Source organism: Pseudomonas sp. IT-232MI5, from assembly GCF_949767845.1.
GTDB lineage: Bacteria > Pseudomonadota > Gammaproteobacteria > Pseudomonadales > Pseudomonadaceae > Aquipseudomonas.
In genome coordinates this window covers 57,672-143,327 of record NZ_CATKQE010000008.1, presented here as the reverse complement: position 1 = coordinate 143,327, position 85,656 = coordinate 57,672, and the positions used below count along the sequence as shown (strand labels likewise).

The 85,656-nt window shown below is 58.7% G+C and carries 65 protein-coding genes, 1 tRNA gene and 1 pseudogene (1 of these 67 cut by a window edge); 41 read left to right on the top strand and 26 right to left on the bottom strand.

Features of this window, described 5'->3' with window-relative positions; translation table 11 throughout:
- Positions 1 to 208: 208 nt before the first annotated feature.
- The 6 genes from ACM6JQ_RS07770 to ACM6JQ_RS07745 form a co-directional block, all read right to left on the bottom strand.
- Positions 209 to 1,537: a sigma-54-dependent transcriptional regulator gene (locus ACM6JQ_RS07770; RefSeq protein WP_007916264.1), complete on the bottom strand. Its 1,329-nt coding sequence runs from the start codon at positions 1,535 to 1,537 to the stop codon at positions 209 to 211.
- Complete coding sequence (locus tag ACM6JQ_RS07765; protein ID WP_123376474.1) at positions 1,537 to 3,297, bottom strand: ATP-binding protein; 1,761 nt, start codon at positions 3,295 to 3,297, stop codon at positions 1,537 to 1,539. The genes ACM6JQ_RS07770 and ACM6JQ_RS07765 overlap by 1 nt, the downstream gene beginning before the upstream one ends.
- Positions 3,298 to 3,381: 84 nt before the next feature.
- The gene (locus ACM6JQ_RS07760) at positions 3,382 to 6,027 is read right to left on the bottom strand and encodes an RHS repeat-associated core domain-containing protein (RefSeq protein ID WP_414893506.1); all 2,646 of its coding nucleotides are present in this window, start codon (positions 6,025 to 6,027) and stop codon (positions 3,382 to 3,384) included.
- Positions 6,028 to 6,054: 27 nt separating this feature from the next.
- Complete coding sequence (locus ACM6JQ_RS07755) at positions 6,055 to 8,823, bottom strand: RHS repeat domain-containing protein (protein WP_414893505.1); 2,769 nt, start codon at positions 8,821 to 8,823, stop codon at positions 6,055 to 6,057.
- Positions 8,820 to 13,328, bottom strand: coding sequence for a SpvB/TcaC N-terminal domain-containing protein (locus tag ACM6JQ_RS07750; RefSeq protein ID WP_414893504.1), 4,509 nt, complete (start codon positions 13,326 to 13,328; stop codon positions 8,820 to 8,822). Before ACM6JQ_RS07750 ends, ACM6JQ_RS07755 begins: the two co-directional genes overlap by 4 nt.
- Before the next feature lie 201 nt (positions 13,329 to 13,529).
- Positions 13,530 to 15,053 carry a fumarate hydratase gene (locus tag ACM6JQ_RS07745; protein WP_007916251.1) on the bottom strand — a complete coding sequence of 508 codons (1,524 nt, stop codon included), beginning with the start codon at positions 15,051 to 15,053 and terminating at the stop codon, positions 13,530 to 13,532.
- An 804-nt stretch (positions 15,054 to 15,857) separates the two neighbouring features.
- Between ACM6JQ_RS07745 and ACM6JQ_RS07740 the strand changes: the two genes are divergently transcribed.
- The 3 genes from ACM6JQ_RS07740 to ACM6JQ_RS07730 are packed head-to-tail and all read left to right on the top strand — an operon-like array spanning position 15,858 to position 18,670.
- On the top strand, positions 15,858 to 16,964 hold the full coding sequence (locus ACM6JQ_RS07740; RefSeq protein ID WP_007916248.1) for a sensor domain-containing diguanylate cyclase: 1,107 nt from the start codon (positions 15,858 to 15,860) through the stop codon (positions 16,962 to 16,964).
- Positions 16,957 to 17,892, top strand: a complete 936-nt coding sequence (locus ACM6JQ_RS07735; RefSeq protein ID WP_007916246.1) for an iron-sulfur-binding ferredoxin reductase — start codon at positions 16,957 to 16,959, stop codon at positions 17,890 to 17,892. The genes ACM6JQ_RS07740 and ACM6JQ_RS07735 overlap by 8 nt, the downstream gene beginning before the upstream one ends.
- 28 nt (positions 17,893 to 17,920) lie before the next feature.
- Complete coding sequence (locus ACM6JQ_RS07730) at positions 17,921 to 18,670, top strand: enoyl-CoA hydratase-related protein (RefSeq protein ID WP_007916244.1); 750 nt, start codon at positions 17,921 to 17,923, stop codon at positions 18,668 to 18,670.
- 239 nt (positions 18,671 to 18,909) lie between these two features.
- Here ACM6JQ_RS07730 and pyk read toward each other — a convergent pair whose 3' ends face one another.
- Entirely contained in the window at positions 18,910 to 20,361 is a 1,452-nt protein-coding gene (gene pyk, locus ACM6JQ_RS07725; protein ID WP_007916243.1) for a pyruvate kinase, read from the bottom strand.
- 170 nt (positions 20,362 to 20,531) lie between these two features.
- Between pyk and ACM6JQ_RS07720 the strand changes: the two genes are divergently transcribed.
- From ACM6JQ_RS07720 to ACM6JQ_RS07690, 7 genes are all read left to right on the top strand, one after another.
- Positions 20,532 to 20,918, top strand: coding sequence for a tetratricopeptide repeat protein (locus tag ACM6JQ_RS07720; RefSeq protein WP_007916242.1), 387 nt, complete (start codon positions 20,532 to 20,534; stop codon positions 20,916 to 20,918).
- Positions 20,919 to 21,147: 229 nt separating this feature from the next.
- Entirely contained in the window at positions 21,148 to 21,504 is a 357-nt protein-coding gene (locus ACM6JQ_RS07715; protein ID WP_007916241.1) for a PilZ domain-containing protein, read from the top strand.
- A 359-nt stretch (positions 21,505 to 21,863) separates the two neighbouring features.
- A complete protein-coding gene (locus ACM6JQ_RS07710) occupies positions 21,864 to 22,334 on the top strand; it encodes a hypothetical protein (protein WP_414893503.1) in 471 nt (156 codons plus the stop codon).
- 50 nt (positions 22,335 to 22,384) lie between these two features.
- A complete protein-coding gene (locus ACM6JQ_RS07705) occupies positions 22,385 to 25,117 on the top strand; it encodes a hypothetical protein (RefSeq protein WP_414893502.1) in 2,733 nt (910 codons plus the stop codon).
- 144 nt (positions 25,118 to 25,261) lie between these two features.
- Positions 25,262 to 28,993, top strand: a complete 3,732-nt coding sequence (locus ACM6JQ_RS07700; protein ID WP_414893501.1) for a Tc toxin subunit A — start codon at positions 25,262 to 25,264, stop codon at positions 28,991 to 28,993.
- Entirely contained in the window at positions 28,990 to 33,096 is a 4,107-nt protein-coding gene (locus ACM6JQ_RS07695) for a neuraminidase-like domain-containing protein (protein WP_414893500.1), read from the top strand. The genes ACM6JQ_RS07700 and ACM6JQ_RS07695 overlap by 4 nt, the downstream gene beginning before the upstream one ends.
- Positions 33,047 to 37,132 (top strand): Ig-like domain-containing protein, encoded by a 4,086-nt coding sequence (locus ACM6JQ_RS07690; protein ID WP_414893499.1) that lies wholly within the window; start codon positions 33,047 to 33,049, stop codon positions 37,130 to 37,132. The genes ACM6JQ_RS07695 and ACM6JQ_RS07690 overlap by 50 nt, the downstream gene beginning before the upstream one ends.
- Here ACM6JQ_RS07690 and ACM6JQ_RS07685 read toward each other — a convergent pair whose 3' ends face one another.
- Genes ACM6JQ_RS07685 through ACM6JQ_RS07660 form a run of 6 tightly spaced genes read right to left on the bottom strand, consistent with a single transcriptional unit; the run spans position 37,133 to position 43,852 of the window.
- The gene (locus tag ACM6JQ_RS07685) at positions 37,133 to 38,464 is read right to left on the bottom strand and encodes a DUF58 domain-containing protein (protein WP_007949646.1); all 1,332 of its coding nucleotides are present in this window, start codon (positions 38,462 to 38,464) and stop codon (positions 37,133 to 37,135) included. It abuts the gene before it with no gap.
- On the bottom strand, positions 38,461 to 39,462 hold the full coding sequence (locus ACM6JQ_RS07680) for an AAA family ATPase (protein ID WP_007912781.1): 1,002 nt from the start codon (positions 39,460 to 39,462) through the stop codon (positions 38,461 to 38,463). Before ACM6JQ_RS07680 ends, ACM6JQ_RS07685 begins: the two co-directional genes overlap by 4 nt.
- The gene (locus ACM6JQ_RS07675) at positions 39,459 to 40,622 is read right to left on the bottom strand and encodes a DUF4350 domain-containing protein (RefSeq protein ID WP_095112290.1); all 1,164 of its coding nucleotides are present in this window, start codon (positions 40,620 to 40,622) and stop codon (positions 39,459 to 39,461) included. The genes ACM6JQ_RS07680 and ACM6JQ_RS07675 overlap by 4 nt, the downstream gene beginning before the upstream one ends.
- Positions 40,619 to 42,166, bottom strand: a complete 1,548-nt coding sequence (locus ACM6JQ_RS07670; RefSeq protein ID WP_414893498.1) for a DUF4129 domain-containing protein — start codon at positions 42,164 to 42,166, stop codon at positions 40,619 to 40,621. Before ACM6JQ_RS07670 ends, ACM6JQ_RS07675 begins: the two co-directional genes overlap by 4 nt.
- The gene (locus tag ACM6JQ_RS07665) at positions 42,153 to 43,130 is read right to left on the bottom strand and encodes a stage II sporulation protein M (protein ID WP_007912778.1); all 978 of its coding nucleotides are present in this window, start codon (positions 43,128 to 43,130) and stop codon (positions 42,153 to 42,155) included. Before ACM6JQ_RS07665 ends, ACM6JQ_RS07670 begins: the two co-directional genes overlap by 14 nt.
- Positions 43,127 to 43,852: an RDD family protein gene (locus tag ACM6JQ_RS07660; protein WP_007912777.1), complete on the bottom strand. Its 726-nt coding sequence runs from the start codon at positions 43,850 to 43,852 to the stop codon at positions 43,127 to 43,129. The genes ACM6JQ_RS07665 and ACM6JQ_RS07660 overlap by 4 nt, the downstream gene beginning before the upstream one ends.
- 181 nt (positions 43,853 to 44,033) lie before the next feature.
- On the opposite strand from ACM6JQ_RS07660, the gene sbcB reads away from it, so the two are divergent.
- A complete protein-coding gene (sbcB, locus tag ACM6JQ_RS07655) occupies positions 44,034 to 45,464 on the top strand; it encodes an exodeoxyribonuclease I (protein ID WP_007912776.1) in 1,431 nt (476 codons plus the stop codon).
- A gap of 98 nt (positions 45,465 to 45,562) precedes the next feature.
- On the opposite strand, the gene mvaT is transcribed toward sbcB, so the two are convergent.
- Entirely contained in the window at positions 45,563 to 45,940 is a 378-nt protein-coding gene (mvaT, locus tag ACM6JQ_RS07650) for a histone-like nucleoid-structuring protein MvaT (protein ID WP_007912775.1), read from the bottom strand.
- 336 nt (positions 45,941 to 46,276) lie between these two features.
- Between mvaT and purU the strand changes: the two genes are divergently transcribed.
- Both purU and ACM6JQ_RS07640 read left to right on the top strand, forming a co-directional pair.
- Positions 46,277 to 47,125 carry a formyltetrahydrofolate deformylase gene (gene purU / locus ACM6JQ_RS07645; RefSeq protein ID WP_007912774.1) on the top strand — a complete coding sequence of 283 codons (849 nt, stop codon included), beginning with the start codon at positions 46,277 to 46,279 and terminating at the stop codon, positions 47,123 to 47,125.
- An 86-nt stretch (positions 47,126 to 47,211) separates the two neighbouring features.
- On the top strand, positions 47,212 to 47,391 hold the full coding sequence (locus tag ACM6JQ_RS07640; RefSeq protein WP_007912773.1) for a hypothetical protein: 180 nt from the start codon (positions 47,212 to 47,214) through the stop codon (positions 47,389 to 47,391).
- On the opposite strand, the gene ACM6JQ_RS07635 is transcribed toward ACM6JQ_RS07640, so the two are convergent.
- From ACM6JQ_RS07635 to ACM6JQ_RS07615, 5 genes and pseudogenes are all read right to left on the bottom strand, one after another.
- A complete protein-coding gene (locus tag ACM6JQ_RS07635; RefSeq protein ID WP_414893497.1) occupies positions 47,375 to 48,373 on the bottom strand; it encodes a lysylphosphatidylglycerol synthase transmembrane domain-containing protein in 999 nt (332 codons plus the stop codon). The genes ACM6JQ_RS07640 and ACM6JQ_RS07635 overlap by 17 nt on opposite strands.
- Positions 48,370 to 49,146, bottom strand: coding sequence for a DUF2334 domain-containing protein (locus ACM6JQ_RS07630; protein ID WP_414893496.1), 777 nt, complete (start codon positions 49,144 to 49,146; stop codon positions 48,370 to 48,372). The genes ACM6JQ_RS07635 and ACM6JQ_RS07630 overlap by 4 nt, the downstream gene beginning before the upstream one ends.
- Positions 49,139 to 50,251 carry a glycosyltransferase family 4 protein gene (locus ACM6JQ_RS07625; protein ID WP_095112436.1) on the bottom strand — a complete coding sequence of 371 codons (1,113 nt, stop codon included), beginning with the start codon at positions 50,249 to 50,251 and terminating at the stop codon, positions 49,139 to 49,141. The genes ACM6JQ_RS07630 and ACM6JQ_RS07625 overlap by 8 nt, the downstream gene beginning before the upstream one ends.
- Before the next feature lie 283 nt (positions 50,252 to 50,534).
- Positions 50,535 to 51,299: a methyl-accepting chemotaxis protein gene (locus tag ACM6JQ_RS07620; protein WP_371043227.1), complete on the bottom strand. Its 765-nt coding sequence runs from the start codon at positions 51,297 to 51,299 to the stop codon at positions 50,535 to 50,537.
- 93 nt (positions 51,300 to 51,392) lie between these two features.
- A pseudogene (locus tag ACM6JQ_RS07615) lies at positions 51,393 to 52,424 on the bottom strand (cache domain-containing protein); the annotation flags it as partial.
- 189 nt (positions 52,425 to 52,613) lie between these two features.
- Between ACM6JQ_RS07615 and ACM6JQ_RS07610 the strand changes: the two are divergent.
- Complete coding sequence (locus tag ACM6JQ_RS07610; protein ID WP_007912768.1) at positions 52,614 to 54,101, top strand: helicase HerA-like domain-containing protein; 1,488 nt, start codon at positions 52,614 to 52,616, stop codon at positions 54,099 to 54,101.
- A 108-nt stretch (positions 54,102 to 54,209) separates the two neighbouring features.
- Here ACM6JQ_RS07610 and ACM6JQ_RS07605 read toward each other — a convergent pair whose 3' ends face one another.
- Positions 54,210 to 54,665, bottom strand: a complete 456-nt coding sequence (locus tag ACM6JQ_RS07605; RefSeq protein WP_007912767.1) for a DUF721 domain-containing protein — start codon at positions 54,663 to 54,665, stop codon at positions 54,210 to 54,212.
- A gap of 308 nt (positions 54,666 to 54,973) precedes the next feature.
- Here ACM6JQ_RS07605 and secA point away from each other — a divergent pair, with 308 nt between their 5' ends.
- From secA to ACM6JQ_RS07585, 4 genes are all read left to right on the top strand, one after another.
- Positions 54,974 to 57,709 carry a preprotein translocase subunit SecA gene (gene secA, locus ACM6JQ_RS07600; RefSeq protein WP_007912765.1) on the top strand — a complete coding sequence of 912 codons (2,736 nt, stop codon included), beginning with the start codon at positions 54,974 to 54,976 and terminating at the stop codon, positions 57,707 to 57,709.
- Positions 57,710 to 57,831: 122 nt separating this feature from the next.
- Complete coding sequence (gene argJ, locus ACM6JQ_RS07595; protein WP_007912763.1) at positions 57,832 to 59,049, top strand: bifunctional glutamate N-acetyltransferase/amino-acid acetyltransferase ArgJ; 1,218 nt, start codon at positions 57,832 to 57,834, stop codon at positions 59,047 to 59,049.
- A 156-nt stretch (positions 59,050 to 59,205) separates the two neighbouring features.
- Positions 59,206 to 59,838, top strand: a complete 633-nt coding sequence (locus tag ACM6JQ_RS07590; RefSeq protein ID WP_007912762.1) for a glutathione S-transferase family protein — start codon at positions 59,206 to 59,208, stop codon at positions 59,836 to 59,838.
- Positions 59,835 to 60,782 (top strand): Nudix family hydrolase, encoded by a 948-nt coding sequence (locus ACM6JQ_RS07585; protein ID WP_414893495.1) that lies wholly within the window; start codon positions 59,835 to 59,837, stop codon positions 60,780 to 60,782. Before ACM6JQ_RS07590 ends, ACM6JQ_RS07585 begins: the two co-directional genes overlap by 4 nt.
- A gap of 121 nt (positions 60,783 to 60,903) precedes the next feature.
- Here the strand turns inward: ACM6JQ_RS07585 and ACM6JQ_RS07580 are convergent, their stop codons facing one another.
- The 3 genes from ACM6JQ_RS07580 to ACM6JQ_RS07570 are packed head-to-tail and all read right to left on the bottom strand — an operon-like array spanning position 60,904 to position 64,491.
- Positions 60,904 to 61,488 (bottom strand): cob(I)yrinic acid a,c-diamide adenosyltransferase, encoded by a 585-nt coding sequence (locus ACM6JQ_RS07580; protein ID WP_414893494.1) that lies wholly within the window; start codon positions 61,486 to 61,488, stop codon positions 60,904 to 60,906.
- Positions 61,489 to 61,491: 3 nt separating this feature from the next.
- Positions 61,492 to 63,528 carry a HAMP domain-containing sensor histidine kinase gene (locus ACM6JQ_RS07575; RefSeq protein WP_095112283.1) on the bottom strand — a complete coding sequence of 679 codons (2,037 nt, stop codon included), beginning with the start codon at positions 63,526 to 63,528 and terminating at the stop codon, positions 61,492 to 61,494.
- 45 nt (positions 63,529 to 63,573) lie between these two features.
- A complete protein-coding gene (locus tag ACM6JQ_RS07570) occupies positions 63,574 to 64,491 on the bottom strand; it encodes a putative 2-dehydropantoate 2-reductase (RefSeq protein ID WP_414893493.1) in 918 nt (305 codons plus the stop codon).
- Between the two features lie 140 nt (positions 64,492 to 64,631).
- On the opposite strand from ACM6JQ_RS07570, the gene ACM6JQ_RS07565 reads away from it, so the two are divergent.
- Both ACM6JQ_RS07565 and ACM6JQ_RS07560 read left to right on the top strand, forming a co-directional pair.
- Positions 64,632 to 65,117, top strand: a complete 486-nt coding sequence (locus tag ACM6JQ_RS07565) for a YajQ family cyclic di-GMP-binding protein (RefSeq protein WP_007912755.1) — start codon at positions 64,632 to 64,634, stop codon at positions 65,115 to 65,117.
- 139 nt (positions 65,118 to 65,256) lie between these two features.
- On the top strand, positions 65,257 to 66,099 hold the full coding sequence (locus ACM6JQ_RS07560; protein ID WP_034153426.1) for a mechanosensitive ion channel family protein: 843 nt from the start codon (positions 65,257 to 65,259) through the stop codon (positions 66,097 to 66,099).
- 118 nt (positions 66,100 to 66,217) lie between these two features.
- On the opposite strand, the gene ACM6JQ_RS07555 is transcribed toward ACM6JQ_RS07560, so the two are convergent.
- The gene (locus tag ACM6JQ_RS07555; protein WP_095112281.1) at positions 66,218 to 67,567 is read right to left on the bottom strand and encodes an OprD family porin; all 1,350 of its coding nucleotides are present in this window, start codon (positions 67,565 to 67,567) and stop codon (positions 66,218 to 66,220) included.
- Between the two features lie 895 nt (positions 67,568 to 68,462).
- Here ACM6JQ_RS07555 and ACM6JQ_RS07550 point away from each other — a divergent pair.
- Positions 68,463 to 68,888 (top strand): HIT domain-containing protein, encoded by a 426-nt coding sequence (locus ACM6JQ_RS07550; RefSeq protein WP_007912749.1) that lies wholly within the window; start codon positions 68,463 to 68,465, stop codon positions 68,886 to 68,888.
- A 3-nt stretch (positions 68,889 to 68,891) separates the two neighbouring features.
- Complete coding sequence (locus tag ACM6JQ_RS07545; RefSeq protein WP_007912748.1) at positions 68,892 to 69,098, top strand: SlyX family protein; 207 nt, start codon at positions 68,892 to 68,894, stop codon at positions 69,096 to 69,098.
- A gap of 70 nt (positions 69,099 to 69,168) precedes the next feature.
- Here the strand turns inward: ACM6JQ_RS07545 and ACM6JQ_RS07540 are convergent, their stop codons facing one another.
- Positions 69,169 to 69,771: a cold-shock protein gene (locus ACM6JQ_RS07540; RefSeq protein ID WP_007912746.1), complete on the bottom strand. Its 603-nt coding sequence runs from the start codon at positions 69,769 to 69,771 to the stop codon at positions 69,169 to 69,171.
- Between the two features lie 312 nt (positions 69,772 to 70,083).
- Between ACM6JQ_RS07540 and ACM6JQ_RS07535 the strand changes: the two genes are divergently transcribed.
- The 19 genes from ACM6JQ_RS07535 (at position 70,084) to nadA (ending at position 85,143) form a co-directional block, all read left to right on the top strand.
- Positions 70,084 to 70,554, top strand: coding sequence for a Dps family protein (locus tag ACM6JQ_RS07535; protein ID WP_007912745.1), 471 nt, complete (start codon positions 70,084 to 70,086; stop codon positions 70,552 to 70,554).
- Between the two features lie 185 nt (positions 70,555 to 70,739).
- Positions 70,740 to 71,078, top strand: a complete 339-nt coding sequence (locus tag ACM6JQ_RS07530; protein WP_007912743.1) for a ribbon-helix-helix domain-containing protein — start codon at positions 70,740 to 70,742, stop codon at positions 71,076 to 71,078.
- 132 nt (positions 71,079 to 71,210) lie between these two features.
- On the top strand, positions 71,211 to 71,432 hold the full coding sequence (locus ACM6JQ_RS07525; RefSeq protein WP_007912741.1) for an FmdB family zinc ribbon protein: 222 nt from the start codon (positions 71,211 to 71,213) through the stop codon (positions 71,430 to 71,432).
- Between the two features lie 102 nt (positions 71,433 to 71,534).
- On the top strand, positions 71,535 to 73,310 hold the full coding sequence (gene aspS / locus ACM6JQ_RS07520; RefSeq protein ID WP_007912740.1) for an aspartate--tRNA ligase: 1,776 nt from the start codon (positions 71,535 to 71,537) through the stop codon (positions 73,308 to 73,310).
- A gap of 129 nt (positions 73,311 to 73,439) precedes the next feature.
- Complete coding sequence (locus tag ACM6JQ_RS07515) at positions 73,440 to 74,186, top strand: YebC/PmpR family DNA-binding transcriptional regulator (protein WP_007912738.1); 747 nt, start codon at positions 73,440 to 73,442, stop codon at positions 74,184 to 74,186.
- 156 nt (positions 74,187 to 74,342) lie between these two features.
- The gene (gene ruvC / locus ACM6JQ_RS07510; RefSeq protein ID WP_007951206.1) at positions 74,343 to 74,870 is read left to right on the top strand and encodes a crossover junction endodeoxyribonuclease RuvC; all 528 of its coding nucleotides are present in this window, start codon (positions 74,343 to 74,345) and stop codon (positions 74,868 to 74,870) included.
- Positions 74,871 to 74,985: 115 nt separating this feature from the next.
- On the top strand, positions 74,986 to 75,594 hold the full coding sequence (gene ruvA, locus ACM6JQ_RS07505) for a Holliday junction branch migration protein RuvA (RefSeq protein WP_003227522.1): 609 nt from the start codon (positions 74,986 to 74,988) through the stop codon (positions 75,592 to 75,594).
- A complete protein-coding gene (gene ruvB, locus ACM6JQ_RS07500) occupies positions 75,595 to 76,656 on the top strand; it encodes a Holliday junction branch migration DNA helicase RuvB (RefSeq protein ID WP_007912736.1) in 1,062 nt (353 codons plus the stop codon).
- 127 nt (positions 76,657 to 76,783) lie between these two features.
- Positions 76,784 to 77,251, top strand: a complete 468-nt coding sequence (gene ybgC, locus ACM6JQ_RS07495; protein WP_007912735.1) for a tol-pal system-associated acyl-CoA thioesterase — start codon at positions 76,784 to 76,786, stop codon at positions 77,249 to 77,251.
- Positions 77,241 to 77,936: a protein TolQ gene (gene tolQ, locus ACM6JQ_RS07490; protein WP_007912733.1), complete on the top strand. Its 696-nt coding sequence runs from the start codon at positions 77,241 to 77,243 to the stop codon at positions 77,934 to 77,936. The genes ybgC and tolQ overlap by 11 nt, the downstream gene beginning before the upstream one ends.
- 23 nt (positions 77,937 to 77,959) lie before the next feature.
- Positions 77,960 to 78,412: a protein TolR gene (gene tolR, locus ACM6JQ_RS07485; RefSeq protein WP_161806672.1), complete on the top strand. Its 453-nt coding sequence runs from the start codon at positions 77,960 to 77,962 to the stop codon at positions 78,410 to 78,412.
- The gene (gene tolA, locus ACM6JQ_RS07480) at positions 78,412 to 79,479 is read left to right on the top strand and encodes a cell envelope integrity protein TolA (protein WP_007912728.1); all 1,068 of its coding nucleotides are present in this window, start codon (positions 78,412 to 78,414) and stop codon (positions 79,477 to 79,479) included. Before tolR ends, tolA begins: the two co-directional genes overlap by 1 nt.
- Positions 79,480 to 79,496: 17 nt before the next feature.
- Positions 79,497 to 80,777: a Tol-Pal system beta propeller repeat protein TolB gene (tolB, locus tag ACM6JQ_RS07475; protein ID WP_016983828.1), complete on the top strand. Its 1,281-nt coding sequence runs from the start codon at positions 79,497 to 79,499 to the stop codon at positions 80,775 to 80,777.
- A 52-nt stretch (positions 80,778 to 80,829) separates the two neighbouring features.
- Positions 80,830 to 81,327 carry a peptidoglycan-associated lipoprotein Pal gene (gene pal / locus ACM6JQ_RS07470; RefSeq protein WP_003178634.1) on the top strand — a complete coding sequence of 166 codons (498 nt, stop codon included), beginning with the start codon at positions 80,830 to 80,832 and terminating at the stop codon, positions 81,325 to 81,327.
- Between the two features lie 6 nt (positions 81,328 to 81,333).
- Positions 81,334 to 82,167 carry a tol-pal system protein YbgF gene (gene ybgF, locus ACM6JQ_RS07465; protein ID WP_007912724.1) on the top strand — a complete coding sequence of 278 codons (834 nt, stop codon included), beginning with the start codon at positions 81,334 to 81,336 and terminating at the stop codon, positions 82,165 to 82,167.
- Between the two features lie 166 nt (positions 82,168 to 82,333).
- Positions 82,334 to 82,981 carry a 7-carboxy-7-deazaguanine synthase QueE gene (gene queE / locus ACM6JQ_RS07460; RefSeq protein ID WP_007912722.1) on the top strand — a complete coding sequence of 216 codons (648 nt, stop codon included), beginning with the start codon at positions 82,334 to 82,336 and terminating at the stop codon, positions 82,979 to 82,981.
- Position 82,982: 1 nt separating this feature from the next.
- Positions 82,983 to 83,675, top strand: coding sequence for a 7-cyano-7-deazaguanine synthase QueC (gene queC, locus ACM6JQ_RS07455; protein ID WP_007912720.1), 693 nt, complete (start codon positions 82,983 to 82,985; stop codon positions 83,673 to 83,675).
- Between the two features lie 62 nt (positions 83,676 to 83,737).
- A tRNA-Lys gene (locus ACM6JQ_RS07450) sits at positions 83,738 to 83,813 on the top strand.
- A 271-nt stretch (positions 83,814 to 84,084) separates the two neighbouring features.
- Positions 84,085 to 85,143 (top strand): quinolinate synthase NadA, encoded by a 1,059-nt coding sequence (gene nadA, locus ACM6JQ_RS07445; protein ID WP_095112279.1) that lies wholly within the window; start codon positions 84,085 to 84,087, stop codon positions 85,141 to 85,143.
- Positions 85,144 to 85,278: 135 nt separating this feature from the next.
- Here the strand turns inward: nadA and ACM6JQ_RS07440 are convergent, their stop codons facing one another.
- Positions 85,279 to 85,656, bottom strand: the 3' portion of a protein-coding gene (locus ACM6JQ_RS07440) for an RDD family protein (protein ID WP_007950167.1). 111 nt of this gene lie beyond the right edge of the window; the window shows 378 of its 489 coding nt (coding positions 112-489); its start codon lies beyond the right edge, outside the window — the gene reads right to left on this strand; it ends in the stop codon at positions 85,279 to 85,281.

Sequence of the window (85,656 nt, the reverse complement as noted above, 5' to 3'; positions counted from 1 at the left end):
TGAGCGAGCGATGGCGTCAAAACCACCTATCGAGGTGTCCGGAATTAGTTGACCACTGCATTGTTCGAGTTACACCGACCTGAGATACCGAGTCGAACTCAGGTTTTGAACAGCATAAAGATCGGCTCCCTTCCCCCTCGCCCCCTTGGGGGAGAGGGCTGGGGTGAGGGGGAAAGATCTCAGCCACACCGAAAATCCCAAGCCCGACTCACTCGCTCAGAAACATCTCCCGACTCAACCCATGCCGCTGCATCTTTTCATTGAACGTACGGCGCGGCAGTTGCAACTCTTCCAGCACCGCTTTCACATCGCCCTTGTGCCGGGTCAGCGCGGCACGCAAACACTGCGCCTCAAACGCCTCCTGCTGCGCCGCCAGCGATTGCCCCGGATCGATCCCCGGCGCCGGTTCATCCAGCCCCAACACCTGGCGTTCGGCAACGTTCGCCAGTTCTCGCACGTTGCCCGGCCAGTCGTGGCTGAGCAGATGACTCAACTGTGCGCCACTCAAGGGTGGAAAGGTGCGCCCCAGGCGTTCAGCGGCATTGTGGGCGAAGGTTTCGAACAGCAGCGGAATGTCTTCACGACGATCGCGCAGCGGCGGCAAACGCAGTTCGGCGACGTTCAGGCGATAGGCCAGATCCTCGCGAAAACGTCCGGCCCGGGCTTCATCGAGCAGATCCGGTTTGGTCGCCGCAACAATGCGCAGATCGACGCGAATGCTCTGGTTCGAACCCAGCCGTTCAAGCTTTTGCTCCTGCAATACGCGCAGCAGTTTCACCTGTTGCGCCAGCGGCATGCTTTCGATTTCATCGAGAAACAAGGTGCCGCCATCGGCGTATTCCAGCTTGCCGATGCGCTTGCCCGAGGCGCCGGTGAACGCGCCGCTCTCGTGACCGAACAACTCCGCCTCGAACAACTGCTCAGGAATCGCCGCGCAGTTCAGCGCCACGAACGGCTTGGCCGCGCGCGGGCCGAAATCATGCAGGCACCTTGCGACCAGTTCCTTGCCGCTGCCGGTTTCGCCACGGATCAGCACATTGACCGGCAGCGCCGCCAGATCCAGTACTTGCCGGCGCAGCGTCTGCAAACCACGGGACACGCCGAGCAACGTCGCATCAAGTTTGGCGCGGTTGTCGGCCTGCTCGTGCAGGGCACGGTTTTCCAGAATCAGACGGCGTTTGTCCAGCGCCCGGCGCAAGCTGCCGAGCAGGGTTTCCGGGCTGAACGGTTTTTCCAGAAAGTCGTAGGCGCCGTCGCGCATCGCCTCGACCGCCATCGGTACATCGCCATGACCGGTGAGCAGAATCACCGGCAGGTCAGCATCGCGTTTCTGCACTTCGGCCAACAACGCCAGGCCGCCCATGCCGGGCATGCGCACGTCGCTGAGGATCACCCCGGCAAAGTGCGCCGGTAGGGCGGCGAGGCAGTCTTCGGCACGGCTGAACAACTGCACCTCGAAGCCCGACAGGCTCAGCCACTGTTCAACGGCGCTGCGAATGCTGCTTTCGTCATCGACCACCATCACTGAGTTGAGCATCAGATGTGTGCCTCCAGATCGATCGGCAAAGTCAGGCTGAACACCGCGCCGCTGTCGCCATTTTCAGCACTCAGGCGGCCGCCGGATTCATGCACGATGGCGAAGGATACCGCCAGGCCGAGACCCAGGCCGTCGCCCACCGGTTTAGTGGTGAAGAACGGGTCGAAGACCTGGCCCAAATGGTCCTCGGCGATGCCGCCGCCATTGTCGCTGACGCTCAGGCGCCACAGTTGCTCATCGGCTTCCAGACGGATTTCCAGGCGCTTGCAGGGTTTACCCTGCATCGCATCAAGGGCATTGCGCAACAGGTTGATCAGCACCTGTTCGAGACGAATCGCATCACCGCGCACCCACGCCGGACGGGTCAGGTGCAGCACCAGACTGACCTGCTCATCGCGCAGCCGCGCATCGAGCAACTGCAGCGATTGATCGACCACCGTCGCCAGATCCAGCCGCTCACGCAAGCCGCTGGGGCTTTTGCGCGCGAAGGTCTTGAGGTGGCCGGTGAGGGCGGCCATGCGCGTGAGCATTTCGTCCACCGGTTTCAGGGCTTTATAGGCATCGTCGACACGGCCATGGTCGAGCAACAGGCGCAGGGTCGCCAGTTGCATGCGCTGAGCGGTCAGCGGCTGATTGATTTCATGGGCCAGCGCGGCGGACATCTGCCCCAGCGCGGCGAGTTTGGCTGATTGCACCAGACCGTCCTGCGCGGTGCGCAAGTCGCGGGTGCGTTCTTCCACCAGTTGTTCCAGCTCTTGGCGATTGCGCTGACGAATCTTCGACAGACGCCAGCGCTGGTTGAGAAACAGCAACAGAAACACCAGCGCCAGCCACACCCCGGCGGCGGCCAGCCCGGCGTTGCGCAGGTCTTCGAACGCCACTTGCGGATGGCGCAGCAGGTGCAGGGTCCAGCCTTCGGCGCTCAGGGGCAGCGATTCCCACAGATAATCCGCCGTGCCTTGCGGGCCTTCGACGCGACGCAGATCGCTGTTGTCATCGAAGCGGCGCAGCGATAAATGAGTCAAGGGCTGCAGCGATTGCTTGTCGTACTGCCGGGTGGCTTTGATCTCATCCATGTCGCGGGCGCTCAACGGCCGCAGCGCGCGATAACGCCAGCCGGGCTGATTGGCGATGAAGATAATCCCGCGCGCATCGCTGACCAGCAGCGTGTCATTGCCCTGACTCCACTCCCGTTCCAGTTCGGGGAATTCCAGCTTGACCACCATCGCGCCAAGGAACTCGTCGTTGTCACCCAGCACCGCGCTGGAGAGAAAGTAGCCGGGAATTCCGCTGGTCACGCCCACGGCATAAAAGCGCCCGGTGCCCTGGGTGCGGGTCTGGCTGAAGTAGGGACGAAAACCGTAATTGTGGCCGACGTAACTGCTCGGCAGACGCCAGTTGCTCGCCGCCACGGCGAGGCCCGTGTGGTCGAGCAATTCAAGGGTCGAGGATTGTGCCGCGCCGTTGATCTTTTCCAGCTTGAGATTCAGCGCCGCCTGTTCGGCGGCATCGACTGGCCCGGCCAGTGCCGAACGCAATTGCGGGTCCAGCGCCAGCACGGCGGGCAGGGCACGGTAGCGGTCGATCAGGGTGTGCAGGGAATTGGCGTACAACGCCAGTTGCTGGTTGGCACGGGCGGCGTCTTCCTCCAGCGCCTGACGTTCGGCGTGGCGGATCGCAAGTGTGGCGGCAAGCGCCGCGCCGGCAATGATCAGCAGGGTATACAACGACAGACGCAAGGTACGGGAAGTCGGCAGCATGCTGGGCGAAGGGTCGGCAGGTCGGGCGGGCACGATAGCATGCGCCGAGGTGGCCCGGCGTGCTGTTCGCGCCGGTCACATTGGTCATACAGACGTTTCCTGTATCTGAGGTCGACGCTGAAGATTCAGCCGTGGTTTCGGCACGGGTCTGGGGCGTGGTTCGTCAGCAATTGACTGTTCCAGTTGTTGCAGGCGTTCAGCCACACCGTCGGCTTCGCTGAGGTTATCAAGCATGTCTTGAGTCGTTGCCAGTGTGTCCCGGGTGTCGTTGATGAGCGCAGTGGTTTTAGCCGTTATCGTGCGGTAAGCGTCAGCGACTGAAATGCCCTGGTCCACCATTTTTGCGAAATCAAGCTGATCCAGAGGGGCGAATTTTTTGACCTCTTGCAGAATGGCCTCTGTGGCTGTTTGCCGGATCTGGTTGACCCCATCCTGAATAGATTGTGGCAGCGTGCCGTTGGCCAGGTCATTTGCACCCTGCGCAAGGGTTTGTGTGGCATCGCGGACTTGAGCCGTGTGCAGTGCTTCGGTTACGCGAATGCCGCGCTTGAAAAAACGGTAGCGGATATAGGCTGCTCCCAAACCGCCTAGCAGGCCGCCGACAAAACCGCCAATCGTGTTACCGATTCCCAGCGCGAATGATCCGGCTACTCCGCCGAGAGCGGCACCCACGGTGAAACCGAGTCCAAACGCCGCTAATCCGTTTTTACTGAACAGGTAGCGGCGAAAGGTCATACCTGCTCGGGTTTCCTGACTGACATTGGCTTCGTCGTCGGGGCCATCAAATTCAGTTGCGGCATCATGGGCCTGGCTGGCGACGTTGGCGGTGGTGCGAAATACACCGACGAGCTGGGAGACATCGAACCGTCCGCGCCCATCGGTATCGACATAAATCATCGGGTTGTTCGACACCATCGCGTACAGATTCAATCCATCCACATCCCCTGCCGGATCGGCACTGATCCAGCGCTGCAACCACGGTGCGTAATAGCGTGCGCCGTAGTAATACAAACCGCTGATATCCATCTCCTTGCCCGAATAGCGGATGAACTTGTAGGGGACCTCAATCTCTGAAGGCGCGGTTATCCACGCCGTGGCGCCGAACGGGTAGTACCCTTCGGCGCTGATCAGTTGTGCCTGTTGATCGAGTTCCATGACGCAGGAGCCGAGGTGATCTTCCAGGCTGTAGCGCAGTTGATCGGTGGCGATGCCTTCGGGTTTTTTCGCTGCCCAATGCAGGCAACGGGCGTTGCCGAGGGTGATGACGTGCAGCTCTTCGCCGTTGTCGCGGGTGCGGATTTCCAGCCCCGGCAAATAACGCACCTGATGAAAGTGTGCGGCTGTGGAGGTATGGAATTCGTGGCGTTTGAACACGCGCATGCCCTGGCTGTAGCGATAATGTTCGGCATCATCGGGGCCGTCCTCGCACTGGATCAGAGTCACGCTTTCCAGCTCATCGCGGGCATTCCAGGTCAGCGGTTTGCGGGGGGGCATCGCGTTCAGGTTTCCGTGGCGATCAAACAGATCGTCGAACACCGGTTCCGGCTGGCCTGTTTTCCAGCGTACCCCGCGATTACTGCTCGGATCGATGCGCATTTGCCGGGTGTAATTGTTGCCCGCCCGTACATGGCACAGTTCGATCAGGTTGCCACCGTGATCGTACTGATAGATCTGGGTGTAATTGAGGCAATTGTTCGGATCGCCCGGTTGCGGCAGGCCGGGAATTTCTGACGGCGGCGCGTCGTCGTGGCCGGTGGCGCTGGTCAGCCGATAGAGCGAGTCGTAAGTGAAATCGCGATGGCCGTCGACTCGTTGATTGGCAAAATATCGCGGCTGAAAAGCGTGGTCTTCGATGCGGGTGATGTTGCCGACGCGGTCGTAGATGTATTCGAGGTCTTGCACGACGCCGCCGCCATTTTTGTGGCTGGACTGGGTAAGCAAACGACCGTCCGCCGGGTCGTACGTCCACGTACTGAGCACACGATTACCGGCCAGTTGCTCAATGATCTGGTCGTTGGCGTTGTACTGCCCGTCCAGCAATACCGGTTGCCAGTCAGACGTGCCGCTGATCAGCAGTTTAGTTCGTTTGAGTTGCCCGGCCAGGCCGTAGTGCGAGCGTCGTTGATGGCCGCAGGCGTCAGTCTGTTCCAGCAACGCGCCGAGCGGGCTGAACACCTGGTGGCTGGTGAACGGTTCACCGTCGTGGAACGTGCGGGTTTCGCACAGCGGTGTGCCGGTCAGAGAAAAACTGTCCGTGAGCAGCGAACCGGCACGATCTTTCTGCTCCCGCAACTGGCCACGCTGGTTGTGCCCCGCATCGGCCGAGGCATCGGCGTAGGTGAACGCATCTACATTTTGCTCGCCATTTTCCTCGACCGCGATGACTCGTAATTGCTTGTCGAAGGTCGCGCGCCAATGGCTGCCGCGCTCGTCCCAACGCTGCAACGGCTGACCGGCCAGCCCCGGTAAAGTCAGACGCCAGCCGGCGTCGACACTGTCGGATTTCAATACCGCGCCGATCAGGCTGTAAACCGTAGTCAAACAAGGTGCCGACAGACGCGGGTCCCATTGCGCGACCAGATGCCCGGCGTGGTCATGCTGCTGACGGGTGATATGGCGCTCTACTTGCGCGCCGGCCACTGTACGCAGGTACGTGACATTGCTGAGCGGTAGATCTCTGGGGTCATGAACGCGCAGCGTTGGCGTATGCCAGTGTACTGACTGATTCATGCCCAGACACTCGCACAGACCGTCATCTCAGGCAGCCTTTTTCTTGTTGGTATGTTTCTGCTTATGCAAAAACTGATTGTCCGTGGTGCCCATTTCCTTGTACCAGGCGACCATGGCCTGAGCGCGTGAAATATTGCCCAGAACGGCGTTGGTTTGTTCACGCATGGCCGAGCGGGTGATCGGTTTCAGCCTTTGCGCGGAGGTCATATGGGTAATGTTGGGCAATATCTCGGCGGGCGAAATGACGTCGGTGCCCAGAGCGTCAAACGCGTTCTCTGCCCAGCCAGCGCGTTGTTCTACGGCGGCTTTCCATTCATCAAGCATGTTTTCGATTTTTTCGATTTTCGCTGGGTCCAGTCGATTCTTGATGTCCTCGTTATCCATTGCCTTTTTAAACAGATTAAGAAAGTGGGGGACGAACGATATGACTGCGCCAAGCACTCTGCCGATAATAAGTTCCGGGTTGAACACGGCGTTGAGGACAGGGTCGCGCAATTCGCTTTTTACATCTTTCCACGATTTGATCTCCTTGACGGGACCTTCGATGCCCAAACTTTTGTCAATGGCGCTGACAGACATTTTCGAGGTCTGAGGAATCAGCGGGCCCAAATTGATTCCGAAACTTTCCGCTACCGGATCTATCATTTTCGTAGCGACATCGCCAGCGGCGTTGCCGCCGAACACGTTCCCTACTGTCGGATAAGCGGCGATTTCAGTGGGAGGGGGGATAATTCTATCGACAAATCCGTTACCGAGACTTCCTCCGTGGGTGGATGCGGCATACCAATAACCGCCTTCGACGACTAAGCTCAGCACCATATTTCTGTTGAGTCCAATCGGATGGAGAATGTTATGCAGCTGATTCACCACCTCCGTGGAGTAATTGTTGACGACTGAAACAAATTCCGACGTCAGTAAAATCACGCTTTCAGCACGTTTGTTGCCGTCAGGATCGACGTAGCGCATCGGGTTGTTGCCCACAAACGCATAAAGATTCAGCCCATCGGCCTGCTCTGCATCCGCACTGATCCAGCGCTGCAACCACGGCGCGTAGTACCGTGCTCCGTAGTAATACAAACCGCTGACGTCCATCTCTTTGCCCGAGTAGCGGATGAACCTGTATTCAACGTCGATCTCGTGGGAGGCGGCCATCCACGCCGTTTCGCCGAAGGGGTAATAACCTTCCTCGCTGATCACGTCGGCCTGTTGATCGATCTCCATGACGCAGGAACCGAGGTGATCTTTCAGGCTATAGCGCAGTTGATTGTTTTCGATGCCGCCGGGGCGTCCGCTGACCCAGTGCAGACAACGCGCATTACCGAGGGTGATGACGTGCAGCTCTTCGCCGTTGTCTTTGCTGCGGATTTCCAGGCCGGGCAGGTAACGCACCTGATGAAAGTGGCGGGTCGTGTCGGTGAACCATTCATGGCATTTGAAGACGCGCTGGCCCTGGCTGTAATGGTAATGCTCGGCGTCGCTGTTGCTGTTTTTTCGAGTCACCAGCGGCACGCTTTCCAGCTCGTCGCGCGCGTTCCATTGCAACGTCGACCCTTGCTTGAGTTCCAGCTGATTGCCGTGGCGATCAAACAACGTGTCAAAGTCCGGCAGATCGTCGCCGGTTCTCCAGCGCACGCCGCGGTTGCTGTTCGGATCGATGCACATTTGTCGAGTAAAGCTATTACCGTCTCGTACGTGACACAGTTCGATCAGATTACCGCCGTTGTCGTATTGATAGGTCTGGGTGTAATTGAGTCGATTGTTCGGATCGCCCGGTTGCGGCAGGCCGGGAATGTCCGGTGGCGGGGCGTCGTCGTAGCCGGTGGCGCTGGTCAGTCGATAAAGCGAGTCGTAGGTGAAATCGCGGTGGCCGTCGATCAACTGGTTGGCGAAGTAGCGTGGCTGAAAGGCGTGGTCTTCGATGCGAGTGATATTGCCGACACGGTCGTAGAAGTATTCGACGTTTTGCAGGACGCCCCCGCCGTCCTTGCGACTTGATTGAGTGTGCAAACGAGCGTCCGCCGGGTCGTAGGTCCACTGACTGCGCACCTGATTGCCGGCCAGTTGCTCGATGATCTGGTCGTTGGCGTTGTACTGCGTATCCAGCAGCACCGCTTGCCAGTCCGGCGTGCCGCTGATCCACAGATCCGCTCGCTTGAGGTGCCCGGCCAGACCGTAACAAGAGCGGCGCCGATGGCCGCCGGCGTCGGTCTGTTCCAGCACTGCGCCCATCGGGCTGAACACCGAGTGGCTGCTGAACGCTGCCTCATCCTGGAAGGTGCGCGTCTCGCTCAGCGGCTGGCCACTGAGGGCAAAACTGTCGGTGCGCAGCGAACTCGAGCGATCTTTCTGCTCCCGCAACTGGCCACGCTGGTTGTGCCTCGCATCGGCCGAGGCGTCGGAATAGGTGAACACATCGACATTGACCTCGCCATTTTCCTCGACCGCGATCACTCGTAATTGCTTGTCGAACGTCGTGCGCCAATGGCTGCCGCGCTCGTCCCAACGCTCCAAAGGCTCACCGGCCCGCCCGGGCAGGGTCAGGCGCCAACCGGCGTCGACGCTGTCGGATTTCAACACCGTACCGTCCAGACTGTAGACCGTGGTCAGGGCAGGTGCCGACAGGCGTGGGTCCCACTGCTCGATCAGACGTTCGGCGTGGTCATGTTGCTGGTGGCTGACAAGGGCAGCAGGTGTGTCATCGGCCACGTTACGCAGGTAAGCAACTTGCCGTACCGGCAGGCCCCGGGCATCGCTCACCGCCAGCGCGGGTGTACGCCGGTGCACATTGGCAGTCATGACCGCGATGCCTTGGCTGGCGGGGACGGCTCGGCGGTGTCATTGAAGTCTTCGCTGGTGTGAAACCAGGGGTGATACGTTTCTCGAGAGCAATCGCCCTTGGCGTTGACCACTTTGATCTGTCGGCCAAGGGCGTCATAGAACACCTGATCGAAGAAGCCCATTTCGCGCAGGGACTGATCGTTGACGTAACCGTGGGTATCGGCGAAAAACGGCCGAAACTGACGGACTGGCAATCCCTTGTTGTTGTATTCGACCCGCTCGCTGATGCGCCAGCGCGAGTCAGTATCGACCTCTTTGAACTGGCCATTTTCGACGATCAGTGAACCGTCGTCGCCCACGGCATATGCCTTGCCCGGATCGACCCGTTGCTGGGTTTGCAGAGCCCTGCCAAAGCCGTCGACACAGGCTTTGACGATCTGGACCTGCCTTAACGGATCATCGGGGTAGCGGTCGGCACTGAGGATCACGCTGTGCACCGGTTCTCGGCGCACCGCACCGATCGCCTCGTGCAATGCCCGCTCTTCAGGCGTCAAGGCTCCCTGGCGCCGGGCGAGTTTTTGCCGCGCACTGGCCCTGATGTGGCCGCTGGGCAGGAGATAGCCTTGGGCAATCCATGCGCTGGCGCCGTTGGCGATCTGCCCCATCCAGCTGAACAGATCCTTGCGCAGGGTACTGGCGGCTTTTTGCACGGCGGCGGGCGGATCGGCAATCGCCGTAGCCGGGCGCCGATCCTGCGGAGGCAAGTAGTCGCTCAGCGGGTTGAAACCCACAGCCTTGTCGTTTTCGGTGCCGTAAAAACTGCTGGCCAAGGCCTGGCCGGAAGGTTCATGGAGCGCTTCGTGAGTGTTGTCGTTGGCATCGATGATGCGCAGCGGTTGCAGCGCGTGGTAGTCGTATTCAATGCGCGTGGTGCAGCCATCCGGCAGTTCCACGAGGATAACGGCCAGCGCATGAGCGTCATATTCGGCTCGGGTGTGGCCATGGCTGAGGGTTTCGCGATAGCGCAGTACCTTGTAGAAACCGTCGAGGCTGGCGTATTCGGCGTAGCCGAAATTTGCCGACCACAGGTCATGCTCCGTGCTGCCCAAGGGATTTACCCAGAACAGAAACGGCATGGGCAGATAGCCAATCTTCTCCAGTTCGTCACGCACATTGAAGGGCGCAGGCAACACGCTGTAAGCATCCAGCGCAGTCTTGTCCAGTTGTGCCAATTCCAGTGGACCGGCCAGGGCCTCGAATCCGGCAACGCCGTCGTCCAGCAGTTGGCCATCGGTGCTCAAGTAGCGCTGTACAGATTGCGTGATCAGCATCCGTTCAGCGTTCCAGTGCGCCGAATCCTCATGTTTCTTCAGGCACTCATAGGACACTTGCTCAGGCGTAAGCCCGGTGGGCAGTGTGCCTTTGGACAAGACCAGCGCATTGCCACGCTGCTGATAGGGCAAGCCGAGGCGCCAACGCAGCAGGTCTCTGATCAGATCGATAAACGTTGCACGGCTTTCATTCAGGTAAAACGACTGTTGCGCCAGGTCATGGGCGTCGCGCCACCATCGCTGTTCATCAGGATCCTTGAACGGTGGCGTATCCTTTTCTGTGAGTCGCCGGCCGTAGCTCACTGTGATGGAATGCGTCGGCTGACCGTGGACGTTGTGGCGCAGGGTCACCTCATTGCGACAGCGTGGATCATCGATAAAACCGTCGTACTGGTAACTGATCTTCTCCACCACAAGGGGCAGCAGAACGGCGGCAGCATAAGGACCTTGCTCGCGCACTTCACGTACCAGGTAACGCAGCTCCTCGACGGTATAAAGCGTCGCAGTTTCGCCGCTGTCCACAGCTGTATCGGCATAGGTCTCGATGCGTGTGACGGCGCCGACCAGCGCCCGGGAGATCTGATACCGGGCGTCGTCATCGTGCGCAGGAATGATTTCATCGACATCGTCTTGTGAGTGATATCGACTGAACAGGGTGTTGCCCAGGGCTACCGCGTGTACATCCCGATTGAAGTAGTCGTCGCGCGGTCGATCCATTGATTGCCCGGTATGAAACCAGGTGCAGACCCGCATCGGTTCGCTGAAGCCGGTGCCCTCAGCGCCGGTGGCGCTCTCACTGTCGGTTTGTTGCAGCAGGCCGAAACCACGGAACTCGCGCTCACGGCTGTCGTAGAAGCCTTCGCGCCAAGTGAAAGTCTGCGTCAGAACGTTGCCGGTGATTTCATCCAGTTGCTGCTGTTTATGGACCACCGCCACTGGGAACGGCAGGTGGCACGCCGGAAAACGTCTAAGGGTGGGCATTTGGCGTTTTTCATCCAGCCATTCCTGCGCCGAGCTGCGGTAGACCACGCTGGCACTGCAACCCATGTTGTTGTTACTGCTGGTCAGCAGATACGGCTTGGCCGAGACGAAATCGTAGCGCCAGTGCTGCGGTTGCATGTGCGTCACCGTCAGGATCAGGCTGGCGCAGCCCAGGCCTTGCAGATCGGCGAAGCTCACTTGACTGAGCCGGTCGTAGCGCACGCCGTCCGGCCACGGTACGTTGATCGGTGTTTGCTCCAGACCATTGCCGCCGCGATTCAGGTAGATCTCGAAGAACTCCGATTGCAGGTAAATCAGCGACGCGGCACCGGAGCCGTCCAGGTCAGCAAGGCGCACGCGGGACGAGTCGAACGTTTCGTATCTGAAAGGCAATTCGCCGATCTTGCGACCTCTGCCAAACCGGCCGTGGCCCAGGTTCGGCCAGCAGCGGATTTCGTCGTGACGTATCCGGCACAGCTCGGGCATGTCGCTGCCCAGCAGGTTGCCCAACAGCACCAGTTCCGTGCGGGAGTTGCTAAACAGTGGCAAGCGGTCGTCGTCGGGCTCGTGCGGCACCTCTTCAGGCGCGGCGAAGCCTTGTTCGCGCTGGTTGGCGTACAGCCGCACGGAGTGCGGCCCGATCAACGCCAGGCTACTCAAACCGTCGCCGATCAAGTCACCAAGCGTCGAGAGGGTGTTGAAAAACTCCGGCGGGAATCTGCCGAAAGGGACGAAGTCGGCAAACGTGCGTTGTTCTGTCAGGGTGCGAAAACCACTGATGCCCGGTTGTGCGGTGACCCAGTCGAGCCGACCGTCACCCGTCAGGTCGGTCAGCAGTTGCTGGACCGGACGGTTGCGATCAGCGACCGGAATCTTGTCCAGCGCGAGCCAGGGCGCATAGTCGATTTCATCGGGGCCTTTCGTCGCGCGGCGTGGTTCGCGGTAGTACCAACTCTGGTCATAGCGGCAGAGAAAACCCGGCACGCCTTCGCCATAAAGATCGACGCACTGGTAAAAACCACCGTCCTCGATACCCGGCTGAACATCGAATTCGAGGAAGCGCGCCGGGGTTTTATTGATGTCGAAAGGGGCGTAGTCGAACTCGACCGGTGGTGTGTTTTCGACTACGCCGCTGGCATCGAATGCCTGATAGTGCGCCGCGCTGATCTGGCTGTAGGCCCACTGCGCGATATTTTGCGGTTGTTGATATTCCAGTAACAGGCGGCGCACCAGTTTCGGTTGCTCAGTCGATTGCCCGGGAAAGTGATGAAACAGCAACGCCTGCTGGCAGAGTCTGCGAGTGCCCAGTTCAAAACCCTGACCGTGGGTTGAAAAACGATCAGGACGGACTGTCCAGGGTTTGAGGGAGTCACCGTCATATACCGGGATATCGGTCAGTGACGTGCTGCGCTCGCCGTAATCGAACAGCAGATGAAAGTGCCAATCCAGTTCGGCCGGATTATCCGTTGTCCAACTGTACAGATCGCTGCTGGCCGTGAAGTTGCCGTAACACACGCGGCGCAGATAACGCTGGGCGCGGTAGTCATGCAGCGGGTCGGGATCCTGATCATCGGCCTTGTATTCGAAGCAGATGTGTTCGCCGCGCGCGTTCATGCTTTCGCACAGCAGCCATGTGGCTATGTGTCCAGGGGCGTCCGGGTCGGCAACTCGTGTGGCTTCGGTTTTGCCGTAAAGGTGCAGCGAGCCGTCAGCGCCGTGTATCAACCAGAATACCGGTGGATCGGCTTCCCCGGTTTGCCGCTGCCAGCGCTCGCGCAGGGCGAAATCGCTTTCCACTCGAGGCCAGTAGCGCACGACTCTGTGTGGGCCGATGTCGACGCTGTTGTAGGTGCTTTCCTCACGGAATTTGAATTCACCGTTTTCATCCAGCTCCGGCATCCACACTTCGCCATCGACCCCGATGATCTCGTCGTGGTCGGAGTAACGCGGCACGCCTTTGTTGGTTCTGCGATTGATCTGACCGACGCCACCCAAATGCCAGGACAGGCCGAACGGACCATTGCCGCTTTGGCTGCTGTAATTCAGCGAAAACTGCGGATCCCAGCCCCGCCCGGCAGACGTCGGAATCGGCAATTCGAACGACGCCGCCCCGGTCGGCCCCACTGCGCCCCAGCTTTTGCCGATGGTAGCGATCGATGCGCTTTTGGCGATGGAAGGGGTGGTGATGCTCAGCTCTTGTTGATCAGGCATGGTCGAATCCATTGCGCGCGAGAGGGGCGTGAATGGACTGACGCTAACAAGAACAGCGCATAAATGAACCTGTCAGATCTGACAGGTGCGCAAGATCATTTTGTGTGCTTCGGCAGGTTTTTTATCGCGATTGGTTTGCACATATAAAAACGGCCGGGTCATCCCTCTGGATGAACCGGCCGTTTTCAGGGGGCGAAGGGCTTACTGCACTTCTACCGCCAGGCTTTCGCTGATCTTCTGTTGCCAGATCGCAGGGCCGGTGATGTGCACCGACTCACCTTTGCTGTCCACCGCAACGGTGACCGGCATGTCCTTGACCTCGAACTCGTAGATCGCTTCCATGCCCAGTTCGGCAAAGGCCAGCACTTTCGACTTCTTGATCGCCTGAGCGACCAGGTAGGCAGCGCCGCCGACAGCCATCAGGTACACGGCTTTGTTGTCCTTGATCGCTTCGATCGCGGTCGGGCCGCGCTCGGACTTGCCGATCATGCCCAACAGGCCGGTCTGCTCGAGGATCTGCCGGGTGAACTTGTCCATTCGCGTCGCGGTGGTCGGGCCCGCCGGGCCAACCACTTCGTCACCGACCGGATCAACCGGGCCGACGTAGTAGATGAAGCGACCTTTGAGGTCCACCGGCAGGGTTTCACCTTTGTTGAGCATCTCGACCATGCGCTTGTGCGCGGCGTCGCGACCGGTGAGCATTTTTCCGTTGAGCAGGACGGTTTCGCCCGGCTTCCAGCTCTGCACGTCTTCCGGGGTCAGGGTGTCGAGGTTGACGCGACGGGCCGACGGGCCGGCTTCCCAGACGATTTCCGGGTAGGCGTCCAGCGGTGGCGCTTCCAGCGAGGCCGGGCCGGAACCGTCGAGCACGAAGTGTGCGTGACGGGTGGCGGCGCAGTTCGGGATCATGCACACCGGCAAGGACGCGGCGTGGGTCGGGTAATCCATGATCTTCACGTCGAGCACGGTGGTCAGGCCACCGAGGCCCTGGGCGCCGATGCCCAACTGGTTGACCTTCTCGAACAGCTCCAGACGCATTTCTTCGATGCGGTTCTGCGGGCCACGGGCTTTCAGCTCGTGGATGTCGATGGATTCCATCAACACTTCCTTGGCCATGACCGCGGCTTTCTCGGCGGTGCCGCCGATGCCGATGCCGAGCATGCCCGGTGGGCACCAGCCGGCGCCCATGGTTGGAACGGTCTTCAATACCCAGTCAACGATCGAGTCGGACGGGTTGAGCATGGCCATTTTCGACTTGTTCTCGGAACCGCCGCCCTTGGCCGCCACGTCCACTTCCACGGTGTTGCCCGGGACGATGGAGTAGTGAATCACGGCCGGGGTGTTGTCCTTGGTGTTTTTCCGAGCACCCGCCGGGTCGGCGAGGATCGAGGCACGCAGGACGTTTTCCGGCAGGTTGTAGGCGCGACGCACGCCTTCGTTGATCATGTCGTCCAGGCCCATGGTGGCGCCATCCCAACGCACGTCCATGCCGACGCGCACGAACACGGTGACGATACCGGTGTCCTGGCAGATCGGGCGGTGGCCGGTGGCGCACATGCGCGAGTTGATCAGGATCTGCGCCATCGAGTCACGGGCCGCTGGCGATTCTTCGCGCAGGTAGGCTTCGTGCATCGCCTGGATGAAATCCACGGGGTGGTAATAGGAAATGAACTGCAGGGCGTCGGCAACGCTCTGAATCAGGTCGTCTTGCTTGATCACGGTCATGAGTCGCGCTCCTCTAAAAGACGGGAACATTCAATAAGGTGCCTGCGGCTTGGGTGCATCGGTCGGTCGCAAGCACCTTTCAAGGCACGCCGGGGCTGCTGGCGCGACGCTAAAAAGGCGCGGCAGTATACCGCGCCTCGGTGGGGCGTACACGCGCCGGCAGTCATTCGTTGGTCGCATGGGTGGGCGAATATCGGACAGCGGGTTTGCACGTCAAGATTTACCCCCTCACCCCAGCCCTCTCCCCCAGGGGGGCGAGGGGGAAAGGGAGCCGATCTTGATGCTGTTCAAACCTGAGCTCGACTCAGGAAAGGGGTCGATGTGCATGCTGTTCAAATCTGGTTTCGACTCAGGAAAGGGAGCCGATCTTGATGCTGTACAAACCTGAGCTCGACTCAGGAAAGGGGTCGATGTGCATGCTGTTCAAATCTGGTTTCGACTCAGGAAAGGGAGCCGATCTTGATGCTGTTCAAACCTGAGCTCGACTCAGGAAAGGAGTCGATGTGCATGCTGTTCAAATCTGGTTTCGACTGAGGAAAGGGGGGCGATGTTCATGTTGTTCAAACCTGAGTTCGGCTCGGTATTCCAGGTCGGCGTATCGCCAACAACCGACTCGGTCAGTCCCCTCTCCCTCTGGGAGAGGGCTAGGGTGAGGGGCTTTTGGCGGTATAAGCAGGCCACACTTTTGACGTCAAATTTCGAGCCCGAAAATCGGTGGTCATTTATCGACTACGCCTCTAAAGTGGCAGCCGGTCTGTAGAGTAGGACACTCGGTCAGCCTCTTATCGCACGGTGAGTCAACGATTGACCCATAACGCCATTCAACGTCTTTTGCTCAAACGCTTTGCCCTCGCTGCGGCCACCTATGGATTGGCTTTGCTGCTGCTGTGGCTGTCGTTTTTCACGGGTCATTACGAGCAGTCCCTGACTTCTGTGGCCGTCGGCAGTGCGCTGGTGGTGATCAGCCAGTCGGTGCTGTTCGCACTGTTCTGGAGCGGGCGCAACCTGCGCTTTGCCGATCCCAGCCTGACCGAAGCACAGGTGCTGATCGGTCTCGGCTGGCAGACCTGGCTGATCGCCCATCTGGATGAAGCCCGCGGCGCCTTTCTGGTGTTCTACGTGTTGATCCTGCTGTTCGGCCTGTTCCATCTCAGTCGACGGGCGTTCATACGCTGTGCCTTGCTGGTGTTCTTCAGTTTCTGTGCCATCACGCTGTGGGACGGCTACTACTTCCGCTTGCGCGAGCCGGCGCTTGCCGCCTTGCAGGTGTGCATTCTGGCGATGGTGCTGGCGTGGCTGGTGCTTTACGCGCGCTTCGTCCAGGTTTCGCGACAACGCCAGCGCCAGCGCCGGTTTGCCTTGCAGGCGCATCAGGACACCCTGCGCGGGATGATGCGTCAGCTGGAAGATCTGGTCGCCACCGATGAACTGACCGGGCTGTTCAATCGTCGGCATTTTCTGCGCCTGGCCTCGCGAGAGCTCAATGCCATGGACGACGATGTCGTGCATGGCCTGGCGTTGATCGACCTCGACCACTTCAAACGCATTAACGACCTGCACGGTCATGCGGCGGGCGATCAGGTGTTGCAGGCCTTCGCCGGCGTTGCTCAAGCATGCCTGCGCGACGGCGATGTGCTGGCGCGTTATGGTGGTGAGGAATTCGTTGTGTTGTTGCCCGATTGCGATGCCGAACGGCTGACCGCGTGTTGCGAGCGTCTGCGTATCGCCTTCACCGACGTTGAACTGGTCGGCCTGAATGTGCGCAACCTCAGCCTGTCGGCCGGCATGACGCTGTTGACGTTGGGCGATGATCTGGACGACGCCTTGCAGCGCGCCGATCAGGCCTTGTATCGGGCCAAGCGTGACGGGCGCAATCGTTGTGCGGCCGCGTGGGAGAACGTCGATGCCTGAACTTCGCGTCGGTGAACGACAATGGTCAGTGGCCGCGGGCAGCAATCTGCTCGATGCACTCAATCAGCATGGCGTCGCGGTGCCTTACAGCTGCCGCGCCGGCAGTTGCCATGCCTGTCTGGTGCAATGCGTGCAAGGCCTGCCGGCTGACAATCGGCCGGACGCCTTGAGCGCCGAGCAGCGTCAGGAGGGCTGGCGCCTGGCGTGTCAGTGTCAGGTCGTCGAAGATTTGCAGGTGCATACGTTCGACCCGATCACCGACGGTCGCCCGGCAGTGGTCGAAGCGCTGGACTGGCTCAGCGACAGCGTCCTGCGTTTGCGCCTGACCCCGCAGCGGCCGTTGCGCTACAGCGCCGGGCAACATCTGGTGCTGTGGATCAATCACATCGCGCGGCCGTATTCGCTGGCAAGCCTGCCGGAAGAAGACCGCTTTCTCGAATTCCATCTCGATTGCCGCCAGCCCGGTGAATTCAGTGATGCCGCACGGCGCTTGCAGATCGGCGACCCGATCCGCCTCGGCGAACTGCGTGGCGGCGCCTTGCATTACGACCCGGACTGGCACAACCGGCCGCTGTGGCTGCTGGCCGCCGGCACCGGTTTAGGCCCGCTGTTCGGCGTGCTGCGTGAAGCCTTGCGTCAGGATCACCAAGGCGCGATCCGCGTCATTCACGTCGCCCATGATGCGGGCGAGCATTATCTGGGCAAACCCCTTGCAGCGCTGGCTGCACAGCGGGAAAACCTCAGCGTCGAGTTGTGGACAGCGGCCGAGTCAGCCGCCGCTTTGGCGCAACTGCGCCTTGTTTCCCGACAAACCCTGGCCTTAGTCTGCGGCTCGACGGCCAGTGTCGATGCCTTCGCCCGACGTCTGTACCTGGCCGGATTGCCGCGCAACCAACTGCTGGCCGACGTATTTTTGAGCCGTGGTTGAGCGCTGAATTTCAGACGCGAGACACGCCATGACTGATGCCATCCTGCTGGAACGCGAACGCGGTTTGCTGACCCTGCGCCTCAACCGCCCGGACAAGAAAAACGCTCTGACCCGCGCCATGTACAGCCGTCTCGCCGAGGCGCTGAAGCAGGCCGATGGCGACCCTGAAATCAACGCCGTGCTGATCACCGGCAGTGCCGAGTGCTTCACCGCCGGTAACGACATCGCCGACTTTGTCCAGCAACCGCCGAGCGACCTCGACAGTCCGGTGTTTCATTTCATGCTCAATTTGCTCGAATGCCGTAAACCGGTGATAGCGGCTGTGGCCGGCGCGGCGGTGGGCATCGGCACCACGCTGTTATTGCATTGCGATTTGGTCTACGTCAGCCGCGATGCGCGGTTGCGCATGCCGTTCGTCAATCTTGGATTGTGTCCGGAATTCGGCTCCAGCCTGATTCTGCCGCGTCTGCTCGGCCAGGCCAAAGCAGCAGAGCTTTTGTTATTGGGCGAAGGCTTTACCGGTGAACAGGCGGCGGCGTGGGGCATTGCCACCGAAGCATTGGGCAGTGGCGATGCGGCGTTGCGCAAGGCACGGGAGGTGGCGTTGCGTTTCGACGAACTGCCGGCTGAGGCGGTGCGTATCAGCAAGCAATTGATGAAGGCGCCGGATCGCGAGTTGATTCGTAAGGTGATCGAGGAGGAGGGCGCATTGTTCACTCAAAGACTGCGCTCGCCGGAAGCGTTGGCGGCGTTGACCGGATTTATCAAACGACATTGAAAAGCCAGCCCTCACTCAGAGGGAGAGGGAGCCGACCGAGGTGTAATGCGTTATACATCGACTTGAAAGAACCGGTCGGATTCAGCGCAGAGATAACAGGTCGGTGCAATTCTGCAATATCCCTCAATCGGTTCCTTCTCCCTCTGGGAGAGGGCTAGGGTGAGGGGCTTTCGATTCAACGCAGACAACAAAAAGCCCCGGCACTCACATGCCGGGGCTTTGGTTTTTCAGCGTGTCACTCAGACCTGCGGGTCGCCCACGTGCAGGATCTTCATGCCGTTGGTGCCGCCGGTGGTGTGGTAGCTGTCGCCTTTGGTCAGGATGACCCAGTCGCCTTTTTCCACAACGCCGCGCTTGACCAACTCGTCGATCGCCTTTTGGCTGACTTCGTGCGGTTCCAGCGAAGCCGGGTCGAACGGTACGGTATACACGCCACGGAACATCGCTGCGCGCGCCTGTGTTTCACGGTGCGGCGAGAACGCATAGATCGGCACCGAAGAGCGGATACGCGACATGATCAGCGGGGTGTAGCCACTTTCGGTCAGCGCGATGATCGCTTTGACGCCCGGGAAGTGGTTGGCGGTGTACATGGTCGCCAGTGCGATGCTTTCGTCGCAGCGGGTGAATTCCTTGCCGATGCGGTGGCTGGAGGTTTTACCGGTCGGATGCTTTTCAGCGCCGACGCAGATGCGCGCCATTGCCTGCACAGCTTCCAGCGGGTACTGGCCAGCGGCGGATTCGGCCGAGAGCATCACGGCGTCGGTGTAGTCGAGCACGGCGTTGGCCACGTCGGACACTTCGGCGCGGGTCGGCATCGGGTTCTGGATCATCGACTCCATCATCTGGGTCGCGACGATCACAGCCTTGTTGTGGCGGCGTGCGTGCAGAATGATTTTCTTCTGAATGCCCACCAGCTCGGCGTCGCCGATTTCCACACCCAAGTCACCACGGGCAACCATCACCGCGTCGGACGCCTTGATCAGGCCGTCGAGGGTTTCGTCGTCGGCCACGGCTTCGGCACGTTCGATCTTCGCCACCAGCCAGGCGGTGCCGCCGGCTTCGTCGCGCAGTTGACGGGCGTATTCCATGTCGGCAGCGTCACGCGGGAAGGACACCGCGAGGTAGTCGACTTCCATTTCAGCGGCGAGCTTGATGTCGGCCTTGTCTTTTTCCGTCAGGGCCGGTGCAGTCAGACCGCCACCGCGACGGTTGATGCCTTTGTGGTCGGACAGCGGGCCGCCGATGGTCACGGTGCAATGCAGTTCAGTGGCGGTGGCGGTATCAACGCGCATCACCACGCGGCCGTCGTCGAGCAGCAGCTCGTCGCCCACGCCGCAGTCCTTGACCAGATCCGGGTAGTCGATGCCGACCACTTGCTGGTTGCCTTCGGTCAACGGATGGCTGGTGGAGAAGGTGAACTGGTCACCGATCTTCAGCTCGATCTTTTTGTTGGCGAATTTGGCGATACGGATTTTCGGGCCTTGCAGGTCACCGAGCAGGGCGACGAAGCGACCGTGCTTGGCTGCGAGGTCACGCACCAGCTTCGCGCGAGCCTTGTGCTCGTCGGGGGTGCCGTGGGAGAAGTTCAGACGGGCAACGTCCAGACCAGCCAGAATCAGCTGTTCGAGAACTTCCGGCGAGTTACTGGCCGGGCCAAGGGTAGCGACGATTTTGGTACGACGGACGGACATGCAAAGACTCCTGAGTTCAAGCGCTAGCGAAGGCTACTATGCTCTTGGGGTGTAGTCATTGTTCGTTTGCACTACTTAATGTTTTCTTTATTGAACTCGACAACTGGCGCAAACACTTCTGAAGATTTCTCGGCAAGGGTCGATACAGAGCACAAGACAGGAGAACCCTCATGCGATTCGTACCCATTGCCGCCCTTGCCCTCAGCGTCCTCGCCGTTTCGGGCTGCACCCGTTGGTCGATGAACCATCATTTGAACAACGCCTACAGCGCCTATGACCGTGGCAATTGCGAGCAGGTCATGCTCGAACTGTCCAAGGTCGAACGCGCCAGCCGCGCCCGTCCGTACGTGTGGCCGGAAGTGTCGATGATGCGCGGCCAGTGCCTGGAACGGCAGAAAATGTTTGTCGACGCGGCGCAGACCTACCAGTTCATCATCGCCTCGTACCCGAACAGCGAATACGCCTACCGCGCCCGTGCCCGTCTGGAAACCTTGCAGAGCCTGGGCCACTACCCGACGCGCAGTGCCGCTGCCGTGGTGCGACCGACCCGTTTCTGATGACAGTTGTCATACAAAATCTGGCTGTGTGTACAAGCTGAGCTATAGTCGAATAACCCGGATTCAGCGTCAGGTTCCTGAATCCGGAGCAACACCCGCGACTGGCAGTTGTAAGGTGACGGCGACGTAGCGACCGTTACACCGGAAGCGGGGAGAGCGGCCGGCGAAACCGGCTCGTTCCGAAGCAAAGGTGCGGCTCTGTGATGGAGCCTTGCATGGCGAACTGCGCATGTTTACCGAACGGATCGAACGGCATCAGTTGCCGTATTTCCTCAGAGTGTTCAACAGCGTCACCGACAAGCCCATCGGTTTTCTCGGCAACCTCTCCGAAGACGGGCTGATGCTCATCAGCCAACTGCCCATGATGGTCGGTGTGGATTTTCAGTTACGCCTGAAAATCCCCGCCAGCGATGGCTGTCAGCAGGTAATCGACCTCACGGCTTGTTGCGTGTGGTGTCACGAAGACGCCACCCCGCTGCACTACGACGCCGGCTTCGTCCTGCAACGCGCGCCGCCGGAATTTGGGCAGCTGGTGCAGGCGTTGCAGCGCTATTTCAGTTTTCAGCCGTTGCCGGCTTCTGCCTGATTCAAAACCGCTAAAAGCTTTGCGAGCAGGTTCACTCCCACACTGGATCCGGTGCACCTGCATCCTGTGAGAGCGGGTTTGTCCGCGAAAGCATCTTCACTGGCACGCGCTTATTAACGGTCGGGTTGCATCAATTGCGCCCGCTCGTTATTCAGCCTTCTCTCTCAGAAACAGTTTCCGATCAGTCAGTTGATCGACAACTGATCAGGGGTTATCCGACCGAAACAAGTCGGTTTATTCGCTGGAAAAAATACCGTTCGTCGGGACTGTCAGATCTTACAGGTGTGCACTTGCACAGGCTGAGCGTTCAATGTTTTTGCAACAGGAACAAATCAGCTCAGCAAAGTGCCGAGGTTTTTATGAGTGACAAGAGAAAAAAACTGACAACTTCAAATCCGGACGGTCTTGAGGACGTCAGCGCTACTCAGTCGATTTCAGAGGAGGAGTTCAAGTCGATCGATAGTGCTCAGACAGTCACCAAAACACTGCGCGTCAGTGTGGGTAACTTTATAGGTGATCTGACTTTTAGCTATTGGTGGAAACATGGTGGAGGTTTGTTTTATTGCTATTCCTCACAATATCGTATTACCCAGTTGGTTAATCAAGGAGGCAACAAAGCAAACTTGCATTTTAGTTTCGACTCTAGTCAATGGTGGGGCAACGACTCCCCTGATGCCATGTGGCAGGACGGCGAGTGGCATAGCTATCCTCGCGGTGGATGGATTGCTGCCAACGGACGTGCTCGAGTCTTTATCAGATACATCTTCGATAGAGGGGATGCGTCTGATCCAGTGGGCTCCAATGAAATTTGGGTGGACTTTAGTATTTGAATGATGTTTGGCTTTTTTATGTAAGGTCTTAAACAACAGGGAGGCTGCAGATGATTACTGAAGGCGAGTCAGAGGGAGTGCTGGTTACTTCGATTACAACTCCGGTGAATAATGCCTATGTGAGAAATGGCGATATTGTCGTTGCCGGTAATTCAGATGTTAACTTCCCTATCGTTTTGCGTATGTTCAGTGGAAATGACGAGGTCGCTGCCGAAACGATTACGCCAAAAAATGGGCGCTGGGACACTGTGATAAAGGGCGTGTTCCGACCCGATCAATACAGGCTTGAGCTCCAGCCGGTTGGTGGCGTGAAGGTGACGGTGAATCTACGCGTCACACCAGTGACGATCATCTCTCCCGTTTCCGGAGAGGAAGTCGACGAACAATTCTCCATACGAGGAGCCGGTGGCGAGTATGGCGTGGGGACGGTGAGGGTGCATAACGCATCGACTGGCGGGGTCTTGGGCAATGCTGACATTCAACCCGATGGGACGTGGGAAAAGCGCTTGACGCTGTCAGGTAACAGCGCGTCTTACTTTGCCACGCAAATCATCGGCGATTTTCCTTCGCCCCCATCTGCAACGATCAATGTCACGAGCAGATCGACGCCCGTCATCACCAGCCCGGTTGAGCCTTTACAGAATTGCTCTTTCTCGATCGGTGGCACGCAGGGCTGGCCCGGCTCAGTCATGCAGATTTTCAAGGATCTATCGACCATTCAAGTGGGGGAAGATGCAGTATCCGCTGCCAACTGGTTTGCTCCAGTCATTGTCGAGCCAGGCCCCGTCTCGCTTGTCGCGATGCAAACCTTTGGCGGCGTACCGTCCAAGAGAAGCGCCCCCCGCTCTTTCCGAATCCGCCCTCCCAAACTGGCAGAACCTGAGGTCACCTTTCTTCCTGATACAAGCTTGAAGTTCTCCGGCTCCGGCCATTTCGATCAAAACCTCTCGACCGAAATCCAGTTCTCTGCCAGCGACGGCTCGCTGCCTTTGCCTTCCAACGTCCGCGTCAATGCCCAGGGCTATTGGGAAACGGCCCCCGTTGTCTGGTCTCTGGGCAGCTACGATGTGACGTTGATTCAAAAGATCGCCGACAACGCCAGTGGCTGGATCGAATCGCAGCCTCTTGAGTTCAAAGTCCGCAACGACATGCCGGATATCACCGAGGCGAGCTACACCGAGGAGTATCTACCGGTCTTCAGCGGCAAAGGTTATACAGGTGCCACCGTCTCGCTCAGGTTTCCCGATACAAACGAGGCTGCACGGAGTGTAGTGGTCGTGAACGGCCAATGGTCGACGTCTGCTTTGGTTGAGTGGGGCCCAACCAACAAGCGGGAAGTGCGCATTACACAGCATCTGGGAAACCATCCTTCGCAACGTCCTTTCATCCTGTACGTCACGATTCCACCGCTGGCGCCAGGCGTGGATGATCTTGGCGAAGAAGGGCTGGAGCCGGTATTTCGCGGCACTTGCTTGTCGGGCGCCACGGTGAACATCAGGTTCAGCGACGATACCGAGACGCATGTGGCGACCGTGACGGGATCCACCTGGACATTTCAGCGACCAACCCCGTTCGAGGCAAATATCGAACATGCCGCGGAGGTCACGCAAACAATCCTCGATCTCCTTTCAAAACCGACCTCGAAAACCTTCACTGTCCACAGAGTCATGTTGCAACCGCTCATTGTCGCGCCGGGATCCGGCTCGGAAGTGGGGTTCGACGTCACCATTGAAGGTGATAACGGCATGCAGGGCGCGGTGATGCAATTGCATGACAGCCTGATGGGAGGAACGCTGGGTGATCCGCTCGAATTGCTTGAGGAGGGCAAATGGTCTATCCAGTTGATCGGTCTGGACCTGAGGGAATATTTCCTCCATGCGCAGCAGACGCTCAACGGGCGAGATTCGGCAAACAGTGCTGAGCACAGGCTCAAGGTGGTGGTGCCGCCGCCTCGATTCACGACGCCGATCCCTGGCGGGAGAGCGCCGCGCACTTCGAAAATTGCTGGCACCGGCAGAGCTACCGCGCGGGTGGAGGTCTGGCTGGAAGGCGCTACTGAGCCATTGCTGACGGATATTGAGGTGAACGCGTCAGGCAACTGGGATGCCGAAGTGAGTTTGCCGGTGGGCAACACGACCATCTGGGCTTTTCAAACCTTCGTCCACAATGGCATTGCGCAGCGCTCTCAGGCCAATGAGCGTTTGCGTTACAAGGTTGTGCCGGCGGCTCCGTTTATCGAAACCCCGACTGCCGATGACCATGTCGGCCGACGGGTCGTGGTCTCGGGTTTCGCGACGCCCGGCGATACCGTGACCGTGACGCTGGGTAGCGACCAGGCCAGCGCCGAGGTGCGGGAAAACCGGACGTGGTCGGTAACGCTGGAGCCCGGTCAAGACGAGGGCAATCATGAGCTGGACGCTGTGGCGGCTTGCGAAGGGTTTGTATCCGATAGCGCGAAACGCACGCTTCAGCTGGCAACTTATCTGCCCACCGTTGAGATCCCAGAACCGGGACGCTGGGTCAGCAACCCGGTGCTGTTTGCCGGCAAGGGCCGTCAAGGCGTCGGTGTTCTGGTCGATCCGTTCAACCCGGACAAGACATGGCTAGCGTCGATTCAGGTCGACCCTGACTGGCAAGGCCTGTCTGACCAAACGCTACCGTTGGGCGGCAACTGGTGTCGTTTCAAGCTGCAGCCGAGCGACAGCGATCCGATGGGTTCTGACTGGGTCGTCAGTGAGCGGTTTGAAATCGAATCAGTGCCGACGGATAAAACCCGGTTGTAAATTTCCGATGAGCGGTCATAAAACCTGTCATTTCTGACAGTTGGCAGCGACTGCGTTCAAGCGCTAAATCCTTATGCAACGCTGGGTCCGCCTGACACCACAGTCAGGCGGCCCGGGCCGGTTATCGACTCAAGGAAAGTGACCATGGCTGATTCACTCCGTCCCGCTGCGCAGTTGTTCATTCAACTGTTTGGTGCGCAAACGTCTTCTGCGCAAAACCGGCTTTCAACGCTCTGGAGTTACCTTGAGCAGGGGGGATCGTTTTTCCCTCTGGTCGAAAAGGGTCTTCCGGTACTGGTCGGCGAGTACGGACTTGAGCAGGAAGAGGCCCGGCGCTTTTTGCGTCGGGCCAACAGCCTGGCGACCTATGTGCGGCGTCGGTTTATTGAGCATCACGCGCAGTGGGACAAAGCCGGGTCGACAGGACCGTCCAGCGGTTTGATGTCGCTCTTTGACGGGCCGCAACTGGAGCGAATATTCGATCTGCAGTTGAGCGCCAAATGCCCTTCGGATTCTCTGGAGTCCATGTTCGGGCCTTCGGCGTATCTCGTCTTCCTGTATCGCTTGATTCGCGACTTGATCGAATCCGTTGGTGACGGCACCAAGCTGCCGTTGCATGAACGTCGCACGGATTTGATGAAGTTGACGGTCGACAGTAAAACGGTGAACGCGCCGGAGCCATCAGTCGACGTGATCGTACGCGTGCTACAGGCGTTCATCACTACGAACACGGAGGTTCCAATTGAACAGGCATTGATCAACGCACGCTATCCCAACGGTCTGCCGTATTACCAACATTGGGACACGATTGATGGGGTTGCGGGTTTCAACGGACGATCAGTGGGGGATTTTGCCAACATTGTTGACGGGAAATTCCCCAATTTCTTGCACTCCGGGTCCCTGACCAGTCTTGCCGCTGCTGCCTTGGCTCATGCCTCTCGGCTTGGTCCGTACCAGCAGAAGTTGGTGACTGAAGAATACAAAAATTCCGAGGATATGTATCAGTTCTATCTGGAGAACTTTGGCACCGAAGACGTTGAGTATATGAATCTCAACCAGATATTTTATTTGGCTCAACGTACAAATCTTGTGGCCGAGGAGGTTACAAGTCTTTTTTCGGTTGGGGACTACGCGCCGCGGCGTTCGGACAATGTGGATTACCCCAGTAAACCCGACGTCCCGGAAGGCGGCCGATCCGGCTCGGTTTACATCAATGGTAACGCTCACCCCGGTATCGGTATCAGCACGCAGTCAGGGACTAATCTTCATCGGATACTCGTTAATCCCAATAACCCAAAAGGCTTGAATACATTTGATCGGCTCAACCGCAAGTTACGCCTGGATAAATGGCTGAATCTGCCTCCTGAGCAGACTGACGCCTTGTTGGCGGCAGCGATCAGGGCTGAAGCACGTGGTGCCGAAAAACCTGAGGTGTGGGCGATTTCGGTAAACGTGATCCATGCATTGGGTCTGTTTCAGCGACTGCGTGAACGCTACAACTGCACGGCAGCAGATTTCGCCGTGTTCCTCGATGAACTGTCACTGTACGGTCGCGGTGATGCACTGTCGCAGTTCGATCAGGTCTTCAACAATCAGGACAATTATCGCAAGCCGCTGAAACTCGACGACAAAGCGTTTGCGCTGATACCGACATCGGATCAAGACAATCTGACGGTCAGCCAGCTATGCAGTGGTTTGGGCATTGATCTTCAGACTTACCACTATCTGGCGTTGGCGATAGCCCAGGCTCATGATCTTACCGATGATCTGGTGCGCAGTTCGGCGGTCATCTCCAGTTTCTACCGTTTGGTAAAACTGCCCCGGCTGTTGAATATCACGCCGGTCGAAGGCGTGTTGATGCTCCGTGTGCTGGGCGGAGAAACCTGGCTCAAAGGGCTGGCAGGCAAGCCGCGTATTGTCGACGTGGCGGTTGATGACAGCCGCACTGACGCTACGCCGGGTGTGCTGAGCCTGATCGAAGCCATGCAGGCCTGTGTGCAATGGTGCGAGCAAAGCAACATATCGGTGCTGTGGATGTTGCAGCACGTGAGTGCACCACTGCGTTTAAGCGAGTTCTCGCAGCAGGATCAGCAGTTCTTCGACAAGATCGGCGCCCTCCTGCCCAGCGCGCGGTTGTCCGGTAATTCTTTTCTCCTGGCCGGTATTCCACCGGCCGGAGAAAGCGACTGGCTGGATTTACTCTCGATTGACAGTGAGGGGCTGGCGCCGGTTGTCGATGTCAATGGCCTGATACTGGCCACTGACCTGACGCCGGAAGATTATTTGGCCTTTGCCCGCGAGAAACTCGAATGGGCCGTCAGGAACGGCCTGGAGATTGAGGAAATCCAGGTCAGCGTCTTGGTCGAGATCATGCTCACCGTTCTTCTGCAGGCCAGAGACGCGCAGGTGTCGCTGGTCAGGGAGTCGCTGGCAATCTACGCCGGCATCGAGGGCGAATTGGCCATTCTGGTGTTGGACTGGGTCGATGCCTCGGTATATCAACTGTTGCGCCAGGTGTATGACCGCACCGCCCTCGAATCGCCAGCGAGGGCGCGCAGGCGCGACGAACCTTCCGATCCGTTACTCGAGCTGCTGGCTGTTGTGCGTCAGCGCGCTGAAGTTGTTTCGACACTGGGCTTGAGTGCGGCATTGGTCCGGGACTATCTGGATTATGGATACGCCAAGTGGATCGACCAAATCACCATCATCGATCCCTCTGAAAAATTTGTGTTCTCGGTGCGCATACTTTACGCAATGACCACGCTGACTCGCGCGTTCAGTCTGAGCGAACAGCCGGAGCAGAAGTTGCTGGATTATCTGCGCCAGGTCCATTCATTACCTCCCATGCTCAGCGCCGATGCATTACGCGTGGTGCAGCAGGCCGCGGCCATCAAACTGGCTGAGTTCTTTGCCTGGAGCGCGCAGGAAGTCAGCGAATGTGTTCGCCATATCGATCCTGAAACCCAAGTGTTGAAAACCCTGGATCAACTGGATCTGCTGATGCGCGTTTATCAGTTGTCGATGCAGACCGGTATGGATGCGCGGACCATTTTGCGGATCGGTACCTTGCCGGAGACAATCGATGCCAGTGAGGCCTACGCCCAGGCGGCTGAACTGGCTTTGCTGAGTCAGACCCAGACGCGTGTGCCGGTCGTGCAAGCACCGGGCGAACTGAAGCAGTTGGTCCGGATGACTTGCACCGTAACGCCTACAGAAGTCTTCGCTGGTAAACCAGACGAGAAAGCGATCATTACGATGACGCTTACTGACGCCCGGGGCGCAGCGTTGAAAGGTGTCGCGGTCGACTGGCACTCCGAGCTAGGGACCATCAGCTTGGGTATCACCGATACCCAAGGAGTCCTCACGGCTGAGTATGTTCCGGGCAAAGTCTTGGGCACGGACAGTCTTTATTTTTCCATGAGCCTGCTCGAGCCTGAGTGGGCAGTGAGCATCAACGTCATTGCCGACGCCGAAAGCATGAATTTCCCGACATCGGAAATGTCTCCGGTGCCAACGGAGGTCGTGGAGCTTGGTAAGACAATCACACTTTTCGCCAAGATGGTGGATCAGTACGAAAATCCTGGGGCCAACATGCTGGTGGACTGGGCCTGGGAAGAAGGAACAGATCCCGAGAAAAGGCCAACGATCCGCCCGGCACAGGGGTTCACCGATCAGGACGGTAGAACCACGGTTTATATCACCAGCGCTTTCAGCGGGGAATTCGAAGTCGGTGTACGCAGCCTGGCAAGCGCGAAGGGGATTGTCTTCGAACCCATCAGGTTTGGGGTGTCGCAAGGCCGCAGCCACTCGCTAGAACAAGCGTCACCGCCTTCTGACAGTGACGCGGGAACCTCTTCCACGGAGCAAGGATCATGACATCGAACAACATTGGTCTGTTGCAGGAAAAACGTCGTACCGCGTTGCTTGATTATTGCATCGGGCAAGTAAGGGCGGAGCGTTACCCGCCTTTGCGGACCCCGGAGGACCTGTTCGAATTGCTACGCATCGACCCGCTGGACAGTGCTCGGGTGCAGACGTCGGGGGTGGCCGAAGCGATCAGTTGTGCGCAGCAATACATCAGTGCCGTGTACAACAAAATGGAGCCCGGTTTCGAAAACCACGAATTTCCCCCAGAGCAGTTGGAAAACTGGGCGCTGTACAACAACTACTCGGACTGGGCTGCGGTGCAGATGATCGCGCTCTACCCGGAAAACTACATCAATCCGTTTGTGCGTCAGCGCAAGACGGATCTGTTCAAGACCCTTGAAAACAATCTCAACCAGGCCCGTCTCAACACCGATTCGGTTCAGGCGGCGCTGCAGGATTACTTGCAAGCCTTCGAGCAGATCTGCGATCTGGATGTCGTCAGTGGCTACATGGACGGCACAAACCCTGAGCGCGCCGATTATTATTTTGTCGGGCGTCAGCGGGTGCCGCCGTTCCAGTACTTCTGGCGCAAGGCGCAAATCGAGATAACGCCCACTTGCCGCGCCGTCAACCCGGCGGCGTGGAGTGAATGGAAAGCGGTGGACATTCAACCCGCCGGGCGGGTGCTGGACATACGTCCGGTGATCTGGAACGGACGCCTGTGTCTGGTCTGGGCGGAGTGGCGGGACAAGGTCGGCGAGATCATCAAAACCGATCCTCCGGATCCCGATAAGGACGACAAATCCCGGTTCGTACCGCATCAGCTGGATATCAATGTGGCCTTCATGAGGCAGAACGGCCAGTGGTCGGCGCCTTTGAATTTACGCCATCGCGAGTTTGATGAGGATCTCTCTGCAGGTGCCCGGCTGATTGCAACTGTGTGGGTCGATCCTCAGATCCCCAAAGGCAAGCTGGGGGTATTGCTGGTCAACGATAAAACCGGCACAGGTGCCTTGAAAGAGATCGCGATCATCGATGTGCTGATGCGTCCCGTTACCGGGGACAGTGGTAACTGGCTTGAGCTGGCCAATACGGATCGATTTGTTTCTGCCTTGACGGTTCAGCACCCCTTGGGTCTTGAGGTTACGGTGGTATCCAGCGAGTCGCCGTCAGGCTCCATGGCCGCTTTTCTGGGACTGAACGTCTTCGCCATGCGCGTGAATGACAACGACGTGCTGACGGTTGAGGGCTTTTGCAGGTCAACAGGGTTACCAGGCATCGGGAAGACTGCGTTTACCTTGCAGTTGGAACTTGCAACTGTTAACGACCCTGAACCTGTGAGAAGTGAGGTTGCAATCGCCGGCGATTGGACGATGCAGTTCTTGGGGACCTTCACTCGACCAAAAGGGGCTTGGAACAACGTCAGGTTCACTCTAAAGAATGATACTGAAGGCTTTGGCGGTAAACAGTTTGACCTGACGATTGGCGATCTCTCGGATTTCCTCGCGCCAACGCTGCTGAAAAACACCACGGATGCCGCCCAGTTCCTCGACTTTCAACTGGGCGCTGGCTGGGCGATGCAATACGTTCGGCTCAATTCGCTGTTCGGTCCCGAGTTGGTCACACGCTCCACTGTCTCTCCAGCGACTCTGATTAATTGGGACTCCCAGCATCTGTCAGAGCCGCCGCCTGCCGGTGTTGATTTCGAGGAACGCAATGGCGCTTTCGACGGTGCCAACGGGCTGTTTTTCTGGGAGCTGTTTTTCCACTTGCCGCATTTGATCGCGACACGCTTGCGTGATGAAGAGCGGTTTGCCGAAGCACAGACGTGGTTGCATTTCGTCTTCGATCCCCGGGCTAATGCCGACAGCAGCACGGTACCCGAGAAACCGAATTACTGGCGCTGCCGACCGTTGATCAACGATCTGGGCAATGTCGGCTGTGAAGCCGTGGCGCCCGCCGACCCGGACGCGATTGGATATTCAGCGCCTGTGCATTTGAGGCTGCTGATGTTCATCGAGTATGTGAAGAACCTCATGGCCTGGGGGGACTGGCATTACCGTCAACTGACCCGCGAAAGTCTGGTGGCGGCAAAGCTTTGCTATGTGCAAGCGGGATCATTGATGGGCAAACCGCCTCTGACTCAAACGGTGAACTTGTGGCAGACCGCGACGCTGAAGGACCTTTTGGCCCAAAGTTGCACGCGTACGGCACTGGAAACGTTCGAGCAGACATTGAATTACAGCCTGGCAGATGTTCCGGCCGGCTCCGATAGGGCTCCCATGCTGGGCATGTTGGGGTGTCCGCCGTTCAGGGCACCCATCAATGATGAGTTGTTCACTTGGTTCAACCAGCCGCAGGACCGCATGAACAACTTGCGCAACAACCTGACGATTGATGGCAAGCCCATGCTCCTGCCGTTGTTCAACCCACCGACCGACCCGAACCAATTGCTGCGCGCTCTGGCTGCAGGTGGTGTCGGTGGCGCCAGACCGATGGGCGGACGGCTGGTGGTGATTGCGTTTCGCTGGCGCGTGATCTTCGAGGTTGCCTTGCGTGCGGTGCAGGCCTTGCAGGATTACGGCAGCCAGGTACTCAATCTGCTTGAGCGGCGTGATCGTGCCGAGCAGGAAGAGCTGCAGCAAAACCATCTGGTGGAGTTGGGCAACTACGCCAAAACCGTACAGGAGCAATCCATCGCTCAGTTGGAAGCGAGCATGACGGCGCTTGAGCAGAGCCGGGCAGTGGCGCGGGAACGGGCTGATGCTTACGCAGCACGCTATGACGAAAACGTATCGGCTGTCGAATATCAGGTCATGGCAAACCTGGACCAGTCCAAAGAGCTGGCGCTGGCTGCCAAAATCCTCAAACCGGTAGGCGTGGCATTTGCGACCGCACCCAATATCTTCGGTATGGCGAACGGTGGTTTTCGGATCGACAAAGTTACGGATGCCATCTGCTTTGGCCTGGAAATCGCTTCGTCGATGCTGCAAATCGATGCCGACAAGCAAGCCACCACCGAAGGTTATCGCCGTCGCCGCAATGAATGGGGGCTGCAACGCGATCAGGCGCTGGCAGAAATCGCTGCCATCGATGCGCAGATCGTCGCGCAGAGCCATGCGATTGATGCGGCCAGAACCAACCTCGCGCAAACGCTGCGAGCTAACGCTCAGGCGTTGACGATGTACAACTATCTGAAAAAGCGCGCGACCAATGCCGAATTGTTCGGCTGGATGCTCGGCCAGCTCAAGGCTTTGCACTATCAGGCTTACGACGCGGTGGTCAGTCTGTGCCTCAGCGCACAAGCGGCGATGAGCGCCGAAACCGGCGATTACGATTCATATATTCCCTTGCCGCAGGTCTGGCAGGATCAACGCCACGGTTTGACCGCTGGCGAGCATCTGCGCGCGTATCTGCTGCGTATGGAGCATGAGTACCTGCAGCGCACCGAGCGACGAGTTGAAGTGGTAAAAACCATCTCCTTGCGTCGCCTGTTCAACGATGCAATAGACCCTCAGCTCGGCATCGGTAGTTGGGAGGCTGCATTGGCGCAATTGCTGGCGACCGGCTCGCTGGTGTTCAAACTCACCCAATTGCTGTTCGATCGGGATTATCCGGGACATTACTGTCGGCAGATCAGTTCGGTGGAAATGGACTTTGCAGTGTTGACGGGCCCATTCGAGGACGTGCGCGCGACCTTGCTGCAGATCGGCAGCATGACCACCAGCCGGGCTTCGGTGCAGTCAGTGCAGTACTTGCACAATCCTGATCCTGATGTAGTGGCCCCTTCCGATCTGCTGTTCAACTTGCGTCCGGGCCAGCAGATAGCCCTGTCTGTGGGGATTGCCGACAACGGCATGACGGCGGTGAAGCCAGATGAAGGTTTGCTCTATCCATTTGAAAATACCGGTGTGGTGTCCACCTGGGAGCTGAAATGGCCATGGCATAAAGAACCGCGACAGGAGGCCATGCTGCGCTCGATGAACGATTGCATCTTGCGCATTCGCTATTCGTCCAAGTGCGGAGATCAGTCGTTTACCGATTCGGTGAAGGAGTTGGTCAATGCAGCGCAAGAACGCCTGGCCGGCAAGGGAGTGCGCAATCATGAGTGATCCTGTCGTTCGGATGAATGAAAACCTGGTGTGCAACGGTGATTTCGAAGAAAGGTTCGAATGTTGGGCAAGGACGGGGACAGTTGTCATAGGCACAGCGTATTACGAAAACAAGCCTGTCAAGCACCTCAAAGCGCCGAAGGGCGCGGGGGTCACTCAGGACGTCACACTTCCCAGAGATCCCGATGGCAATGGTGCTTATTGGCTGAGTTTTCTATGGGAAAGCAGTTTCGGCCAATCAGGCTGGGTGAAGATTTCTCAGGGAGAAGCGGAGCATTACCGCATCGAACTCGAACCCGTCGGTAAACCTGATCTGGCACAACAGCGCGAGGGTTTCGGATCTGGGCCAGAGAGGCGATTCAGTCCGACCCTGCATGAGGTAGAACTGACATCGCCCATCTCAAGTTCAAAGCCACTGCGCATCGAAATATACAGCTCGACAGAGTCTTCGAGTCCATTTGGCGAACTCTGGGTTACACGCGTCAAAGTCGAGTTGAAACTCGCGCCACTTGAGTTGCAGGAAATTGAGCTGGACGGCATCTCGTTCCTGCCCTTGCGCAAAATGTACCTGTGTCAGGGCGCCAGCAGCGGCGGAGCTTTTGGCAGCGACGCATTGATCACGCCCCACATGCTCGGTTTTGTACCTGTGCCGGATAACCCTTGGGACGGCACCCAGGTCGCATTGAGCATCGACAATAACCCGCAGGGCGCGATTGTCGCGACGCCTGCCTGGGACACCCCGCAATTGCTGGACGAGCCATGGACGCTCGATTGCCCGCTGATCGATGATCAGGACTACGAATTCACCCTGAGCTTGCGCAACCGTTACACCGCGCAGGCCTACGAGATCCCTGTATCGCTGGGGCATCATCGACTGATTTTTCGTGAGGTGGTCGAGGCCGCTTACTACCCATTGATTGAGCAAAGTGTCCGTTTGGGGGTGCAAGTGGCGTCGTATTACACCGGCCAGCCATTTGCCGGGCTTACGGTGAACTGGGCGACCGCCGAGCGGGGGGTGTTGGCGGCGGCCGTTACTGATGAACAAGGTTGGGCCTACTACTGTTATGAGGCGAAGGCAGCAGGGGACTTCGTTATTGAAGCCTCTGTGGTCAGCCTTTATTACGAGCAGGGTGTGTGGACTCAGACGTTTGACGTGCGGGTACTGGGAGAGGATCCGTGGGCACAGATGACTGTCTGTGAGAATAACGAAATCAGGGACTGGATTGATAACAGTTATCCGAACCGGGGTTCTACCCATTCCATTGATGTAATGCTGGCGGCCAACAGTCCTCTGCGAGGCAGCGACTTCTATCTGCACTGGCACGGTGACAGGCATGAGCAACTGGGTGTCGTGGTCAGTCCGCCTCTGGAAACGGCAGTGCCCATGCCGATCGATGGTGAGGGCACTGCCTCGTGGAGGCTGAGTTGTGAAGACCGGCGCGACGGGATGTTCGAATTGTCACTGGTCTGCTCGAAGCTGTTGTTGCCGTCGCCCAGAAAGCGCATGTCGCTGGCGCGCAACAGGATCAAGATCAAAGAGGTACGCCAGGCCGAGAATAGTCCGGTAGTGGATGAGAACGGAGTTGCGTACCTGCGCTTGCAAGTGGTGCATGTTACTGATCAGGGGGACGGCGAGCCGGTGATCGGTGCGAAGATCGAGTGGCAAACCGACAACGGCATTTTCCGCAGCCAAACGGGAAGCGCTGGTTGGGGGAGCCTGAAGTATTACACCAGAGAACCCGGGATTCACGCGATCACCGCGGCGGTCCGAGCGCATGAATCGGCCGAGTCGCATGAGTGCGAATTTAGCGTGACCGCGATTGCCAGGAGTTCCTGGAAAGACAAGGTCAACATCACATTTGATCGTGGTCGGATCGAACAAGATCTAGGGGTTGCCTGCAAACGAGGTCTCACCCATTCCCTGGAGGTCACTGCCCTCGCCGGCAGTCCTCTTATCGGCCAGGAAATCACGCTGGCATGGGGCATTGACGAACCAGGCATCGGGCTGGTGGTGAGTGAACTTGGCGAGCCCAGGATATTGCGGGCAGATGAACCGCTGATCTGGACTCTGAGTTCTGAATACGCCAAGAGCCGCAGCAGCATGTTCGGACTGCGGTTGTTGACCGATTCACTGGAAGATCGAGAGTTGCTCGGGCGCTTGGTTTCACCGGACATTCACGATGAATTCACTCTGGTTCTGGATCATATGAGCACCGCCCGAGGTCAGTCGCTGTATCCCTGTCTGGGCGCTGTGCACCGGTATATTTTTAGAACCCATGCGCTGAGTGCCCTTGTGGGTCTCATGATTGATTTGGAATGGAACGGAACTCCAGCATCAGAATTGGGAATCGTCCTCGACCCTCCTCCAAAGAGCATCAATGTTATTGATGAAAGTGGCATGACTTGGACATTGAATTGTTTGGCGAGTCGGGTTGCCGGAAGTTTTAGAGTTAATTTTAATGCGGAGCTTGGGGGCCGAACCGATTCAACCACGCTGCACTTGGGCCACAACAAACTCAGCATTGAAACCGTGCGTGAGTCTGCCGTTTTCCCGATCGTGGGTCAGGACCCGGCATGGATGTGGGCGAAGGTCCGTTCGGACTTCTCGGAAGATGCCATGGTTCAAGTACCAACGCAGTGGAAGGTTGATGGTCACTCTGAAGAACGTGTGACTGCTGACGATGGCTGGGCAGGCTTTGCGCATTGGGCAACCACAGGCGGATCGGCGACGGTTGAGGTGTCTGTCAGCAGTCCGTATGACAATGTTACAGATACACGTTCGATGGCGGTCTGTTCGCTGGCCGACGATCCGTGGGATCGATTGCAGTTCAGTATGGACAACGGGACTGCACAGCCTTTTGGCCAGGACACCGGTTTTGCGCGGCGTAAACAGACCCATAGAATCGATATAACTGCTCCGGAAGACACCTTCTTGTCCGGTAAAAGGTTGATGCTGGGCATGGTCGGCACCGGGCCTGAGGCACTCGGTATTCGTTTTACTCAACCAGTACTCGGTTTGCCACGGACCTTCAGCCGCGAGGCGGGATTCACCGATTCCTTCATGGTCGATGACAAGCGTAACGGCAGTTTCGGCTTGTTTCTGGCCTGCGAAAGCCTGGCTCGATGGTCACCTGTCAATGCAATATCGGTGGGTGAAGGCGCGCAAGTGGTGAAGATTGCCGAGCGTTCGCGGCTTAGCCAGACGCTGTACTGGGGCGAAGCTGTGTCCGAGCGGATCACCCTTGTTTCGGCTGTCAGCGGCAGGCCGATGGCGGGGATGAATGTTGTCTGGCGCACTCTGGATCTTGGCGAGGTGACGACGACCACCAACTTCTACGGCGAGGCGTGGATCCGCTTTGTGCCCAAGACTCCCGGAGCGGCGCAACTGACCGCGACGGTGGGGGACGCGCAGTATTCGGAATCGATTTCATTGCCGTATTTCCTGCACGAGCCGCGAGAGATCAAAGAGCTGGTCAGTGATGATTTGACCGGTTATCCGGGACAAGAAATTTCAGCTCAGGCTTTGGTGGTTTCAGCCAATACCGGCGAGCCTTTGGCCAATGTCGAAGTGATGTGGGAGTACGACAACACATCTTTACCGGCAACACTGACGGGTGCCGATGGGATGGCAACGGCGCGCGTTGTCTTGGGCGCAGCAGGTGAGGCTTCGTTGTGGGCGTCGGTAAATGGCAGCTTGGCTGGCTGGGACGTGAAAGCGCTGTGGTTGACTGTCAATGAACGTCCAGCGACTGTGAAGTCCGTTGTCGCCTCGCCGAATCCGGCTTTCGTGAACGACTGGGTAACCATGACTGCGTTGATCGTAGACAAGGCTTCTGGAGAAGCGATACGGGAAAGGAAAATACTTGTCTCCATTAACGGGAGGCCATTCATTGAGTCCAGTACGAATGGCAACGGTAAATACGAAACCGCTTGGAGGGTGATGGATCTGTCGGAAACCGTGTCCCTTGAGGTCAAAGTCGAGAATCCTGACGGGACCTCGAGCAGCGGATCTGTGCACGTCAAGATCGAGAGATGATCAAAGCGCCGCACTTCTTTTCCAGCTCAGATACAGCGTCACCAGTTCGGCCCCCAACTCCGCGGGCCGGACATCCAACACCGGAACGCCATGAGCGCTCAATCGCTCATGGAGTTCTGCCCGCTCATTCATGTAGTTCACCGTGCCGCAGTAAGCCAACGCCTCAGGCAATGTTTGCACCGTGGTCTGACGTAACGTATCCAGCGTTTCTTCGCGCAGACTGGCGACCAGCACCCGATGCTGTGCGCTCAGGCGTTTGACCGCACTCAGCAGTTCCTCATCGTCCTCATCGCGCAGGTTGGTCACCAGCACCACCAGTGCCCGGCGTTTCTGGCGGCTCAGCAACTGATTGGCGGCGGCCTGAAAGTCGGCGGGGCGCTGCGTGCTGTCGAGGTCATAAACCGTGTTGAGCAGCACGTTCAGTTGCCCGCTGCCTTTGACCGGCGCGAGATGGCGTGGCTGATCGCAGGCGAAGGTACTCAAACCCACCGCATCGCCCTGACGCAGCGCCACATAACTGAGTAGCAGACAGGCATTGAGCGCATGGTCAAAGTGCGACAGCTCATCGTCCTGGCTGCGCATGCGGCGGCCGCAATCGAGCAGGAAGATAATCTGCTGGTCGCGCTCGTCCTGATATTCCCGGGCAATCGGTGTGCGTTGACGGGCCGTCGCTTTCCAGTCGATCTGACGCAGGCTGTCGCCTTCACGAAACTCGCGCAGTTGGTGAAATTCCAGGCCCTGACCGCGACGTTGCCGCTGGCGTACGCCGAGCTGGCTGAGCCAGTTGTCCACGGCCAGCAGCTCACCGCCGTAGAGCCGGGCGAAGTCGGGGTAGACGCGGGTCTGATCGCTGACCCTGAGCAAGCGTTTGCCTGACCATAATCCCAAGGGACTGGGCAGGTTGACTTCGCAGTGGGCAAAGCTGAAATGACCGCGTTGGAGCGGGCGCAGGCGATAGCCGAGCAGACTGCGCTGGCCGGGTTGCAATTCAATCGCCAGCGGCAGGTTTTCGAAACTCAAACCTTCTGGCGGGTGGTCGAACAGTTCAATGTGTATCGGCTCGCTGAAGTCATGTTCGATTTCCAGACGCACTTCACCCCAACGGCCTAGTGCCAGACTGCCGGGCATCTGTCGCGTGATGCGCGGTGTCGGCAGACGTTGCAGGCGTAGCGCATCCAGCGCCGCCAGAGCCAACAGCGCCAGCAGCAACCCCCAATTGATCGATACCAGGCTCGCCGGAGTTTCGATCTCCAGTGTGCGCAATGTGCCCAGCACAATACCGATGGTCAGCAGCAAGGCCAGCCAGATCAATAGCAGGCGCGAGGGTTTCACAGACGCGGCGCCGGAATCTGGTCGAGCAGTTGCTGGAGCACTTGATCTACTTGCAAACCTTCAATGTCCAACTCCGGGGCAATGCGTACACGATGGCGCAGCACGGCCAGCGCGCAGCCCTTGATGTCGTCGGGAATCACAAACTCACCGCCACGCAACAAGGCGCGGGCGCGGGCGCAACGCACCAGGGCAATCGACGCGCGCGGCCCGGCGCCAAGGGTCAGCCCCGGCCAGGTGCGCGTGCCGCGCGCCAGACGTACGGCGTAATCGAGGACCTGATCGTCCAGTGGCAGGTCACTGGCGATACGCTGCAAGGCTTGCACGTCCTTGGCTTGCAACACCGTGCGTAGCGGTTGCACATCAAGCATGTCAGCGCGGGTCGAACGGCAGACCTGACGCACCATGTTCAGCTCTTGATCAGCGTCGGGGTAGTCCATGCGTACCTTGAGCATGAACCGGTCGAGTTCGGCTTCCGGCAGGGGATAAGTGCCTTCCTGTTCGATCGGGTTCTGCGTGGCCAGGACCATGAACGGTTGCGCGATGGGCAGGGCACGACCTTCGAGTGTGACCTGACGCTCCTGCATCGCTTCGAGCAAGGCGGCCTGGGTTTTCGCCGGCGCGCGGTTGATCTCGTCGGCCAGCAACAGGTTGGTGAACAACGGGCCTTTGCGCAGCTTGAACTGTTCGGTTTGCAGGTCGTACACAGCGTGGCCGGTGACGTCGCTGGGCATCAGGTCCGGGGTGAATTGAATCCGTGCAAACTCGCCACCGAAGCAGCGGGCCAATGCCCGCACCAGCAGGGTCTTGCCCAGCCCCGGCACGCCTTCAAGCAACACGTGACCACCGGCGATAAGTGCCGTCAGCACGTCGTCGATTACCTGGTTCTGGCCAATCAGCGCTTTCTGCAATTCGCCGCGCACCGCTTGTGCCAACTGGCTGGCACGCTGGCGTTGCTGGGCGGCGTGGCTGGCGCTGCCGGGCTCGATCTGTTCAGTCATAGCGTGTTCCTCAGGGTTTGCAGGTGGGCGACCTGGCGGCAGAAATCGGCGCTGGAAACCCGCCGGTTCGGCACCGGGCTCAGGGCCTGGCTGATAGCGCGGGTGGGTTGTCGGGTCAGGCGCGACAACGCCAGCCATTGTTCGGCAACGTTCAATTGGTCAAAGCCTGGATGGCGGCGGCGGGCGCGGCGCAGCACGTCCTGTTGCAGTGCTTGCAGCAGCGCCTGCTGGCCGTTGTGGCGCAACAGGAAATCGGCGCTGGCGCGCAGGTGTTCATGCAATTGCCGACGTCCACTCGGGGCGGGTAATTGCAGTGGGCCGTGGCGTACGCCGACGTGCCAGAGCCACAGGCCGATCAATGCGAGCAGGGCGACGATGGCTTGCGGGAAGTAGCGCCAGAGCAAGGTGAGCAGACCATCATGCTCGGTGTTGTAGATCAACGTGACGTCGGTGTCGGCGCTCAAATACCAGAGCAGCCAGGCGTTGTCGTACTGGGCGATGGCTGCGGTTTTCCACAGATCGGCGTCGGTGACCACGGTAATCGTGCCCAGGCTGTAGGGCAGTTGCATCATGTGCGTGGCTTTGGCGCTGTTGGCCCAGGCTTGCGCAAGATTCTTCGGGTCGTCGAGGTGGAAGTCGGTGTCGAAGCCAGCGTAGGCCGGTGCGTCTTCGTCTTCCAGATAGAGTTTGGTCAGTTGCGGGAAGCGATCGGGTTCAGCGTCGGCGGGCAAGTCTTTCAGATCCTTGCTCAGGGATTGATGCAGTTGCACCTGATCGAGCAACAGGTCGTTGCTCTGTCTGGTTTGCTCATCCCACAGCGATTCGGCGACGAACACCAGACGTCCGCCGGCTCGCGTCCAGTTCAACACTTGATCGACCTGCCGCGGCGTCATTCGCGAGCGGTCGTTGAACAGCAGAAGCGTATGCCGGCGCGGATCGATATCGGGGAGCATCGCGAGGCTTTCGGCATGGCTGACGTTGAGGCCGCGCTCACGCAAAAACAGCTCGGCCGCCAGATAAGGATTGGCTTGCGCGGCGGGCGAGGGGCCGTGATCGACTGCTTCCTGATAAGGCTTGGCCTTGAGGACGAGGAAAACGCTCAGCGCGCCCAGCAGCAAGGCGATCAACGCAGCGACCCACCACAGTGTCCAGCGACTCAACGGGCGGCTCCGGGGCCGAACAAGGCGCGCCAGCCATCGCACAATTCCTGCTGCAGAGACGCCGCCGGCACGCGATGCCCGTAGGCCATGTTCTGCCAGTGGGTAGTCAGGTTGCGGCTGAACGCGAGCAGCTCGGGACGCTGCAATTGTTCAACGTGCGCCAGTACCTGGAGTTCGGTGTCGGCGGGTTTCAGCGTCAGGTCGAAATCGTGGAGCAGATGGCTGAGCAGTCCTCGATACAACAGGCCCAGTGCTGCGCGGGGTTGGCTTTGCCAGAGTTGTTCGGCGCTGGTGGCGATGTCGTCAGGCAACGCGTCGCGGTTCAAGTCCAGGCCAAAGGCTTGTTGCGGCACCGCACGTTTGGGCTTTGCCGGCAGTCTCGGGCGGCGGCTGACGAAGGCTTGGAGAAAATCGCGATAACGCCAGATCAGCCAGCCGATTGCAGCGATGACCGCCCCCCACAGCAACACTTCAATGAGCTTCGCCAGCACGTTGAGGTGTTGCCCGTCGAGCCAGCCCAACAGGCTTTTCAGCCACTGCGGCGCTTCACCCGGTGTTTGCGCTTTGGCCGGTTCTGCGGGGTCCTCGCCGAAGCGATAGCGGGTGACGAATTCCTTGTTCTTGAACGGCGGTTGCTCAAGCAGTGCCTTGATGCTGTCACGCGATGCCTGACTGGTCAGCGGCTGATTCAACAACCGCGGTGTCTGTGGACCGTCATCGGGCTCGGCGGCCCAAACCGTGGGCACGTTCGGCACAATCAGACAGACTGCCAGCAGCAATCCCAACACACCGTTGTTCAGACGCTGACGCAAGCGGCGGAATACCAATTCGATGTCCCATGCTTCCAGTTGCGTGCGCCGGTTCAGATAAAGGCTGAAGCCGCAGGCGACGTAGACCGGTTCCCACACCACGAGCACCAGCGCATAGAAGACATTGGTCAGATGTTCCAGCCAGCGCCACTCGTTGTCCGCCGCGAGAACCAGTGACTGCCAGTCCCAATCCGTTTCGATCTGCTGCGGCAGCAACATGTAGAACAGCACCATCAGGCCGATCCACAACGCGGTTTCCAGATGCACGCCGATGATGGTCAGCCATTGCGCCGCGCCGGCGTTGCGTTGCAGCAGCACCTGCAGGCGCTGTTGCCGGGCGCTGCCATCGAGGCCTTCGAGTTGCAGCACCGGCAATAGAAAGCTGCGGCTGAAACTCAGGCGGCGCCAGGTCAGGCTGGCCAGCAGTTGGGGTCTGAGCAGGCGCGGCCATTCGCGCAAGGCTTGTTTGAGCGTCGGCGTTTCGCCAAACAGCGCTTTCGACAGGATGTACAACGGCAGGCGTTCATACGCCGGTTTCAGCCACCAGAAGATAAACACCGCCAGTGATGGCGAATCCCACAGCAACAGGCTGAGCACGGCGAACAGCGGCAGGGTGACGATCGCCCAACTGCTCATCAGCAGACGCCGATGTTGCTGGCTCATCAGCACACCAAGGTCCATGGCTTCCCAGGTTGTGCGCGGACGGATCACCACGGTGGCGTCACTCAGGCGCATGGCGGGTCCTTCCGGCGAACGACAGATAGATCGCAACCAAGGCCCAAAGTCCGGCCCCGACCAGATATTTTGTCAGCGGCGTGACGCTGGTTTTCGATGACCAATAGGCTTCGATAAACGCGGCAATCAGCAGGAACAACATCACCCCGCAGACCAGCAATACGCTCTTGCGCGCGGCCCGTTTCAGCGCTTCGCCGCGAGTCAGCCGTCCGGGTGCGATCAAGGCCCAGCCGAGTTCCAGGCCAGCCGCGCCAGCGAGGGCAATGGCGGTGAGTTCAAAGGCGCCGTGGGCGATGACGAATGACCAGAAAGTCTGGCCGAAACCGATCTCGCTCAGGTGCCCGGCCACCGCGCCGATGACCATGCCGTTGTAGAACAGAAAGAACGCACTGCCCACGCCCATCAGCAAACCGCTGGCAAAGGTCTGAAAGGCGATGCCGATGTTGTGCATCACGTAGTAACCGAACATCACCCAGTCTTCGCTGGCCGCGCGTTCGGCGGGGCGCCCGAGGTGGCCGGCGACCGGGTCGTACATGCCTTGCATTTCACGCACCTGATCGGCTGGGATCAGGTTGTAGACCAGCTCGGGAAACACATATACCAGCATGCCGACGCCGATCAGGCTGCCAAAGAACAGCAGGCTGGCAACCAGTACAAAGGGCCATTCGGCGCGCACCAGACGTGGAAAGTCAGCGAGAATGAAACTCAGCAGATTGGCACCGAGCCGGCTGCGGTGGCGGTACAGCTGTTGATGCCCGCGTAACACCTGTTGCTGCAATGAGTCGATGAGAAAACTGCTGTAACCGCGCTCCTGTGCCAGCGCAAGATGCTGGCAAAGCCTGCGATAGGCCTTGGGGAAACCGGCGACTTGTGAGGTGTCCTTGCCCCGTTCAAGGCGTTCGAGGGCCAGCGCAAAACGCTCCCATTCGTCCTTGTGGCGACTTTCGAAAAGGCTTTGCTTCATGTCGGGCCCAACAAGCCGCGAGCGATGCCGTTGAGTTCAGCGACAGCTTTGGGCGCAGAAATATGCAGGGGCTGGGCGAGCAGGGCCGCCAGTTCATTGACCCGCGCTGGCGATAACTCTCCTTGGCGCTCGGCGAAACCAAGCACGGCGCGTTGTTCGCTGAGGGTGAGTGGCACGGGTGAGCGCCGCGGTTCGGCGTCAGGCAATTGTGGACGGCTGAGCGGGCGTTCACTGTAGATCACCAGCGTACCGGCAGCCATGTCACCGAGGCGTTTGAAGGTCGGGTGTTGCAGGCAACTGAGGGTGCCGAGAAAGTAGCCAAAAGGCAGCAGATCGACAAAGCGCAGCAAGTTTCGCAATAGCGACGCCGACCAGCCGATCGGTGTGCCGTCGTCGTGCACCACGCGCAGCCCCATCCATTGTTTACCCGGCGAGCGGCCCTGACGCAGCACTTCGAACAGCACCATGTACCACCAGCTGATTGCAAACAGCAGCAGCGAACCAAGACCCATGCCGAGCTTGCCGAGAAACGCCAGGGCAATGAAAAGCACGCCCATGATCACGCCGCGAATAACCAGATCGAGCGCAAAGGCCACGGCACGCACCATCAACCCGGCGGGACGCAATGGCAGGTCGATGCCTTCCGGCGTTTCGACCTGATGCCGCGTATCCAGCGGCGGGGCCAGCGGTGCTTTCCTTGGCGGTGCTGTGGGCTCGAGCATGGGCTACCTGATGTTCGCCTGTTCGGGGTGCAAGTGAGGCCGATGCTAGCAGCCTCTCGGGGGAAAACGACATAACTATGTATTGCACATCGTGAAGCGCGAAGTGTTTGAATGACGCGAGGCTGGCCGCGAGCGCGGTCGAGCGCCTAGACTTTGCCGATCTTCAGTTCAGGAACCGCCCGTGACTTCAATCTTCTGGTACGACTACGAAACCACTGGCATCAATCCGCGTAACGACCGCCCGTTGCAGGTGGCCGGGATCCGCACCGACCATGCGCTCAACGAGATCGACGAGCCGGTCAATCTTTATTGCCAGCCCAGCGAGGACATCCTGCCGCATCCGGCAGCGTGCGCGATCACCGGCATCACCCCGAGCCAGCTCGCCGAAAAGGGTTTGAGCGAGGCTGATTTCATGACTCGCGTGCATGCCCAACTCGCGGCACCGGGCACCTGTGGCGCCGGTTACAACACGCTGCGCTTCGACGACGAGATGACCCGTTACAGTCTGTATCGCAATTTCTTCGACCCGTACGCCCGGGAGTGGCAGGGCGGCAACAGCCGTTGGGATCTGATTGATGTGGTGCGCGCCGCTTATGCGCTGCGTCCTGACGGCCTGGTCTGGCCGACCGATGACGAAGGCCGGGTGACCCTCAAGCTCGAACGCCTGACGGCCGCGAACAATATCGATCACGGGCATGCCCACGAAGCGTTGTCAGACGTACGCGCGACCATCGCACTGGCGCGGTTGATCCGCGAGAAACAACCAAAACTGTATGACTGGCTGTTCCAGTTGCGCAGCAAGCAAAAAGTCATGGATCAGATTCGCCTGCTGCAGCCGCTGGTGCATGTTTCCGGGCGTTTCTCGGCGGCGCGCAGTTATGTCGGTGTGGTGCTGCCACTGGCCTGGCACCCGAAAAACCGCAATGCCCTGATCGTCTGCGACCTGCACCTCGATCCGCAGGGGTTGCTCGATCTCGACGCGCAAACCCTGCGCGAGCGTTTGTACACCCGCCGCGACGACTTGCTGGAAGGCGAGTTGCCGGTGCCGCTCAAGCTGATTCACATCAACCGTTGTCCGGTGGTGGCACCGCTGGCGGTTTTGCGCGCGCAGGATCAGCAACGTCTGGGGCTGGACATGGCCCTGTATCAACAGCGAGCACTGCGGCTAACTGACGCACAACAAGTTTGGAAAGATAAAGTAGCGGAAATTTATGTCAGCGAAGATTTCATTCCGAGTGAGGATCCGGAACAACAGTTGTACGACGGATTTATCGGTGACCGCGACCGGCGTCTATGTGAGCAAGTGAGGAGCGCCGACCCGTCACAACTAGCGCAAGAGCAATGGCCTTTCGATGACGAACGTTTGCCCGAATTACTTTTTCGATATCGCGCACGCAACTTTCCCGAGACGTTGAATTTCGAAGAGCAAGAACGCTGGAGATTATTTTGTCAGCAGCGCTTGTCCGCGCCTGAATGGGGCGCGCCGAATACCTTGAAGTCTTTTACAGAAGCGGCAGAGCAGTGGTCACTTAATGCCACGCCGCTGCAGAGTGAAGTGCTCAATGAATGGCAAAATTATGTCCAGGCATTACGCAAACGTTTGAGTCTTTGAAATCGAACATGACCGGGCTTAAATGCCGGGCATAAAAAAAACGCCAGCATTCGCTGGCGTTTGTTTTTTCGCGGATATCTCTGCGAAGGCGTTGCGGCTTAGCCCAGCAGGGTAGCCCAGCCTTCAACCACGTCACCGCCCCACTTGGCTTTCCACTCTTTCAGAGTTTTGTGGTTGCCACCTTTGGTTTCGATGACTTCGCCGTTGTGCGGGTTTTTGTATTGTTTAACTTTGCGAGCACGCTTGGTGCCGGTAGTTTTTACTGCGCCGCCGCGTACTGCTTTGGTTTTTGCTTCCGGGTCCAGCAGCGCGATGATGTCACGCAGGGACTTGGAGTATTCGCCCATCAGGGTGCGCAGTTTGCCTTCGAATTCCAGCTCGGCTTGCAGTTTGTCGTCTTGGGACAGGTTCTTCAAACGGGCTTGCAGCTCTTTGATAGCTTCTTCGGTGGCGCGGTATTCGTTGATCAAGGACATGATTACTACCTTAGTAGAGTGCTGAATGGCAGGGGGACAGTGCCGCAATAATAGTCAGGCTGTTTCATCAAGTAAACATTTAACCTGAGTTTTTATTTAAATTAGTTACGAGAAACTGCCATCTATTGAATATTCAGTTAAATAGTGTGACCCAGTCATCACAGATATTCACAGTTGTCTGATCAAGCGATACCACGGGATCACTGTCAGGTGGACGATCACCCCGTCAAGCATCCGTCATGCCGAGCCTGCCCCGGACCGTGCTGATCAATACTGCAGTTTTCCTGCGCAGCCGCTAGAATGGCGGCCTTTGCGAAGTTCTGGAGTTTCCCCCTCATGCGCACTTTTCGGCTGGTGATATCTTGCCCGGACCGCGTTGGCATTGTTGCCAAAGTCAGTAATTTTCTGGCAGCCCATAACGGCTGGATCACCGAAGCGAGCCACCACTCGGACAACCAAGTCGGCTGGTTCTTCATGCGTCACGAAATTCGTGCCGATTCGCTGCCTTTCGGTATTGAAGTGCTGCGCGAGAAGTTTGCGCCGATCGCCGAAGAGTTCTCGATGGACTGGCGCATCACCGACACCGAGCAGAAAAAGCGCGTTGTGCTGATGGCTAGCCGCGAATCCCACTGCCTCGCCGATTTGCTGCACCGCTGGCACAGCGATGAACTGGACTGCGAAATCTCCTGCGTGATTTCCAACCACGATGACCTGCGCAGCATGGTCGAGTGGCACGGCATTCCTTATTATCACGTCCCGGTCAACCCGCAGGACAAGCAACCGGCCTTCGACGAAGTGTCGCGCCTGGTCAAACAGCACGACGCTGAAGTGGTGGTGCTGGCGCGCTACATGCAAATCCTGCCGCCGGACATGTGCCGCGAATACGCGCACAAGGTCATCAACATTCACCACAGCTTCCTGCCGTCGTTCGTCGGCGCCAAGCCGTACCACCAGGCTTCCCTGCGTGGCGTGAAACTGATCGGTGCGACCTGCCACTACGTGACCGAAGAGCTGGACGCCGGCCCGATCATCGAGCAGGACGTGGTTCGCGTCAGTCACAGCGACAGCATCGAAGACATGGTGCGTTTCGGCCGTGACGTCGAGAAGATGGTGTTGGCGCGCGGCCTGCGTTATCACCTTGAAGATCGCGTGCTGGTGCACGGCAACAAGACTGTGGTGTTCTGATCGAACCCACGCAGGCTTGAAAAACCAAGGGTCTGGGCGTTCAATCGTTCCAGGCCCTTTGCCGTTTCTGACCCGAGGAAATGTTCATGAGTGATCCACTGGACAAAGCCACTTCCAAAGCTCCGGCAACGTTGGGCGAGGGTTGTTTGAGTCGATATGATCCCGAGGACATGAGCCCTGAGGATGGTACCGAGTTTCCCGGCGCTGCCGAGTTGTGGGAACAACTCAAAGAACAGCAGCAGGACGACGTCAAGAAGCCTGTCTGACGTTCATCAGCTTCTTCAACAGCGGCCGCCCCAGCATCAACAGAAACACCGGGCCACCCACCAGCAGGTAAAAGTAATACGTCACCACCCGCCAGATCAGGATCGCCGCCGCTGCGGTGGATTTCCCCACCATCGGCGCCAATAAGGCCGCCGAGGTCAGCTCCGCCGCCCCCGCACCGCCCGGCAGCAGACTGAATTGCCCGGCGCCCAGCGACAGCATCTGCACCAGAAAACTCCAGGCCCATTGCAAGTCTGCGCCCAGGCCGCGCAACGCCAGATACAACACGCTGTAACGCAGCAACCAATGCACACACGTCAGGGCGAAGACTTTGCTCAGCGTCTGCCAAGGCAACTTCAGCGTGTCGGTGAACGCGGCGAGAAAGTGCAGCAACTTGCGCGCCCAGCGGCGTCGAGTGCTGGCCTTGACGTTCATTCTGACTAACAGGCGCCCGCTCAGGCGAATCAATGCGCGGTGATAACGCGCGAGCAATACACAACTGAACAAGCCACCGAACAACGAAACGGCGCTGACCATCAGCAGCCATTCCAGCCGATCGCTGAGGTGTTGAAATAACGCATAAATCAGAATCCCGCTGAGGGCGCAGAGAAAGAACAGCAGATCACTCAACTGATCCATGGCAAACACTGCGCTGCCTCGCGCCGGGCGCACACCCGATCGGGCCAGCAGGGCCATGATCGTCAGTGGTCCGCCGCTGCCACCGGGTGTCGCGCAATAGGCGAATTCGGCGGCCATGACCACGCCAAGACTCTTCATCGGCGTGACGCGATCGCACTGATCGCCGAGCAGCAAACGTAAACGCAGGGTATTGATGCCCCAGCACAGCAGGATCATGCCGAACATCACCAGCAGCCAGTGCAGCGGAAAGCTTTGCAGGCGCGCCCAGGTTTCGCTGCCGCCGAGCACCACCGGAATCAGCACGGCCGCGAGCAGGCCGATCAGCAGCAGAATGCCGCGACTCATGCGGCGCGCTCCCATTGGCTGTGCTGTTGCGCCAGCCAGTCGATTTTAGTCATCGGTACGCGTCCTTCCGCCAGCAGTCGTTCAAGGGTTTTCAACCAGTAATCGCGGCAGAAACGGTGGCGCATGTCCACCGGGTGCAAGCCTAGCCGAATCACCGGTGCCTGGCACCAGCGCTGTTCCCGCTGCTCGCAGACTAACTTCGACAAGCCTCGGCGCCAGGCACTGCGGGCGCTCCAGACCAGACCTGGAGCATTGATGGCGGTGAACTCCGGCAACCGATACAGATGCTGCGGATCACTGGTATAGCTCAGCGGCAACTCACGCAGGGCCTGGCGGGTGCCGTCACTCATCAGCCAGGCAGGGGCGACGAAACCGTGCAGGGGCCAGTCGTAACGCTGAAATACATCGATACCCGCGCGCAGACGGGCGAGGGCGGACTCGCGGGACAAGCGGTAGAACTCGCCTTCATGGGTGTAGACCCGGCGCATGAACCAGTCGCGCGGGGTTGTCGGGCCGGGTTCCTGATCATCATGGAAGTAACCGTGCAGGGCCAGTTCATCGCCACGGGCAACGCGTTCATCGAGCAATCGGCGAAACGCCGGGTGAGCATTGAGGGCGTTGTGCCGATGGAAATCCGGCACCACCAGCCACGTCATCGGCACTTGTCCCAATGCGTCGACCGCTGCGACAAACGGTTGGTAATCCGCCCAAGTCGAGGGCGCCACGTCGTGCAGCACCAGCAGCACAGCCGGGAGATTCGTCGATTCAGCCATTGGCGACTCGTGGCAGTGTGTGGCCGAGGACGGCGTGATAGTGATCGAGCAGACTGTCGACCACCGTGTCCCACGCGTAATGCTGTTCAACATGCTCGCGCGCCTGTTGGCCGAGTTTCACGCAGCCGCGACTAAACAGTTCGCGCACGGCATTGGCCATCGCTTGCGGGTTGTTCGGCGCGCACAGCAAGCCACAGGACTCGCTGATGATTTCCTCGAAGGCACCCGCGGCCACGGCGACCACTGGAATGCCACAGGCCATGGCTTCAAGAATCACCAGACCGAAGGTTTCCTGATCACCGGCATGGACCAACGCGTCTGCGCTGGCCATCAATTGCGCGACTTTGTGTGGCGGGCAGAACTCATCGATCACACTGACGTTGTCCGGTACGGCAGCGGGCATTGATGAGCCGACCAACAGCAGGTGATAACGCGGGCCAAGGCGTTTCATGCAATTGAGCAGTACTGGCAGGTTTTTCTCTTTCGAACCGCGCCCGGCGAAAATCAACAGGCGCGTCTCTTCGGCGATGCCCAGTTCCGCGCGCAGATTGCGGTTGCCCGCGTCTGGATGAAAGGTCTGCAGGTCCACGCCCAATGGCTGCACGAAAACATTGCGCACGCCGAGTCCGCTGAGCTTGTCAGCCATGACCTGACTGGGCGCCAGGACCCGGTCGAAGTTGCCGTAAAGCCGGGTGACATAGGCCTCGATATTCGGCGTTACCCAATGGCCCATGCGATTGCCGACCAGCAAGGGCAGATCCGAGTGATAGAAACCGATCACCGGCACGTCCAGCTGCCGCCGCGCATCCAGCGCAGCCCAGGCGGTCAGATAAGGATCGCCGACTTCGATCAGATCGGGCTGCAAATCCTGCAGCACATTGCGCCATGGCGCGAGGCGTACAGGGAAGCGGTAACCTTTGCCGAACGGCAGGGCAGGGGCGGGAACCGTGTAAATGCCGTCGTGTTCGCCGAAATGCGCGCCGGGAATCAACAGGCTGTGGCGAATGCCGGGTTTGACCCCGAGCCGGCGGTGTTTGGCATCCAGATAAGTGCGCACGCCGCCGCTGGCCGGGGCGTAGAACATAGTGATGTCGGCGATATGCACGGTGACCAACCCTCCGCTGCGTGGTTCTCCCTTGGTTGACCTTTATCAAGAATAGATGTTCGGTCGGGATTGCGCGGTAGAGCTGAAGAGCTTCAGAGCGGAAGAGCCCCTCACCCTAACCCTCTCCCGGAGGGAGAGGGGACTGACCGAGGTGTTTGGGTTTTATGCATCGACCTGAAAGTCTTCAGTCGAACTCAGGTTCTGAACAGCATGAAGATCGGCTCCCTTTCCCCCTCGCCCCCTGGGGGAGAGGGCTGGGGTGAGGGGGTAAAGCTTTTGATCTTCAGATGCGGAAACTACCCACCAACTGTTTCAACCGCGAAGCCTGCTGCTCCAGATCCGAACAAGCACGCAACGTCGCCTGCAAGTTCTCCACGCCCTCCTGATTCAGCGTATTGATCTCGGTGATATCGACGTTGATCGATTCCACAACAGCGGTCTGCTCCTCGGTCGCCGTGGCCACCGACTGATTCATCCCGTCGATCTCGCCAATGCGCTGCGTCACGCTGTTCAAGCGCTCCCCGGCGAGGTTGGCAATCTCGACGCTGTCCTGGCTGTGGCGCTGGCTGTCGCTCATGGTGCTCACCGATTCACGAGCGCCAACCTGCAGCTCCTCGATCATGGTCTGTACCTGTTGCGCCGACTCCTGGGTGCGGTGCGCCAGATTGCGCACTTCATCGGCCACCACGGCAAAACCACGGCCGGCCTCACCGGCACGTGCCGCTTCAATCGCAGCGTTGAGCGCCAGCAGGTTGGTTTGCTGGGAAATGCTGGTGATCACTTCGAGAATCTGACCGATGTTCACGGTCTTGCTGTTCAGCGACTCGATATTGCTGCTCGATGCGCTGAGCATGCTCGACAGTTGATTCATCGCCTTGATGCTGCGATCGACCACTTGCTGGCCGTCTTCAGCCAGACCGCGAGCGTCGCTGGCCTGATTCGAAGCCTGGGCGGCATTGCGGGCGATTTCCTGCGCGGCGGCGCCGAGCTGGTTGATCGCCGCGGCGACACTGCTGGTGCGCGAGGCTTGCTGATCGGAGTTGTACATCGACGAGTTCGACGCGGCGACTACACGCAGGGCGACCTCGTTAACCTGGCCGGTCGCCGAAGACACTTCGCGGATCGAACCGTGAATTCGCTCGACGAAACGGTTGAACGCGGTACCGAGGATGCCGAATTCATCGTTATTGACGATGGTCAGGCGTTTGGTCAGATCACCTTCGCCGTCGGCAATGTCTTCCATGGCGCGGGTCATTACATGCAGCGGCTGGATCAGCAGGCGGATCAGCATGCCGAGCAGGGCAATGATGATCGCCACGGCAATCACTGTCGCGATCACTGCCGAGGTGCGGAACTCGCTGAGCATCGCGAACGCCTGATCTTTGTCCACCGACAGACCGATGTACCAGTTCACTGACGGCAGGCCTTTGATCGGCGCGAAGGTGACGATGCGGGTCTTGCCATCGACGGTGACTTCACTGAAGTCGCTGCTGATGCGCGGGGTGTCCTGTGGATAGGCTTCTTTCAGTGATTTCATCACCAGCGCCTTGTCCGGGTGCACGAGGATCTTGCCGTCGGCGCTGACCAGGAACACATAACCCATGCCGTCGAAATCGCGGGCGGCGAGGGTGTCGACCAGCGATTGCAGGCTCAGGTCGCCGCCGACTACGCCCACGCTCTGGCCGGCCTTTTTCGAGGCGGTGGCGATGGAGATGATCAACTGGCCAGTGGCGGCGTCGATGTACGGCTCGGTCAGGGTCGAGGTGCTGCTGCTCTCGGCACCTTTATACCAAGGGCGCACCCGTGGATCGAAACCGTCCGGCATCTTCGCATCCGGGCGGATGGTGAAGTGGCCGGTGGCATCACCGAGGTAGGACGCCATGAACGTCGAGGTCAGGGCTTTCTGTTCCAGCAGGCTGGCGACATTGACCGGTTCCGGGTTGATGGCGATGTTCTGGGCGGCGTTCTCGATCAGCAGAATGCGGCCGCTGAGCCAGGTCTGGATATTGCCGGCGGTGACCTCGCCCATCTCGTTGAGATAGTTGTTCAGGTCATCGCGGATCGCATTGCGCTGCAACCAGTCGTTGTACAGCGTAAACGAGGCGAAAGCGGCGATGACGATGAGGGCGGCGGCAAGCAAAATTTTATGGCTGAAGCGCAGATTTTTGTTCATGGCTTGGGGTTCCGCTAAGGTCTTAATGTCCAGGGCGTGCTTTTATAGAAGCGCGCAAAATGGGCAAGGGTGAAAACAAGCTGATATTTCCGTCTCTCCTTAGGGAAATGTCCGGCCTGACTTGTGGTCGGGTCTCTCACTCTTCTGTATCGGCCATGCGTAATCAAAGATTAACCATTGGGTGACAAAATGCCTGACTCCTCGCAACTCGTAATCGGCGCAGACCTCGCAGGCCAGCAGATTGCTCAGGCCATGCGCCTGGCAAACCGTCACGGACTGGTCGCTGGCGCCACCGGTACCGGTAAAACCGTCACCTTGCAGCGTTTGGCCGAGGCGTTCAGTGACGCCGGGGTCGCGGTGTTTGCCGCGGACATCAAGGGCGATCTGTGTGGCCTCGGTGCGGCCGGCAACCCGCAAGGCAAGGTCGCCGAGCGTATCGCCGGGATGCCATGGCTCAACCACAAGCCGCAGGCGTATCCGGTGACCTTGTGGGATATCCACGGTGAGTCCGGTCATCCGTTGCGCACCACCTTGAGTGAAATGGGCCCGCTGTTGATCGGCAGCCTGCTGGAACTGACTGACAGCCAGCAATCGGCGCTTTACGCAGCCTTCAAGGTCGCTGATCGCGAGGGCTTGTTGCTGTTGGATCTGAAAGATCTGAAGGCGCTGCTCAATCATCTCAAGGACAATCCGCAACTGCTGGGCGAAGACGCGGCGTTGATGACCACCGGTTCCAGTCAGGCGCTGTTGCGCCGCCTGGCGATCCTTGAGCAGCAGGGCGCCGAAGCCTTGTTTGGCGAACCGGCACTGCAACTCGAAGACATTCTGCAACCGACTGCCGAGGGGCGGGGGCGCATTCATCTGCTCGACGCCAGCCGTCTGGTGCACGAGGCGCCGAAAGTCTATGCAACGTTCCTGTTGTGGCTGCTGGCTGAGTTGTTCGAGCAGTTGCCAGAGCGAGGCGATGCCGACAAACCGCTGCTGGCGTTGTTTTTCGATGAGGCGCATTTATTGTTTGGCGATACGCCCAAGGCCTTGCAGGAGCGCCTCGAGCAAGTGGTGCGCCTGATCCGCTCCAAAGGTGTTGGCGTGTATTTCGTCACGCAGTCACCGGCGGATTTGCCCGATGATGTGCTGGCGCAACTCGGTCTGCGCATCCAGCACGGCTTGCGTGCATTTACCGCCAAAGAGCAGAAATCCCTACGTGCAGTGGCGGACGGCTTCCGGCCGAATCCGGCGTTCGACAGTTTGTCGGTGTTGACTGAATTGGGGATCGGCGAGGCGTTGGTCGGCACGCTGACCGAGAAAGGCACGCCGGAAATGGTTCAGCGCGTACTGGTCGCACCGCCGCAATCGCGGATCGGGCCGCTGACCGAAACCGAACGCACGCTGCTGATTGCCGGCTCGCCGTTCAAGGGGCGCTATGACAAGCCGATTGATCGTGAATCGGCTTATGAAATTCTGATGGGGCGCAAAGGCCTGGCGCCTGAAGCCGAGGCGCCCGCCGGCAAGCCTGCGCCTGAAGAGCCGAGCCTGGCCGACAGAGCAGGAGAGTTCCTCGGCACCGCTGCCGGGCAAGCGCTGAAATCGGCGATGCGCCAGGCTGCCAATAACCTTGGCAAACAACTGGTACGCGGCTTGATGGGCTCTTTACTCGGTGGCAGCAAACGCCGCTGACCTAATGTAGGAGTGAGCCTGCTCGCGATTGCGGTATGCCAGTCACGACAATGTCGACTGTTTCACCGCTATCGCGAGCAGGCTCACTCCTACAATTATTGATAGCTGTCAGGACTTGTCTTTGGCGTGCGCCGCCAGGCGCTCCAGCGCCGCGCGCAATCCCGGATCAGTGATCCCGTCTGCCGTGGCCTGAATCGTCGCCGCTGCATCCGTGGACAAATCCATCGTGTGCCCGGCTGACCCGCGTTGAACCGTCGGCGGCTGCACCTTGAACAGAATCCGCGTCAGACTCGCGAACTCGTCAAACATCTGCAATTGTCGCTGCAAGCGTTTTTGCTGGTAACGCAGGCGCGTGGCCCAGTGACCATCGGTGACGATCAGCAACAAACTGCCCTCACGCCATGACGCTACATGGCAATGTTCGCGGGCGGCGGGCTGCAATTGGCTTTCGAGCAGGCGTTGTAAATGGCCCAGGCGCTGGGCATGGCCGAGGATGGCTTTGAGCGGCTTGGCTTCGCGCAAGAGAACGGCGGGTGCTTTGGCCGTAAGAGGGCGAAATGCCATGATCGAACACCTGAAGTAACAGAATCGCCATGGTAGCAGAAAGGCCAAACTCACTCGCCCATTGCTTTTGCCCCCGCTTTACCCATTAAATCAACAACTAACTTCTGCCTTGTATGACTTGAAGTTGAGCAAAACGCCCCTATTTTAAGTGAGCCCCGTCAAAGCGCAGTGCCAGCATCGTGGAACATCGCCACTTTCCTCACTTCCGTTTCCGGGTAGAATGCTCGTTCGCATGCGGCCATGAGGGCTGCACGGGCGACGCTCACGGGGCCGCCCTCCATCCCTTTAGTGTGGAAGATCCTGCCGATATGTTTGCGCCTTTGTTAAAGAAACTTTTTGGAAGCAAGAACGAGCGTGAAGTCAAACGCATGCTCAAGACGGTGCAGCTCGTCAATGCCTTCGAAGAGCAAATGGTGGCCCTTTCGGACGATCAATTGCGCGCCAAGACCAATGAGTTCAAGGCCCGCATCGCCAAAGGGGAAACCCTCGACAAGCTGCTGCCAGAAGCCTTTGCGGTCGCCCGCGAAGCCGGCAAGCGCATCATGGGTATGCGCCACTTCGACGTGCAGCTCGTCGGTGGCATGACCTTGCACGAAGGCAAGATCGCCGAAATGCGCACCGGTGAGGGTAAAACCCTCGTAGCGACCCTGGGCGTTTACCTCAACGCACTGTCCGGCAAGGGCGTGCACGTTGTGACGGTGAACGACTACCTGGCGCGTCGTGACGCCAACTGGATGCGCCCGCTGTATGAATTCCTCGGCCTGACCGTTGGCGTCGTGACGCCGTTCCAGCCGCCGGAAGAGAAACGTCTGGCGTACGCCGCCGACATCACCTACGGCACCAACAACGAATTCGGTTTCGACTACCTGCGCGACAACATGGCGTTCAGCATGGAAGAAAAATTCCAGCGCGAACTCAACTTTGCCGTGATCGACGAAGTCGACTCCATCCTCATCGACGAAGCGCGTACCCCGCTGATCATCTCCGGTCAGGCCGAGGACAGCTCCAAGCTGTACATGGAGATCAATAAACTGATCCCGCAGCTGGAACTGCACGTTGAAGAAGTCGAAGGCGAAGTCACCAAGGCTGGCCACTACACCGTTGACGAGAAGACCCGTCAGGTCGAACTCAACGAAGCCGGTCACCAGTTCATCGAAGACATGCTCACCCGCGTCGGCCTGCTGGCTGAAGGCGAGAGCCTGTACTCGGCACACAACCTGGGCCTGTTGACCCACGTGTATGCCGGTCTGCGTGCGCACAAGCTGTTCAATCGCAACATCGAATACATCGTGCAGGACGGCCAGGTCGTACTGGTCGACGAACACACCGGCCGTACCATGCCGGGTCGTCGTCTGTCCGAAGGCCTGCATCAGGCCATCGAAGCCAAAGAAGGCCTGAACATCCAGGCCGAGAGCCAGACCCTGGCCTCGACCACGTTCCAGAACTACTTCCGTCTGTACACCAAGCTGTCCGGCATGACCGGTACCGCTGACACCGAAGCGTTCGAATTCCACCAGATCTATGGTCTGGAGGTCATGGTCATTCCGCCGAACAAACCGTTGGCGCGTAAAGACTTCAACGACCTGGTGTTCCTGACCGCCGAAGAGAAATACGCGGCGATCGTTGCGGACATCAAGGAAAGCATGGCGGCCGGTCGTCCGGTGCTGGTGGGTACTGCCACCATCGAAACCTCCGAGCACATGTCCGCTTTGCTCGTGAAAGAAGGCATCGAACACAAGGTTCTGAACGCCAAGTTCCACGAAAAAGAAGCCGAGATCATCGCGCAGGCCGGTCGTCCGGGCGCCCTGACCATCGCCACCAACATGGCCGGTCGTGGTACCGACATCCTCTTGGGCGGTAACTGGGAAGTTGAAGTTGCCTCGCTGGAAAACCCGACCCCTGAGCAGATTGCCCAGATCAAGGCCGACTGGCAGAAGCGTCACCAGCAAGTGCTGGAATCCGGCGGTCTGCAGGTGATTGCCTCCGAGCGTCACGAATCGCGTCGTATCGACAACCAGCTGCGTGGCCGTGCCGGCCGTCAGGGTGACGCCGGTTCCAGCCGCTTCTACCTGTCGCTGGAAGACAGCCTGATGCGCATCTTCGCTTCTGATCGAGTGAAGAACTTCATGAAAGCCCTGGGCATGCAGCCGGGCGAAGCGATCGAGCACCGCATGGTGACCAATGCGATCGAGAAGGCGCAGCGCAAGGTTGAAGGCCGTAACTTCGACATCCGTAAGCAACTGCTCGAGTTCGACGACGTCAACAACGAACAGCGTAAAGTGATCTATCACATGCGTAACACGTTGCTGGCCGCTGACAACATCGGTGAAACCATCGCCGATTTCCGTCAGGACGTGCTCAACGCCACCGTCAGCGCACATATTCCGCCGCAATCGCTGCCTGAGCAGTGGGACGTGGCTGGTCTGGAAGCGTCGATTGCCAGCGATTTCGGCGTGACATTGCCGATTCAGCAATGGCTCGACGAAGACGATCACCTGTACGAAGAAACCCTGCGCGAGAAGCTCATGACCGAGCTGATGGCGGCGTACAACGAGAAAGAAGATCAGGCCGGTGCCGACGCACTGCGCTCGTTCGAGAAACAAATTGTGCTGCGCGTGCTGGACGATCTGTGGAAAGACCACCTGTCGACCATGGATCACCTGCGTCACGGTATCCACTTGCGTGGCTACGCTCAGAAGAACCCGAAGCAGGAATACAAGCGCGAGTCGTTCACGCTGTTCTCCGAGCTGCTCGATTCGATCAAGCGCGATTCGATCCGTGTGCTGTCGCACGTTCAGGTGCGCCGCGAAGATCCGGAAGCCGAAGAGCAACGTCTGCGTCAGGAAGCCGAAGCACTGGCCGCCCGCATGCAGTTCGAACACGCTGAAGCCCCGGGCCTGGAGCAACCGGAAATACTCGGTGAAGAGGTCGATGTGGCCCTCGCCACTGCCCCGGTTCGCAATGAGCAGAAGCTGGGCCGCAACGAACTGTGCTACTGCGGTTCGGGCAAGAAATTCAAGCATTGCCACGGGCAGATCCAGTAAAACCCGTTTCAGTCGCTGAAATACCCGCGCCGCGACCGGCTCCTGCCGTCGCGGCGTTTTGCCATTTAAACCACCGTTGCCGCGCGCGACGGTGCTGACATCATTGAGTAAGGAGCGCATTCATGGCTGTTGGTCTTGGTCCTTTGCCAACGTTGCACCCGGTTGCCGGTTTTGAACTCGGTATCGCCTCGGCCGGCATCAAGCGCCCCGGGCGCAAAGATGTTGTTGTGATGCGCTGCGCCGAAGGTTCGACCGTGGCGGGCGTGTTCACCTTGAACGCCTTTTGCGCAGCGCCGGTGATTCTGGCGAAGAAACGCGTACAGAACGCCGTGCGTTATCTGCTGACCAATACCGGCAATGCCAACGCGGGCACTGGCGAGCCAGGCCTGGCTGCCGCTGAGCGCACCACCGCCAGACTGGCCGAACTGACCGGTGTTGATGCCAGCCAGATTCTGCCGTACTCCACCGGCGTGATCGGCGAGCCACTGCCGGTCGAGAAGATCGAAGGCGCGCTGCAAGCCGCGCTGGACGACCTGTCGGAAAACAACTGGGAAGCCGCTGCTACCGGAATCATGACCACCGACACCCTGCCAAAGGGCGCCAGCCGCCAGTTCGAGCATGACGGCGTCACCATCACCGTCACCGGCATCAGCAAAGGCGCGGGCATGATCCGCCCGAACATGGCGACCATGCTTGGCTATATCGCCACTGACGCTAAAGTCTCCCGCGAAGTCCTGCACAATTTGATGCTCGACGGCGCCAATAAATCGTTCAACCGCATCACCATCGACGGCGACACCTCGACCAACGATTGCTGCATGCTGATCGCCACCGGCAAGGCTGCGCTGCCGGAAATCACCCGCGCCGAAGGCGAGCTGTTCGGCAAACTGAAGCAAGCGGTGTTCGAAGTGTGCATGGACGTGGCCCAGGCCATCGTGCGTGACGGCGAAGGCGCGACCAAGTTCGTGACGGTTGAAGTGAATGGCGGCGGCAATCATCAGGAATGCCTCGACGTCGGCTACACCGTGGCGCACTCGCCGCTGATCAAGACCGCGCTGTTCGCCTCCGACCCGAACTGGGGCCGTATCCTCGCTGCCGTTGGCCGTGCCGGCGTGCCGGATCTGGACGTGAGCAAGATCGACGTGTTCCTTGGCGACGTGTGCATCGCCAGCCGTGGTGCTCGCGCCGCGACCTACACTGAGGCGCAGGGTTCGGCAGTGATGCAGCAGGAAGAGATCACTATCCGTATCGAGTTGGGTCGCGGCGATTGCAGCGAAACCATCTGGACCACCGACCTGTCGCATGAATACGTGAAGATCAACGCTGAATATCGCACGTGATCTAACCTGAGACCGAGTCGCCTGCATCGCCAGCAGGCTGGCTCCCACAGGGATCTGTGTATTTCACAAATCCCTGTAGGAGTGAGCCTGCTCGCGATGGCGACCTGTCAGGCACCGAAGATCCGGCCTGTCCATCCTGATGAAAGGCACCCAACCATGTCCCTGCACCTGATCATCGGCGACAAACTGCTTTCCTCCTGGTCCCTGCGCGCCGCCCTGGCGCTTGAACTGACCGGCGCACCCTATACCGAAGAGCTGATCAAACTCGGCAAGCCCGATACCCGCGAACGGCTGCTCAAGCACTCGCCGACCGCCAAGGTGCCGCTGCTGCAAACCTCGCGCGGTACCGTCGCGGATTCGCTGGCCATCGCCGAATACCTCGCTGAACAGTTTCCGTCCGAGCAGCTCTGGCCGAGCGATATCTTCGCCCGTGCTCAGGCCAGATCCGCCTGCGCGCAAATGCACAGCGGTTTCTTCGCCATGCGCAATCACATGCCGTTCAACCTCAACCATGACGCACCGCTGAACCCGGTACCGCCGGAGGTCAAGGCTGATATCGAGCGCATGCTCGCGCTGTGGGCCGAGTGCCGTGCCGCTGCCACCGAGAGCGGCCCCTATCTGTTTGGCCGTGTCAGTCTGGCCGATGCCTTCTTCGCGCCGATTGCCGTGCGTCTGCGCACTTATCAGGTGAAGCTGCCGGCCGCCGACGAAGCCTATGTTGAAACCGTCTACCAATGGCCCGCCTTCAAGGCGTGGCAAAAGGCTGGACTGGAGGAGTTGAATCCGTGAAACGTGTACACGTCGCCGCTGCCGTCATTCGTGACGACAGCGGCAAAATCCTCATCGCCCGCCGCGCCGACACCCAGCATCAGGGTGGTCTGTGGGAGTTTCCCGGCGGTAAGGTCGAGGCCGACGAGTCGGTCGAAAGCGCACTGGCCCGGGAGCTGCACGAAGAGTTGGGTATCGTCGTTGGCGCCGCCCGACCGCTGATCAAAGTGCGTCACGACTACCCGGACAAGCAAGTGTTGCTGGATGTCTGGGAAGTTTCGGCATTCACCGGTGAACCGCACGGTGCCGAAGGCCAGCCATTGGCCTGGGTTACCGCGAAACAACTGGCGAACTACGAGTTCCCGGCCGCCAACCAGCCGATCGTTGCCGCCGCGCGTTTGCCCGCGGAATATCTGATTACCCCGGAAGACCTGGAAACCCCGGCGTTGCTGCGCGGTATCCAGAAGGCGATTGCCGGCGGGATCAAGTTGATTCAGCTGCGCGCACCGAACGGCTATGACCCCAAGTACCGTGATCTGGCTGTAGACGCGGCGGGGCTATGTGCCGGTAAGGCGCAGTTGATGATCAAGGGGCCGTTCGAATGGCTCGGCGATTTCCCGTCCGCCGGATGGCACATCACCTCCGCGCAGTTGCGCAAACACGCTGCGGCGGGGCGTCCGTTGCCGGCGGAGCGCTGGTTGGCGGCGTCGTGCCACAACGCAGAAGAACTGGCGCTGGCCGAGCAGATGGGCGTGGATTTCGTCACGCTGTCGCCGGTACAACCGACCTTGACCCACCCGGATGCGCAGCCGCTGGGTTGGGAACAGGCTCAGGTGTTGATCGAGGGCTTCAGTAAACCGGTATTTTTGTTGGGTGGGGTTGGCCCGGCGGAGCGCGAAAAAGCCTGGGGCGTGGGTGCGCAAGGCGTGGCGGGGATTCGCGCGTTCTGGCCTGACTCTCTGTAAAGGCTAGCGGCCTCATCGCTGGCAAGCCAGCTCCCACAGGTTTTAGTGCCGTTCACAAATGTTGTGTACACCATGAAACCCTGTGGCAGCTGGCTTGCCAGCGATGGCGGCCGATCAAACACTACATCTCTGCGGGTTTTGCCGCCGGCTGCCAAAGAATCTCCGCAATCCCCTGCCGCCGCGCAATCAACCGCGCCGCGACAAACAACAAATCCGACAACCGATTGATGTACGCCAGTCCCACCCCGGTCAACGGCTCCAGCGCATTCAAATGCTGACAGCGCCGCTCGGCACTCCGCGCCAGGCTCCGGCATACATGCGCCTGCGCAATCAACATCGACCCGCCCGGTAAAATGAAATTCTCCAGCGGCCCCAATTCCTCGTTCCACACATCGATCGCGGCTTCCAGTCGTTCGATCTCTGCGGCATTCAACGCCTGATACGCCGGCATCGCCAACTCGCCACCCAGATCAAACAAGCGGTGCTGACAAGGCGCCAACACCTCGATCAGTTCATTCAACCCCGGACAGGCCTCACGCTCGGCAATCAATCCGGCTAATAGCACGCCGACCTGACTGTTCAGCGTATCGACCTCACCAATCGCTTCGATGCGTGGGTGATCCTTGGGCACGCGGCGGCCATCGCCCAGGCCGGTTTCGCCTTTGTCACCGGTGCGGGTGTAGATTTTCGACAGGCGAAAGCCCATGGGTTACCTCGATAATGGATTGGTTTCGGCAGCGATGGACAGCGGTTGCGTCAGCGGCAGGCGCAAGGTGAAACAGGTGCCCTGGCCCGGTGCTGACTGCACCTCCATCTGCCCTTTGTGATTGTTGGTAATAATGAAGTACGACACCGACAAGCCAAGCCCTGTGCCCTGGCCGATTTCCTTGGTGGTGAAGAAGGGCTCGAAGGTGCGCTTGCGCACGTTCTCGCTCATGCCGATGCCATTGTCTTCAACCTGAATCTCGGCCCACGGCGGATTCAGTTTGGTGCGCAGGATGATCCGCCCCGGCTCACTGTCGTCTTCGCGCTGGTGAATCGCCTGCGCGGCGTTTTTCAGCAGATTGAGCAGCACCTGTTCCAGTTCGTTGGCAGTGCCCGGCACCGGACCGAGCGCCGGGTCAAACTGGCGGATGATCGCTTGCCCCTTGAAGTCGAAACCGATGGCCAGATCGAAGTCGTTGCCGGCGATCTCCACGGCTTGATCGATCAGCGCCGGCAGATCGCACGGCGCCATTTGCCGGGTGCTGCGCCGGCTGAAGCTGAGCATGTGCGTGACGATTTTCGCCGCACGGGCGCCGGCCTGTTGAATGCCGTCGAGCAGTTGCGGCACTTCCCGGCCCTGCAGGTAGCGGTTCACGGTATCCAGTTCGATGCCCAGTTGCTCGGCGGTTTCGAGGTTCTTCGGCAGATCGGCGGACAGGCGCCGCCGGATGTTCTGCACGTTGTGCAGGATCGCGCCCAGCGGGTTGTTGATTTCGTGGGCCATGCCAGCGGCGAGACCGCCGACCGAGAGCATTTTTTCCGACTGCACCATCATTTCTTCCAGCGACAGACGCTGGGTGATGTCGTCGATACGGATCACCACGCCACGCCCGGCACCGCCCATCAATGGGTAGAAGGTCAGCGCGTAATGCTTCGGTTCGTCGTCCTTGAACCAGGTTACCCGTTCGATTTTCGCCACGGTGTGCTGCTCGACGGTCTGCTTGAGCTGCGGCAGAAACGGCTTGAGCGGTTCGAAGGCGAGGAAGATCGGCTGGTTCAGCGCTTCGTCGAGTCGGGTGCCGGAGAGGGCGCTGGCCTCCTGGTTCCACTGGGTGACGTAAAGCTGCTCGTCGAGGGCGATCAGTGCCGAGGGCATCGAGTCGATGATGCTGTTGAGGTAATTCTGGAAGCCGGTGAGCTTCTTCTCGATCTTGCTGCGCACCTGGACTTCCAGTTCCAGCTTGCGGTTGGTGTGGCGGGTTTCCTCGGCCAGCCCCTGCGCCTGATCATAGGCCGCTTGCGAGTCATCGCGGGCACGTTTGAGTTGCTGTTCGCGGGCTTCGATGCGCGACAGCATGGTATTGAATGCTTCGGCGAGGCTGCCGATTTCGTCATGATTGCCGCGTGAGGCACGCAGAGCGTAGTTCTCCTCGCGGGTGACCTGACGCGACAATTCCTCGAGTTGATGGATCGGCCGGGTGATCAGGCGTTTGATCTGCCGGGCAATCACCAGCCACAGCAACACACTGAAAATCAGAATGCCGAGGCTCGCGGTCAGGGTGCCGGTGTAGAACGCCATCGGCAGTTCGCTGCTGGCGACCAGCAACAGATGGCCCGGCGCGGTGCCGGGGCGGGGCAGGGTGATCAACTGGTTGCTGCGAAATTCAGTCAGTTGCCACGCTTCGATGTGCCGATAGCGCTCCGGCAAGTTGAGTTTATCGCCACGCTGGACTTGCGCCAGGCGTTCGCCCTTGCCGTCATACAGCGCGGCGGCGCGTAGCGGTGAGTAACTGTCGAGTTCTTTGAGCAGGCGCTCGGCGCTTTGCGGTGATTGCAGGGCTTCGCTGACCAGACTCGGGTTGGAAATCAGTCGGCCGATGGTCTGCAAGGCCTGCGGTGCCATGCTTTCCTGGGAGATGTAATAGGCGGCGCTGATAAAGGTCAGGTTGGCGACCAGCAGAACAGTGGTCAACAGCACCAACAGGGCAGCCAGCAGTTTCTGGCCGACCGGCAGGTTTTCGAGACGCTGGCGCAATGGCATCAGGTTTTTCGCAGCAAAGGAACAAGTGGCCAGCGTAGCCGCTGCTCAGTCGCTGGGCAATCCAAGGCTGTGCAGATGAGTGACCAGGCGCTGCTGCAATTGATTGAGGTGCGGCAGGTTCAGTTGATGGCGCGCGGCGACTTTGCAGGCGTGGCCCAACAGATAGCTGATCTCGGTGCGGCGCTGGTTGGCGACGTCCTGATACATCGACGAGTAATTGGCGGCGGTCGCGTGGATGACCCGTTCGACTTCCTGTTGCAGATTGTCGGCGGCGGCCGGCTGGCCGCAACGCTCCAGCAGCTCGGCGAGTTCGCCGCACAGGGTGGCGACTTCGCAGTGATGCTCCTGCAGCCCGCCATTGCGACAGTTGTGCAACACCGTCAGCGGATTGATCGCGCAGTTGAGCGCCAGTTTGCGCCACAGCCGCGTGAGGATATCGATGCTCCATTCGTGGGGGATTTTCGCGGCCTCCAGGTCGTCCAGCCAGATCGGTGCGACCGGATGACCAGCGTCGCCCAGCCAGGTGAAACCGTGGCCGGCAAACACTACGCGCCAGTCGCCATCGCGAAATGCACCCTCGGTGCTTGAAGCGCTGATACAGCGTGCCAGTGGCACACGGTTGGCGACGGCGTCCTGACTGCCGAGGCCGTTCTGCAGAAGGATCAGTTCGGCGTCCGCTGTCAGTCGTGGGGCGAGGCGGGCGACGGCGTTTTCTGCGTCGTAGGCTTTGCAGGCCACCAGCAAACGGCTGATCGGCTCGGGACTATCCGGTGTCTCGCCGGGGATCGCGTAGGTACTGGCCAAGCCATGTTCGACCAGCGTCAACCCGCCCGCTGCTTTATAGCTGCGCAAGCGCTCGGCATCACGCACGATCAATCTGACCGGTAGGCCGGCGCGGGCCAGACGTGTAGCCCACAGCGTGCCGAGGCTGCCGGCGCCCAATACATGCCAGGGGGTGGACATCAGTTTTTTGCTCGATTGCGTACAGGCATGTGCGGCTCGCCGTGTCGGTGGGAAAAGACCCGTTATAATGAGCCCGATTTTAACCGCAAGCCAAGCGCGCTCCATCCACATCGAGCGCGCCTTTTTATTGGAGAGATTACATGCCGTCGTTCGACGTGGTATCCGAACTGGACAAACACGAACTCACCAACGCGGTCGAGAACGCCGTGAAGGAACTTGATCGTCGTTATGACCTGAAAGGCAAAGGCAGCTTTGAGTTCAAGGAAAAGGACCTCACCGTCAGCCTGACCGCCGAAGCCGGGTTCCAGCTGGAAGCGATGATCGAAATCCTCAAGCTGGCGCTGGTCAAGCGCAAGATCGACGTGCAGTGCCTTGAAGTCAAAGACGCCTACGCATCGGGCAAACTGATGAAGCAGGACGCCGTGCTCAAGGAAGGCATCGACAAGGAGCTGGCGAAGAAAATCGTCGGCCACATCAAGGACGCCAAACTCAAAGTGCAGGCTGCCATTCAGGGCGAGCAAGTGCGTGTGACCGGCAAGAAGCGTGATGACCTGCAAGAGGCCATCGCGGCACTGCGGGCCAAGGAATTCGGCATGCCCCTGCAGTTCAACAACTTCCGCGACTAAGCTTCCCGGTCGGGGAACCTCTCGGCGTTTTCAGCGTCCGAGGCCCAAGCAACGGCAGAAACGATTGAGCCCCAACAGGTTCAGTCTTTCTGCCGCTGATTTTTTACAGCCCGGGTAGCCGGAAATCAGGAGATAGAACATGGATTTGAATGCTGAGGTGGACAACCTGGTCAAGGCATCCCAGGCGTGGATCCCGATGATCATGGAATACGGCAGCCGCGTGCTGTTGGCAGTGATTACCCTGGCCATCGGCTGGTGGCTGATCAACAAGGTCACGCAAAAGCTCGGCGGTCTGTTGGCTCTGCGCAACGCTGACTTGGCGCTGCAAGGCTTTATCAGCAGCCTGGCGAACATCATTCTCAAAGTGCTGCTGATTGTCAGCGTCGCTTCGATGATCGGCGTTGAAACCACCTCCTTCGTTGCAGCGATCGGTGCGGCTGGTCTGGCCATCGGTTTGGCGTTGCAGGGCAGCCTGGCGAACTTCGCTGGCGGCGTGCTGATTCTGCTGTTCCGTCCGTTCCGTATCGGTGACTGGATTGAGGCGCAAGGCGTGTCGGGTACGGTTGACAGCATCCAGATTTTCCACACCGTGCTGCGTACCGGTGACAACAAAACCATCATCGTGCCAAACGGCAACCTGTCGAATGGCATCATCACCAACACCAACCGTCAGCCGACTCGCAAAGTCGTATTTGATGTAGGCGTTGATTACGAAGCCGATCTGCAGAAGGCCCGTCAGGTGTTGCTGGATCTGGCCAAGGATGAGCGCGTGTTGCAGGATCCGGCGCCGCAGGCCGTGATTTCGACCTTGGGCGACAGTTCGATCACTGTTTCGCTGCGTGTGTGGGTTAAAACTGCAGATTACTGGGACGTGATGTTCATGTTTAACGAACAGTCGCGCGATCGTTTAAAGACTGCAGGCATTGATATTCCTTTTCCACAACGGGTGATTCGTGTGGTGCAGGAATCGGCAACACAATGATAGGTTGCTAATTAATTGCCTGACTTGTCGGTCAGGCAACTATTGCAAGTGACCGGCAATAAAAAAGGCCCATCGCAAGATGGGCCTTTTTTTATGCTTCCAAACTAACCACTGACAATTACAAGATGTTCAGTGGGTATTCGGTGATCAGACGGAACTCTTTGACATCGCCTTCGCCTTGGTCAGCGTTGGCAGTGTGCCAGGCTTGACGAATGCGGAAGGACAGGTCTTTAGCCGGGCCAGACTGAACAACATACTTGGCTTCAAAGTTGGTTTCGTGGTGTTTGCCATCTTCACCGTACAGACCGGTGTAAGGGCTGCCAGCTGGAGTGCTGGTACCGTCGATGTCCCAACCTTTAACGTAACGAACCATGAAGCTCAGGCCTGGAACGCCGTACTCGGCCATTTTCAGGTCGTAGCGAGCTTGAACGGATTTCTCGCCAGGACCGTTGAAGTCAGAGTACTGGATGGAGTTAGCCAGGAAGATCGAGTCGCCACCGCGGTTGTTCTTGCCCACGCCGATGTAGTCGAACGGGGTATCGCCGTTGACCTTCTGGAAGGCCAGGGTGAAGGTGTGTGCTTTCAGGAACGACAGCGCGGTTGCCAGGGAGAAGGCAGTGTTGCTGATGTCACCTGCCAGCTTGTCACCGGTGTCGGTGGTGCGGTAGATGTTGAAGTCAGTGTTCAGCGAAGTGTCACCACTGAATGGGGTGGTGAGGTTCACGTTGGCGTAGTACTGGTTCCAGATATCTTCCAGCTTGGCGCCGTAGAGCGATGCGCTCAGGTTTTCGGTGATGCTGTATTTACCACCGAAGTAGTCGATCGAGTCGGCTTCTACGCCTGCGTAGTTAGCGTACAGACCGCCGTTACGGGCATTTTTGTCCTGGCTGGAAGCCGAGTAGAAATGACCGGCTTCGAGGTCCAGGTCTTTGACTTCGCTGCTCTGCAACTGGAAGCCAGTAGCCGTTTGCGGAAGGATACGGGAGCCGCCGACAGCGAACACTGGAGCAGTGCTTGGCTGCATGTCGCCGAATTTCAGTTCGGTTTTGGAAACGCGGAATTTGACCGACGCGCCTGCTTTGCCCTGGCTGTCGTTAACGTCGCGAGCGCCGTTGTTCGGGTTAACGGTATCGCTGCGGCTCATGTTGCCCGAACCGGAAGTACCGTCGCCGCCGTCCAGTTTCAGTGCCAGGTAACCGTAGGCATCGATACCAACACCGACAGTACCTTGGGTGTAACCGGAGGTGAAGTTACCAAGGAAGCCCTGGGTCCAGTCTTTCTGGTCGCGGCCGCCGTTCTTGTTGTCGCGGTTGAAGTAATAGTTCTTCAACGTCTCGGTGAGTTTCGCGTCTTCAACAAAACCTTTGGCTTCAGACTGGTCACTTACAAACGGTGCGGCCGTAGCCATTTGAGTACTGGCTGCTGCTGCAACTGCCAGTGCGATCATGCTCCACTTCATCACGCGCATCGTGATTTGCTCCTTTGGTTTTAGAAGAGTACTGCCGTCCCACCTGTTTTATTATCTGGGCGGCTCTTTCTTTTTGTGTCGGCGCAAACTTATATCACGCCGACAATGTTGGCGATACTTGCTAATCCAACCTTTCAGCATCTTTACGACGTTGTCGCAAATGGCGTGGTGGATGTCGCAAATTCACAGTACCGACGCAGCCGGACTGACAACTTTCTCGCTGTTTATGGGCCTTTTTGCATCGGTAAAAAAGAGTCCCTGGCAAAACACTTGAATCTCCATCGGGCAACCCTGCCACTGTTCTTATGGGGCTTAAGGCATCCACTTCCAGTGGTGCGCTTATAGTCCATATGGGTACGAATGCAACAAGCGTGCACAAACCGCAATTTTGCTGCGGTTATTTTTCTGAACACCCGCCTGTGTTTGTGAAAACCTTGTGAAAGCGGGGCTTCAAGCCTGATTTTTTCTGTGCTTGACGCCATACCTCCCATGGTGTTGCCACGCCGAGAAACGCGCGTGACAACCAAAAACGTTACCGGTTCACCCCGCCAGTGAGTATTTGGCGGATGCCCGACGCAGTGAGCGTAGACGCACTGTGCAGTTTTGGTGCAAAAAAATTTACAGCTGTTCTGAATTCATACAGCTTGCAGGGGCGATGACGCTGAACGTCTCTGCTGTTTTCGGTCATTTTGTCGGGCTGAGTCTGGATGCTGGTTTCATGCTGGTGCGTTGTGCTCGCAAATGTCACATGTCGGGGCGTTCGCAGGGCGATGGGGTACACCGTCGCCGTGAAGGCAGGCGCATTCGCAGGTATGCTGGCGTCCTGTCGCTTGGTGCGCCGTCCATAAGGATCGCCGCTAAGCTGAATAATGAAGATCAGCCGGGAGTGCGCGCAGTGTTTGCTTTAGATTCACGACTTCAACAGGACACGCTGACCATCGGTGATTTCCCTCTGTGCCGACTGCTGCTGTCCAATGACGCCAACTACCCTTGGTTCATCCTGGTGCCTCGTCGCGACGATATCAGTGAGTTGTTTCAGTTGGATGTCGCCGATCAGCAACAGTTTTGGCTTGAAACCACCGCGCTGGCTGAGCTGCTCAAGGATCTGTTCGATGCCGACAAAATGAACGTCGCCACCCTGGGTAACGTTGTCAGCCAGATGCATATGCATGTGATTGTGCGCAAACGCGATGACGCAGCCTGGCCGGCGCCGGTCTGGGGCAAGCTGCCGGCCAAGCCTTACAATGCCGAGCAAGTAGAGGCCATTCGCGCAAAGTTGCGTCTGGTGTTGACCGAAGACTTTACGTTTCTGGAGGGCTGATTCATGAGCCTGGAAGACCGCGTTACCGATCTGGAAAGCCGTCTGGCATTTCAGGATGACACTATTCAGGCATTGAACGACGTACTGGTCGCTCAGCAGCGCGTGGTCGAGCGCCTGCAATTGCAAATGGCAGCAATGCTCAAGCGTCAGGAAGAGATGGTCGGTCAGTTCGAGTCCTTTGAGGATGAGGCGCCCCCGCCACACTACTGAGGCAGGTACTTTTCATCAGGCGTAAAAAAACCGCGAACAGCAGGCTGCTCGCGGTTTTTTTATGCCTGGATCAGCGTCGCGGCAGTGCGGCGATCACATCCTCGGCTTGCAGGCCTTTGTCGCGGTTCATCACCGAGAACTCCACGCGCTGGCCTTCGACCAGTACGCGATGACCTTCGCCACGGATCGCGCGAAAGTGCACGAAAATATCATCGCCGGAATCCCGGGAGATAAAACCGAAGCCTTTGGAGGTGTTGAACCACTTGACGGTACCGGTATCACGATTGGTCATGTCATAGCTGGTTGGAGCAGCAGCAGGTGAAGAACGATAGAAGCTCACAGCCAGATGCAGGACCACGGCAACCAGCGCGATCACCAGGGTGAACAGTACGGCTGGCTGGCCGGCGATGACGGGCATCGGCGCGATCAGGGTCAGGGTTTGCAGGACGACAGTCAGTACCAGCAGCGCGCTGACCAGGTTTTGCAGATGCTGACGAGGGCCTTTGTTCCAGAAAGGAATCACAGGAGCAATCACCAGGTTCAGCAGGCCGAAAAAGGCCAGGTAAAGTGCATCGGGTTGTTGCAGGTAGGGAACGGCTTCGGATTTCAAGCTGGGTATGAACGACAGCAGCAGTGCCGCTGCGCCCATTAGCAGGTGGACGATTTTCAACATTTTGATTGGCTCACGTTTATGACGGCTCACAAGGAAGAGCTGAAGGCGCACGGTTCGCTTCGGGACAAAATAAGAGGCGGTGGACACGTTCACGGCATCAGCCTATGCGCAACGCCCCGAAAAATGGGGCATGGCGACACACTGTCTATTTAACAGCAAAGCCTGCGGCTACTCAAATCAGCCCGGCCAGCGGCATGGCGTCGGTCGATTTGTCGCAGCGTGTGCATCTGATCGGGGCTGCGGGGTGTCGACAGCCTTGCTAGAGTGGGTCTGCACCTGTTGGATGAATTCAATCGCCGTTAGGGGGTAAACATGGCAATCGATATCGGTATCAGTGAAGAAGACCGCAAGTCCATCGTCGAAGGCTTATCGCGTCTGCTGTCGGACACCTACGTGCTGTATCTGAAAACCCACAACTTCCACTGGAACGTCACCGGTCCGATGTTTCGGACGCTGCACTTGATGTTCGAAGAGCAATACAACGAACTCGCGCTGGCCGTTGATTTGATTGCCGAGCGTATTCGCGCCTTGGGCTTTCCGGCGCCAGGCGCCTACGCCACCTACGCACGCCTTTCTTCTATCAAGGAAGAAGTGGGTGTGCCGAGTGCCGAAGACATGATCAAACAACTGGTCGACGGCCAGGAAGCCGTGACCCGCACGGCGCGTGGCATTTTCCCGCTGCTCGACAAGGTCAGCGATGAGCCGACCGCAGACCTGTTGACCCAGCGCATGCAGGTTCACGAGAAAACCGCGTGGATGCTGCGCGCCTTGCTGGAAGCGTAAATCTGCCGGTGCGCGGGCCAGCAGCAGAAGGCTCGCGCGCTGTCCGCAATCCCACCTGTATCGTTGGCTTTTCCTACGTTGTCGGTCAATAAGTCGTCTGGCTATAACGTTGTGTCTGCGCTTTTATGAAAGCCACAGGATGTGACTTTTCAAACAAGCAGAGATGGCAAAGGAGTGTCACCGATATGGTAGAGGGAGACAGGCGAGGCGACAGGATTGTCGGCTTGCCACATGAATTGAAAGTCGATCCGTTCGTCCACGAATTCGACATGGCATTGGTTCAGCCATCGTCACGATCCGTGCGTCTGAACGGTTATGCGACCTGCCTGCGGCTGGAGCGGGTCTACTGGAACATCCTTGGCAATATGGCCGCAGACAACTGCTGTTCGATCAGCTCGCTGTTGTCCCACGTCGACCGTGAAGTGCATCTGCGTCATGGCGGGGTGAGAAATTTCAGTGCGCTGGTGCGGGTGGTGTGTGTCATGAACGGCGTCAAGCAAGCTACACCTGTCGAATCGCTCTGAAACGGCAGTTGCAAACGAGGTCGCGGCCTGTGCAGTCTTACGGCTGCACAGGCCGCATTTAATCGATATAATCCCGCTCTTTCGCCGCAAAGCCCTGCGCGCGGTGGCAATCTGATCGCCGAGACACCCCCCATGCCGATGTACGATTATCAATGTGCTTCCTGTGGTCATCAGTTGGAAGCCATTCAAAAGATCAGCGAGGCACCGCTGGTCGACTGCCCTGCCTGTCAGGCGCCAGAGCTCAAGAAGCAACTGTCGATGCCAGGCTTTCGCCTCAGTGGCGGCGGTTGGTACGAAACCGATTTCAAGACCGGCGCCAAGAAGAACCTGGCCGGTGGCGACAAATCTGACTAGGGTTCAACCCCGGGTTGAACGACACGCGTGAGTTTCCGCATTGCTTGAAAAGCAACGGGAGCTCCACCGAATTTTTCGAATTACGAGAAGCGAACCACGACCATGATGCGCAGCCACTATTGCGGCCAACTGAACGAAAGCCTGGAAGGCCAGGAAATTACCCTTTGCGGATGGGTTCACCGTCGTCGCGACCACGGCGGGGTGATTTTCCTCGATATCCGTGATCGTGATGGTCTGGCTCAGGTAGTGTTCGACCCGGATCGCGCCGAGAGCTTCGCCGCTGCCGATCGCGTGCGCAGCGAGTACGTCGTGAAGATCACCGGTAAGGTGCGTCTGCGTCCGGCCGGTGCCACCAACGCCAACATGGCGTCGGGCATGATCGAAGTGCTGGGTTATGAACTGGAAGTGCTGAACGAGTCGGAAACCCCGCCGTTCCCGCTGAACGAGTTCTCCGACGTTGGCGAAGAAACCCGTCTGCGTTATCGCTTCCTCGACCTGCGTCGTCCGGAAATGGCCGAGAAGCTGCGTCTGCGCTCGCGCATGACCACCAGCATCCGTCGCTTCCTCGACGAGAACGGCTTCCTCGACGTTGAAACGCCGATCCTGACCCGCGCTACGCCTGAAGGCGCGCGTGACTATCTGGTGCCTAGCCGTACCCATGCCGGTTCGTTCTTCGCCCTGCCGCAATCGCCACAGCTGTTCAAGCAACTGCTGATGGTCGCTGGCTTCGACCGTTACTACCAGATCGCCAAGTGCTTCCGCGACGAAGACCTGCGTGCCGACCGTCAGCCAGAATTCACCCAGATCGACATCGAGACCAGCTTCCTCGATGAAAAAGAGATCATGGGCCTGACCGAGCAGATGATCCGCAACCTGTTCAAGGAAGTGCTGGGTCTGGAGTTCGGCGAATTCCCGCACATGACCTTCGAAGAAGCCATGCGCCGCTACGGTTCCGACAAGCCAGACCTGCGTAACCCGCTGGAACTGGTCGACGTCGCCGATCAGCTCAAAGAAGTTGATTTCAAAGTGTTCAGCGGCCCGGCCAACGATCCGAAATGCCGTATCGCCGCACTGCGCGTTCCAGGCGGCGCAAGCATGCCACGCAAGCAGATCGACGATTACACCAAGTTCGTCGGCATCTACGGTGCCAAGGGTCTGGCGTACATCAAGGTCAACGAGCGTGCAGCCGGTGTTGAAGGTCTGCAATCACCGATCGTGAAAAACATCCCGCTGGAAAACCTCAACGCCATCCTCGATCGCGTGGGTGCAGTTGACGGCGACATCGTGTTCTTCGGCGCCGACAAGGCCAAGATCGTCAGCGAAGCCTTGGGCGCACTGCGCATCAAACTCGGTCACGACCTCAAGCTGCTGACCTGCGAGTGGGCACCAATGTGGGTCGTCGACTTCCCGATGTTCGAAGAAAACGACGACGGCAGCTTCTCCGCGCTGCACCACCCGTTCACCGCGCCGAAGTGCTCCCCGCAAGAACTGGAAGCCAACCCGGCCGGCGCTCTGTCCCGCGCGTACGACATGGTGCTGAACGGCACCGAGCTGGGTGGCGGTTCGATCCGTATCCACCGCAAGGAAATGCAGCAGGCGGTATTCCGCCTGTTGGGCATCAACGAAGCGGAACAGGAAGAGAAATTCGGCTTCCTGCTCGACGCGCTGAAATACGGTGCGCCGCCGCACGGTGGTCTGGCCTTCGGTCTGGACCGTCTGGTGATGCTGATGACCGGCGCCCAGTCGATCCGTGAAGTGATCGCATTCCCGAAAACCCAGAGTGCTGCCGACGTGATGACGCAAGCGCCGGGTGTCGTGGATGCCAAGGCACTGCGCGAGCTGCACATTCGTTTGCGCGAAACGCCAAAGGCTGAGTAAGACGGGCCTGAAGGCGCATCTTCGGATGCGCCTTTTTTCTTTCTATAGAGAGCAGGTCGAGATTTTTTTGTTTGCTGGCCGCTGCATGAGCAGGGCGGGCAACGTTTCAAAGAGAATTCGGAGCGAGTTATGGCAGGTCATTCCAAGTGGGCGAACATCAAGCACCGCAAAGAACGTCAGGATGCCAAGAGAGGCAAGATCTTCACCAAGTGGATCCGCGAACTGACCGTTGCGGCCCGTCAGGGTGGCGGTGATCCCGGATCCAACCCGCGTCTGCGTCTGGCCCTGGACAAGGCACTGAGCGCGAACATGAGCCGTGACATCATCGATCGCGCCGTGGCGCGCGGCGCCGGTGCCACCGAAGCGGACAACGTTGAAGAACTGACTTACGAAGGTTACGGCCCGGGCGGCGTCGCGGTGATGGTCGAGTGCATGACCGACAACCGCAACCGTACTGCGGCAGCCGTTCGTCATGCTTTCAGCAAGTGCGGTGGCAACCTCGGCACCGACGGTTCGGTGGCGTATCTGTTCGAACGCAAAGGCCAGATCAGCTTCGCGCCGGGCGTCGATGAAGATGCGCTGACCGAAGCGGCGCTGGAAGCCGATGCCGATGACGTGGTCAGCCATGAAGACGGTTCGATTGACGTGTTTACCTCGTTCACCAGTTTCTACGCGGTGCGTAACGCGCTGGAAGCCGCCGGGTTCAAGGGGGATGACGCGGAAATCGTCATGCAGCCGACCACCAGCGCCGAGCTGGATCTGGAAGGTGCGGAGAAGGTACTCAAGCTGATCGACATGCTCGAGGACCTGGATGACGTGCAGAACGTTTACTCCAACGCGGACATTCCGGAAGACGTGGCCGCTCAGCTCGGTTGATGCAAATAGAAAGGTCGCAGTTTTTGCTGGCTCTACACTTCACCTGTAGGAGCTGCCGAAGGCTGCGATCTTTCTGTTTTTGAAAGATCAAAAGATCGCAGCCTTCGGCGGCTCCTACATGTACCCTCAGCTTTCGCATCAATTTCTGCAGGCGTTATGACTTTAATTCTTGGTATCGACCCCGGTTCGCGCATCACCGGTTACGGCATTGTTCGAGATACCGGGCGTGGCGGTTGTATTTATGTGGCTTCCGGCTGCATTCGTACCGGTGCGGGCGAACTGCATGAACGCCTGCAAATCGTCTATCGCGGAGTGCGGGAGATCATTCAGACCTACGGTCCGGTGACCATGGGCATCGAAAAAGTCTTTATGGCGAAAAACGCCGATTCGGCGCTGAAGCTCGGTCAGGCTCGCGGCGCTGCAATCGTGGCTGGCGCTGAAGAGAGTCTGGAGATCGCCGAGTACACCGCCACTCAAGTTAAACAGGCTGTGGTCGGCACCGGCGCGGCGAATAAAGAACAGGTGCAAATGATGGTCATGCACATGCTCAAACTGACCAGCAAACCACAAATCGATGCCTCGGACGCCCTGGCCATTGCCATTTGCCATGCCCACACGCGTTCCAGTCTGCTGCCCCACGGTTTGGGAACGGCACGCAGTCGTGGCGGGCGCCTGCGTCTCTGATAGCATCAGCATCAATTTTCTTGAAAGTGGATTTCCTGCGCCTGGTTCGTCGGCGCGAAATTCGCCTTTCGATAGTCGCCAGCCCACGGCTGGCCAACGCTCAAGGATCTGAAACGTGATTGGACGCTTGCGCGGCACCCTGGCTGAGAAACAGCCGCCGCACCTGATTCTGGATGTAAACGGCCTCGGGTATGAGCTGGAAGTGCCCATGACCACCCTTTATCGTCTGCCGTCGGTCGGTGAACCGCTGACCCTGCACACCCATTTGGTCGTACGCGAAGACGCGCAGTTACTCTATGGTTTTGCCGGCAAGCGTGAGCGAGACTTTTTTCGCGAGTTGATCCGTCTCAATGGTGTCGGGCCAAAATTGGCCCTGGCGTTGATGTCGAGCCTGGAAGTCGATGAGCTGATCCGCTGTGTGCAGTCGCAGGACACCTCGGCCTTGACCAAAGTGCCGGGAGTCGGCAAGAAAACCGCCGAGCGCTTGCTGGTTGAGTTGAAAGACCGCTTCAAGGCCTGGGAAACTTCGCCGGCGATGTTTGCCCTGGTGCCGAATCAGCCTGATGGTCCGGCGCCGGTCAATACCGCCGAGAACGATGCGGTCAGCGCGCTGATTTCCCTGGGCTACAAGCCGCAGGAAGCGAGCAAGGCGATTACCGCCATCAAGGACAAGAATTTGAGCAGTGAAGACCTGATCCGCCGTGCCCTGAAGGGAATGATTTAAGTGATTGAAGCTGATCGTCTGATCACCGCCGCGCACAGCCCGCGTGAGCGCGAAGAAGTCCAGGACCGGGCCATTCGACCGGTCAGTCTGGCCGACTACATTGGCCAGCCGACCGTGCGCGAGCAGATGGAACTGTTCATCCAGGCCGCCCGTGGCCGTAGCGAATCCCTCGATCACACACTGATCTTCGGCCCGCCTGGTCTGGGCAAGACCACGCTGGCGAACATCATTGCCCAGGAAATGGGCGTGTCTATCAAGAGCACATCCGGTCCGGTACTTGAGCGTCCGGGTGATCTGGCGGCGCTGCTGACCAACCTCGAACCGCACGACGTGCTGTTCATCGACGAAATCCATCGCCTGTCGCCGATCGTTGAAGAAGTGCTGTACCCGGCGATGGAAGATTTCCAGCTCGACATCATGATCGGTGAAGGGCCGGCCGCGCGTTCGATCAAACTCGATCTGCCGCCGTTCACTTTGGTGGGCGCAACCACTCGCGCCGGCATGCTGACCAACCCGTTGCGTGACCGCTTCGGTATTGTCCAGCGTCTTGAGTTCTACAGCACGGCCGATCTGGCGACGATTGTCAGCCGTTCGGCGGCGATTCTCGGTCTGCCGCTGGATCCGGAAGGATCGTTCGAAATCGCACGTCGTGCCCGTGGTACGCCGCGAATCGCCAACCGTCTGTTGCGCCGCGTGCGTGACTTCGCCGAAGTCCGCGCCAAGGGCCACATCACCAAAGCGGTGGCGGATCTGGCGCTGAACCTGCTGGACGTCGACGAGCATGGTTTCGATCATCAGGACCGGCGTCTGCTGTTGACCATGATCGAGAAGTTCGATGGCGGCCCGGTCGGTATCGACAGCCTCGCCGCTGCGATCAGTGAAGAACGTCACACCATTGAGGATGTGCTGGAACCGTATCTGATCCAGCAGGGTTACATCATGCGCACGCCACGGGGCAGGGTGGTGACGCGCCATGCGTACCTGCACTTCGGTTTAAACATTCCGTCACGAATGGGTGAAATGCCCGTGGCAGACGAGTTTCTCGATGCCGTGGACGATTAATACACATTTGTTGTCGATTTATTCAGGGTTTGTACGGTCACAGGACGGTACTTTTGCGGTAAAGCTCTGAAACCATGAAAAACAGTTGCCTGGCCGGATTGGCAACCTGAGGAGTAAGCACTAGAGTATGCGCGCGCAAAACGGGCTTGAGCCGTTCGCACATCGTTGTCGCGTTTATTACGAGGACACCGATGCGGGCGGCATCGTGTATTACGTTAATTACCTCAAGTTTATGGAACGGGCTCGAACCGAGCGGCTTCGCGAACTGGGCTTTGCCCAATCGCAGCTGGCAGGGGAGGACCTGTTGTTTGTCGTGCACTCCAGCGAAGCGCGCTATCACGCGCCGGCGCGACTGGACGACGAACTGCTGGTAAGCGCTGATGTAATCGAATTGAACCGGGTCAGCCTGCGCTTCAAACAGCAGGTCAGGCGGGCAACGGATAATGTGCTGCTCTGTGAGGGGCAGTTTTTGGTGGCCTGTGTGCGCACTAACAGTTTGAAACCCCGGGCCCTTCCCGAAGATTTGCGTGCGGCCTTCGCCGACGCGGTCGGCCCGGGTACACACTCAAAGCAGGAGATAAAGCGTGGAAGCTAACGTCGTCGACCATTCCTCCATGTGGAGCCTGGTCAGCAATGCCAGCATCGTGGTGCAGTTGGTAATGTTGACCCTGGTGGCCGCATCGGTGACCTCATGGATCATGATCTTTCAGCGCAGCAATCTGCTGCGCGCCGGTCGACGCGCCCTGGAGAGCTTCGAAGAGCGCTTCTGGTCGGGTATCGACCTGTCCAAGCTGTACCGTCAGGCAGGCAGCAACCCGGATCCGGATTCGGGCGTTGAGCAGATCTTCCGTGCCGGTTTCAAGGAGTTCTCGCGTCTGCGTCAGCAGCCAGGCGTCGATCCTGAAGCGGTGATGGAAGGCGTGGCCCGGGCCATGCGCGTCGCCATCTCCCGTGAAGAAGAGAAACTGGAGCAGAGCCTGCCGTTCCTCGCCACTGTCGGTTCGGTCAGCCCGTACATCGGTCTGTTCGGTACCGTGTGGGGCATCATGAACTCCTTCCGCGGTCTGGCCAGCGCCCAGCAAGCCACCCTGGCCACTGTGGCCCCGGGTATCGCCGAAGCCCTGATCGCCACCGCGATCGGCCTGTTCGCGGCAATCCCGGCAGTTATCGCTTACAACCGTTTCTCTGCCCGCAGCGAAACCTTGCTGAGCCGCTACTACACCTTCGCCGATGAATTCCAGGCGATCCTGCACCGTAAAGTGCACACCAGCGAAGAATAAGCAGGTAATTTCCAATGGCTTTAATCGCTCGAGCTCGCAAAAAGCGCAAGCCGGTCGCCGAGATGAACGTGGTGCCATACATCGACGTGATGTTGGTGCTGCTGGTCATCTTCATGGTGACCGCGCCGATGCTCAATCAGGGCGTGAAAGTTGATCTGCCCAAGGTTTCCAGCGAAGCCTTGCCGCAGGACAACAACACGCAGGTCCTGACTATTTCGATCAAGGCTGACAAGACCTACTACTGGAACCTTGGCAGCGAAGTCGACACCGAGAAGCAACAGGACAGGGCCATGACCCTGCCGCAAATGACCGACGCGGTGACCAAGATCATTCGTGCCGGCACCGAAGGCGGCAAGCGTACCCAGGTCTTCATCCGCGGTGACAAGACCGTCGACTATGGTTCTGTCATGGGTGCCATGGGCGGGTTGCAGAAAGCCGGGGTCGGTAATGTTGGTTTGATTACCGAGGCCCCCTGATGCAGCAACAGCGAGAGCCGTCCGCCTCGGAAAGCTACTTCTGGCCTAGTGTTCTGGCAATTGTCCTGCACGTGCTGGTGTTCGGCATGCTGTTCGTCAGTTTTGCCTTCACACCAGAGCTGCCGCCGGCCAAGCCGATTGTCCAGGCGACCCTGTACCAACTGAAATCGAAAAGTCAGGCAACCACCCAGACCAATCAGAAGATTGCGGGTGAGGCGAAGAAATCCGCCGCGCGCCAGACTGAAGTCGAGCAGATGGAACAGAAAAAGGTCGAGCAGGAAGAGATCAAGGCCGCTGCGGAACAAAAGAAAGAAGAAGCGGCTCAAAAAGCCGAGGAAGCCAAGAAGGCCGATGAGGCTAAAAAAGCGGATGAAGCTAAAAAGGCGGATGACGCCAAGAAAGCTGACGACGCGAAGAAAGCCGAAGCCAAGAAGGCCGAAGAGAAACAATTGGCTGATATAGCCAAGAAGAAGGCTGAAGAAGAGGCTAAGGAAGAAGCCAAGAAAGAAGCCGCTGAAGAAGCCAAGAAGAAGATCGTCGAAGACGCGAAGAAGAAAGCCGCCGAAGACGCCAAGAAGAAAGCTGAAGCTGAAGAGGCGAAGAAGAAAATCGCCGACGAAGCGAAGAAGAAAGCCGCTGCCGATGCTGCGAAGAAGAAAGCGCAGGATGCAGCACGTAAATCGACCGAAGACAAAAAGGCTCAGGCCTTGGCCGATTTGCTTTCCGATACGCCGCAGCGCCAGCAGGCCTTGGCCGATGAGCAGGGCGACGAAGTCGCGGGCAGTTTCGATGACCTGATTCGTGCGCGAGCTGCAGAAGGCTGGGCCCGTCCACCTTCGGCACGCAAAGGCATGACGGTGGTGTTGCAGATCGGCATGTTGCCGGACGGTACGGTGACTTCGGTCAGCGTGGCCAAATCCAGTGGCGATGGTCCGTTCGATGCTTCGGCAGTGGCAGCGGTCAAAAATATTGGACGTTTGACAGAAATGCAGGGAATGAAGCCGAGCGATTTCGCTCCGTATCGTTCATTCAAGATGACATTCACACCTGAGGATCTAGCCTTGTGAGAAACCTTCTTCGAGGAATGCTGGTCGTGATCTGCTGCATGGCAGGGATCGCGATGGCGGATGAAAAGAACATTCTGGTCACCAGCGGCAGCGATCGGGCAACCCCGATCGCCGTTGTACCGTTTGGTATGCAGGGCGGTGCCGTGCTGCCGGACGACATGGCTGAAATCATTGGTAACGATTTGCGCAACTCGGGCTACTACTCGCCGATTCCAAAGCAAAACATGATCAGCCAGCCAAGCCAGCCGAGCGAAATCATCTTCCGTGACTGGAAGGCGGTGGGTGCTCAATACATGATGGTCGGCAGCATTGCGCCAGCGGGCGGTCGCTTGCAGGTGCAGTGGGCGCTGTTCAACGTCGCCACCGAGCAAAAAGTGGCAGACGGCAGTGTTTCCGGTACCACCGAGCAATTGCGCGACATGGCGCACTTCATCTCCGATCAGTCGTTCCAGAAACTGACCGGTATTGAAGGTGCGTTCTCGACGCGTCTGCTGTACGTGACGGCCGAGCGCTTCTCCGAGAAGAACACCCGTTACACCCTGCAGCGTTCGGACTACGACGGTGCTCGCGCCGTGACGCTGTTGCAATCGCGTGAGCCGATTCTGTCGCCGCGCTTCGCACCGGATGGCAAGCGCATCGCCTACGTGTCGTTCGAGCAGAAGCGTCCGCGCATCTTCATGCAGAACATCGACACCGGTCGCCGTGAGCAAATCACCAATTTCGAAGGCCTGAACGGCGCGCCAGCCTGGTCGCCGAATGGTGATCGCCTGGCGTTCGTACTGTCGAAAGACGGTAACCCGGACATCTATGTGATGAATCTGGCTTCGCGTCAGATCACCCGCGTGACCGCAGGTCCTGGCATCAACACCGAACCGTACTGGGGCAAGGATGGCTCGACCATCTACTTCACCTCGGACCGCGGCGGCAAGCCTCAGATCTACAAAACCAGCGCCAGTGGCGGTGGTGCCGAGCGTGTGACGTTTGTAGGTAACTACAACGCCAACCCGAAACTTTCGGCAGATGAAAAGACTTTGGTGATGATCCATCGTCAGGATGGCTTCACCAATTTCAAGGTGGCAGCTCAGGATCTGCAGCGAGGTAGTGTAAAGATCCTCACTGATAGCACTCTGGACGAGTCACCTACTGTTGCGCCCAACGGCACCATGGTAATCTACGCCACCCGCCAACAGGGCCGGGGAGTCTTGATGCTCGTGTCCATTAATGGACGCGTTAGGCTCCCGCTTCCTACCGCTCAAGGCGAAGTCAGAGAACCGTCCTGGTCCCCTTACCTGAAGTGAGCGGGCGCTACACGTTTTACTTAACACACTGGGGTTCATTAGGAGTTTCACGATGGAAATGCTGAAGTTTGGTAAATTTGCTGCGCTGGCTCTGGCCATGGCTGTAGCTGTAGGTTGCTCGTCCAAAGGCGGCGACAACGCCGGTGAAGGCGCTGTTGATCCAAACGCTGGTTACGGCGCAAACACTGGTGCCGTTGACGGTTCCCTGAGCGAAGAAGCTGCTCTGCGCGCAATCACCACCTTCTACTTCGAATACGACAGCTCGGACCTGAAGCCAGAAGCCATGCGCGCTCTGGACGTTCACGCCAAAGACCTGAAAGCAAACGGCGCTCGCGTTGTTCTGGAAGGCAACACCGACGAACGTGGTACTCGTGAGTACAACATGGCACTGGGCGAGCGTCGTGCGAAAGCCGTTCAGCGCTACCTGGTACTGCAAGGTGTTTCCCCAGCTCAGCTGGAACTGGTTTCCTACGGCGAAGAGCGTCCAGTTGCTACCGGCAACGACGAGCAGTCCTGGGCTCAAAACCGTCGCGTCGAACTGCGTAAGTAATTCGATATGCGAACGTGCCGTCGTGCTGTAACTGTTCTGGCTCTCAGCCTCGCGCCGCTTGCGGCGTGGGCTGCGGTTCCTGTGGTCGATGACAACTCCGGTTATAACAATAGCGGGAGCAGTTATCCGCCTGCAGGTTACGGTACGAACGGCGCCTATGCCGGGGGAGCGGCTTCGGCCCCTGCCTCGGCACAAGGCATGCTGTTCAACCAATTGCAACAGATGCAGGATCAGATATCGCGCCAGCAAGGTGTGATCGAAGAACTGCAGAATCAGGTTGCGCGCATGAAGCAGGAATCCCTGGAGCGATACCAGGATCTTGATCGGCGCATAGGATCCGGCGTTGCACCTGCCGCGACTCCTGAGAATTCTTCTGCCGGTGGCGATGCAAGTGCTGCTGCCGGTGCTGCTGCTGGCGCCGGGGCTGCTGCCCAGGCACCTGCTGCAAGCAGTGAACCGGGTGATCCGGCCAAGGAAAAGCTGTATTACGATGCCGCTTTCGACCTGATCAAAGCCAAGGATTTCGACAAGGCCAGCCAGGCTTTTGCCGCTTTCCTGCGCAAATACCCGAACAGCCAATACGCGGGTAACGCCCAGTACTGGTTGGGTGAAGTGAATCTGGCCAAAGGCGATCTGCAAGGCGCAGGTCAGGCTTTCGCCAAGGTTTCGCAGCTGTATCCCAAGCACGCCAAAGTGCCGGATTCGCTGTACAAGCTGGCTGATGTAGAGCGCCGCCTCGGTCATACCGACAAGGTCAAAGGCATTCTGCAGCAGGTGGTGGCCCAATATCCGGGTACCTCGGCTGCTCAGTTGGCCCAACGCGATCTGCAACGCATGTAAGCAGGCTTGACCCGTTTGGAAGAAACCCGCGCTTGTCGCGGGTTTTTTCGTTAGAATTCACGCCCTTTTTCTGAAACACGCTTCTTGCGGTCTACGCGTTGGCGGGATTGCCTGAAGTGCCTGACGGAGGCGGACAGCCTGTTTAGCTGTTACGCCCGTGGCGACTATGCAAGACACATTGAGAATCACCGAAGTTTTCTACTCTTTGCAGGGGGAAACGCGGACTGCCGGGCTGCCCACGGTTTTTGTGCGCCTGACCGGTTGCCCATTGCGTTGCCAATACTGCGACAGCGCCTATGCCTTCAGTGGCGGTACAGTGCGCACCCTCGACGACATCCTCGAGCAAGTGGCCGGATTTCGCCCGCGCTACGTCTGTGTCACCGGCGGTGAGCCGTTGGCACAGCCCAATGCCATTCCTTTGCTCAAACAATTGTGTGATGCCGGTTATGAGGTCTCGCTGGAAACCAGTGGCGCCCTCGACGTCTCGGCTGTCGATCCGCGCGTCAGTCGCGTTGTCGACCTGAAGACGCCGGATTCGAAAGAAGCCCATCGCAACCGTTACGAGAACATCGAACTGCTGACGCCCAACGATCAGGTGAAGTTTGTCATCTGCTCGCGCGACGACTATGACTGGGCCGTCTCCAAACTGATTCAGTACGGTCTCGATCGACGTGCCGGCGAAGTGCTGTTTTCCCCAAGCCACCATGATCTCAATGCTCGCGATCTGGCGGACTGGGTGGTGGCGGACAACCTGCCGGTGCGGTTGCAATTGCAGTTGCATAAATATTTGTGGAATGACGAGCCGGGGCGCTGAGATGACCGAACAACTGAACACCACCGAAAAACGTGCGGTCATTCTGCTGTCCGGTGGTCTGGACTCGGCCACTGTAGTGGCCATGGCCCGAGCCGAAGGCTACCGCTGCTACACCATGAGCTTTGACTATGGCCAGCGTTCCCATGCCGAATTGCACGCCGCCGCCCGCGTCGCCCGCGACTTGGGTGTGGTCGAGCACAAGGTGATTGGCCTGAACCTCAATGGCATGGGCGGCTCAGCCCTGACCGACGCCAGCATCGACATCCCTGAAGAGCTGGGCGAAGGCATTCCAGTGACGTACGTGCCAGCGCGCAACACGGTGTTCTTGTCGCTGGCGTTGGGTTGGGCGGAAGTGCTCGGCGCCCGCGATATCTTCATTGGTGTTAATGCGGTGGATTACTCGGGCTATCCGGATTGCCGTCCGGAGTTCATCGAGTCGTTCGAGCGCATGGCCAACCTGGCGACCAAGGCCGGTGTGGAAGGCAACGGTTTCCGTATTCAGGCGCCGTTGCAGAACCTGAGCAAGGCGCAGATCGTGCAGGCGGGCGTGAAGCTCGGCGTTGATTATGGCCTCACCGTTTCCTGCTATCAGGCCGACGATGATGGCCGTGCGTGCGGTAAATGCGACAGCTGCCGCCTGCGCGCAGAAGGCTTCGCGGCCGCTGGTGTAAGTGATCCAACACCTTATTTTTGATTATTTTCAAAAAGGTGTTGAATAGTCCTTAAAAATCAGTATTATACGCGCCACCACACAGCGGGTCGTTAGCTCAGTTGGTAGAGCAGTTGGCTTTTAACCAATTGGTCGTAGGTTCGAATCCCACACGACCCACCATATTTGGCGGTTTAGAAAATCCGGAAGGCCCACGAAAGTGAGGATTTCCGGGTTTTTTTTTGCCTGCAATTTCGCTATGCGTTATTTCAATACCCGCAGCGCTGACGCAGGTCAGAATCATCTTTTGTATCAACGGGATATTCTGTAGCCTTGCGCAGCTTCAATGCTGTCCGTGCCTGATAATACTCACTCTCCCGGCGGTACCCTCAAGCGGTCCGGAGCCGGGTGTATACTCGACTTTCGCGCGAACGCGCCTGCAGGTCTTGCGAACATGACGCAGATTTCCGAACGCCTTCTGGTTCAAGCCCACCTCGATGCCAAACAGCCCAAACCGCTGACCGCTGAGGAAGAGGCTTATTACCGTACCGCCATTGCCGCCGAGCTGAAGGCTCAGGACGCGGTGCTGGTGGCCCACTTTTATTGCGATCCGGTGATTCAGGCTCTGGCCGAAGAAACCGGTGGTTGTGTCTCTGACTCCTTGGAAATGGCCCGCTTCGGCAACGCTCATCCGGCCAAGACCGTAGTGGTCGCCGGCGTGAAGTTCATGGGCGAGACCGCGAAGATTCTCAACCCGGAAAAACGCGTGCTGATGCCAACTCTGGACGCGACCTGCTCGCTCGACCTGGGTTGCCCGGTCGACGAGTTCTCGGCGTTCTGTGATCAGCACCCGGAGCGCACGGTGGTGGTCTACGCCAACACCTCCGCAGCGGTAAAGGCTCGTGCTGACTGGGTAGTAACGTCGAGTTGCGCACTGGAAATCGTCGAAAGCCTGATGGACAACGGCGAGACGATCATTTGGGGCCCTGACAAGCATCTGGGCACCTACATTCAGCGCAAGACCGGCGCCGACATGCTGCTCTGGGACGGTGCCTGCATCGTCCACGAGGAGTTCAAGTCCAAGCAACTCGAAGACATGAAGGCGCTGTACCCGGACGCCGCGATTCTGGTGCACCCGGAGTCGCCGACTTCGGTGATTGAGCTGGCAGACGCCGTGGGCTCGACCAGTCAGTTGATTGCCGCTGCACAGTCGTTGCCGAACAAGACGCTGATCGTCGCGACCGACCGTGGCATCTTCTACAAGATGCAGCAGTTGTGCCCGGACAAGGTCTTCATCGAAGCGCCAACCGCCGGTAACGGTGCCGCGTGCCGCAGTTGCGCGCATTGCCCGTGGATGGCCATGAACACCCTTGAGCGCACGCTGAAGAGCTTGAAGGAAGGCACGAACGAGATCTTTGTTGATCCGGCGTTGATTCCGCAGGCGATCCGGCCGTTGAAGCGCATGCTGGATTTCACCCAGGCCGCACGGATGAAGCTGGCCGGTAACGCCTGAGGTCTTTCAAGCAACAAATAAACCTGTAGGAGTGAGCCTGCTCGCGATAGCGGTGTGTCAGATAACAATTATGTTGACTGACACACCGCTATCGCGAGCAGGCTCACTCCTACAGTAGTTTTTGGTGTCTGGAAGTTATTTGGTCTTCTTCGGGATTCGGACGAGGCGGGTATCCGAATAGATGTCATGCCAGGTGCGCTTCTGCTTGTCATACAGCGACCAGAAGAATCCCAGCCCTACGCACAGCCACGACGCAATCGACACCATAAACCGCAACAGCGCCTGCCACAGGCTGATCGCCGTGCCATTGGCGTTCTGCACGCGAATGCCCCACACCTGCATGCCCAATGTCTGCCCGCCATGGGTCCAGAACTTGGCGAAGAACGCAAACAGCACCAACAGCAGCACGGTGGAGTAGAGCGGATCACCGTCGAGCTTGCCGGCATCGGTCATTACCCGCAGACGCTCTTCACCGATAATCGCGGCCTGGATCATTTTGTAAACGAAGCCGGT

Bases quoted from the DNA above. Each gene is read 5' to 3' on its own strand.
- ACM6JQ_RS07620 (WP_371043227.1), bottom strand. From the start codon at position 51,299: ATGTACAACTCCGATCAGCAAGCCTCGCGCACCAGCAGTGTCGCCGCG.
- ACM6JQ_RS07580 (WP_414893494.1), bottom strand. From the start codon at position 61,488: ATGGGCTTTCGCCTGTCGAAAATCTACACCCGCACCGGTGACAAAGGC.
- ACM6JQ_RS07545 (WP_007912748.1), top strand. From the start codon at position 68,892: ATGAGCCTGGAAGACCGCGTTACCGATCTGGAAAGCCGTCTGGCATTT.
- purU (WP_007912774.1), top strand. From the start codon at position 46,277: ATGCGCACTTTTCGGCTGGTGATATCTTGCCCGGACCGCGTTGGCATT.
- ACM6JQ_RS07605 (WP_007912767.1), bottom strand. From the start codon at position 54,665: ATGGCATTTCGCCCTCTTACGGCCAAAGCACCCGCCGTTCTCTTGCGC.
- ACM6JQ_RS07730 (WP_007916244.1), top strand. From the start codon at position 17,921: ATGACTGATGCCATCCTGCTGGAACGCGAACGCGGTTTGCTGACCCTG.
- ACM6JQ_RS07665 (WP_007912778.1), bottom strand. From the start codon at position 43,130: ATGAAGCAAAGCCTTTTCGAAAGTCGCCACAAGGACGAATGGGAGCGT.
- mvaT (WP_007912775.1), bottom strand. From the start codon at position 45,940: ATGTCCTTGATCAACGAATACCGCGCCACCGAAGAAGCTATCAAAGAG.
- ACM6JQ_RS07715 (WP_007916241.1), top strand. From the start codon at position 21,148: ATGTTTACCGAACGGATCGAACGGCATCAGTTGCCGTATTTCCTCAGA.
- ACM6JQ_RS07570 (WP_414893493.1), bottom strand. From the start codon at position 64,491: ATGTCCACCCCCTGGCATGTATTGGGCGCCGGCAGCCTCGGCACGCTG.
- secA (WP_007912765.1), top strand. From the start codon at position 54,974: ATGTTTGCGCCTTTGTTAAAGAAACTTTTTGGAAGCAAGAACGAGCGT.
- argJ (WP_007912763.1), top strand. From the start codon at position 57,832: ATGGCTGTTGGTCTTGGTCCTTTGCCAACGTTGCACCCGGTTGCCGGT.
- nadA (WP_095112279.1), top strand. From the start codon at position 84,085: ATGACGCAGATTTCCGAACGCCTTCTGGTTCAAGCCCACCTCGATGCC.
- queC (WP_007912720.1), top strand. From the start codon at position 82,983: ATGACCGAACAACTGAACACCACCGAAAAACGTGCGGTCATTCTGCTG.
- ACM6JQ_RS07760 (WP_414893506.1), bottom strand. From the start codon at position 6,027: ATGAATCAGTCAGTACACTGGCATACGCCAACGCTGCGCGTTCATGAC.
- ACM6JQ_RS07640 (WP_007912773.1), top strand. From the start codon at position 47,212: ATGAGTGATCCACTGGACAAAGCCACTTCCAAAGCTCCGGCAACGTTG.
- tolB (WP_016983828.1), top strand. From the start codon at position 79,497: ATGCTGGTCGTGATCTGCTGCATGGCAGGGATCGCGATGGCGGATGAA.
- ruvC (WP_007951206.1), top strand. From the start codon at position 74,343: ATGACTTTAATTCTTGGTATCGACCCCGGTTCGCGCATCACCGGTTAC.
- ACM6JQ_RS07770 (WP_007916264.1), bottom strand. From the start codon at position 1,537: ATGCTCAACTCAGTGATGGTGGTCGATGACGAAAGCAGCATTCGCAGC.
- ACM6JQ_RS07750 (WP_414893504.1), bottom strand. From the start codon at position 13,328: ATGCCTGATCAACAAGAGCTGAGCATCACCACCCCTTCCATCGCCAAA.
- ACM6JQ_RS07695 (WP_414893500.1), top strand. From the start codon at position 28,990: ATGACATCGAACAACATTGGTCTGTTGCAGGAAAAACGTCGTACCGCG.
- ACM6JQ_RS07560 (WP_034153426.1), top strand. From the start codon at position 65,257: ATGGATTTGAATGCTGAGGTGGACAACCTGGTCAAGGCATCCCAGGCG.
- ACM6JQ_RS07555 (WP_095112281.1), bottom strand. From the start codon at position 67,567: ATGCGCGTGATGAAGTGGAGCATGATCGCACTGGCAGTTGCAGCAGCA.
- ACM6JQ_RS07610 (WP_007912768.1), top strand. From the start codon at position 52,614: ATGCCTGACTCCTCGCAACTCGTAATCGGCGCAGACCTCGCAGGCCAG.
- ACM6JQ_RS07680 (WP_007912781.1), bottom strand. From the start codon at position 39,462: ATGACTGAACAGATCGAGCCCGGCAGCGCCAGCCACGCCGCCCAGCAA.
- ACM6JQ_RS07565 (WP_007912755.1), top strand. From the start codon at position 64,632: ATGCCGTCGTTCGACGTGGTATCCGAACTGGACAAACACGAACTCACC.
- ACM6JQ_RS07720 (WP_007916242.1), top strand. From the start codon at position 20,532: ATGCGATTCGTACCCATTGCCGCCCTTGCCCTCAGCGTCCTCGCCGTT.
- ybgC (WP_007912735.1), top strand. From the start codon at position 76,784: ATGCGCGCGCAAAACGGGCTTGAGCCGTTCGCACATCGTTGTCGCGTT.
- ACM6JQ_RS07755 (WP_414893505.1), bottom strand. From the start codon at position 8,823: ATGACTGCCAATGTGCACCGGCGTACACCCGCGCTGGCGGTGAGCGAT.
- ACM6JQ_RS07710 (WP_414893503.1), top strand. From the start codon at position 21,864: ATGAGTGACAAGAGAAAAAAACTGACAACTTCAAATCCGGACGGTCTT.
- ACM6JQ_RS07660 (WP_007912777.1), bottom strand. From the start codon at position 43,852: ATGCTCGAGCCCACAGCACCGCCAAGGAAAGCACCGCTGGCCCCGCCG.
- ACM6JQ_RS07515 (WP_007912738.1), top strand. From the start codon at position 73,440: ATGGCAGGTCATTCCAAGTGGGCGAACATCAAGCACCGCAAAGAACGT.
- ACM6JQ_RS07535 (WP_007912745.1), top strand. From the start codon at position 70,084: ATGGCAATCGATATCGGTATCAGTGAAGAAGACCGCAAGTCCATCGTC.
- ACM6JQ_RS07670 (WP_414893498.1), bottom strand. From the start codon at position 42,166: ATGCGCCTGAGTGACGCCACCGTGGTGATCCGTCCGCGCACAACCTGG.
- ACM6JQ_RS07575 (WP_095112283.1), bottom strand. From the start codon at position 63,528: ATGCCATTGCGCCAGCGTCTCGAAAACCTGCCGGTCGGCCAGAAACTG.
- pal (WP_003178634.1), top strand. From the start codon at position 80,830: ATGGAAATGCTGAAGTTTGGTAAATTTGCTGCGCTGGCTCTGGCCATG.
- ACM6JQ_RS07530 (WP_007912743.1), top strand. From the start codon at position 70,740: ATGGTAGAGGGAGACAGGCGAGGCGACAGGATTGTCGGCTTGCCACAT.
- ybgF (WP_007912724.1), top strand. From the start codon at position 81,334: ATGCGAACGTGCCGTCGTGCTGTAACTGTTCTGGCTCTCAGCCTCGCG.
- ACM6JQ_RS07690 (WP_414893499.1), top strand. From the start codon at position 33,047: ATGCAGCGCAAGAACGCCTGGCCGGCAAGGGAGTGCGCAATCATGAGT.
- ACM6JQ_RS07590 (WP_007912762.1), top strand. From the start codon at position 59,206: ATGTCCCTGCACCTGATCATCGGCGACAAACTGCTTTCCTCCTGGTCC.
- pyk (WP_007916243.1), bottom strand. From the start codon at position 20,361: ATGTCCGTCCGTCGTACCAAAATCGTCGCTACCCTTGGCCCGGCCAGT.
- queE (WP_007912722.1), top strand. From the start codon at position 82,334: ATGCAAGACACATTGAGAATCACCGAAGTTTTCTACTCTTTGCAGGGG.
- ACM6JQ_RS07735 (WP_007916246.1), top strand. From the start codon at position 16,957: ATGCCTGAACTTCGCGTCGGTGAACGACAATGGTCAGTGGCCGCGGGC.
- aspS (WP_007912740.1), top strand. From the start codon at position 71,535: ATGATGCGCAGCCACTATTGCGGCCAACTGAACGAAAGCCTGGAAGGC.
- ACM6JQ_RS07765 (WP_123376474.1), bottom strand. From the start codon at position 3,297: ATGCTGCCGACTTCCCGTACCTTGCGTCTGTCGTTGTATACCCTGCTG.
- ACM6JQ_RS07540 (WP_007912746.1), bottom strand. From the start codon at position 69,771: ATGTTGAAAATCGTCCACCTGCTAATGGGCGCAGCGGCACTGCTGCTG.
- ACM6JQ_RS07705 (WP_414893502.1), top strand. From the start codon at position 22,385: ATGATTACTGAAGGCGAGTCAGAGGGAGTGCTGGTTACTTCGATTACA.
- ACM6JQ_RS07630 (WP_414893496.1), bottom strand. From the start codon at position 49,146: ATGGCTGAATCGACGAATCTCCCGGCTGTGCTGCTGGTGCTGCACGAC.
- ACM6JQ_RS07745 (WP_007916251.1), bottom strand. From the start codon at position 15,053: ATGACCGTGATCAAGCAAGACGACCTGATTCAGAGCGTTGCCGACGCC.
- ACM6JQ_RS07700 (WP_414893501.1), top strand. From the start codon at position 25,262: ATGGCTGATTCACTCCGTCCCGCTGCGCAGTTGTTCATTCAACTGTTT.
- tolA (WP_007912728.1), top strand. From the start codon at position 78,412: ATGCAGCAACAGCGAGAGCCGTCCGCCTCGGAAAGCTACTTCTGGCCT.
- ACM6JQ_RS07525 (WP_007912741.1), top strand. From the start codon at position 71,211: ATGCCGATGTACGATTATCAATGTGCTTCCTGTGGTCATCAGTTGGAA.
- ACM6JQ_RS07635 (WP_414893497.1), bottom strand. From the start codon at position 48,373: ATGAGTCGCGGCATTCTGCTGCTGATCGGCCTGCTCGCGGCCGTGCTG.